Source organism: Streptomyces sp. NPDC003034 (assembly GCF_053591375.1).
Genome location: NZ_JBSFTS010000014.1, coordinates 56,853 through 150,532 on the forward strand (window position 1 = coordinate 56,853; position 93,680 = coordinate 150,532).

General features: G+C 71.9%; 76 protein-coding genes, 13 tRNA genes, 1 other RNA gene and 4 pseudogenes (1 of these 94 only partly in view). 48 read left to right on the forward strand and 46 right to left on the reverse strand.

The features are described 5' to 3' along the window. The 3 genes from ACWDX7_RS16390 to ACWDX7_RS16400 all read left to right on the forward strand — a co-directional run. Positions 1-503, forward strand: partial view of a SigE family RNA polymerase sigma factor gene (locus ACWDX7_RS16390; RefSeq protein WP_451488723.1) — the 3' portion only. The gene continues 31 nt to the left of window position 1, outside the view; the window shows 503 of its 534 coding nt (coding positions 32-534); its start codon lies off the left edge, out of view; it ends in the stop codon at positions 501-503. A 171-nt stretch (positions 504-674) separates the two neighbouring features. Beyond that, positions 675-1,250, forward strand: a complete 576-nt coding sequence (locus ACWDX7_RS16395) for an LppU/SCO3897 family protein (protein ID WP_451488722.1) — start codon at positions 675-677, stop codon at positions 1,248-1,250. Positions 1,251-1,520: 270 nt separating this feature from the next. Further along, complete coding sequence (locus ACWDX7_RS16400) at positions 1,521-3,170, forward strand: long-chain fatty acid--CoA ligase (protein ID WP_451488721.1); 1,650 nt, start codon at positions 1,521-1,523, stop codon at positions 3,168-3,170. A 50-nt stretch (positions 3,171-3,220) separates the two neighbouring features. Here the strand turns inward: ACWDX7_RS16400 and ACWDX7_RS16405 are convergent, their stop codons facing one another. The 3 genes from ACWDX7_RS16405 to ACWDX7_RS16415 form a co-directional block, all read right to left on the reverse strand. Then, a complete protein-coding gene (locus ACWDX7_RS16405) occupies positions 3,221-3,796 on the reverse strand; it encodes an antibiotic biosynthesis monooxygenase (protein ID WP_451488720.1) in 576 nt (191 codons plus the stop codon). Positions 3,797-3,809: 13 nt separating this feature from the next. After that, entirely contained in the window at positions 3,810-7,301 is a 3,492-nt protein-coding gene (locus tag ACWDX7_RS16410) for a PAS domain-containing protein (RefSeq protein WP_451488719.1), read from the reverse strand. A gap of 120 nt (positions 7,302-7,421) precedes the next feature. Beyond that, complete coding sequence (locus ACWDX7_RS16415; RefSeq protein WP_451488718.1) at positions 7,422-7,847, reverse strand: SSI family serine proteinase inhibitor; 426 nt, start codon at positions 7,845-7,847, stop codon at positions 7,422-7,424. 182 nt (positions 7,848-8,029) lie between these two features. Here ACWDX7_RS16415 and ACWDX7_RS16420 point away from each other — a divergent pair. Next, positions 8,030-8,120, forward strand: a tRNA-Ser gene (locus ACWDX7_RS16420). Between the two features lie 288 nt (positions 8,121-8,408). Then, positions 8,409-8,481 (forward strand) — tRNA-Arg (locus tag ACWDX7_RS16425). 78 nt (positions 8,482-8,559) lie between these two features. Here the strand turns inward: ACWDX7_RS16425 and ACWDX7_RS16430 are convergent. Further along, positions 8,560-8,905, reverse strand: a pseudogene (locus ACWDX7_RS16430) (site-specific integrase); the annotation flags it as partial. A gap of 1,012 nt (positions 8,906-9,917) precedes the next feature. Here ACWDX7_RS16430 and ACWDX7_RS16435 point away from each other — a divergent pair. Together ACWDX7_RS16435 and ACWDX7_RS16440 are read left to right on the forward strand one after the other, a co-directional pair. After that, the gene (locus ACWDX7_RS16435) at positions 9,918-10,325 is read left to right on the forward strand and encodes a hypothetical protein (protein ID WP_451488717.1); all 408 of its coding nucleotides are present in this window, start codon (positions 9,918-9,920) and stop codon (positions 10,323-10,325) included. A 210-nt stretch (positions 10,326-10,535) separates the two neighbouring features. Next, positions 10,536-10,901: a PH domain-containing protein gene (locus ACWDX7_RS16440; RefSeq protein ID WP_451488716.1), complete on the forward strand. Its 366-nt coding sequence runs from the start codon at positions 10,536-10,538 to the stop codon at positions 10,899-10,901. A gap of 18 nt (positions 10,902-10,919) precedes the next feature. Here the strand turns inward: ACWDX7_RS16440 and ACWDX7_RS16445 are convergent, their stop codons facing one another. Beyond that, complete coding sequence (locus tag ACWDX7_RS16445) at positions 10,920-11,831, reverse strand: SMP-30/gluconolactonase/LRE family protein (protein ID WP_451488715.1); 912 nt, start codon at positions 11,829-11,831, stop codon at positions 10,920-10,922. A gap of 108 nt (positions 11,832-11,939) precedes the next feature. Between ACWDX7_RS16445 and ACWDX7_RS16450 the strand changes: the two genes are divergently transcribed. From ACWDX7_RS16450 to ACWDX7_RS16475, 6 genes and pseudogenes are all read left to right on the forward strand, one after another. Further along, on the forward strand, positions 11,940-12,374 hold the full coding sequence (locus ACWDX7_RS16450; protein ID WP_451488714.1) for an Lrp/AsnC family transcriptional regulator: 435 nt from the start codon (positions 11,940-11,942) through the stop codon (positions 12,372-12,374). Continuing rightward, positions 12,371-13,255, forward strand: coding sequence for a DUF2797 domain-containing protein (locus ACWDX7_RS16455; RefSeq protein WP_451488713.1), 885 nt, complete (start codon positions 12,371-12,373; stop codon positions 13,253-13,255). Before ACWDX7_RS16450 ends, ACWDX7_RS16455 begins: the two co-directional genes overlap by 4 nt. A 122-nt stretch (positions 13,256-13,377) precedes the next feature. Then, on the forward strand, positions 13,378-13,716 hold the full coding sequence (locus ACWDX7_RS16460; RefSeq protein ID WP_451488712.1) for an antibiotic biosynthesis monooxygenase family protein: 339 nt from the start codon (positions 13,378-13,380) through the stop codon (positions 13,714-13,716). Then, positions 13,700-14,653 (forward strand): amidohydrolase family protein, encoded by a 954-nt coding sequence (locus ACWDX7_RS16465; RefSeq protein WP_451488711.1) that lies wholly within the window; start codon positions 13,700-13,702, stop codon positions 14,651-14,653. Before ACWDX7_RS16460 ends, ACWDX7_RS16465 begins: the two co-directional genes overlap by 17 nt. 72 nt (positions 14,654-14,725) lie before the next feature. After that, on the forward strand, positions 14,726-15,493 hold the full coding sequence (locus ACWDX7_RS16470) for a response regulator transcription factor (protein WP_451488710.1): 768 nt from the start codon (positions 14,726-14,728) through the stop codon (positions 15,491-15,493). 208 nt (positions 15,494-15,701) lie between these two features. Then, positions 15,702-17,211: pseudogene (locus tag ACWDX7_RS16475) on the forward strand (sensor histidine kinase). A gap of 10 nt (positions 17,212-17,221) precedes the next feature. On the opposite strand, the gene ACWDX7_RS16480 reads toward ACWDX7_RS16475, so the two are convergent. Both ACWDX7_RS16480 and ACWDX7_RS16485 read right to left on the reverse strand, forming a co-directional pair. Next, positions 17,222-18,907, reverse strand: coding sequence for an MDR family MFS transporter (locus ACWDX7_RS16480; protein WP_451488709.1), 1,686 nt, complete (start codon positions 18,905-18,907; stop codon positions 17,222-17,224). A gap of 13 nt (positions 18,908-18,920) precedes the next feature. Continuing rightward, entirely contained in the window at positions 18,921-19,313 is a 393-nt protein-coding gene (locus ACWDX7_RS16485) for a MarR family winged helix-turn-helix transcriptional regulator (RefSeq protein ID WP_451488898.1), read from the reverse strand. A gap of 202 nt (positions 19,314-19,515) precedes the next feature. Here ACWDX7_RS16485 and ACWDX7_RS16490 point away from each other — a divergent pair, with 202 nt between their 5' ends. After that, positions 19,516-19,758 carry a hypothetical protein gene (locus ACWDX7_RS16490; protein ID WP_451488708.1) on the forward strand — a complete coding sequence of 81 codons (243 nt, stop codon included), beginning with the start codon at positions 19,516-19,518 and terminating at the stop codon, positions 19,756-19,758. A gap of 42 nt (positions 19,759-19,800) precedes the next feature. On the opposite strand, the gene ACWDX7_RS16495 is transcribed toward ACWDX7_RS16490, so the two are convergent. The 10 genes from ACWDX7_RS16495 to ACWDX7_RS16540 form a co-directional block, all read right to left on the reverse strand. Continuing rightward, positions 19,801-20,091 carry a hypothetical protein gene (locus tag ACWDX7_RS16495; protein ID WP_451488707.1) on the reverse strand — a complete coding sequence of 97 codons (291 nt, stop codon included), beginning with the start codon at positions 20,089-20,091 and terminating at the stop codon, positions 19,801-19,803. Between the two features lie 596 nt (positions 20,092-20,687). Further along, the gene (locus tag ACWDX7_RS16500) at positions 20,688-21,527 is read right to left on the reverse strand and encodes an RNA polymerase sigma factor SigF (protein WP_451488706.1); all 840 of its coding nucleotides are present in this window, start codon (positions 21,525-21,527) and stop codon (positions 20,688-20,690) included. A 220-nt stretch (positions 21,528-21,747) separates the two neighbouring features. After that, entirely contained in the window at positions 21,748-22,614 is an 867-nt protein-coding gene (locus ACWDX7_RS16505) for an RNA polymerase sigma factor SigF (protein ID WP_451488705.1), read from the reverse strand. A 230-nt stretch (positions 22,615-22,844) separates the two neighbouring features. Further along, a complete protein-coding gene (locus ACWDX7_RS16510; protein ID WP_451488704.1) occupies positions 22,845-23,006 on the reverse strand; it encodes a hypothetical protein in 162 nt (53 codons plus the stop codon). A gap of 397 nt (positions 23,007-23,403) precedes the next feature. After that, positions 23,404-23,691 carry a hypothetical protein gene (locus tag ACWDX7_RS16515; RefSeq protein WP_451488703.1) on the reverse strand — a complete coding sequence of 96 codons (288 nt, stop codon included), beginning with the start codon at positions 23,689-23,691 and terminating at the stop codon, positions 23,404-23,406. A 240-nt stretch (positions 23,692-23,931) separates the two neighbouring features. Then, positions 23,932-24,018, reverse strand: a tRNA-Ser gene (locus ACWDX7_RS16520). A gap of 60 nt (positions 24,019-24,078) precedes the next feature. After that, positions 24,079-24,507, reverse strand: coding sequence for a tRNA adenosine(34) deaminase TadA (gene tadA, locus ACWDX7_RS16525; protein ID WP_451488897.1), 429 nt, complete (start codon positions 24,505-24,507; stop codon positions 24,079-24,081). A gap of 59 nt (positions 24,508-24,566) precedes the next feature. Then, positions 24,567-25,118, reverse strand: a complete 552-nt coding sequence (locus tag ACWDX7_RS16530) for a tRNA adenosine deaminase-associated protein (RefSeq protein ID WP_451488702.1) — start codon at positions 25,116-25,118, stop codon at positions 24,567-24,569. 543 nt (positions 25,119-25,661) lie between these two features. Continuing rightward, positions 25,662-25,856, reverse strand: a complete 195-nt coding sequence (locus tag ACWDX7_RS16535) for a hypothetical protein (protein WP_451488701.1) — start codon at positions 25,854-25,856, stop codon at positions 25,662-25,664. Positions 25,857-26,040: 184 nt separating this feature from the next. Next, positions 26,041-26,991: a universal stress protein gene (locus tag ACWDX7_RS16540; RefSeq protein WP_451488700.1), complete on the reverse strand. Its 951-nt coding sequence runs from the start codon at positions 26,989-26,991 to the stop codon at positions 26,041-26,043. A gap of 192 nt (positions 26,992-27,183) precedes the next feature. On the opposite strand from ACWDX7_RS16540, the gene upp reads away from it, so the two are divergent. Next, positions 27,184-27,819, forward strand: coding sequence for a uracil phosphoribosyltransferase (upp, locus tag ACWDX7_RS16545; protein WP_451488699.1), 636 nt, complete (start codon positions 27,184-27,186; stop codon positions 27,817-27,819). A 158-nt stretch (positions 27,820-27,977) separates the two neighbouring features. Here upp and ACWDX7_RS16550 read toward each other — a convergent pair whose 3' ends face one another. Further along, positions 27,978-28,658, reverse strand: a complete 681-nt coding sequence (locus ACWDX7_RS16550) for a LytR C-terminal domain-containing protein (protein WP_451488698.1) — start codon at positions 28,656-28,658, stop codon at positions 27,978-27,980. A gap of 230 nt (positions 28,659-28,888) precedes the next feature. Next, a complete protein-coding gene (locus tag ACWDX7_RS16555; protein ID WP_009067182.1) occupies positions 28,889-29,185 on the reverse strand; it encodes a type II toxin-antitoxin system VapB family antitoxin in 297 nt (98 codons plus the stop codon). Between the two features lie 252 nt (positions 29,186-29,437). On the opposite strand from ACWDX7_RS16555, the gene opcA reads away from it, so the two are divergent. After that, positions 29,438-30,370 carry a glucose-6-phosphate dehydrogenase assembly protein OpcA gene (gene opcA, locus ACWDX7_RS16560; protein ID WP_451488697.1) on the forward strand — a complete coding sequence of 311 codons (933 nt, stop codon included), beginning with the start codon at positions 29,438-29,440 and terminating at the stop codon, positions 30,368-30,370. Here the strand turns inward: opcA and ACWDX7_RS16565 are convergent. Together ACWDX7_RS16565 and ACWDX7_RS16570 are read right to left on the reverse strand one after the other, a co-directional pair. After that, positions 30,319-30,792, reverse strand: coding sequence for a cupin domain-containing protein (locus ACWDX7_RS16565; RefSeq protein WP_451488696.1), 474 nt, complete (start codon positions 30,790-30,792; stop codon positions 30,319-30,321). The two genes, opcA and ACWDX7_RS16565, sit on opposite strands and share 52 nt — an antisense overlap. Positions 30,793-30,937: 145 nt before the next feature. Continuing rightward, positions 30,938-31,672, reverse strand: a complete 735-nt coding sequence (locus ACWDX7_RS16570) for an HhH-GPD-type base excision DNA repair protein (protein ID WP_451488695.1) — start codon at positions 31,670-31,672, stop codon at positions 30,938-30,940. A gap of 103 nt (positions 31,673-31,775) precedes the next feature. On the opposite strand from ACWDX7_RS16570, the gene ACWDX7_RS16575 reads away from it, so the two are divergent. Further along, entirely contained in the window at positions 31,776-32,594 is an 819-nt protein-coding gene (locus tag ACWDX7_RS16575; protein WP_451488694.1) for a VOC family protein, read from the forward strand. Positions 32,595-32,726: 132 nt separating this feature from the next. Here the strand turns inward: ACWDX7_RS16575 and ACWDX7_RS16580 are convergent, their stop codons facing one another. Then, positions 32,727-33,431 carry a scabin-related ADP-ribosyltransferase gene (locus tag ACWDX7_RS16580; protein ID WP_451488693.1) on the reverse strand — a complete coding sequence of 235 codons (705 nt, stop codon included), beginning with the start codon at positions 33,429-33,431 and terminating at the stop codon, positions 32,727-32,729. 432 nt (positions 33,432-33,863) lie between these two features. Between ACWDX7_RS16580 and ACWDX7_RS16585 the strand changes: the two genes are divergently transcribed. Then, positions 33,864-34,226 carry a 5-carboxymethyl-2-hydroxymuconate Delta-isomerase gene (locus ACWDX7_RS16585; RefSeq protein WP_451488692.1) on the forward strand — a complete coding sequence of 121 codons (363 nt, stop codon included), beginning with the start codon at positions 33,864-33,866 and terminating at the stop codon, positions 34,224-34,226. 112 nt (positions 34,227-34,338) lie between these two features. Here ACWDX7_RS16585 and ACWDX7_RS16590 read toward each other — a convergent pair. Further along, positions 34,339-34,487: pseudogene (locus ACWDX7_RS16590) on the reverse strand (PIN domain nuclease); the annotation flags it as partial. Positions 34,488-34,531: 44 nt separating this feature from the next. Further along, positions 34,532-34,619, reverse strand: a tRNA-Ser gene (locus ACWDX7_RS16595). Positions 34,620-34,726: 107 nt separating this feature from the next. Here ACWDX7_RS16595 and ffs point away from each other — a divergent pair. The 6 genes from ffs to ACWDX7_RS16625 all read left to right on the forward strand — a co-directional run bounded on the left by ffs (position 34,727) and on the right by ACWDX7_RS16625 (position 43,384). Then, positions 34,727-34,825: signal recognition particle sRNA small type (ffs, locus tag ACWDX7_RS16600), an RNA gene on the forward strand. A 66-nt stretch (positions 34,826-34,891) separates the two neighbouring features. Beyond that, complete coding sequence (locus ACWDX7_RS16605) at positions 34,892-37,150, forward strand: DNA polymerase III subunit gamma and tau (protein WP_451488691.1); 2,259 nt, start codon at positions 34,892-34,894, stop codon at positions 37,148-37,150. Between the two features lie 60 nt (positions 37,151-37,210). Continuing rightward, the gene (purD, locus tag ACWDX7_RS16610) at positions 37,211-38,491 is read left to right on the forward strand and encodes a phosphoribosylamine--glycine ligase (RefSeq protein WP_451488690.1); all 1,281 of its coding nucleotides are present in this window, start codon (positions 37,211-37,213) and stop codon (positions 38,489-38,491) included. A 409-nt stretch (positions 38,492-38,900) separates the two neighbouring features. Further along, the gene (locus ACWDX7_RS16615) at positions 38,901-40,637 is read left to right on the forward strand and encodes a hypothetical protein (RefSeq protein WP_451488896.1); all 1,737 of its coding nucleotides are present in this window, start codon (positions 38,901-38,903) and stop codon (positions 40,635-40,637) included. Positions 40,638-40,841: 204 nt separating this feature from the next. Further along, on the forward strand, positions 40,842-42,329 hold the full coding sequence (locus ACWDX7_RS16620) for a N,N-dimethylformamidase beta subunit family domain-containing protein (RefSeq protein WP_451488689.1): 1,488 nt from the start codon (positions 40,842-40,844) through the stop codon (positions 42,327-42,329). A 134-nt stretch (positions 42,330-42,463) separates the two neighbouring features. Continuing rightward, the gene (locus tag ACWDX7_RS16625) at positions 42,464-43,384 is read left to right on the forward strand and encodes a phosphoribosylaminoimidazolesuccinocarboxamide synthase (RefSeq protein WP_451488688.1); all 921 of its coding nucleotides are present in this window, start codon (positions 42,464-42,466) and stop codon (positions 43,382-43,384) included. A 91-nt stretch (positions 43,385-43,475) separates the two neighbouring features. Here the strand turns inward: ACWDX7_RS16625 and ACWDX7_RS16630 are convergent. The 7 genes and pseudogenes from ACWDX7_RS16630 to ACWDX7_RS16660 all read right to left on the reverse strand — a co-directional run bounded on the left by ACWDX7_RS16630 (position 43,476) and on the right by ACWDX7_RS16660 (position 46,533). Beyond that, positions 43,476-43,548 (reverse strand) — tRNA-Gly (locus tag ACWDX7_RS16630). A 22-nt stretch (positions 43,549-43,570) separates the two neighbouring features. Beyond that, on the reverse strand, positions 43,571-44,182 hold the full coding sequence (locus ACWDX7_RS16635) for a response regulator (RefSeq protein ID WP_451488687.1): 612 nt from the start codon (positions 44,180-44,182) through the stop codon (positions 43,571-43,573). After that, on the reverse strand, positions 44,179-45,546 hold the full coding sequence (locus ACWDX7_RS16640; RefSeq protein ID WP_451488686.1) for a sensor histidine kinase: 1,368 nt from the start codon (positions 45,544-45,546) through the stop codon (positions 44,179-44,181). Before ACWDX7_RS16640 ends, ACWDX7_RS16635 begins: the two co-directional genes overlap by 4 nt. Positions 45,547-45,567: 21 nt before the next feature. After that, positions 45,568-45,669: pseudogene (locus ACWDX7_RS16645) on the reverse strand (ABC transporter permease); the annotation flags it as partial. 244 nt (positions 45,670-45,913) lie between these two features. Beyond that, positions 45,914-45,986: transfer RNA gene (locus ACWDX7_RS16650), tRNA-Gly, on the reverse strand. Between the two features lie 69 nt (positions 45,987-46,055). Next, positions 46,056-46,127: transfer RNA gene (locus ACWDX7_RS16655), tRNA-Gly, on the reverse strand. Positions 46,128-46,215: 88 nt separating this feature from the next. After that, the gene (locus ACWDX7_RS16660; protein WP_451488685.1) at positions 46,216-46,533 is read right to left on the reverse strand and encodes a histone-like nucleoid-structuring protein Lsr2; all 318 of its coding nucleotides are present in this window, start codon (positions 46,531-46,533) and stop codon (positions 46,216-46,218) included. A 322-nt stretch (positions 46,534-46,855) separates the two neighbouring features. Here ACWDX7_RS16660 and purS point away from each other — a divergent pair, with 322 nt between their 5' ends. From purS to purM, 7 genes are all read left to right on the forward strand, one after another. Next, positions 46,856-47,107: a phosphoribosylformylglycinamidine synthase subunit PurS gene (purS, locus tag ACWDX7_RS16665; RefSeq protein ID WP_008740952.1), complete on the forward strand. Its 252-nt coding sequence runs from the start codon at positions 46,856-46,858 to the stop codon at positions 47,105-47,107. 2 nt (positions 47,108-47,109) lie between these two features. After that, on the forward strand, positions 47,110-47,790 hold the full coding sequence (gene purQ / locus ACWDX7_RS16670) for a phosphoribosylformylglycinamidine synthase subunit PurQ (protein WP_451488684.1): 681 nt from the start codon (positions 47,110-47,112) through the stop codon (positions 47,788-47,790). Between the two features lie 23 nt (positions 47,791-47,813). After that, positions 47,814-50,069 (forward strand): phosphoribosylformylglycinamidine synthase subunit PurL, encoded by a 2,256-nt coding sequence (purL, locus tag ACWDX7_RS16675; protein ID WP_451488895.1) that lies wholly within the window; start codon positions 47,814-47,816, stop codon positions 50,067-50,069. A 208-nt stretch (positions 50,070-50,277) separates the two neighbouring features. Further along, positions 50,278-51,069 carry a sterol carrier family protein gene (locus ACWDX7_RS16680; RefSeq protein ID WP_451488683.1) on the forward strand — a complete coding sequence of 264 codons (792 nt, stop codon included), beginning with the start codon at positions 50,278-50,280 and terminating at the stop codon, positions 51,067-51,069. 85 nt (positions 51,070-51,154) lie between these two features. Continuing rightward, positions 51,155-52,018 carry an META domain-containing protein gene (locus tag ACWDX7_RS16685; RefSeq protein WP_451488682.1) on the forward strand — a complete coding sequence of 288 codons (864 nt, stop codon included), beginning with the start codon at positions 51,155-51,157 and terminating at the stop codon, positions 52,016-52,018. Positions 52,019-52,403: 385 nt separating this feature from the next. Then, the gene (gene purF / locus ACWDX7_RS16690) at positions 52,404-53,921 is read left to right on the forward strand and encodes an amidophosphoribosyltransferase (RefSeq protein ID WP_451488681.1); all 1,518 of its coding nucleotides are present in this window, start codon (positions 52,404-52,406) and stop codon (positions 53,919-53,921) included. 96 nt (positions 53,922-54,017) lie between these two features. Next, the gene (gene purM, locus ACWDX7_RS16695; protein ID WP_451488680.1) at positions 54,018-55,088 is read left to right on the forward strand and encodes a phosphoribosylformylglycinamidine cyclo-ligase; all 1,071 of its coding nucleotides are present in this window, start codon (positions 54,018-54,020) and stop codon (positions 55,086-55,088) included. 119 nt (positions 55,089-55,207) lie between these two features. On the opposite strand, the gene ACWDX7_RS16700 is transcribed toward purM, so the two are convergent. After that, positions 55,208-55,468 (reverse strand): DUF3073 domain-containing protein, encoded by a 261-nt coding sequence (locus ACWDX7_RS16700; RefSeq protein ID WP_451488679.1) that lies wholly within the window; start codon positions 55,466-55,468, stop codon positions 55,208-55,210. Positions 55,469-55,803: 335 nt separating this feature from the next. Beyond that, entirely contained in the window at positions 55,804-56,898 is a 1,095-nt protein-coding gene (locus tag ACWDX7_RS16705; protein ID WP_451488678.1) for a Leu/Phe/Val dehydrogenase, read from the reverse strand. Positions 56,899-57,129: 231 nt separating this feature from the next. On the opposite strand from ACWDX7_RS16705, the gene ACWDX7_RS16710 reads away from it, so the two are divergent. Continuing rightward, positions 57,130-57,960, forward strand: coding sequence for a hypothetical protein (locus tag ACWDX7_RS16710; protein WP_451488894.1), 831 nt, complete (start codon positions 57,130-57,132; stop codon positions 57,958-57,960). A gap of 560 nt (positions 57,961-58,520) precedes the next feature. Continuing rightward, a complete protein-coding gene (gene bldC / locus ACWDX7_RS16715; protein ID WP_003949541.1) occupies positions 58,521-58,727 on the forward strand; it encodes a developmental transcriptional regulator BldC in 207 nt (68 codons plus the stop codon). A gap of 617 nt (positions 58,728-59,344) precedes the next feature. Here the strand turns inward: bldC and ACWDX7_RS16720 are convergent. Further along, positions 59,345-59,418, reverse strand: a tRNA-Asp gene (locus ACWDX7_RS16720). A 69-nt stretch (positions 59,419-59,487) separates the two neighbouring features. After that, positions 59,488-63,426, reverse strand: a complete 3,939-nt coding sequence (gene hrpA / locus ACWDX7_RS16725) for an ATP-dependent RNA helicase HrpA (RefSeq protein WP_451488677.1) — start codon at positions 63,424-63,426, stop codon at positions 59,488-59,490. 110 nt (positions 63,427-63,536) lie between these two features. Here hrpA and ACWDX7_RS16730 point away from each other — a divergent pair, with 110 nt between their 5' ends. The 3 genes from ACWDX7_RS16730 to ACWDX7_RS16740 are packed head-to-tail and all read left to right on the forward strand — an operon-like array spanning position 63,537 to position 66,025. After that, positions 63,537-64,286 carry a hypothetical protein gene (locus ACWDX7_RS16730; RefSeq protein ID WP_451488676.1) on the forward strand — a complete coding sequence of 250 codons (750 nt, stop codon included), beginning with the start codon at positions 63,537-63,539 and terminating at the stop codon, positions 64,284-64,286. Between the two features lie 51 nt (positions 64,287-64,337). Beyond that, positions 64,338-65,156: a DsbA family protein gene (locus ACWDX7_RS16735; RefSeq protein WP_451488675.1), complete on the forward strand. Its 819-nt coding sequence runs from the start codon at positions 64,338-64,340 to the stop codon at positions 65,154-65,156. Next, positions 65,153-66,025 (forward strand): cytochrome c biogenesis CcdA family protein, encoded by an 873-nt coding sequence (locus ACWDX7_RS16740; RefSeq protein ID WP_451488674.1) that lies wholly within the window; start codon positions 65,153-65,155, stop codon positions 66,023-66,025. Before ACWDX7_RS16735 ends, ACWDX7_RS16740 begins: the two co-directional genes overlap by 4 nt. Before the next feature lie 39 nt (positions 66,026-66,064). Here ACWDX7_RS16740 and ACWDX7_RS16745 read toward each other — a convergent pair. The 3 genes from ACWDX7_RS16745 to ACWDX7_RS16755 all read right to left on the reverse strand — a co-directional run bounded on the left by ACWDX7_RS16745 (position 66,065) and on the right by ACWDX7_RS16755 (position 66,376). Beyond that, a tRNA-Phe gene (locus tag ACWDX7_RS16745) sits at positions 66,065-66,138 on the reverse strand. 52 nt (positions 66,139-66,190) lie between these two features. Further along, positions 66,191-66,264: transfer RNA gene (locus ACWDX7_RS16750), tRNA-Asp, on the reverse strand. 39 nt (positions 66,265-66,303) lie between these two features. Beyond that, a tRNA-Glu gene (locus tag ACWDX7_RS16755) sits at positions 66,304-66,376 on the reverse strand. Between the two features lie 104 nt (positions 66,377-66,480). Here ACWDX7_RS16755 and ACWDX7_RS16760 point away from each other — a divergent pair. The 7 genes from ACWDX7_RS16760 (at position 66,481) to ACWDX7_RS16790 (ending at position 72,592) form a co-directional block, all read left to right on the forward strand. Then, a complete protein-coding gene (locus tag ACWDX7_RS16760; protein ID WP_451488673.1) occupies positions 66,481-66,831 on the forward strand; it encodes a metallopeptidase family protein in 351 nt (116 codons plus the stop codon). Positions 66,832-66,851: 20 nt separating this feature from the next. Continuing rightward, positions 66,852-67,340, forward strand: a complete 489-nt coding sequence (locus ACWDX7_RS16765; RefSeq protein WP_451488672.1) for a FluC/FEX family fluoride channel — start codon at positions 66,852-66,854, stop codon at positions 67,338-67,340. Continuing rightward, a complete protein-coding gene (locus ACWDX7_RS16770) occupies positions 67,337-67,711 on the forward strand; it encodes a fluoride efflux transporter FluC (RefSeq protein WP_451488671.1) in 375 nt (124 codons plus the stop codon). Before ACWDX7_RS16765 ends, ACWDX7_RS16770 begins: the two co-directional genes overlap by 4 nt. Before the next feature lie 1,035 nt (positions 67,712-68,746). Further along, the gene (locus ACWDX7_RS16775; protein WP_451488670.1) at positions 68,747-71,161 is read left to right on the forward strand and encodes a DEAD/DEAH box helicase; all 2,415 of its coding nucleotides are present in this window, start codon (positions 68,747-68,749) and stop codon (positions 71,159-71,161) included. 161 nt (positions 71,162-71,322) lie between these two features. Beyond that, a tRNA-Lys gene (locus ACWDX7_RS16780) sits at positions 71,323-71,395 on the forward strand. A 273-nt stretch (positions 71,396-71,668) separates the two neighbouring features. Then, a complete protein-coding gene (locus ACWDX7_RS16785) occupies positions 71,669-72,433 on the forward strand; it encodes a creatininase family protein (RefSeq protein WP_451488669.1) in 765 nt (254 codons plus the stop codon). Between the two features lie 85 nt (positions 72,434-72,518). Then, positions 72,519-72,592 (forward strand) — tRNA-Met (locus ACWDX7_RS16790). Between the two features lie 278 nt (positions 72,593-72,870). Here ACWDX7_RS16790 and ACWDX7_RS16795 read toward each other — a convergent pair. Beyond that, positions 72,871-73,458, reverse strand: coding sequence for a pyridoxamine 5'-phosphate oxidase family protein (locus tag ACWDX7_RS16795; RefSeq protein ID WP_451488668.1), 588 nt, complete (start codon positions 73,456-73,458; stop codon positions 72,871-72,873). A gap of 343 nt (positions 73,459-73,801) precedes the next feature. Here ACWDX7_RS16795 and ACWDX7_RS16800 point away from each other — a divergent pair, with 343 nt between their 5' ends. Next, positions 73,802-74,896 (forward strand): M23 family metallopeptidase, encoded by a 1,095-nt coding sequence (locus ACWDX7_RS16800; RefSeq protein ID WP_451488667.1) that lies wholly within the window; start codon positions 73,802-73,804, stop codon positions 74,894-74,896. Here ACWDX7_RS16800 and ACWDX7_RS16805 read toward each other — a convergent pair. From ACWDX7_RS16805 to ACWDX7_RS16820, 4 genes are all read right to left on the reverse strand, one after another. Further along, the gene (locus ACWDX7_RS16805; RefSeq protein WP_451488893.1) at positions 74,886-76,265 is read right to left on the reverse strand and encodes a PrsW family intramembrane metalloprotease; all 1,380 of its coding nucleotides are present in this window, start codon (positions 76,263-76,265) and stop codon (positions 74,886-74,888) included. The genes ACWDX7_RS16800 and ACWDX7_RS16805 overlap by 11 nt on opposite strands. Positions 76,266-76,329: 64 nt before the next feature. Then, positions 76,330-77,142 (reverse strand): tRNA (guanosine(46)-N7)-methyltransferase TrmB, encoded by an 813-nt coding sequence (gene trmB, locus ACWDX7_RS16810; protein ID WP_451488666.1) that lies wholly within the window; start codon positions 77,140-77,142, stop codon positions 76,330-76,332. Between the two features lie 353 nt (positions 77,143-77,495). Beyond that, a complete protein-coding gene (lhgO, locus tag ACWDX7_RS16815; RefSeq protein WP_451488665.1) occupies positions 77,496-78,704 on the reverse strand; it encodes an L-2-hydroxyglutarate oxidase in 1,209 nt (402 codons plus the stop codon). A 234-nt stretch (positions 78,705-78,938) separates the two neighbouring features. Beyond that, the gene (locus ACWDX7_RS16820; protein WP_451488664.1) at positions 78,939-80,660 is read right to left on the reverse strand and encodes a sporulation protein; all 1,722 of its coding nucleotides are present in this window, start codon (positions 80,658-80,660) and stop codon (positions 78,939-78,941) included. Between the two features lie 630 nt (positions 80,661-81,290). Between ACWDX7_RS16820 and ACWDX7_RS16825 the strand changes: the two genes are divergently transcribed. Then, positions 81,291-83,636: an asparagine synthase-related protein gene (locus tag ACWDX7_RS16825; protein ID WP_451488663.1), complete on the forward strand. Its 2,346-nt coding sequence runs from the start codon at positions 81,291-81,293 to the stop codon at positions 83,634-83,636. 782 nt (positions 83,637-84,418) lie between these two features. Here ACWDX7_RS16825 and ACWDX7_RS16830 read toward each other — a convergent pair. Beyond that, complete coding sequence (locus ACWDX7_RS16830) at positions 84,419-86,398, reverse strand: sigma-70 family RNA polymerase sigma factor (protein ID WP_451488662.1); 1,980 nt, start codon at positions 86,396-86,398, stop codon at positions 84,419-84,421. Positions 86,399-86,648: 250 nt separating this feature from the next. Then, positions 86,649-87,437 carry a TetR/AcrR family transcriptional regulator gene (locus ACWDX7_RS16835; protein ID WP_451488661.1) on the reverse strand — a complete coding sequence of 263 codons (789 nt, stop codon included), beginning with the start codon at positions 87,435-87,437 and terminating at the stop codon, positions 86,649-86,651. Between the two features lie 338 nt (positions 87,438-87,775). On the opposite strand from ACWDX7_RS16835, the gene ACWDX7_RS16840 reads away from it, so the two are divergent. Both ACWDX7_RS16840 and ACWDX7_RS16845 read left to right on the forward strand, forming a co-directional pair. Beyond that, a complete protein-coding gene (locus tag ACWDX7_RS16840) occupies positions 87,776-89,203 on the forward strand; it encodes an NAD(P)/FAD-dependent oxidoreductase (RefSeq protein WP_451488660.1) in 1,428 nt (475 codons plus the stop codon). A 131-nt stretch (positions 89,204-89,334) separates the two neighbouring features. After that, on the forward strand, positions 89,335-91,236 hold the full coding sequence (locus tag ACWDX7_RS16845; protein WP_451488892.1) for an ATP-binding SpoIIE family protein phosphatase: 1,902 nt from the start codon (positions 89,335-89,337) through the stop codon (positions 91,234-91,236). Positions 91,237-91,322: 86 nt separating this feature from the next. Here ACWDX7_RS16845 and ACWDX7_RS16850 read toward each other — a convergent pair whose 3' ends face one another. Next, a complete protein-coding gene (locus tag ACWDX7_RS16850; RefSeq protein ID WP_451488891.1) occupies positions 91,323-92,609 on the reverse strand; it encodes an MFS transporter in 1,287 nt (428 codons plus the stop codon). Between the two features lie 125 nt (positions 92,610-92,734). Here ACWDX7_RS16850 and ACWDX7_RS16855 point away from each other — a divergent pair, with 125 nt between their 5' ends. Continuing rightward, positions 92,735-93,271 (forward strand): MarR family winged helix-turn-helix transcriptional regulator, encoded by a 537-nt coding sequence (locus tag ACWDX7_RS16855; protein ID WP_451488659.1) that lies wholly within the window; start codon positions 92,735-92,737, stop codon positions 93,269-93,271. The last annotated feature ends 409 nt before the right edge of the window (positions 93,272-93,680 follow it).

Genomic DNA, 93,680 nt, shown 5'->3' on the forward strand with positions numbered 1-93,680 from the left:
ATCCGACGCCGTATCCGTCGTTCTCGGCGTACGTCCGGACCCGCGGCAAGGTCCTGATGCGCACGGCGCGCTCCCTCACCGCCAACCCGTGCGACGCCGAGGACCTGCTCCAGACGGCCCTCACCAAGACGTACGTCGCCTGGGACCGGATCGAGGACCACCGTGCCCTGGACGGCTATGTCCGCCGGACGCTGGTCAACGCCCGTACCTCCCAGTGGCGCAAACGCAAGGTCGACGAGTTCTCCTGCGACGAGCTGCCGGAGACCGCGGGCGTACCGGCTGCCGACCCGGCGGAGGCGCAGGCACTGCGCGACGCCATGTGGCGCGCGGTGACGCGGCTGCCCGACCGGCAGCGGGCCATGGTCGTCCTGCGCTACTACGAGGACCTGAGCGAGGCGCAGACCGCCGAGCTGCTCGGCGTATCGGTCGGCACGGTCAAGAGCGCCGTCTCCCGCGCCCTGGTCAAGCTCCGCGAGGACCCCGAGCTCCGTCCGGTCCGGTGAACCTGGCACGGGAGCTCCGTCCGGTCCGGTGACCCCGGTCAGAGACCCGGCCGGGCCGGTCCCTTGTCCCTCCCCGCTCCGCCGACCCGACGGCGCGTTAGAACGTGGTGATCGATTGCTATAGCGTGCTCGCGTCAAAAGGATGCACACACGCTCTCGGGGGACTTCCATATGACCTATCCGCCGCAACAAGGCCCCGGCCCCTACGGCCAGCCCGGCCCGTACGGACAGCAGCCGCCGCAAGGCCAGCCGCCCCAGCCGGGCTACGGATACCCGCAGCAGCAGGCGCAGCCTCCGTACGGCGGCGCGCCGCAGCAGCAGATGTACCCGCCTCAGCAGCAGATGCAGCCGCCGCATCAGCAGCAGTGGTCCGCCCCGCCGCCGCAGGCACCGGCGCCGCCGTCCCGGCGCGGGGGCATGGGCGTCATGACGATCCTGAAGATCATCGCCGGCGTGATCGTCGCCATCATGTGTGCGGTGGGTTACTTCGCCAGCCGCGACGACGCCGACCAGGCAAAGGTCGGGGACTGCCTCAAGAACAACGGATCCACGGTCAGTCCCGACCTGCAAGTGGTGAAGTGCGGTGGCACCGACGCCGCGTACAAGGTGGTCGAAGTGATCCCCGACACACTGGACACCGCCAGGTGCGAGGGCAAGTCGGACATCGGCTACCACGAGCAGACCAGCGGGGGCCGACGCAGCTCGGGCAAGCAGTTCGTGCTCTGCATCAACGAGGTCAAGAAGTAGCCGAAGCGGCGAGCGGGCCGTGTTTCACGTGAAACATGCGCCGAGGCGAAGAGCGGGGCATGTTTCACGTGAAACATGCCCCCTCCGCCTGTCCGGAGCGTGCAGCCCGCGCGGCCGCGCAACCGCGAAGCCCGTGCGGTCCGCGAACAGCGAAGTCCGCGACCGGGCGGCGGTACAAGAGGTGGCCCCCAGGTAGTGACATACCGAGTGGTACGGCTACAGAATCACCCCGAGTAGCTACCGCCGCGTAACTCAATGGGGAGGCCCCCGGTGTACAGCACCATGCAGGACGTGCCGCTTCTTGTCTCTCGTATCCTGGCCCACGGGTCGACGATTCACGGGAAGTCCCAGGTCACGACCTGGACCGGGGAGGCGGAGCCGCACCGCCGCAGTTTCGCCGAGATCGGTGCCCGAGCCAGCCGCCTGGCCCACGCCCTGCGCGACGAGCTCGGGGTCCAGCCGGCCGACCGCGTCGCCACCCTCATGTGGAACAACTCCGAGCACGTCGAGGCGTACTTCGCGATCCCCTCCATGGGCGCGGTCCTGCACACGCTCAACCTGCGGCTGCCGCCCGAACAGCTGGTCTTCATCGTGAACCACGCCGCCGACCGGGTCGTCCTGGTCAACGGCACGCTCCTGCCCCTGCTGGTGCCGCTGCTGCCGCACCTCCCGACCATCGAGCACGTCGTGGTCTCGGGTGTCGGGGACCGTTCCCCTCTCGAAGGCCTCACCGTGCGCGTCCACGAGTACGAGGACCTCCTCGCGGGCCGCTCCGACCGCTACGACTGGCCGGAGCTGGACGAGCGCCAGGCGGCGGCGATGTGCTACACCTCCGGCACCACCGGGGAGCCGAAGGGCGTCGTCTACTCCCACCGTTCGATCTACCTGCACTCCATGCAGGTCAACATGGCCGAATCGATGGGCCTGACGGACAAGGACACCACCCTCGTGGTGGTCCCGCAGTTTCACGTGAACGCCTGGGGACTTCCGCACGCCACCTTCATGACCGGCATCGGCATGCTGATGCCGGACCGGTTCCTGCAGCCCGCCCCGCTGGCCGAGATGATCGAGCGGGAGAAGCCCACGCACGCCGCGGCCGTCCCCACCATCTGGCAGGGCCTGCTCGCCGAGGTCACCGCCCATCCGCGCGATCTGTCCTCGATGAAGCAGGTCACGATCGGCGGCGCGGCCTGCCCGCCCTCGCTCATGGAGGCCTACGACAAGCTCGGCGTCCGCCTCTGCCACGCCTGGGGGATGACCGAGACCTCCCCGCTGGGCACCATGGCGCACCCGCCGGCCGGCCTGAGCGCCGAGGAGGAGTGGCCGTACCGGATCACCCAGGGCCGCTTCCCGGCCGGCGTCGAAGGGCGCCTGGTCGGGCCCGGCGGCGGCGTCCTGCCCTGGGACGGCGAGTCGGCGGGCGAGCTGGAGGTACGCGGCACCTGGATCGCGGGCGCCTATTACGGCGGCGCGTCCGGCGAGCCCGTCCGCCCGGAGGACAAGTTCAGCGCGGACGGCTGGCTCAAGACCGGCGACGTGGGCGTCATCAGCCCCGACGGCTACCTCACGCTGACCGACCGCGCCAAGGACGTCATCAAGTCCGGTGGAGAGTGGATCTCCAGTGTGGAGCTGGAGAACGCGTTGATGGCACACCCCGACGTGGCGGAGGCGGCCGTCGTCGCCGTACCCGACGACAAGTGGGGCGAGCGCCCGCTGGCCACCGTCGTCCTCAAGGAGGGCGCGAGCGCGGACTACGCCGCACTGCGCGCGTTCCTCGCCCGGTCCATCGCCAAGTGGCAGCTGCCGGAGCGCTGGTCGGTCGTCGAAGCGGTGCCGAAGACCAGCGTCGGCAAGTTCGACAAGAAGGTGATCCGCAAGCAGTACGCGGACGGCGCGCTGGACGTCACCGTGCTCGACTAGCCGCTCTGCTCGGCCGCCCGGCTCAGCGACCCCGCGTCAGCCGCCCCATGTCAGCCGCGGGTGAGCCATGGCCGCAGCAGCCTGCTGACGGCGGGCATGGCCACGTACGTCATCAGGGTGCTGAAGACGACGGCGAAGGCGGCCGTCCGCAGCACGAAGTGCAGATCCACCAGGTACGGCCCGAGCACCGCGTTGCCGATCAGCGAGATCGGGAAGATGGCCAGCCCCGAGCTGATCGCCATCTTCCACCGCGGCGGCGCGGGCCGGGTCGTACCCGGCTTGGCGAACCAGGTCTCCATGCCGTGCAGTTCGCGGCGCGCGATCTCCGAGTGGCGGTGGCCCTGGCAGTTCGCGAACCAGCCCGCCCGCTCCGGCGAGTCCTGCCAGGCCTGGAACGCCGCCTGGTCGCGGAACCGGTGGACGAGGAACCAGGGCCCGCCCCGCGTCGCGGGCCGGAAGAACCCGTACCCGAGATGGTCGGGGAAGGTCGCCGCCGTGTTCAGGATCCCCGTCGCCCAGGTCTCGAAGGCCTCCTCGTGACCGGGCTCCACCTGCCGGGCGATCAGCAGAGTCACCTCCCCGTTGTCGGCGGGGACGCTCTGCTCGGTCCTGTCGATGCTGGCCATCGGCCCAGGATGACTAGTTGGTGCCGATCTTGGCCAGCAGGTCCACGATGCGGCCCTGCACGTCCGGCGTCGTGGCCCGCTCGGCGAGGAAGAGCACGCTCTCCCCGGAGGCCAGCCCCGGCAGGTCCGCCGCCTCGATGCCGGTCGTGGTGTAGACGACCAGCGGCGTGCGGTTCAGCTGTCCGTTGGCACGCAGCCAGTCCACGATCCCGGCCCGCCGACGGCGTACCTGCATCAGGTCCATGACCACCAGATTGGGCCGCATCCGGGTCGCCAGCTCCACGGCGTCGGTATCGGCGCCCGCCCGTGCCACCTGGAGTCCGCGCCGCTCCAGGGCGGCGGTCAGCGCGGTCGCGATCTCCTCGTGCTCCTCGATGAGCAGCACCCGGGAGGGGTGCTGCTCACTGTCCCGGGGCGCGAGCGCCTTGAGGAGGACGGCCGGATCGGCGCCGTACGCGGCTTCGCGCGAGGTGTGCCCCAGCCCGGCCGTGACCAGTACGGGCACCTCGGCTGCCACCGCGGCCTGGCGCAGGGACTGCAAGGCGGTCCGGGTGATCGGCCCGGTCAGCGGGTCCACGAACAGCGCGGCCGGGAACGCGGCGATCTGCGCGTCCACCTCCTCGCGGGAGTGCACGATCACCGGGCGGTAGCCGCGGTCGCTGAGCGCCTGCTGCGTCTGCACGTCGGGAGCCGGCCACACCAGCAGCCGGCGCGGGTTGTCCAGGGGCTCCGGCGGAAGCTCGTCGTCCACGGGGCGCGGCACGGGCCGGTTGACCACCTCGACGGCCCCGCCGGGACCGTCGAGTGGCTCCGGGCCCTCGTCGGAGCCCGCCTCGGGGGCTCCTATGGCGAAGGCCCGGCCCTGGGGCGCGGGCTCGGAGAGGCGGCGTCGGCGGCCGGAACCGCTGGCGTCCACGGAGATGCCCTGGCCGAGGGTGCCGAGGGCGCGCACGCTGATCGGCTGCGGGGCCTGGCCCTCGGCCGTGGTTTCCTGCGGCTGCCGGGCCGCCGGGACCGCGGCCCGGCCGGCGGCTTCGTCGCCCTCGGGAGCGGTATGGGCCGCCGGAGCCGGCCATGCGGGGGCCTCGGACAGCGCGCGCCGCCGCCCGGTCGGGTGCGCCGCGTTGGTGACCTCCCCGGCGTTGCCCGCCGGCCCGGCCTCCACTGCCGCCTGGGCGCCGGCGGCTTCGGGCCCGGCGGGGGGCGCCCCCAGCACGCGGCGCCCACGCCGCCCACCCGGGGCCTCGGCGTCCGCCCCGGGAGCGGGAGCCGGAGCCGCGCCGGTCATGGCGCGGGCCTGCGGAGCGGCCGCGGCCGGTGCGGGACTCGGACTCGGGCCCGCGGGCAGCGCGAAGCCGCCCTCGGGAGCGATGGGCCGTGCGGGAGACGGTGCGGGCGGCGGCGTCGGCCGGAGCCCGGTCGCCGGCACGGGACCGCCGGGCTGCGCCGGACCAGGACCGGAACCGGGACCAGGCCCCCCGGGCTGAGCCGCCATGGGGCCGCCCTGCTGCGCCGCCATGGGGCCGCCGTGCTGCGCCGCCATGGGGCCGCCGTGCTGCGCCGGACCGGCCGGACCCAGCGCCCGCCGCCGCCCGGCGGGATGCTCGGTCACCGGAACCGGGGGGACGGGCGGCACGGGCGCTACGGGAGCCACCGGCGGGAGCGCCGGCATGCCGGTCCCCTGCGGGGCCACGGGCTGCCCACCGCCCCTCCGGCCGCCTTCACCGCTGCCGTCACCGTCGCGGCCACGGCGGCGGCCGGTGCCTAGCCCCGCCGGATTCACCGGGGACTGCGCGAGCTCGGGGGCTGCCACGTCGACGGCCTCGGAGCCGGGCTCCGCCTCGCCCGCCCGCCGCCGCCCGGACGGCAGCGCCAGCGCACCTCCGCCCTCGGGTGCCTGCGCGGCGCCGGCGGCCCCGCCCGGAACCTCGTCGTCCAGGAAGGCGTCCACCCCGCGCCGGGCCCGCCGTCCGCCGGAGACCTTCCCCGCGGCGGCTTCCTCGCCCCCGGCGCCCGCAGGCTCCTCCGCGGGCTCGGGCAGGGTCACCGTCCCGGCTCCGGCGCCGAGCGGCAGCTCCAGTACGTACGCCCCACCGGGCGCGCCCGGCACCTCCACGGTCTGCAGCACACCGCCGTGCGCGGCCACGATCCCCCGCACGATCGGCTCGTGCACCGGGCTGCCGCCCTCGTACGGCCCGCGCACCTCGATCCGTACGACCTCACCGCGCTGCGCGGCGGCCACCACGATCGTCGAGTCGCTGTAGCCGCTGCCCTGGCGCGTCTTGCCGGTGGCGTCCACCCCGGCGACGTCCGCGACCAGGTGCGCGAGCGCGGTCGCGATCCGGTCCGCGTCCACCTCGGCCTCGATGGTCGGCGCGTGGACGGCGAACTGCGCGCGCCCCGGCCCGATGAGCTCGACCGCGCCGTCGATCCCCGCCTTGACGATGCCGTTGATCAGGACATTCTTCTTCACGAGCCGCTCGGCGCCGGCGTCCAGGCGCTGGAAGGCGAGCACGTTGTCCACCAGTGTGGTCATCCGGGAGTACCCGGCGGCCAGGTGGTGCAGCAACTGGTTCGCCTCCGGCCACAGCTGTCCCGCGTCGTCGGCGGCGAGCGTGGACAGTTCCCCGCGCAGCTCCTCCAGCGGCCCGTGCAGCGATTCGCCGAGGACCGCCAGCAGCTGCGCGTGGCGCGCCGCGAGCGCGTCGTAGGGCCGCCGGTCGGTGAAGGTCATGACGGCGCCGACGAGCAGCTCCCCGTCCCGTACCGGCGAGGTGGTCAGATCGACCGCGACCGGCTGCCCGGACTTGTTCCACAGCACCTGTCCGCGCACGCGGTGCTTGCGGCCGCTGCGCAGGGTGTCGGCGAGGGGGGACTCCTCGAAGGGGAACGGCGAGCCGTCGGCGCGTGAGTGCTGGATCAGCCCGTGCAGTTCGCGGTTGCCGAGGTCGGTGGCGCGGTAGCCGAGGATCTGCGCGGCGGCCGGATTGACCAGCACCACCCGTCCGTCGGTGTCCGTGCCGACGACGCCCTCGGCGGCTGCCCGCAGGATCATCTCGGTCTGGCGCTGCGAGCGGGCCAACTCGGCCTCGGTGTCCACGGTCTGGGAGAGATCCCGTACGACGAGCATCAGCAGCTCGTCACCGGTGTAGGAGGGCTGCGGCTCCCGGTAGGCGTCACGGCCGTCCAGATGGGCGCTGGTGACCTCGACGGGGAACTCGCTGCCGTCGGTCCGCCGCGCGGTCATCCGGGTGGGCTTGGCCCGGCCGCCCTCGTCCTCGCCGGGCCGGCGCATCGAGCCCGGGATCAGCTTCGAGTCGAACTCGGGCAGGAGGTCGAGCAGGCCGCGCCCGACGAGGGCGGTGCCCGGGCTTTCCATGACCTCAAGGGCGATCGAATTCGCGTTGACGACCGTGCCGTTGGCGTTGACGAGCAACAGCGCGTCCGGAAGAGCGTCGAGTATTGCTGCGAGGCGAGCAGCGCCTCGGGATGGCCTGCTGCTCACGACGAGCTTCCTCCCCTGACCACAACTACCGGCAAGTCACGGGAGGAGTCTAAGGCCACAGCCCCGCGGCGGGGTGGCGGACGCGGGGTCGATACCGCCCGTACCCCGCATCGTCCCTGGTCAGGAACGCCCGCTCGGAAGCAGAGGTTCCAATTCGTTCCAGCGGCTGATCTCGCATCCGTTCGTCCGCCGGAAGGTCGCGTCCACCTTGCGGCCGTTCCAGGTCCCGGTGATCCGTGCGGTGGCCGGGCCGCCGTGCTGCATGGAGCAGACCTGCCGCTTGGAGAGGGGGGCGAAGGGGTCCCTCCCCTCCTCGGCGAACCGGTCCAGTCGGGCGCAGGCCTGCCGCGCCTCGGGGTGGTCACCGCCGACGGGGTCGCATTCGAGCCGGTATTCCCGGTCCAAGTGGTGGTTACCGGTGTCGGCCATGGCGATGGTGAGGCGGTCGGGGGTTGCCAGCAGTCGCCCCAGGGGCAGCGGGGGCAGGGGCCCAGCCGCCGACGCGGCCAGGGCGGAGGTGACGGCGAAAGCGGCGAGACGCAGCATGGGCACTCCAGGTCGTCCGTACGTCGTACGCCTGACCAACGACGCGGGCGGGCCGACGTTGCGTGCCGGGGCTTTTAGGCTTTGCTCTCCGCCCACCCGTCCTAGTACCGTGGGAGCGGATTGGTGACCGGCCCCGCGCCTGTGTCATCATCTGCACGCACCTTCGTACGCGAGGGTGTGCTGGAGGCGTCGCCTAGTCCGGTCTATGGCGCCGCACTGCTAATGCGGTTTGGGGCTTACACCCCATCGAGGGTTCAAATCCCTCCGCCTCCGCACTTCACGAAGCCCCGGTCCCTCTGGACCGGGGCTTCGGTGCGTTCGAGGGACGGGCGCGGTGTGCCGCGTCCGCGTCCGCCGGGATGGCCGGCACTCGGACCCGCCCCGACGTGTGTGCGACCTCCGCCCCTTCCCGCCTGTCTCCTGCGAACCTAACCGGATGATCTTCTTCCAGCTCGTTTCCGCAGGTCAGTCGTGGTCCGGGTAATGGATTTCGCGTCCCGGCGAGGTCCATGTATTGTTGTTCTCGCAAGGCCAACGGGGCGCAAAACCCCAGCAGGCCAAGCACTCGTAGCTTAACGGATAGAGCATCTGACTACGGATCAGAAGGTTGCAGGTTCGAATCCTGCCGAGTGCACAACAGGCCAGAGGCCCCGGACGAAAGTCCGGGGCCTCTGCCGTTTGGGCCGTACAGCAGCGAAGTACGACAACCGCCTCAGCCGCCGTTGCCGCCCGTCGCTTCGGACAGCTTGCGGATCGCGTCCCGTACCTCTTCTTCGCCCGCCTCGGCATAGACCTCCATCGTCATGACGATCTGCGGTGCCGCAGCGCTGGGCTACCTTCGGGTGGACCTTGAGCGCGACGAGGAGCGAGCTGCACGTGTGCCGGGTGTTCCGGAGCGGGATCACCCGCAGGCCGGCACGCCGAGCCCGCAGCGCGAACATCCGGGTGAGATTCCCCGGCTCGATCGGCGTCCCGTACTTGGTCGTGGAGACCAGGCCGTGGCTGTCCTGCCACAGCTCCCCGGCGGTCTTCCGGTCCCCGGTCTGCTGGGCGGACCTGTTACAGGTTTCTCGCCTCATCAGGCACCCGGCTGCGCTCCGCTCCGCCGGGCGGGCTTCCCGGCCCCGCTCCGCGCGACGCTCCCGCCTCCGCCCCGCTCCGCGCGCGCTGCGCCGACGCCCGCCCCATGGCTGGGATAGGCCCAAGGACACGAGTCGAGCCCCTACGGCCGCCGGTTCCATCCCTCACCGACATGCCTCCGGCAGGGCTCAGGCTCAGGGATGCGGGGCCGGTCGTGCGGCCGCAGCTCCGTCGTGCTTCGAGGTGGGGGGCTGTCATCCCGCCTGTCGGGGTGAGTGGTGAGCGATGCCGACGGGCCTGCACGCCTTCGCTTCAGGTCCGACCACATGCCAGACTGCGGTCCATGACTCACAGCCGAAAGGGCAATGCCGCGTAGGCGCCCCTCTGACGTGCGGGCCAGCATCCCCGTACGGAACGGCGACCACCGTCGCCTCTATCCGGCGCTCGACCGCCTGTCCGGAGCCTGCACAGCCGACATCCGCCGACTGGACCAGAGTCGCTACTGGTCTGAGGCCACATCCGGAGCCTTTTGGCACTGGGCTGCCCTGGCCCACGGCCCACTAAGGCGGCTGGCCAGTCCGCGCACCGAAACCCGATGCGGCATCCGCGAATGCGGCTGCGATCCCTCCCTCTATCGCGACCACCTTGAAGAGGTCCTGCACGCCCTTCCCAAGAAGTCAGCCCGCGAGCTGCGACAACTGGTATGGGCTCTGGACTCGAAGATCCTGGCCCGAGCCAAGGTCATCCACAGCGACTCTCCTCACGCCAGATGGTGGCCAGGCCAGCTTTAGCCGCCCGGTAACGGTCTCAGTTTCCGTCTCCTTCAGGCCCGTCCGGGAGCGTTCAGGTGATACCTGCCTCGGCATTGGCGTTGTGTCCCGCCAGCCATGAACGCTGGTGGACGGTTCAGGGCGCCCGCCACACGCCCCCGACAGACTGGACAGCGTGAGGACGGCGGGGTTGTCAGTGCTCGGGCATACCGTCTGGCTCATGACGAACAAACCCTCTGACAACTGGCGTGCCAGGATGGCCGAGACGGCCTGCGAGTTGGCGGCCGGGACCTTGTCCCAGGAGCGCGCCGGCGTGGCTGATGTCTATACCGAGTCGTTGCTGCGGGCGACGGACGCTGCCCTGGAGGCCTTCGAAGACGAGGTGCGCGCACTGAGGGAGCCGTCCGATGCAGCTGTCTTCGGGGCTGTTGAAAGGGTGGTTCTCGCACTCAATGCGATCGACGGCGACGACCAGCATGGCGGCGCTGGCTTCTGCACGGAGGAGCGGGAGCAGCTGTGCGAGTACATCGACCTCACCTTGAGCGAGCACGGTGTGGACGTGGCCGCTCTGGCGGCGAGGCGGGGCATCGATCGGTCGGAGATCACGGACCGCTGGCGCGACTGGTGATGCCCGAGAGCTGTACCGCAGCGCTGTACGGCAACTCCAGCAGCCAGCCCCCCCATAGTGCCCGTACGGCGGCGAAGGGATCTCCTCCTTGGTGAGGAGGGCGTACCCCGGAGGAGGTAAGGGGGGAAGTGGCTCTGGCGGGGGACGCGGTGCGGCGGGGGCCTCGGTACGGTTTTGAAGACCGTTGGACCTGAAATAAGGGGGGCTCTCATGGGGCTGTTCGGAAACGCGCACACCGTCGACCCCGTGTCGGCGCAGCGGGACTACGCGCGTCTGCTGGGCCAGGGGGAGCAGGTGCACGCGGCGTATCTGCTGATCCGGGACACGATCCTGTTCACCGACCGGCGCCTGGTGCTCGTCGACAAGCAGGGGCTCACGGGGAAGAAGGTGGAGTACCACTCCATTCCGTACCGGAGCATCACGCACTTCTCCGTGGAGACCGCCGGCCACTTCGATCTCGACGCCGAGCTCAAGATATGGATATCGGGGAGCACGCCGCCGATCGAGAAGACCTTCACCAAGGGTGTCGACATCTACGAGGTCCAGGCGGTCCTGACGCAGTTCGTCGCCCGGTAGCCGGCCGCGGCAGACCTCTCACAGGACCCGTGGGAGACCCGTCACGGACATCACCAGGGAATAGAGCGAGGTGGTGGCGGTGATGAAGAGGCGGTTGTTCTTGGGGCCGCCGAAGGCGATGTTCGAGACCGGTTCGGGGATGCGCACGCGGCCGATCAGGGTGCCGTCCGGGGCGTAGCAGTGGACGCCGGACTCCATCGCGGCCGCCCACAGCCGGCCCTGGTCGTCGAAGCGGATGTTGTCGATCGAGGGGCAGGTGGTGAAGATGCGGTCGCCGCTCAGGGTGCCGTCGTCGGCGACCTTGAAGGCGCGGATGTGCCCGGCCGGGGTGTCGGCCGCGTACAGCTCGCTCTCGTCGGGGGAGAAGATCAGGCCGTTCGGGCCGCGGAAGGCGTCCGCGACCATGCGCACCGCGCCCGTCACCGGGTCGGCCCGGTAGAGGTTGCAGGAGCCGATCTCGCTCGGGGCGCGCAGGCCCTCGTAGTCGCTGGTGATGCCGAAGTCCGGGTCGGAGAACCAGATCGACCCGTCCGAGCGGACCACGGCGTCGTTGGGGCTGTTGAGCCGCTTTCCGTCGAAGCGGTCGGCGATGACGGTGAGGGTGCCGTCGGGTTCGGTGCGGGTGACGCGCCGGTTTCCCTGCTCACAGGTGATCAGGCGGCCTTCGCGGTCGAGGGTGTTGCCGTTGGGGTGGCCGGCCGGAGAGCGGAAGACCGAGACCGCGCCGGTCGCCTCGTCCCAGCGGAGCATCCGGTCGTTGGGGATGTCGCTCCACACCAGTTGCCGCCAGGCGGGCAGGTAGAGCGGGCCCTCCGCCCAGCGGCAGTCGTCGTAGAGGCGCTCCAGTCGCGCGTCGCCGTTGGCGCAGCGACCGGTCCGGAAGCGGTCGTCAAGAATCTCGTACAAGGTGAGATCGGCTATGGCAGACATTCATCCCCCTGATACATCAGATCTCGAATCACGTTCGGTATGGAGGTGAGATTGCAGGATCAGGTACCGTCTTCGCAAGAGCCGAGCGGCTTATGGGAGGAAGATCGCGTGGACGACATCGACCGGGCGCTCGTTCTGCGCCTTCAGCAGGACGCGGGTCAGTCGTACGCCGCCCTCGGCACCGCCGTCGGGCTCTCGGCCGGGGCCACCCATGAGCGCGTACGCAAGCTGCGCGAGCGCGGAGTCATCCGGCGGACCACCATCGACGTCGATCCCGCCGCCGTGGGCAGCGGAGTCCTCGCCTACGTGATGGTCGACTCCAACGCCTGGATGGGGGAATCCGGGGACGCCTTCGCCGGGATTCCCGAGATCCAGGAGGCGCACATCATCGCGGGCAGCGCTTCCGTGATGGTCAAGGTGCGCACGGCCTCGACCGAGCAACTGCAGGACGTCCTGCGCCGCCTCTATGCGATCGACGGGGTCAGCGGGACGCACGCCACCGTCGTCCTGGACACCTTCTTCGAGCGGTCGCTGCCGCTGTGACGTGGTGGTGCACCGGGATCCGGTGGAAGGACGGCCGCCCCGCCGTCGGCTGGTACGGCGAGGGGCGCGGCGAGCGGGCGAGCCCGTTGGCCTACGGACAGCAGGTGGGCTTCGTCGCACGCGGGGAGCGGCGCTGCCTCGGCGTGCGTCGGGCGGGGAAGCGGACGCCGTGCCCCACGGCCGCCACCGTGCCCGGCCGGAGCGGCAGTGCGCAGTGCCCCGCCTGCGCGCGCCTCGACCGGTCGTTCTCGGTGGCCGCCGACACCAATGCCGCCGATCCGCGCACCTATCGCGTGTACCTGGCGTGGTTCGGCCCCGGCCTGGTCAAGGTCGGCATCACGGCCGAGGAGCGCGGGCCGGCCAGGCTGCTGGAGCAGGGGGCGGTGACCTGGACCTGGCTGGGGCGCGGGCCGTTGATGGCCGCCCGGCGCACCGAGGAGTTGCTGCGGGCCGCCCTCGGCGTGCCGGACCGGATCGCCTACGCCCGTAAGCGCGCCGTCCGAGGTCATCTGCCTCCCGCCTCCGAACGGGCCGGGGAGGTCGCCGAGGTGCATGCCCGGGCGGCCGGGCTGCCCGCCTGGCCGGAGTCGCTGGAGCGGCTGGCGTGCGAAGTCACCGACCACGCCGGTCCGTTCGGGCTCGACGCGCTGCCCGCACCGGTGCGGGTGATCAGCGAAATGGTGCCCGGGGGCGCGGTGGTCGGTCGGCTGGTGGGCGCGGCCGGGCCCGATCTGCACCTCGCGGACGGGCTCGTGGTCGACAGCAGGCTGCTGGCCGGCTGGGAGCTGGCGGCACCGGGAGCCGGGGCCGTGACGGCGGTGCCGGTGGCCCGGATCCCGTCCGTCGCCACCGCCGCCGATGGCCAGGACGGGCTGTTCTGAGGACCCCGGCGGATCCGAGGAGCACGGCCGGGCCGCGCACTCGGTCAAAATTTGGATCCCTTACGCCTCCCGGGGCGCTTTCCTGTGGACATGCCAGGGATGTCAGGCAGAGGGTGGGAGATATGAGCACCCAGCCGGTACGGGCCTTCGAACCGCCTTACGTGATGGCCGTTTTCACCAGTGTCCGCACTGGCGAGGACAGCGGTTACCCGCAGACCCTCGCCCGGATGGAGGAGATAGTCCGCGACAACCCGGGCTTGCTCGGTTACGAGTCCGCGGGCACGCCCGGGGGCCTCGGCATCACCGTCGCCTACTTCCGCGACCATGATTCCCTCGGCGCTTGGCGCCAGGACCTGGAACACCAGGCGGCCATGAGGCAGGGGCGCGCCGACTGGTACGAGAGCTACACCCTGCACGTCGGAACCGTCGAGCGGAGCCACGGCTTTGTCCGCAACGGCTGAGGCGGTCCACGCCTTCCGGGAGCGGCTCCGGCTGCCGGGACTGGTCGACGTCCACACGCACTTCATGCCCGAGCGCGTCCTGGACAAGGTGTGGGACTACTTCGACGCGGTCGGTCCGCTGACGGGCGTCCCGTGGCCGATCACCTACCGGCAGGAGGAGGAGCAGCGCGTCGCGCTCCTGCGGGAGTTCGGGGTCCGGGCCTTCACCGCCATGCTCTATCCGCACAAGCCGCAGATGGCCGCCTGGCTCAATGCCTGGTCCGCCGATTTCGCGGCCCGGACCCCCGACTGCCTGCACACCGCGACCTTCTTCCCCGAGGCGGGCGCGGACGCGTACGTACGCCAGGCCCTCGACGCGGGGGCGCGGATCTTCAAGGCACACCTCCAGGTCGGCGGATACGACCCGAACGACGACCGGCTGGACCCCGTCTGGGGGCTGCTCGCCGAGGCCTCCGTCCCGACAGTGATCCACTGCGGTTCGGGGCCCGTACCGGGCCGGCACACCGGGCCCGGGCCGATTGCCGAGCTCCTGGCCCGGCATCCGCGGCTGCCGCTGGTGATCGCCCACATGGGCATGCCCGAGTACGCCGAATTCCTCGGCCTCGCCGACCGGTACACCGAGGTGCGCCTCGATACGACCATGGCGTTCACCGACTTCTCCGAGCAGTTCAGCGGCTTCCCGCCCGGGGATCTGGGGCGGCTCGCGGACCTCGGGGACCGGATCCTGCTGGGCACCGACTTCCCGAACATCCCCTACCCGTACGAGCACCAGCTCGCCGCTCTCGAACGGCTCGGGCTCGGCGACGACTGGCTGCGCGCGGTCTGCCACGACAATGCCGCCCGGTTGTTCCGCCTGGGCGGCCCCGACCGCCTCCACGGCCCCGACCGCCTCGACGGCTCCGACCGGCTCGATGGCCCCGTCCGCCCGCTCGGCTGAGCGGCGTCGATTCTCAGGAGATTCACAGGAAGGGACAAGAACGCTCTCAGAGGCACCGGCCAACGTGAACGCATGACCGCGCCGACGACTTCACACGCGTCCACGTCCACCAGCAACGCCACGGCCCTCGTCCGACCGGACGGCGGCCCCTGCCGGGTGCTCGTCGTCGACGACGAGGCCGCGCTGTCCGAGCTGCTGTCCCTGGCCCTGCGCTACGAGGGCTGCGAGGTCCGCACCGCCGGCGACGGGGCGGACGCGGTGCGCGCCGCACGGCAGTTCCGGCCGGACGTCGTGGTCCTCGACATCATGCTCCCGGACATGGACGGGCTGGCCGTCCTCGGGCGCTTGCGCCGGGAGATCCCGTACGTGCCGGTGCTGTTCCTGACGGCCAAGGATTCCGTCGGGGACCGCATCGCGGGCCTCACGGCGGGTGGCGACGACTACGTCAGCAAGCCGTTCAGCCTGGAGGAGGTCGTGGCCCGGCTGCGCGGGCTCGTCCGCCGCTCCGGCGCGGCGCGGGCGGCGCGAGGAGGTTCGGTGCTGGCCGTCGGCGATCTGCGGCTCGACGAGGACAGCCACGAGGTGACGCGGGGAGGGCAGGAGATCCACCTGACCGCCACCGAGTTCGAGCTGCTGCGCTACCTGATGCGCAACCCGCGGCGCGTGCTGAGCAAGGCGCAGATCCTGGACCGGGTGTGGTCCTACGACTTCGGCGGCCAGGCCAACGTGGTCGAGCTGTACATCTCCTACCTGCGCCGGAAGTTGGAGAGCGGGCCCGGACGGGCACCGATGATCCACACCCGGCGCGGCGCCGGCTACCTGATCAAACCTGCCGAGTAATGCGCCCGGGCCTTGGTCGCTGCCCCGGCCCCGGCCCTGATCAAGGCCCCGCTCCTGACCCGGGCCCCGGCCTTGACCCCGACCCCGACCCCAACCCCGACCCTGGCCTTGATTCCGGCCCGGGCCGTGGGCCCGGCCTCGGCCCCCGCTCCCCCCGCGTGCGTCGCGGTCCGCGCCGCCTTCCGGTGGTGGTCGGGGGCCCTGGTCCCTGGGCACCCGGCTCGTCGTATCGGCGGTCGCGCTGATCGCGGTGGTCGGCGCGGCCCTCAGCACCGTCATCGTCACCACCCTCGCGCTGCGCTCCTGCCTCGCCGGCGAGGCAGGACGAACAGCTGGGCACCGCCGTGCAGATGGCCTCCGAGGTGCCCGACGCCAAGTTCCGTCGCGACGGCAAGCGCAGCTTCCTCCTGGCTCCCGGCACCCCGCTGGGTACCGCCGGGCTCCGCCTCGACCCGGACGGCAGGCCGTACGGGACGGGCCGCAGCGTCTCCGCCGAGGGGCCCGACCGCGACCACCGGGTACCGCTGACGCCCGCCCAGGCCGGCGCCTTCGCGAGCGTAGCCAAGTCGGGCTCCCGCGAGGCGGTGGATCTTGACCTGCCCGGGCTCGGCCCGTACCGCGTACTGCCCGCAGCCGGCCGCAGCCTCGTACTGGGCTTCCCGCTGCCCGAGGCCGACCGCACCGTGCGCACCCTGATCGCGGTGGAGGTCTGCGTCTCCCTGGCCGGAGTGATCGCGGCCTCCCTGGCCGGACAGGCCCTGGTCGGGGTCGCGCTGCGCCCACTGCACCGGGTGGCCGCCACCGCCACCCGGGTCTCCGAACTCACCCTGGACAGCGGCGAACCCGCGCTTCACGAGCGGGTCTCGGAGGCCGAGGCCGACCCGCGCACCGAAGTGGGTGAGGTCGGCGCGGCCCTCAACCGCCTGCTGGGCCATGTGTCCTCGGCCCTCATGGCACGCCAGCAGAGCGAGGCCCGGTCCGGCAGTTCGTCGCCGACGCCAGTCACGAGCTGCGCACGCCGCTGGCTTCCATCGGCGGCTACGCGGAACTGACCCGCCGGGGACCGGAGGAGCCCGGTCCCGACACCCGGCACGCACTGGGCCGCATCGAGTCCGAGGCGACCCGCATGACCGGCCTGGTCGAGGACTTGCTGCTGCTGGCCCGCCTCGACGCGGGCCGCCCGCTCTCTACCGCGGACACGGATACGGGGAGGGACGGGGACACGGGCCGGGACACCGATACCGCCACCGACCTCGCCCCGTTCGTCATAGACGCCGTCAGCGATGCCCGGGCCGCCGGGCCGGAGCATCACTGGCGGCTGCGGCTTCCGGACGAGCCCGTCCCCGTCCGCGGTGACCCGGCCGGGATCCAACAGGTCCTGGTCAAGCCTCCTCGCCAACGCCCGCATCCACACCCCGCCGGGCACCACCATCACCGCCGATGTTTCACGTGAAACATCGGCCGTCCGGCTGCGGATCGAGGATGACGGTCCGGGGATCCCGGCCGCCCTCCTCCCCCATGTCTTCGAGCGCTTCGCCCGAGGGGACGCGTCCCGCTCCCGGGCCGCGGGGTCCACCGGCCTCGGGCTCGCCATCGTCCACGCTGTGGTCTCGGCGCACGGTGGGCGGGTCGCCGTGGAGAGTCAGCCGGGCCGGACCCGCTTCGAGGTCCTGCTGCCGCTGGCCGAGAGCGCCTCGAAGAGCCGACCGCCGGAGTGAGGGACGAGGTTCAACGCTTGGCCGCGGTCCCCGCCGCGACTCCAGCCGGAGTGCCGGCAGCGCTGTCATCCATGGCCACGGTCTCCGTGGCACCGGCCACGGCCGGGGCGTGGCCCGCCGGCTTGGACCTCAGCGCGACCTCCCTGATGAACACCACCAGGACCAGCGAGAGCAGCGCGAACGGGGCGGAGTAGAGGAAGACGTCGCCGACGCCGTGCCCGTACGCGGTCTCCATGACCTCGCGGAACGGTGCGGGCAGCTTGTCGAGGTCGGGGATCCCGCCCCCGGCGGTGCCGCCGTGGCCCAGTGCCGCGGCCTTGGGGCCCAGCGCTGTCAGTCCGTCCTGCACGTAGTGGCTGACCTGGCTGGCCATGACCGCGCCGAGCGCCGAGACGCCCATGGCGCCGCCGAGCGAGCGGAAGAACGTGACGACCGAGCTGGCCGCGCCCAGGTCCTCCGGGGCCACCTGGTTCTGCGTGGCGAGGACCAGGTTCTGCATCATCATGCCGAGACCGAGGCCGGTCAGCGCCATGTAGACGGCGATGTGCCAGTACGGGGTGTCGTACCGCAGTGTGCCCAGCAGGCCGAGTCCGGCCGTCAGCAGTACGCCACCGAGGACGAGCCATGCCTTCCACTTGCCGGTCCTGGTGATCACCAGACCGGAAAGGGTGGAGGAGACGAAGAGCCCGGCGATCATCGGAATCGTGAGGACTCCGGACATCGTGGGGGACTCACCGCGGGCCAGCTGGAAGAACTGGCTGAAAAAGACGGTCCCGGAGAACATCGCGACGCCCACGCACATCGAGGCCGCCGAGGCCAGGGTGATGGTCTTGTTGCGGAACAGGCGCAGCGGGATGATCGGGTCGCTCGCCCGGGACTCGACGAGGATGAAGAGCAGGCCGAGAGCCACCGAGCCGCCGGTCATCGCCCAGGTCTGCCAGGAGATCCACTCGTAGGAGTCGCCGGCCTGGGTGACCCAGATCAGCAGCAGCGAGACGGCTCCGCTGATCAGGAAGGCGCCCAGCCAGTCGACCTTGACGTCGCGGCGCACGACCGGCAGCCGCAGCGTCTTCTGGAGGACGATCAGAGCAATGATCGCGAAGGGCACGCCGACATAGAAGCACCAGCGCCAGCCCAGCCACTCGGTGTCCGTGATCACTCCGCCCAGCAGGGGGCCGCCGACGGTGGCGACGGCGAAGACCGCGCCGAGGTAGCCGCTGTACCGGCCGCGTTCGCGCGGGGAGATCATCGCGGCCATCACGATCTGGGCGAGTGCGGAGAGGCCGCCGACACCGATGCCCTGGACCACGCGGCAGGCGATGAGCATGCCGGTGCTCTGCGACATGCCCGCGACCACGGAACCGAGTACGTAGATCACGAGGGATATCTGGACCAGCAGCTTCTTGCTGAAGAGGTCGGACAGCTTGCCCCACAGGGGCGTCGCGGCCGTCATCGACAGCAGAGCAGCGGTGACGACCCAGGTGTACGAGGACTGGGTGCCGCCGAGGTCGCTGATGATCTGGGGCAGGGCGTTGGAGACGATCGTGGAGGACAGGATCGCCACGAACATGCCGAGCATCAGCCCGGACAGCGCCTTCATGATCTGCGGGTGGGTCATGGACGTGGACGTGCCGTCGGACTTCGTCTCCGACTGGCCGCCGCCTCCCCGCGCTCCGGTGGGCGTGGTCGAAGCCATGTGTTTCCTTTGTCTAGAAGCTCGATCGGAGTCGGGCCAGCAGGGTGTTGAGTCCATCGATGTCCTCGGCGGACCAGTCGGCCAGGGCTCTTTCCAGCGCCCCCGTGTACCGGGCGGCGAGCTCGGTCAGGAGCGTGCGCCCGGCCGGGGTGAGCCGCAGGATCCGGCAGCGGCCGTCGCCCGGGTCGGTCTCCCGCTCGATCCAGCCGCGGTCGGCGACGTGGGCGACGTGCCGGCTGGTCACGGACATGTCGATGGCCATGAACTCGGCCAGCCGGCTCAGCCTCATCTCGCCGTGCCGGTCGAGCACGGTGAGGACGGCGGCGGAGCCGGGCGGGCACTCGGCAGGCAGGATGCGGGCGAGGTCGCGTTTGACCGCGCCGATTCCGGTGAGCTGGCGGGCCAGCTCCTCGTACCGAGTGGGAGCCGGTCTTCCGGCTCTGGGTGTAGTTGGTGCGCTCGGCGTTCTTGGAGTAGTCGGAGTGGTCACCGGGCTGCCCCTCATCTTGTTGCTTAGAGCAACCATAGAAGCGGATGGTTGCTACACGCAAATGAATCGTGGGGGTCGAGCGGTAAAGGAATGGGAAAACCCGCTAGGGTCCTGACCCATGGCTGCGAACCACAACTCACAGGGCCCCGAGGGCAACTACGACCCCGCGGGCAGCACTCAGATGTTCCGGGCGTTCGTGGAAGAGGCCGCGCCGGCCCGGCAGGCAGGGCCCGGAGCCCGCCAGCAGCGCCGCGCGCAGCAGCAGGAGCAGCGCGCCGGCTCCAGGAAGGGCCTGTGGCTGGGGCTGGCCCTCGGTCTGGTGCTCGTGGTCGGCGCGGTCGTCTGGTTCGCGGCCGGCTAGGGCGGCCCGTGCACCCACCGCCCGCCCCAAGCCGGCTCCAGCTCAGCTCCAGGTGGCGCTGACCTTCCGGGTCTCCACGCGCATGCCCAGCGGCACCCGCCAGGACTCCAGGCACACCGTGTAGGTCTGCGTCTTCGCGCCACCGCCCGGTATCGGCGCCGGCAGTGGCTGGGTGGTGGTGATCGTGGCCCAGTGGATGCCGAGGGCGCCGATGACGTGGGTGGCGAAGGTGACCGTGCCCGCACGGGCGGCGGTGCTGCCGGTGTTGGTGAAGGTGACGGTGACCCGCTCGCACCAGCGGTCGCCCGCGGCCGCCGTCGAGAGCGCGGACAAGGTCAGCCGCGCCGCGGTGGGCGGTGCGGGCGCTGTAGGCGGGGTGGCCGGAGGCGGAGCCGGGGCCGAAGTGCCCGGTCCGGGAGCGGGGCCAGTGGGTGCGCCGGGTGTGCCGGGTGTGCCGGGTGCGCCGGGTGTGTTCGGCGGGCCCGGGGTGCCGGGCGCGGTGCCGGGGCTCCCGGGCGCAGGTCCGGGATTGGCGGCCGAGCCGGCTGCGGGGGGTGATGCGGAGCCGCCGGGTGGGGGGTTCGTCGCTCGGCTCTCGGCGGAGCCGCCCGGCGGTATGGATGCCGGCGCACTTGTCGACGTACTGGACGACGCGGAGGATCCGCCCGTCGCCGACGGGACGCCGAGCTGCTGGAACTCCACCCGGCCTTGCGGCGCCACGTTCTCCCCCGCGCCCCGTTCGGGGCCCGGGGCCGCCGCGCCCACGGCGGCGTAACCGTCCGGCGTGGAACCGCCGCAGCCGGCGAGGCCGGCGGCGGCCGTGCAGCACAAGGCGAGGAGGACGGCCGCTCTCGATCCCTTTCGCATCGCGCCAGTTTTCCTGACGCTCCGTCAATTGGGAAGGGAGAGCGGCACTCCAGCCGGGCCTGTTACTCGCCGATGAGCCCCACGCGCAGCTGCGCGAGCGTGCGGGTGAGCAGCCGCGAGACGTGCATCTGGGAGATGCCGACCTCTTCGCCGATCTGGGACTGCGTCATGTTCGCGAAGAACCGCAGCATGATGATCTGCCGTTCGCGGGGCGGGAGTTTGGCGAGCAGCGGCTTGAGCGACTCGCGGTACTCGACGCCTTCGAGCGCGGTGTCCTCGTAGCCGAGCCGGTCCGCGAGCGAGCCCTCGCCGCCCTCGTCCTCGGGGGACGGGGAATCGAGCGAGGAGGCGGTGTAGGCGTTGCCGACGGCGAGACCGTCGACCACGTCCTCCTCCGAGACCCCGAGCACGGCGGCGAGCTCCGGCACGGTCGGCGAGCGGTCCAGCTTCTGGGCGAGCTCGTCGCTGGCCTTGGTCAGCGCGAGGCGCAGCTCCTGGAGCCTGCGCGGGACGCGGACGGACCAGGAGGTGTCCCTAAAGAATCGTTTGATCTCGCCCACGACGGTCGGCATCGCGAACGTGGGGAACTCGACGCCGCGTTCGCAGTCGAACCGGTCGATCGCCTTGATCAGGCCGATCGTGCCGACCTGGACGATGTCCTCCATCGGCTCGTTGCGGCTGCGGAAGCGGGCAGCGGCGTACCGCACGAGGGGCAGATTCAGCTCGATCAGGGTGTCGCGTACGTACACCCGGTCCGGGCTGTCCGCGTCCAGAGCGGCGAGCCGCTGGAAGAGGGAGCGGGACAGGGTGCGGGTGTCGATGGCTTCCGAGCGGTCGGACACTGCCGGAGTCGCGCTCTTGACAAGCGTGAGCACCTTGGAGCTGCCCTGGTCTACGGACATGCCACCCCCTTGAGGTCGCGGACGGTCGCGTGCGGTGCGCCCGTCGGAGGAACGCAGCCTCCACCTGAATACCGGAGGCGGGGCTGCGGCAAACGCGGTTCCAGCAGAATGTCACATGTCGGCAACACGCTGTAGCGCCAAGTCGACATATATCTCCAGCGACAGAAGCGGAGGAGTCCGATCTGTCGGGAAACACGGGGGCGAGCTACACCCGTTCCGGTTACGCCTCGATCCTGTTTGCGGATCGCAGTCGGGCGAAGCTCCGGGCCAGTAGCCGGGAGACGTGCATCTGGGAGACGCCGAGCTCCGCACTGATCTGCGACTGCGTCAGGTTGTTGTAGTACCGCAGGAGCAGGATCCGCTGCTCCCGTTCGGGCAGTTGTACGAGGAGGTGGCGGACGAGGTCGCGGTGTTCGACCCCGGCCAGTTCCGGGTCCTCGTAGCCGAGGCGGTCCAGCAGCCCGGGCAGTCCGTCGCCCTCCTGGGCGGCCTCCAGCGAGGTCGCGTGGTAGCTCCGCCCGGCCTCGATGCAGGACAGCACCTCTTCCTCCGGGATGCGCAGCCGCTCGGCGATCTCGGCGGTGGTCGGGGTGCGCCCGTGGAGCGTGGTGAGGTCCTCGGTGGCGGCGTTGACCTGCACCCACAGCTCGTGGAGGCGGCGCGGGACGTGAACGGTGCGGACGTTGTCGCGGAAGTACCGCTTGATCTCGCCCACGACGGTCGGCATCGCGAAGGTCGGGAACTGCACGCCGCGGTCCGGGTCGAACCGGTCGATGGCGTTGATCAGACCGATGGTGCCGACCTGGACCACGTCCTCCATGGGTTCGTTGCGGCTGCGGAAGCGGGCGGCCGCGTACCGGACGAGCGGGAGGTTCGCCTCGATCAGGGCCCCGCGGACCCGGGTGTGCTCGCTGGTGCCCCGCTCCAGGTTCTTCAGCTCCCCGAAGAGGACCTGGGTGAGGGCCCGGGTGTCCGCGCCGCGGCTCTGTGGTCTCGGCGCTACCGGGGGCTCCTCCTGGGACTCCTGCTGAGGCGGAACCTGAGGATCCTGCTGGGGTGGCACCTGAGGCGCAGTACTGGCCGGCACGGTCACGCCACCCCTTCAGTCAACTCATCCGTCAAAAGCGGTCATAGCATCACAAGACATGTGCACTGTGTGCAAGCACCGTATATCGCCGTGTTGAGGGCAAGTTGGGCATTGCGGGGCATTATGGTCAGTGGTGGAACGCAAAAAACCCCCACCGGTCGGAGTGGGGGCCGGGAAATCCGGAAGCCGCTGCAGCGTACGGGTTCAGGCTGCGGGTTCAGGCTACGGGCTCAGCGCACCAGTTCGGTCATGAACTCGCCGATACCGGAGGCGGCGTCCGATATGCCTTGGAAGCCGATTTCCACTATCTCGGCCGCCCGCTTCGGCTGGGTGATGATCACGAAGAGGGCGAACACGGTGAGCAGACCGGTGATGAGCTTCTTGGTGTCCACGTGCGGTTTCGGCCTCCCCAACCGGTCCTGCAAAGTCCGGTGAGTCTAACCGGTCAGGTTTGGACACTCACCCGGCCTTTAAGGACCAATGACCCGCTACTCCGGGTCTTTTGCCGCTCGGCGGGCGGTCGGGAGGGACACAGGATGGGGGGTGAGCCCGCCGGTTCTGGCAGGAAGCCGGCGGGTGAGGGACAGGACCTCACTGCGGGGTCCACGCCGCGTGCTTTCCCCCGACTGCGGCTTGGGCCGCGGGTCCCGTCCACGTCGGGGGAGTGGCTTGTCCCCCCGACGCCACTCCCCCCGCCCGCGATGAGGGCCCCGACCCCCCGGTCGGGGCCTTCACCGCTTGGCGGGCGCGGGCGCGGGCACGGACGGCGGCGTGGGGGCGGGGGTGTGGTTATTCGATGCCGCCGGCCAGCCCCAGGATGGGCTGTACGGGGGCGATCAGGGGCGCCAGCTGATTCGGCACGTCCATCAGCTGGCTGAGCTGGTTCAGCTCGTTGAGCTTCGCGCCGATCTCCTGAACGGAAGCCGGCTGGGCCCCCGCCGGCATGCCCGGAACCGCCGTCGGCAGGTCCGGGAGGGTGAGCGGGGCGATCGGAGCGGCCGAGGCGGCGGGTGCGGCGAGGCCCGCGGCGGCCCCCGCGAGGGCGAGGGCGGCGAGCATGCGCTGGGTCTTGGTCATGCCGTGACAACGGCCGAAGCGGCGGGCGGTCACGCGCCGCTGCTCCGGAAGAAGCGACCGGGACGAGCCGACCGGCAAGGACGGGACCGGGAAGGACCGGAGCGGCAAGGAGGGAACGGCAAGGACCGGAACGGCAAGGAGGGGGACCGGCAAGGACCGGAACGGCAGTGTCGGGCCGGAAGATCGGCCGGGCAGACGCCGAGAGCCCCGACCCTTGCGGGGCGGGGCTCTCGGTCAGAGCGGTAGCGGTGGGATTTGAACCCACGGATAGCTTGCACCATCACACGCTTTCGAGGCGTGCTCCTTCGGCCACTCGGACACGCTACCGAGAGAGAGCTTAGCCCAAGGTGACCCGTGCGCCGAAATCCGTATCCCCGGCGGGTTCCGTCACAGGCCGCGGAAGAAGTCCGTCAGCTGCCGCGCGCACTCCTCGGCCATCACCCCGCAGATCACCTCGGGCCGGTGGTTGAGCCTGCGGTCCCGTACGAGGTCCCACAGCGACCCCGCCGCGCCGGCCTTCTCGTCCGGCGCCCCGTAGACGACCCGGGCCACCCGCGACTGCACGAGCGCCCCCGCGCACATCACGCACGGCTCCAGCGTCACCACCAGGGTGCACCCCGGAAGCCGCCATTCACCGAGCTTGGCGGCCGCCCGGCGCAGCGCCAGTACCTCGGCGTGCGCCGTCGGGTCGCCGGTCGCCTCGCGCTCGTTGTACCCGGTGGCGAGGAGTTCGCCGTCCGGGCCGAGCACGACGGCGCCGACCGGCACATCACCGGCCGGCACCGCCCGGGCGGCCTCCTGGAGCGCCAGGCGCATGCAGTCCCGCCACGGGTCCCGTACGGGATCGGGGCCGTGCGCGTCGTGCGTGTCGTTCACTAGCGGACGGCCTCCAGGACCTCGGTGGCGCCGAGGGAGTCGGCGATCTCCGAGAGGGCGTCCCCGTCCAGGCCCAGCAGCTGCTTGTGGGTCACCCCGAGGTCGTCCAGCAGCCGGGGGTCGCCGAGCGGACCGGCCGGTACCGGCTCCGCGCCGGCTCCGCCCACCGCGTCCTCGTCGGTCTCCTCGTCCGTGAACGAGACGATCTGCTCCTCCTCGCCGTCCTCGGTGCCGTCCAGGTCCAGTTCGTCGAGTTCGTCGTCGTCCTCCTCGTCGCTGCCCAGCAGCTCTTTGGTCAGCATCGAGCCGTAGGAGCTGCGGGCGGCCGCGGGGGCGTTCGATACGAAGTACCGCGGGTCCTCCTCGCCGTCCACGCGGACGACGCCGAACCAGGCGTCCTCCTGCTCGATGAGGGCGACCACCGTGTCGTCATCGACAGCGGCGGAACGGGCGAGATCGATCAAATCACTGAGGGACTCGACATCGTCGAGTTCCATGTCGCTCGCTTCCCACCCGTCTTCGGTGCGCGCGAGCAGTGCGGCGAAATACACCGTGACTCTCCCACTGGTGTTAGGCATGCCGGTTGGAGGTCCCCCCGGCCGGAGGTTGGGGTCGAACGGCCGTCGTGCTCGCCGCCGTACCCCGCCCAATCGGCATCGTGGCAGAAACAGCGGCTTTGCGAGAGGTCTTCCGCGCTTGCGTCGTGCCGTGCCGTGCGGTTCGCGTGCCGCTCGGCGGCCGAGAGGCGGTGGTGCCATGCGCCTGCGGGGTCCCCGCGGAGGCCGCGCCGGAGAGTCGCGGCGAGGGGGCGCGGGCCCGCCCGCGGCCGGGCGTACGGGCGCCGGCACGTCCGTTAGCGGCGGTGGCCCCGGGGTCCGGCGCGGGTGGCGGGCCCGTGCCGTGCCCGGTCGTGCCGGTACGGCGTACGGGGACGGCGAGTACGGGTGAGTCGCGGCCGCGATCCCGCTCCGGCCTCTGGCGTGTCCCCGCACCGGAAGCGCCGTCGTAGCCGTCGTCGCCCTCCGCATCACGTCCGCGTCAGGTCCGCACACCGCCCGGCCCGCTGAGTCGGCCGCCGCCCCGGGGGAACGGGGTCACCAGCGGAAGGTACGCATCCGCATCTGTTGGCGCATCCGGGCCGCGCGGGCCCGGCGCGGCTGGACCCGGTCGCGCAGCTCGCGCGCCTCGTTCAGGTCGCGCAGGAACTGGGCGCGCCGCGCCCTGCGCTGCGCCGCGCTCTCCGGCGTCTCGTACGCCTCGCTGTCTTCGCTCGGCTCAATTGCGGGCATCGGCCACCACCCCGGGCTGGTCCGGTCGTCCTCCTTCGCCGGCGCGAAGCAGTCCCCCCGCACCCACCTTCCCCCGGACGGCCCGATTGATGCCACCCTCGGCCGTTGAACTGGCGGATCGTCCCAGGTCAGCCGTGAGTCGTGTGCCGTGTGCCGTGTGCCGTGAGCCAGGAGTCGCCAGCCGTCAGCCGTGCTCGGTGAGAGTGGGGACGACGGCCACCGGGCCGTGCGCGTGCTGGAGCACCGCGTTCGCCACGGAGCCCATGAGCAGCGACATGGCTCTGCGCCGCGGGTGGCGCCGACCCACCACGACCAGGGCGGCCGACCGGGAAGCGATGACCAGCCGGCCCGCCGCGTCCCCCGGTACGACGGCCTGCTCCACCGGGACGTCGCAATAGCGGGCCCGCAGCGGCGCCAGCCGCTGCGTCTGCGCGCGCAGCATCTCCCGCTCCGCCGGTACGGCCTCCCCGTCGTCGGCCAGCCCCTCCGGCGGGACCACCACGAACGGGCTGTCGATCACCATGGTCGGCGAGGGCGGGATGGCGTACGCCGAAACCACCTGGACGGTGGTCCCCCGCGCGGCGGCCTCCTCGAACGCGAACACCAGTACGTCGTCCGGGGTCTCGGAGGCGTGCAGCCCGAGCACCACCCGGCCGGCGGAGACCTCCGCGGCGGCGTCGGTGCCCCGCCCCGCGCCCCGGTCCGCGTGCGGGACCACCACGACCGGGCAGGGCGCGGTGGTGGCGACGGCGCGGCTGTTGGAGCCGAGCAGCAGGGTGGCGAAGCCGCCGCGTCCCCGTGACCCCATCACCAGCATCAGGGCCCCGGACCCGATGACCCTCAGGGCCTCCGGCACGGCGCCCTCCAGTGACTCGTACCCCACCTGCTCCGGAGGTTCGGCGGCGGTGTCGAGGAGCGCCCGGAGTCGGTCGATCACGGGGTCGGTGAACTCCTCCGGCTCGGCCGCGTGGTCCAGGGCGGCCCGGCGGCCCGCGTACAACTGCGCCTCGTCGGGCAGTACGTGGACGACCAACAGCCCGGCGCGGTGCCGCACGGCCGCGGCCCTTGCCCACTCCAGGGCCCTGAGGCTGTGGTCGGATCCGTCGACCGCCGCGATCACCTGTCCGCTCCTCACCAATCCAGCGTCCTGCGGGTGCGCGCGGCCCGCATCCCCAGCCACCGGGGCGCGGCCGGGCCCGTGGACGCCCGGGGGGCGCGGCACCGCGTAGCCTCTTGGGGGTGGGTCGCGCCGTGCGGCCGCCGTTTTCGCAGGCAGCGGGGTCGCAGGTCGAAGGTCGAGCCCTGAAGCTGAGTCTTGGAGGATGTTGTGCGTTTGCAGGTCGTCGATCACCCCTTGGTGGCGCACAAACTGACCGCCCTGCGCGACAAGCGCACCGACTCCCCCACCTTCCGGCGGCTCGCCGACGAGCTGGTGACGCTCCTCGCGTACGAGGCCACCCGGGACGTGCGCACCGAGCAGTCGGACATCGAGACACCGGTCGGCCCCACCACGGGTGTGAAGCTCTCCCACCCGCGCCCGCTGGTCGTGCCGATCCTGCGCGCCGGTCTGGGCATGCTCGACGGCATGGTGCGGCTGCTGCCGACCGCCGAGGTGGGCTTCCTGGGCATGGTCCGCAACGAGGAGACCCTGGAGGCCTCCACGTACGCGACGCGCATGCCGGAGGACCTCTCCGGACGGCAGGTCTACGTCGTCGACCCGATGCTCGCCACCGGCGGCACGCTCGTCGTGGCGATCCGGGAGCTCATCAAGCGCGGCGCGGACGACGTCACCGCCGTGGTGCTGCTGGCGGCGCCCGAGGGCGTCGAGATCATGGAGCGCGAGCTCGCGGGCACCCCGGTGACGGTGGTGACGGCCGCGGTGGACGAACGGCTCAACGAGTACGGCTACATCGTGCCGGGGCTGGGCGACGCGGGCGACCGCATGTACGGCTCGGCCGAGTAGGGCGCCGTAGCGCCGGGCGCAGCCGAACGGGGAGGCTTAGCGCCGGACGGAGCCGCCGTGGAGCGCGTAGCGCCACATGGCTCCGGACGGAGCCGCGTGCGGCTCGCCGGTCGCCGGGCAGGCGCGCGGCGAGCCGTTACGAGGTCCCGCGCGGGGGGTCAGCAGTTCTTGGCGGGCGTGGGCTCGGGGTTGGCCAGGAGGGCCAGCGCCTTGGCCGCGTCCTCCCTCGTGGAGAGCTCCTTGAAGGCGTCGCCGAGGATCAGGTCGATGTCCGCGGTCTCGCGGGTGTCGGTCTGCTGGGTGACGCCGGCCAGCTGGGCGCCGAGGACGGAGTAGGCCGCCTTGTCGGTCTTGGCGGAGCCCAGCAGTATCCCGGTGCCGGGGACCTTCTTGTCGAAGTCGGCGGGGGCGTTGCCGACGCTGCCGATGACGAAGCCGCGTGCCTCCAGCTCGTCGCGGACCGCCTTGGCGAGCCCCGCGCGCGGGGTCGCGTTGTAGACGTTGACCGTGACCTGGCCGGGGTCGGGCAGCACGACCGCCGGCCGGCCGGAGGCGGCGACGGGTGCGACGGGCGCTTCGGGACCACCTTGGGGAGCCTTGCCGGCCTTGGGGCCGGCTGTCGGACAGTCCTTGCCCGCGGCCGTGTTCCGTTGGGAGGCGTTGCCCCCGAACACGTCGATGAGCTGCAGTGCCCCAAAGCCGAGCAGGGCGAGCGCTAGGACCGAGCCGAGCACGGCGAAGACGATCCGACGTCGGCTCCGTTTACGGCTCATGCGGGGGTAGGCGGCTCCCGTGACGCGGTACTTTCCGCCCATGCCGGGGGGAGTGAGCATGCTCATGAGCGCAGCGTAGTGCTGCTTGGTCAGGATCCGCACTCGATGATCTGTTGATACGCAAAGGCCGACCCGAAAGGCGCAATGGGCGCGTGGAGCGAGGGCGCCTGATTCCGCTTCCGCTTCCGGCGCTGCCCGTTCGCCGCTTCGGCCGGCTCGCCCGGCCCCCGGGGTCGCCAACGTCCGGGCCGCAAGGCGAGCCCGGGAAGTCGGGGGTGGCGACCGGGAGGGTGGTGTCAGTCCATTTCGAGGACGCGGGCGTGCAGCACCTGGCGCTGCTGGAGAGCAGCGCGCACGGCGCGGTGCAGCCCGTCCTCCAGGTAGAGGTCGCCCCGCCACTTGACGACATGGGCGAAGAGGTCGCCGTAGAAGGTGGAGTCCTCGGCGAGCAGCGTTTCGAGGTCCAGCTGCCCCTTGGTCGTCACCAGCTGGTCCAGCCGGACCGGGCGTGGCGCGACATCCGCCCACTGCCGGGTGCTTTCCCGGCCGTGGTCGGGGTACGGCCTCCCGTTACCGATGCGCTTGAAGATCACACGGAAAGCCTACCGGGCCGGTGCCTGCGGGCGCAGCCTCGTGACGCGGGTGCAAAGGTGTCAGACGGCGTCAATTCGGGAGGGATGTGTGAGCGGGTCCACCGGCCGGCCCGTTTGGGCGGCCCGGTCAGCCCCGGAGGTGACACACCGTCGGGGCGTAGGTGACGAAGTCCGGGTGTCCGGGCGCCACTCCAGGCGGAATCGAGTCGACCGGGTGCCGGGAACCCGGCGGGCGCTGACAGACTCGGGTCCATGCGGACCGAACTCACCGACACCACCTCCAGCAAGGTCAACCGGGCCCTGCTCGAAGCCCGCCGGGCCATCGGCAGCCCCACCATGGGGCTCGTGCTGACCCTCGTCGTCGTCACCGACGAGGAGAACGCGTACGACGCCGTACGCGCGGCATCCGAGGCCTCGCGCGAGCACCCGTGCCGCATCATCGCGGTGATCAAGCGGACCTCGCGGGGGCCGCACAAGCTCCGCCAGACCCGCCTCGACGCGGAGCTGAAGGTCGGTTCGGAGGCGGGGAGCGGCGAGATCGTGCTGCTGCGGCTGCACGGGGAGCTGACCGGCCAGGCGGGCTCGGTGGTCCTGCCGCTGCTCGTGCCGGACGCGCCGGTGGTGGCGTGGTGGCCGGCCGACGCCCCCGCCGACCTGGCGGGCGACCCGCTGGGCGCCCTGGCGCAGCGCCGGATCACCGACGCGGGCTACGTGGCGGACCCGATCGGGGCGCTCGACGAGCGGGCCGGTGCCTACCAGCCCGGTGACACGGACCTGGCCTGGACCCGGCTGACGCCGTGGCGGGCCCTGCTGGCGGCCGCCCTGGACCAGAAGCCGCTGCCGGTGACCGGCGCGACGGTGGAGAGCGAGAGCGACAACGCGAGCGCCGAGCTGTTGGCGCGCTGGCTGGAGGACCGGCTCGGGGTGGCGGTGGCCCGCGTGACGACCGAGGGCCCGGTGATCACCCGGGTCAGCCTCCAGACCACGGGCGGGGAGATCCGTGTGGACCGGCCCGCAGGGGCCCTGGCCACCCTGGTGCTGCCGGGCAGTCCCGACCGCAAGGTCGCCCTGAAGATCCGCAGTGGGGCGGAGCTGATCGCCGAGGAGCTCCGCCGGCTCGATGCGGACGAGGTCTACGGCTCGGCGCTGCGGCGGCGGCCGCTCCACACGGCACTTTCCGCGTAGTGGTTGTCGTACGTCTCTGAGCTGTCCTTGATGTCCTGCACGGTGGCCTCGCCGGCACTGACCCGGCCGAGGAGCCGGTAGTACTCGAAGCGGCCCATGCCGGGGGTGAAGCCGACGAAGACGCTCGCGCCGTGGCCGGGCGCGGGCGCGAAGGCGTGCGTGACGCCGGGCGGCACCGCGAGGAAGTCCCCGGCGCCGAGGGTCCTGATGTTCTCGCCGACGAGTACGTCGAGCCGGCCCTCGGTGACCAGGAAGAACTCCGTGGCCTTGGTGTGGTAGTGCGCGGGGGCGCCGGCGGCGCCCTCCTCGAAGGTGGCGGTGTTGCACGTCAGCGGCGCCGTGTCGGCCAGCAGGGTGATCAAGCTGCCCGGGGCGTCGGAGACGGCTTCGGCGGTGGCTGCGCGGGTGAGGATCTCGTTCATACCGTTGAATCTACGGGGCTGGTTGACCGGTGACAGGGGCCAATCGGGTCTTGGTTCCGCCGGTCAATTAGCGTCGGTGACGGCGTGCCCCCCGCGAGGCCGGCGGGCGCCGACCGGCCGGTGAGGGCGTGCCCCGCGAGAGGCCTCAGGGCTTGGCGTCCCGCTTCCCCGAGGACTTCTCGGAAACCTTCTCGGAGACCTTCCCGGACGCCTTTCCGGAGGCCTTCCGCGTGCTCCCGCCCCCGGCTTCGGCGCCGGCCTTGTCCCCGGCTGCGGCTGCGGCCTTGCCGGTCTTCCCCGCCGCCTTCGCCGCCGCCTTCATCTCCTGCTTGTGGGCCCGCACCTTGGCCAGCGACTCCGGGCCCGTGATGTCGGCGGCCGAGCGGTAGACGCCCGCCGGGCCGTAGCCGCCGGCCGCCTCCCGCCAGCCCGTGGGGCGCACCCCCAGCCGCTTGCCCAGCAGGGCCAGGAAGATCTGGGCCTTCTGCTCGCCGAAGCCCGGCAGCGCCTTGAGCCGGCCCAGCAGCTCGGCGCCGGTCCGGGCGTCGGCCCACACCGCCTCCGCGTCCCCGCCGTAGTGCTCCACCAGGTACGCGCACAGCTGCTGGATCCGCTTCGCCATCGAGCCCGGATACCGGTGCACGGCGGGCTTCTCGGCGAGGAGGGCGGCGAAGGCCTCCGGGTCGTACGCGGCGATGGCATGCGCGTCCAGATCGTCCGCGCCGAGCCGCCGCGCGATCGTGTAGGGCCCGGAGAACGCCCACTCCATGGGCACTTGCTGGTCCAGCAGCATGCCGACCAGCGCGGCGAGCGGGCTCCGGCCGAGCAGTTCGTCGGCCTCCGGCTGCTGGGCCAGCCGGATGGTGATGTCCTTGTCCATGGCTTCAGCGTCCCCCGTGGCCGCGCTCCACGCGCGGTCGCCGCACCGCCCGCCTAGCGTGAGGGGGAAAGGCAAGGGCACACGACACAGGAGTCGATCGACCATGGCTGAGTTCACGGAAGGCGCACCCTGCTGGGTGGACGCGATGTTCACCGACGTCGAGGGCGCCAAGACCTTCTACGGCGATGTGCTGGGCTGGACCTTCGGCGAGGCCAGTACCGAGTACGGCAATTACACGCAGGCCTACTCCGACGGCAAGGCGGTCGCCGCCGTCGTCCCGCCCATGCCGGGGGGTGATTCCCAGTCCCAGTGGTGTCTGTACTTCGCGTCGCCTGACGTGGACGCCACCGCCGAGAAGATCAAGTCGGCGGGCGGCGAGGTGCTGATGGAGCCGATGAAGGTCGGCGACTTCGGCTCGATGCTGATCGCGAAGGAGCCCAGCGGCTCCGTCTTCGGCGTCTGGCAGCCGGGCCAGCACAAGGGCTTCGAGAAGATGGGGGAGCCGGGCTCGTACACGTGGGCGGAGATCTTCACTTGGGAGCCGGACAAGGCGGACGACTTCCTGCCGAAGGTCTTCCCGTTCAAGCCCCTGGACATGGACATGAGCGACGACCCGGAGGCGGCCGGGGTGGACTTCAAGGTCTTCAGCCTGGGTGGGCCGGACAATCCGGTGCTGGGGCGGATGAAGATGGACAAGGACTTCCCGCCGGACCTGCCCCCGTACATCCAGGTCTACTTCTCCGTCCCGGACTGCGACGAGGCCGTGGCCAAGGCGACGCAGCGGGGCGGAAAGCTGGAGTTCGGGCCGATGGACAGCCCGTTCGGGCGGTTCGCGGCGGTGACCGATCCGCAGGGGGCGGCCTTCGCAGTGATCGACATGACGACGACGGTCGGCGAGATGCCGCAGATGACGGAAGCGTAGATCCCGTACGGCCCGTCGCACGGTGCGTCGCACGGCCCGTCGTACGGCGCGGGCGCGCGGGCGCCTGGCCCGGTACGCGGGGGAGGCCGGCCGACGGCTTCCCCCGCGCAGTGCCTGGTCCCCCGCCCGTACTCAGCCGGTCGTGGCGAGGGCGGGCACGCCGATTTCGCCCGGGGCCGGGAACGGTGCGAAGTCGCGGTTGTTCTTGCAGCCCAGGTTCTCGTACGTGTTCACCTTGGTCACCGGGTCGGTCTTGACCAGGTGGTACTTGCAGGCCTTCTTGATGAACCGGCCCTCGACCCCGCCCGGGAAGTCGATCTCCTTGTTCCACAGGTACGGCGACTCGTAGCCGTTGACCCGGGCGGTGGCGTTCACGTCGATGCCGCCCGGCGCGTCGATCTCGTACACCCAACCGGTCTTCGCGGCGCCGTAGGTGGCGAACTTCTGCGCCACCCACTCCTCGCAACTGGTGCTGAGGTGGGCCGTGTTCTGGCCGCCGCCCTTGACGATGTACTCGCTCAGCGGGGTCAGATCGCCGCCGCGCGGCGTGAAGCCGTCCTCGAAGAGGTCCTCCACGTTCTCCCGGGTGTCTCCGCGCCACAGGGTGTTGGAGTCCTGGCGCCACTGCCACTTCTCGGCCCGCGCGGCCGCCTCGACCGCGTAGGCGATCAGCGGGTCGGTCGTCGTGCGCCACCAGTCCCATGCGCGGTACTGGACGACGGGGCCGCAGGGCCCGGTGTCGGGGCCGGGCGCGGGGGTGGCGGCCACCGCCGGTGTGACGGCTGCGAGGGAGGCGAGGGAGGCGGCGGCAAGGACCTGCAGAGCGGCCTTCAGCATGGTGAGTGCCCATCAGTTGATCAACGCGACGGGCCCTTTTATAGCGAGATGTCCCCCTGCTATCGAGGACCGCGCAACCTGATCACCCGGACGAGTGGCGCCCCACGGCGTCCTCGCCGCCGCTCGGGTCGCGGTGCGGGTGTCTACGCGGAGGAAGGCCAGCGCAGCCGGGGCTCCGGGCCGGAAGCCGGGACGCTAGCGGCGGCGCACGCAGGCCCCGGCCGGAATCCCCGGCGGCCTGGCCTGCGGCCCCGCGGCGACCCGCAGGCTGACCCCGCCTCCCGGCGATTACGCTCGCCGGAAGCCGGAAGCCGGAAGCCGGAAGCCGGAAGCCGGAAGCCGGAAGCCGGAAGCCGGAAGCCGGAAGCCGGAAGCCGGAAGCCGTTGAGCGGTGGCCGGTGGCCACTCCATCCGAAACCAGGGAGAACAGCCGTGCCGCACATCGTCGTCGACTACTCGGACCCCCTGCCCGCATCCTTCGACCACCGCGCGTTCGCGCTCGAACTGCACGAGCTGGCGGCCGAGACCGTGCAGACGACGGTGGACACCTGCAAGACGCGCTTCCGGCGGATCGAGGAGGTCGTGATCGCGGACGGCGCTCCCGGGCAGGCCCTCATCCACGTCGAGGTGGCCCTTCTCCCCGGCCGTCCGGCGCAGGACAAGACCCGCCTGAGCCGAGCCGTCATCGAACTGGTGCTGCGCCACACCGCGCGGGTGTCCGACACGGTGATCCACGCCTCGGCCGACGTACGGGACCTCGGCGAGGCGTACATCAAGCACGTATCCACCCCCTGACCCTCCCGCCCCGCGCCCGGCAGCCCCATTCGCCCGTGCCCCGTTCTGTGGCCGGTGCGCCCAGGCGCCCGCCTGGCCCTGCGGCAAGGCGAGGGAGCCGCTGGCCGCTGTACTACTTACGGCCCTCCGGGCCGTACCACTGGAGGGGTCGGCCGGTTACCGCGGCGATGCACTCGAAGTCGTGGTCACAGTGCAGGGGGGTGAGCCCCTGCAACTTGCGGTCGCGGCCAAGACTGCAACCACGGAACGCGAAGAGCCCCGCAGCAAGCTGCGGGGCTCTTCAACGTATTGCCCGGTGAGAGCAATGGCGGAGGATACGAGATTCGAACTCGTGAGGGGTTGCCCCCAACACGCTTTCCAAGCGTGCGCCCTAGGCCACTAGGCGAATCCTCCGCCGCAAACAATACAAGACGTTGAGGGGTGCTCGCGAACGTGATCGCTGGCCGGTACCCCGACGCGGGGGCGGCTCGATTCCGGGGGCATCCATCCGCTAGGGTGGGGTCAGCCCCTCACGTGGCGCTATCTCACCCAACTCCCCCAGGGCCGGAAGGCAGCAAGGGTAAGTGGGCTCTGGCGGGTGCGTGGGGGGCGCTTTGCGTTCCGGAGGTGGGCGGGGACCGGGCGGGGGCCGCCGTTTGTCGGTGGGCCCGGATAACCTCGTAGACGTGTCGTCCCTTGCGCTGTACCGCCGCTATCGCCCCGAGTCGTTCGCCGAGGTCATCGGTCAGGAGCATGTCACCGCACCGCTGATGCAGGCCCTGCGGAACAACCGGGTCAATCACGCGTACCTGTTCAGCGGGCCGCGCGGCTGCGGGAAGACCACCAGCGCGCGCATCCTGGCCCGCTGCCTGAACTGTGCGCAGGGACCGACCCCGACCCCGTGCGGGGAGTGCCAGTCCTGCCGCGACCTCGCTCGGAACGGGCCTGGTTCGATCGACGTCATCGAGATCGACGCCGCCTCGCACGGTGGTGTGGACGACGCCCGTGACCTGCGGGAAAAGGCTTTCTTCGGGCCGGCCTCCAGCCGCTACAAGATCTACATCATCGACGAGGCCCACATGGTCACCTCGGCGGGCTTCAACGCCCTGCTGAAGGTGGTCGAGGAGCCGCCGGAGCACCTCAAGTTCATCTTCGCCACCACGGAGCCGGAGAAGGTGATCGGGACCATCCGCTCCAGGACGCACCACTACCCCTTCCGGCTGGTGCCGCCCGGCACCCTGCGGGAGTACCTGGGCGAGGTCTGCGGGCGGGAGGGGGCCACCGTCGAGGACGGCGTGCTGCCGCTGGTCGTGCGCGCCGGCGCCGGATCGGTGCGTGACTCGATGTCCGTCATGGACCAGCTGCTCGCCGGAGCCGCAGCCGACGGTGTGACATACGCCATGGCCACCTCGCTGCTCGGCTACACCGACGGGTCGCTCCTCGACTCCGTCATCGACGCCTTCGCCTCCGGGGACGGCGCAGCCGCCTTCGAGGTCGTGGACCGCGTCGTCGAGGGCGGGAACGACCCCCGCCGGTTCGTCGCCGACCTGCTGGAGCGGCTGCGCGACCTGGTCATCCTGGCCGCCGTGCCCGACGCCGGGGAGAAGGGGCTGATCGACGCCCCCGCCGATGTCGTGGAGCGGATGCAGGCCCAGGCGTCGGTCTTCGGCGCCGCCGAGCTGTCGCGGGCCGCCGACCTGGTCAACACCGGGCTCACCGAGATGCGGGGCGCGACCTCGCCCCGGTTGCAGCTGGAGCTGATCTGCGCCCGGGTGCTGCTGCCCGCCGCCTTCGACGACGAGCGGTCCTTCCAGGCCAGGCTCGACCGGCTGGAGCGGAGCGGAGCGGCCGCGTTCGCGGGCGCGCCGGGCATGCAGGCCGCGCCGGGGATGCAGGCCGTGGCCGCGTCCGCCGCCGCGCCCGCCATGGGGTACGTGCCCGTGCCCGAGGCGCACGGGATGGCGCCCGCCGGCCCCGGTGGGGGTCCCGCCGCCGCGCGTGCCGCCGCCGCCCGCGCTCCCGAGCCGCCGGTACGGGGCCCCGAGCCGGTCCGGGCTCCCGAGCCGACCGCGCCGGTCGAGCCCGCCCCCGCGGCCTCCGTGGCCCCACCGGCCCCCGTGGCCCCGCCCGCACCTCCCGCCCCGCCGGCCCCGGCCACCCCCGCCCCGGCGGCCCCCGGCGCCTGGCCCGGAGCCGCTCAGCCCGGTGGCGGCGCGCCCGGCGCCTGGCCCAGCGCGGCCGCTCCGGGCCAGGGTGCCGCAACCCCCGCCGCCCCGGCGCCCACGCCCCCGGCCCAGCACGCCGCCCCGGCCCCGGCACCGGCCACCCCGCCCGCGCCCTCCCCCGGCATGAACGCCGGCGTCGGCCAGGTCCAGGCGATGTGGCCGGGCGTCCTGGAGGCCGTCAAGAACCGCCGCCGCTTCACCTGGATCCTGCTCAGCCAGAACGCCCAGGTCACAGGCTTCGACGGCACCACCCTCCAACTCGGCTTCCCCAATGCCGGAGCCCGCGACAACTTCGCGAGCAGCGGCAGCGAGGACGTGCTCAAGGCCGTCCTGGCGGAGCAGTTCCAGGTCAACTGGAAGATCGACGCCGTGGTGGGCGGGGGCGGCGGCGGAGGCGGCCAGCCCGCGCACCAGCCCTCCTCCTACGGGGCCCCGCAGGCGCCCTACAGCCCGCCGGCCCCCGCCTACAGCCCGCCGCCGCCCCCGGCCCCGGCGCAGCACTCCTCCGCCCCGAACCAGCAGCCCCAGCAGTCGGCTCCGCCCCAGCAGTCAGCTCCGGCGCGGCAGCCCCCCGTACAGCAGGCGCCCCCGCCGGTCGCGCCGGAGGACGACATCGCGCAGGACGACGATCCGGACCTGGTGGACAGCGCCCTGACCGGACACGAGCTCATCGTGCGCGAGCTCGGGGCCACCGTTGTGGAGGAATATACGAATGAGTAGGCCCTCCCTATTGGGTGGCCGCACGAAGGGGTGCGGGCCGCGCGGGCTAGGCTGAGCAGCGTGAAGGTCCTCGTCATCGGCGGCGGCGCCCGCGAACACGCCCTGTGCCGCTCTCTGTCCCTCGACCCCGACGTCTCCGCGCTCTACTGCGCTCCCGGCAACGCCGGCATCGCCGAGGTGGCCGAACTCCGCCCCGTCGACGCCCTGGACGGCGACGCCGTCGCCCGCCTCGCCACCGAACTCGGCGCCGACCTGGTCGTCGTCGGCCCGGAGGCGCCCCTGGTCGCCGGAGTCGGCGACGCCGTACGCGACGCCGGCATCCCCGTCTTCGGCCCCTCCGCGCAGGCGGCACGGCTGGAAGGCTCGAAGGCCTTCGCCAAGGACGTGATGGCGGCGGCCGGGGTCCCGACCGCGCGCAGCCACGTGTGCACCACCCCCGAAGAGGTGGACGCGGCCCTCGACGCCTTCGGCCCCCCGTACGTCGTCAAGGACGACGGCCTCGCGGCCGGCAAGGGCGTCGTGGTCACCGATGACCGGGCCGCCGCCCGCGCCCACGCGCTGGGCTGCGACCGCGTCGTCATCGAGGAGTACCTCGACGGCCCCGAAGTCTCCCTCTTCGCCATCACCGACGGCGTGAGCGTGGTCCCCCTCCAGCCGGCCCAGGACTTCAAGCGCGCCCTCGACGGCGACGCCGGTCCCAACACCGGCGGCATGGGCGCGTACTCCCCGCTGCCCTGGGCCGACCCGAAGCTGGTCGACGAGGTCATGGAGAGCGTGCTCCAGCCGACCGTCGACGAGCTCCGCCACCGCGGCACCCCGTTCTCCGGCCTGCTGTACGCGGGCCTGGCCATCACGAGCCGCGGCGTACGGGTCATCGAGTTCAACGCCCGCTTCGGCGATCCGGAGACCCAGGTGGTCCTGGCCCGGCTGCGCACCCCGCTCGCGGGCCTGCTCATGAAGGCGGCCCTGGGCACCCTGCACACCGAGGCCCCGCTCAGCTGGCGCGAGGACGCGGCCGTCACGGTGGTCATCGCCTCGCACAACTACCCGGACACCCCGCGCACCGGTGACCCGATCGAGGGCCTGGCCGCGGTGGCGGCCGAGGACGCCCCCGACGCGTACGTGCTGCACGCCGGGACCCGGCGCGAGGGCGACGCGGTCGTGAGCGCGGGCGGCCGCGTGCTGTCCGTGACGGCGACCGGTTCTGATCTGGCGCAGGCGCGGGAGAGGGCGTACAGGGCGGTCGCGCGCATCCGGCTGGACGGCTCGCAGCACCGTACGGATATCGCCGCGGCGGCGGCCGAGGCGGCCGAGGCGGCCGGGACGGCCCAAGGCCGCTGACCCCCGGCCGGCTCCGGCCGGGGGATGCGCGGCCGGTCCTTCTGCCCAAGGGCCAGGCGGCGGCGCCACACCCCCGGCCACACCCCCGGCCCCGGCCCGGCCTGTGAGGCTGTTCGCGACGCGGGCCCGGTGCGCACGAGGTGCGCCCGGGCCCGCGGGCGCGTCCGCGTGCGACTGCATCCGGCCGCGTTCGAACGCACCCACCTTTACCCAAAGCCATTCCATCGAGTGATGGTCACCCCGTCTGCCTGACGGCCGGGCATGCCCCAACTAGGGTGCGGCGCAAGCATTCCGGCACATGGCCCACCGGCATTGCGGTGTCGGTGGCGGGTGTCACAGTGGGGGAGTGAGCAAAGCCGCCGCAGGGCAGAGGGGGTGAGGTCCGGCCGTGTCCGGAACCGGTTCGATCATGGAAGTGGGCGTGCCGTCGGCGCGTTCCCGCGCCTTGGCCGTGCTGCGCGTGCGCAGCAGGGCCCTGGCCGTGGTGCTGCTGCCCGCCGCCCTCGCGGTGGTGCTGGTGGCCGCCCGGCTGACGGGCCGGCTGGCCGGGGACCCCTGGCCGGCGGTGACCCTCGCCGTGTGCGTGGTCGCCGCGCTCGTCCTGCTCGTCGGCGGGATCTTCGCCGCCGTGGTGCTGCGGGCGGGTCCCGCCGTGACACCGACGGTGCCGCTGGCCGAATCTGCCGCCCCCGACCTCTACCGGCTGGTGCGTGACCTGGCCGACCGGATGGACGTCCCGGCGCCCTCGGCCATAGCGCTGACGCCGGACTGCGACAGCTGGCTGGAGGACCGCACCCATGCCGCCCACCGCCGCAGCGGTATATCCGCTGGGCCGGAGTCCGAGCCCGGCGCCGCTCCGGTGCTGGTCATCGGCTCGCCGTTCCTGTGGTGGATGCGGGTCGCGGAGCTGCGCGCGGTCCTCGCCCCCGTCGTCGCGGGTACGGGTCCTTCCGCGCACCCGGACATAGCGGACGCCCGCGGCTTTGTGCGCGGTCTGGACGCCGCCGTGGACGTGGGCAACCGCCGAGGCCTCGGCTGGATCGCCCGGCCGGCGCGGCTGCTGCTGCGGCTGTGCCGGGTCGACGCCGCCGAGATGGAGCGCGGGGTGGCCGCGGCCGCCTCGGACCGCGCACAGGATGTGGACTACGGGCTGCGCATCGTCGCCCAGGAGCAGGTCGGCCTCGCCTACGCGGGCTGGGACCGGCTGCTGACCCGGGTCGCGCTGCCCGCCTGGCGGATGGGCCGCTGGCCGGCGCACCTCGACGCAGGGGTCGTCTCGGCGCTGACCGAGCTGTCCCGCCGCGACCGGCTGGCCGAGGGTTACGCCTCGCGGCTCGGTGAGCGCCCCGCCTGCGACCTGCTGGAGCAGCCGGGGACCGTCGACGAGGCGGCTTCGCTACTGGCGGCCCGGCTCTTCCACGGCGGGCCGGCCGAGCCCGGACCGGACTGGTCCCCGGTGGACTGGACGGCGTATCCGGAGGAGGTCGTGGACCGCAAGTGGCGCACGGAGGCGGCGCGCCTGCACGCGGCGCTGGACTCCCTGGCCCTCACGGCGCCCGACACCGATGGCCGGCGAACCGACCCCCAGCGAACCGGTCCGCAGCGAACCGGTCCCCAACAGACCGAAGGCCAGCGGACCGCCGACCGTCACCGCACCGATGGCCATCACCGGACCGATGACCACCACACCCTGACCGCATCCGCCGAGGACGGCTTCGCCGGACCCACCCTGGAGCGGGTGCTCGGGCACCTCACGGACCTCGCCGGTGACGGCGCGGCCGGGGAGGCGCTGGCCGGACGGCTCAGTGGCGACCTGGCCCGGGAGGACCGGGCCGCCGGAGCCGGAGCGGGCAAGGCGCGCGGCGCGGACGCCGTACCGCTGTTCCCCCTCCAGCCGCCGCGCAGCGGTCGGGATCTGCTGGCCGACCACGTGACGGCGATGGTGTGCTGCGCGGCCGTGGATTCCGCCGGCGCGGCTCCGGGCCTGGACTGGCTGGACGGCCCCGTCCTCCTGGTCGGCGGGGACCGCCGCTCGGACCTGGCTCCGCATGTGATGTGCCTGGTCGAGGACGGGAATCCGGAGCCCCTGCGGCACTGGCTCGCTGAGATCGGCGTCCGCCCGGAGAAGCCGGTCCGGCTCGTCTGACCAGCGGTTCCCGTGCCCCCGCACGGGGTACGGCTCGCACGCACAAGCGGACGCAAATGTTCCGGTCACGTCAATTCGCGACGAACGGTGACGGAGTGCGTGCGTTATGTGATGTGCTGGGATCGGTCACAACGACAGCACGTACTCGTGCCGCGCACCGGTGCGAAGGCGTATCCGTTCGGGGGAGCGAGGGAGGGGAGCGGTATGGGCGGGGAGCAGATCAGGCGGTGGGAGTCGGGTGCGCTCGCGCACGCGGTGACCGACCCCTTCGGGCAGGGGCCCCTGCCGTGGTTCCGGGGCAGCGAGCTCTACTTCGACGACACCGGTCAGGTCGTGCCCTGGTACGTGGATCCGGCCGCGGCGGCGGCCGGCACCGGCCAGATCCCCCGCGCCCGCGGCAACGGCGGCCCCCGGACCGCCGATGACGTGCACCGCCAGATCAAGGGCTTCGCCTCCACGGGCGCGGTCACCCCCGGCGGGGCCATCGACTTCCACATCACCGTCGACCCGCCCCAGCAGTTCTCCGTCGACGTCTACCGGATCGGCCACTACGGCGGCGACGGCGCCTCCAAAATCACCACCAGTCCCCGCCTGTCGGGCATCGTCCAGCCGGCGCCCCTCGCCGCGGACCGCACCGTCTCCTGCCACCACTGGTGGCTGTCCTGGCGGCTCCAGGTCCCCTCCTACTGGAACATCGGTGCGTATGTCGCCGTCCTCACCACCGCCGACGGCTACCGCTCCCACATCCCCTTCACCGTCCGCGACGACCACCCCGCCGACCTCCTCCTGCTGCTGCCCGACATCACCTGGCAGGCGTACAACCTCTACCCCGAGGACGGCCGCACCGGCGCCAGCCTCTACCACGCCTGGGACGACGCCGGCCGGCTGCTCGGCGAGCAGGACGCGGCCATGACCGTCTCCTTCGACCGCCCCTACGCGGGCGCCGGCCTGCCCCTCCACGTCGGCCACGCCTACGACTTCATCCGCTGGGCCGAGCGCTACGGCTACGACCTCGCCTACGCCGACACCCGCGACCTGCACGCCGGCCGCGTCGACCCCACCCGCTACCGCGGCCTGGTCTTCCCCGGCCACGACGAGTACTGGTCGGCCCCCATGCGCCGCACCGTCGAGCGCGCCCGCGAGCACGGCACCTCGCTCGTCTTCCTCTCCGCCAACACCATGTACTGGCAGGTCGAGCTCGCCCCGTCCCCCTCCGGGGTCGAAGACCGGCTCCTCACCTGCCGAAAACGCCGCGGCCCCGGCCGCCCCAGCCTGTGGCGGGAGGTAGACCGCCCCGAACAGCAGCTGCTCGGCATCCAGTACGCGGGGCGGGTCCCCGAGCCCGCGCCCCTGATCGTGCGCAATGCCACGCACTGGCTGTGGGACTCCACCGGCGCCGGTGAGAACGACGAACTGCCCGGCCTGGTCGCCGGTGAGGCCGACCGGTATTTCCCGCGCACCCAGCTCCCCGAGCACCAGGACCGGATCCTGCTCGCCCACTCCCCGTACCTGGACAGCGAGGGCCACCGCCGCCACCAGGAGACCTCCCTCTACCGGGCGCCCAGCGGCGCGCTGGTCTTCGCCTCCGGCACCTTCGCCTGGTCCCCCGCCCTGGACCGCCCCGGCCATGTGGACGAGCGGGTCCAGCGGGCCACCGCCAATCTCCTCGACCGCATCTGCAAGCGGGACTGAGACACGAAGCGGAACTGAGACATGAAGCGGGACTGAGACACGGCCGACGCGCGCCGGGGCCACCCGGGGCGGGCGAAGTGGTGCCCGTACGGGAGAATCGGCAGTGCGCTCATACAGAACTACAGGGAGACCCCGTGTCCGGATTCGTCGTAAAGCCCGAGCCGGTTCAGGTGCCGGGCCTCGTCCACCTCCACACCGGCAAGGTGCGCGATCTCTACCGCGACGAGGACGGCCACCTCGTCATGGTCGCCAGCGACCGCATGTCCGCCTTCGACTGGGTGCTCCCCACCGAGATCCCGGACAAGGGCCGCGTCCTCACCCAGCTCTCCCTGTGGTGGTTCGACCAGCTCGCGGACATCGTCCCCAACCACGTCATCAGCACCGACCTCCCCGCCGGCGCCCCCGCCGACTGGGCCGGCCGCACGCTGATCTGCAAGAACCTCGAAATGATCCCGGTCGAATGCGTGGCCCGCGGTTACCTCACGGGATCCGGTCTCGCCGAGTACGAGCAGACCCGCACGGTCTGCGGGCTCGCGCTCCCCGAGGGTCTGGTCGACGGTTCCGAGCTGCCCGGCCCCATCTTCACCCCGGCCGCGAAGGCCGAGGTCGGCGAACACGACGAGAACGTCTCCTACGAGGAGGTCGCGCGCACCACCGGCGTGGAGACGGCGGCGCTGCTGCGCCAGACCACCCTGGCCGTGTACGGGCGCGCCCGCGACATCGCCCGCGAGCGCGGGATCATCCTGGCCGACACGAAATTCGAGTTCGGCTTCGACCGCAGTGGGAGCGAGGACGTGCTCGTTGCCGCCGACGAGGTGCTGACCCCGGACTCCTCCCGCTTCTGGCCGGCCGACCGGTGGGAGCCGGGCCACGCGCAGCCCTCCTTCGACAAGCAGTTCGTCCGCGACTGGCTGTCCTCCCCCGCCTCCGGCTGGGACCGCAAGGGCGAACTCCCGCCGCCGGCGCTGCCGCAGGAGGTCGTGGAGCAGACCCGCGCCAAGTACATCGAGGCGTACGAGCGCCTCACCGGCCTCACCTGGAAGAGCTGGTCCTGACGCGCTCAGTCCCTGGGGACCCCGGGGCCCTCCGGCCCCGGGGCACGAAGAAGCCCCCGGTCACGATGACCGGGGGCTTCTCCCTACACAGAGCGGACGACGAGACTCGAACTCGCGACATCCACCTTGGCAAGGTGGTGCTCTACCAACTGAGCTACGTCCGCATGCGCCGTAGCGCGGGGCCTACTATACCCAACCGCGCTCCCGTGCGAGACGCACCGCCGTGTGCCGGTTCTCGGCCCCCAGCTTGGACGCCGCCGAGGACAGGTAGTTGCGTACCGTGCCCTGCGAGAGCGCCGCCCGCTCCGCGATCTCCGCGACGGGCGCCCCGTCCGCCGCGAGTTCCAGCACCTCCGCCTCACGGGCCGTCAGCGGCGAATCGCCCGCGCTGATCGCGTCGGCCGCCAACTCCGGGTCCACATAACGCCCTCCGGCATGCACGGTCCGGATGAGCTCCGCCAGCCGCTGAGCCGACACCGTCTTGGGCGCGAAGGCCCGTACGCCCGCCGCCAAGGCGCGCTTCAGGTGCCCGGGGCGGCCGTGGCTCGTCACGATCATGGTCTTGCAGCCGGGGAGTTCGGCCCGCAGCGATGTGGCCACACTCACACCGTCCGCCCCCGGCATCTGCAGGTCCAGCACCGCCACGTCCGGCTGGTGAGCCCGCGCCATCGCGAGGGCCTCGGGGCCCGACGCCGCCTGGGCGACGACCAGCAGATCGTCCTCCAGGGCCAGGAGTGCGGCGAGCGCCCCCCGGATCAGGTGCTCGTCGTCGGCCAGCAGCACACGTACGGGGCTCATGCCCGCACCCCCTCTTCCCGCACGTCCCACGACTCCTCCGCAACCCGCACGGCCTTCGCGCCCCGGGTCCCCTGCGCGTCGCCCGCGCCCTGGTCCTGGCCGCGCAGCCGCCGTACGGGTATCTCGACCCGTACGCGGAAGCGGCCGCCGGGTACCGGTCCGGCCTCCAGGGTGCCGTCCAGTGCGGCCAGCCGCTCCCGCAGCCCGGCCAGGCCGGAACCGGGCTTCCCGTCCAGCGGCGCCGACCGGGCGGTCACCCCGTCGTTCTCCACGGTGAGCACCAGGCCCCCGCCACCCGCGCCGGCCCCGCCACTGGCGCCGCCCTCCACGTCCGCGGCCACCAGCCGGATCACGCAGCTGCCCGGCTCCCCGTGCCGCAGCACGTTCGTGGTGGCCTCGCGCACCACCCACCCCAGCGCCGACTGCACCGCCGGTGGCAGTGTGCGCCGGTCCCGCAACTCCACGCGGCAGTCGATTCCGGCGGCGCGCAGCACCCCGCGCGCGCCCTCCAGCTCCACCGCGAGGTCCGCCTCCCGGTAGCCGCGCACCACGTCCCGTACCTCTCGCTGCGATTCCCGGGCGATCCGCTGCACCTCGATCATCTGGTCCACCGCCTCGGGGCGTTCGCGCCGCGCCAGCTGGACCGCCAGCTCGCTCTTGAGCGCGATGACCGCCAGGTTGCGGCCCATCACGTCGTGCAGATCGCGGCCGAAGCGCAGGCGCTCCTGCGCCACCGCCAACTGCGCCTGGAGCTCCCGCGAGCGGTCCAGCTCGCGCACGGTGCTCAGCAGCCATGCGGAGAACCCGCAGGCGGCGCTGAGGAACAGGCCGGTGAGCAGCACGCCGACCAGGTACCCCAGGGCCTCGGCGGGCGACAGTCCGAGGGCGAGTACGGCCGCCGCCGCGGCGAGCGCCGCGCCCGGGGCGACGTACTTCATGTGCCCGACCTTCTTCAGGCACAGGACCAGTGACCCGCAGGTGAAGCAGGTCATGCCCGCGATCAGGGTCGGCGCCACCGACGCGTGGCCGGTCAGTCCCGCCTTGCGCAGGACGAGGACGGCCAGGCAGGCCGCGGTCGTCAGGGCGACCGTCGTCACCGCGAGCCGTACCGGGCGCTCGCGCCGCTCCACCAGCCAGTCCAGCGCCCGGGAGGAGAGGACACCCACCAGCACGGAGTGGGCGCACACGAGGAAGAAGAGCCAGACGGCCACCGGCTGGGTGGACTTCTCGGTCGCCGCCCCCAGCGCGGTCAGTCCGAACGAAAAGATCTCGATGAATGCGAAGAGGTGGAACGACCAGCGCGTGTACAGCTCGACCTTCCCCGAACTGCTGCGGTTCTTCCACCACCCCGTCAGCTTCGACACGGCTACCGTCCCCCGGTTCCTCTAGCGGCGCGGTTCCCAGCGGAACCACCGCTGGACAGCAAACACGGTGATCATGATCCAGGCCAGCGCGGTGCGGTGGGCGCCCAGCGGATCGCCCCCGCCCCATCAGGCGGATCCCGCCCCGCCCCCGCCCCATCCGCGGCGCGGCTCCTCGAACTCGATCACCGTGTGACTCATGGCTCAAGCCTCGCGGTGGCCGGGCCCCCGCGGCAGTGCGCGGTGTCACGGCCCCCGGTGACATTTGTCAGGGGCGGCGACATTGGTCCGGACGGCGGCCGGCTCCGCGCTGCCGGGAAAACACGAAGAAGCCCCCGGTCATGATGACCGGGGGATTCTCCCTACACAGAGCGGACGACGAGACTCGAACTCGCGACATCCACCTTGGCAAGGTGGTGCTCTACCAACTGAGCTACGTCCGCATGCACTGCCCTGGGCAATGCACGCATCACTCTACCTGATCCACCGTGGTGGCCGGTAAAGCGATGCAGAGCGGGTGACAGGGATCGCACACTGCGCCTTCCTCCTGGAAGGAGGATGTTCTACTACTGAACTACACCCGCACGACCTTCGGGGCGCTGACCTGTGGCCTGGCCCCTTGGCGTGATCCACACACTAGCCGATCGATGGGGGTGGATGGCAAATCGGCTCTCAGTGGGCCGCGTTGTAGGACTCGTAGACCCGCTTCGGGATGCGGCCGCGCGGGGGGACGTCGAGCTGGTTGGACCGGGCCCAGGCCCGCACCACCGCCGGATCGGGGGCGATGGCGGTGTGCTTGAAGGCCTTCCCGGAGCGGGACTGCCGGCGGCCGGCCGCCACGTAGGGCGCCAGGGCCTTCCGCAGTTTCTTTGCGTTGGCCTCATTGAGGTCGATCTCGTAGGACTTACCGTCCAGAGCGAACGCGACCGTTTCCGCCGCTTCTCCGCCGTCGATGTCATCGGAGAGCGTAACCACTACGCGTTGCACCACGGATATCGGTCCCTTCGCGCGCCCTCACCACCACGTGCTGACGTGCGGTGATGTCGCCTGTGTGGATGTTTCGGAGCAATGCATCTTTCCGCCGGAATCCGGGGTGATTCCTTTGTACCCCGATTCTCATTGCATTGCGAAGCCCAGTTAATTATCTCCGCGTGTCCCGCCGCAATCCCGGCCGCGTGTTTTTCCGGGTGATTTTGCGAAGCGTTGGTGAAGCCGAAACCGCACGGCGATCAAGGCACAGGATATCTACCCGCGTAGAAATTTTGGCCGGGTACGCTGAGGGAACCGCCTTCGCACCAACCACCACACGGGAGTGCCAGTGGCACGCGTCGTAGTCGACGTCATGCTCAAGCCGGAGATCCTCGACCCTCAGGGGCAGGCGGTGCAGCGTGCACTGCCGCGCCTGGGCTTCGAGGGAATCGCCGACGTCCGCCAGGGGAAGCGTTTCGAGCTGGAGGTGGAGGGACCGGTCGACCAGGCCGCCCTCGACCGCATCCACAAGATGGCCGAAACGTTCCTCGCCAACACCGTCATCGAAGACTTCACCGTGAAGGTCGAGGCCTGAGGGTGACCACTCGCATCGGAGTCGTCACGTTCCCCGGGACGCTCGACGACCGTGACTCGCTGCGCGCCATCCGCCTCGCGGGTGCGGAGCCGGTCTCGCTGTGGCACCGCGACAAGGACCTGCACCAGGTCGACGCGGTCGTCCTCGCGGGCGGCTTCTCCTACGGGGACTACCTGCGCGCCGGGGCGATCTCCCGCTTCTCGCCCGTGATGGAGCCCGTCATCGAGCAGGCCAAGGCCGGCATGCCGGTCCTGGGCATCTGCAACGGCTTCCAGATCCTCACCGAGGCCCACCTGCTGCCGGGGGCGATGCTCCGCAACAACGACCTGCACTTCATCTGCCGCGAACAGCAGCTGCGGGTGGAGAACGCGGAGACCGCCTGGACCGGCGACTACACCGCCGGCCAGGAGATCTCCGTCCCGCTCAAGAACATGGACGGCCGCTACACCGCCGACGAGCGCACGCTCGACGAACTGGAGGCCGAAGGCCGCGTGGCCTTCCGGTACCTCGGCGGCAACCCGAACGGCTCGCTGCGCGACATCGCCGGCATCACCAACGCCGCGGGCAACGTCGTCGGCCTCATGCCGCACCCCGAGCACGCGGTCGAACCGCTGATCGGGACCGGCCGCACCGACGGCCTCGGATTCTTCACCTCGATCCTGCGGAAGCTGATCTCCGCATGACGACCGAGCGAAGCAAGGGCACCATGAAGCACAGCCTGGACACCGTCAAGCACGCCACCGACACGCCGGACGCGGGCCAGCCGTGGAAGGAGCTCGGCCTCAAGGAGGACGAGTACGCCCGTATCCGGGAGATCCTGGGCCGGCGCCCCACCGGCGCCGAGCTCGCCATGTACTCGGTCATGTGGTCCGAGCACTGCTCGTACAAGAGCAGCAAGGTCCACCTGAAGCAGTTCGGTGAGAAGACCCCCGAGAACTCGGCCATGCTCGTCGGCATCGGGGAGAACGCCGGTGTGGTCGACGTCGGCCAGGGCTACGCCGTCACCTTCAAGGTCGAGTCGCACAACCACCCCTCGTACATCGAGCCGTACCAGGGCGCGGCCACCGGCATCGGCGGCATCGTCCGCGACATCCTCGCCATGGGCGCCCGCCCGGTCGCGGTCGTGGACCCGCTGCGCTTCGGCGCGGCCGACCACCCCGACACCCGGCGCGTCCTGCCGGGCGTGGTCGCGGGCATCGGCGGCTACGGCAACTGCCTGGGCCTGCCGAACATCGGCGGCGAGGTCGTCTTCGACGCCTGCTACCAAGGCAACCCGCTGGTCAACGCCGGCTGCATCGGCGTGATGAAGCACGAGGACATCCACCTCGCCCAGGCCTCCGGCCCCGGCAACAAGGTCATCCTCTACGGTGCCCGCACCGGCGGCGACGGCATCGGCGGCGTCTCGGTCCTCGCATCCGAGACCTTCGACTCGACCAAGCCGACCAAGCGGCCCGCCGTCCAGGTCGGCGACCCCTTCCAGGAGAAGCTCCTCATCGAGTGCACCTTGGAGATCTTCAAGGAGAAGCTGGTTGCGGGCATCCAGGACCTCGGCGGCGCCGGGCTCTCCTGCGCCACGAGCGAGCTGGCCTCCGCCGGCTCCGGCGGCATGCGGGTCGAGCTCGACACCGTCCCGCTGCGCGACGCGACGCTCTCGCCCGAGGAGATCCTCATGAGCGAGTCGCAGGAGCGCATGTGCGCGATCGTCGAGCCCGCCCACGTCGACCGCTTCATGGAGATCTGCGAGAAGTGGGACGTCATCGCCACCGTCATCGGTGAGGTCACCGACGGCGAGCGGCTGGAGATCTTCTGGCACGGCGAGCAGATCGTGGACGTCCCGCCGCGTTCCGTCGCGCACGAGGGCCCCACCTACGAGCGCCCCTACGCCCGCCCCGAGTGGCAGGACGCGCTCCAGGCGGACGACGCGAACAAGCTCCCCCGGCCGCAGACCCCCGCCGAACTGCGGGCGCAGGTCCTCGCGCTGGTCTCCTCCCCGAACCAGGCGTCGAAGTCGTGGGTCACCGACCAGTACGACCGCTTCGTGCAGGGCAACACCGTCCTGGCGCAGCCCGAGGACGCGGGGATCGTGCGCATCGACGAGGAGTCCAACCTCGGCGTCGCCATGGCCACCGACGGCAACGGCCGCTTCACCAAGCTCGACCCGTACACGGGCACGCAGCTCGCGCTGGCGGAGTCGTACCGCAACGTCGCCGCGACCGGCGCCAAGCCGCTGGCGATCTCCAACTGCCTGAACTTCGGCTCCCCCGAGGACCCCGACGTCATGTGGCAGTTCGCCGAGGCCTGCCGCGGTCTCGCGGACGGCTGCCTCGAACTCGGCACCCCGGTGACCGGCGGCAACGTTTCGCTCTACAACCAGACCGGCGACACCGCGATCCACCCGACCCCGGTCGTGGCGGTCCTCGGGGTCATCGACGACGTCAACCGCCGGACGCCGATGGCGTTCGCGGAGGCCGGCCAGCTGCTGTACCTGCTGGGCGACACCGCCGAAGAGTTCGGCGGCTCCGCCTGGTCCGAGGTCGTCCACCGCCACCTGGGCGGCATGCCGCCCAAGGTCGACCTCGGCCGCGAGAAGCTGCTCGGCGAAATCCTGATCTCCGCCTCGCGCGACGGCATGATCGACGCCGCGCACGACCTCTCCGACGGCGGCGTCATCCAGGCGCTCACCGAGTCCTGCCTGCGCGGCGGCAACGGCGCGCGGATCGTCGTGCCGGAGGGTCTGGACGCCTTCACCTTCCTGTTCTCCGAGTCCGCGGGCCGGGCCATCGTGGCGGTCCCGCGCAGCGAGGAGCTCCGCTTCACCGACATGTGCGCGGCACGCGGCCTGCCCGCCGCCCGCATCGGCGTGGTGGACGGCGAGGAGATCGAGATCCAGGGCCAGTTCACCCTTCCGCTGAGTGAACTCCGCGCGGCCCACGAGGCGACGATCCCGGCCCTGCTGGCCTGATCCCGCCCCTGCCGGAGCCGCTGGCCGAGCCCCCGTCCGTATCGTCCGGGCGGGGGCTCGGCTGTACCCGGACGCGGCGATCACGCCGATGCGTGCGCGAGACGGGGGCCAGGGGGGCGGGAGCGGTCACGGCATACTGCGCCACCGGGACCGCGAGCCGTCGTGGCCGCACCGGACCGGGCTCCCCGCGCCCGAGTAGGGTCGGGACATGCCGCCCGCAAGGAAGAGACCGCGTACCTACGACCCGGCGAGGATCCGCGCGGCCGTCACCGCGCAGTTCGGTCATATCGCCCACGGCGTCAGCGAGTTGAGCCCTCAGCAGCTCGCAGGGCCGAGTGGGGTCGGGGACTGGACCGTGGCCGATCTCGCCGCGCACATCGCCTGGATCGCCGACTCCCTGGCCGTGTGCCTGGACCGGCCGCCCGCCGCCATCCCCGAGCTGACGGCCGTCGAGTGGCCCTTCGCCACCGCGTCCCTCGCGGGGAAGATCTCCGAGGCGGCGCGGGAGACCCTCGACGGCGCGCCGCTGCCCGAGCTGTACGAGCGCGCGGCCGCCCGGATGGCCGAGGCGCTGGCGGCGTACCCAGGCAGCCGGGTGGTGAACCTGTGGATCGGTGCCATGACCCTGGCCGACTTCCTGGTCACGCGCACCGTGGAGCTGGTGGTCCACACCGACGACCTGAACCGCGCCACCGGACTGGCCGTCCCGGTCGAGCGCCAGGCGCTGGCCGCCTGCACCCGGCTGCTCGCCGACGCCCTCGCGGTCAAGGCGCCGGGCGGGTCGGTGGAGGTACGGGTCCCGCCCTTCGCGGTGGTCCAGTGCGTCGAGGGACCCCGCCACACCCGCGGCACTCCGCCGAATGTCGTGGAGACCGACCCGCAGACCTGGGTCCGGCTCGCGACGGGGCGTACGGGATGGGCCGAGGCGGTATCGGAGGCGCGGGTCAGGGCCAGTGGCGAGCGGGCCGACCTGTCGGCGCTGCTGCCGCTCATGGGCTGAGCGCCACGCGCGGGGCGGGGCTGGGCCGGGCGGCGTCGGGCGGGGAGGCGTGGAACCGCCTCGGCGGCCGGTCCGTCACAGTGCCATGCGTACCTTCCGGCACGTCCACGACCACGACCACGACCACGACCGCGTCCACGTCCACGATCGCGCCCGCGTCCTGCGCCACGCCCCGGTCGGACTGGCCCTCGTCCTGGCCCTCGCCGCCTGCGGCGGCGGGGCGACGAACATCGGCGCCGAGCCGCCGCCCGGCCCGACCGGCTCCTGGTCCGTCGCCTCCCTGACCACCGGCGGCCGGACCCTGCACGCGCCCGACGCGGCCCGCATGGACCTCGGCGAGGAGAAGGCCACGGGCAACTACGGGTGCAACGCCTTCACGGCGGAGGTCACCTTCGAGGGGACGTCCGCCCTGACCGTCACGCCCGGCGCCACCACCACCATGGCCTGCGAGCACATGGACTTCGAGGCAGCCTTCGCCAAGCTCTTCCGGGGGCGGCTGACCATCGACGCGGGGCCGGAGCGGCTCACGCTGAAGGCCGCCGACGGGAGCACCCTCGCGATGACCTCGAAGGCCCCCGTCCCGGACGCCCCCCTCACCGGCACGGTGTGGACCGTCGACTCCCTGATCAGCGGCGAGACCGTCTCCTCCGTGCCCGCCGAGGCGGCCGGAAAGGCGCGGTTCACCCTCGCCGCCGACTCCACGGCGAGCGGCAGCCTCGGCTGCAACCGGTTCAGCGCCGAGGCCGCGGTCGAGGGTTCCTCCGTGACCTTCGGGCCGCTCACCTCCACCCGCATCGCCTGCGAGGGCCCGGCGGGCGAGGTCGAACGGGCGCTGAGCGGCCTGTTCGGCAGCGGCCGGCTCAGCTGGAAGATCCAGGGCGGGACCCTGACGCTCACCGCCCCGGACGGCAAGGGTCTGACCGCCCGGGCGGCCTCCGCGGCGGAGTGAGGGGGCGGTGAAACGGCCCGCGCAGTCGCCGGTACGACCGGACAAATCGGGCTCGTACGAACCCACAAGTGCGGCGGACCCCCCACACGGCCGACCCACCGCGTGCGAACGGCCGTGATGCGCCGAGCAGCCCCCGAGGCGACCGGAGCGAGCCGCGCCCTCTCCCGTACCGGACCTCGATCACTGCTGAATGGAGAGCGGGCCGGCCTCGGCGGGCCCGGGCGGCGCGGGTCTTCGTACGAAGCCACAGGCGCGGCCCTGCAAACGGCACCGCCAGCGGCCGCCGCAGTCACCCTCCGCAGGGGTTACCGGACTGTCCGCACTGTGACTTTCGCGAGCCGTCCTCAATTCGGACCAGTGGTCGATCTCGCCTACACTTGAAGGCGTGCCTCGTGGTGATGGACGACTCAACCACGACCTGCTCCCCGGCGAAAAGGGCCCCCAGGACGCTTGCGGCGTCTTCGGTGTCTGGGCTCCGGGTGAAGAGGTCGCCAAGCTCACCTACTTCGGACTGTATGCGCTGCAGCACCGTGGACAAGAGTCCGCGGGAATCGCTGTGAGCAACGGTTCCCAGATCCTCGTCTTCAAGGACATGGGCCTCGTTTCCCAGGTCTTCGACGAAACCTCTCTCGGCTCGCTCCAAGGTCATATCGCGGTCGGTCACGCCCGCTACTCGACCACCGGAGCCTCCGTCTGGGAGAACGCGCAGCCCACTTTCCGCGCGACCGCCCACGGCTCTATCGCCCTGGGTCACAACGGCAACTTGGTGAACACCGCCGAGCTGGCCGAGATGGTCGCCGACCTCCCCCGTCAGGACGGCCGCGCCACTCAGGTGGCCGCCACCAATGACACCGACCTCGTGACGGCCCTGCTCGCCGGGCAGACGGACGACGACGGCAAGCCCCTGACCATCGAGGAGTCGGCCTTCAAGGTCCTCCCCAAGGTCAAGGGAGCCTTCTCGCTCGTCTTCATGGACGAGGGGACCCTCTACACCGCCCGTGACCCCCAGGGCATCCGCCCGCTGGTCCTCGGCCGCCTGGACCGCGGCTGGGTGGTCGCCAGTGAGACCGCCGCCCTCGACATCTGCGGCGCCAGCTTCGTCCGCGAGGTCGAGCCGGGCGAGCTCATCGCGATCGACGAGAACGGTCTGCGCACCTCTCGGTTCGCCGAAGCAAAGCCCAAGGGCTGTGTCTTCGAGTACGTCTACCTGGCGCGCCCGGACACCGACATCGCCGGCCGGAACGTCTACCTCTCGCGCGTCGAGATGGGCCGGCGCCTCGCCAAGGAAGCCCCGGTCGACGCCGACCTGGTGATACCGACGCCGGAGTCCGGTACTCCCGCCGCCGTCGGATACGCCGAGGCCAGCGGGATCCCGTACGGCTCCGGCCTGGTCAAGAACGCCTACGTCGGCCGGACCTTCATCCAGCCCTCGCAGACGATCCGCCAGCTCGGCATCCGCCTGAAGCTCAACCCCCTCAAGGAAGTCATCCGGGGCAAGCGCCTGGTGGTCGTCGACGACTCCATCGTCCGCGGCAACACCCAGCGCGCCCTGGTCAAGATGCTCCGCGAGGCCGGCGCGGCGGAGGTCCACATCCGGATCTCCTCGCCCCCGGTGAAGTGGCCGTGCTTCTTCGGCATCGACTTCGCCACCCGGGCCGAGCTGATCGCCAACGGCATGTCGGTCGATGAGATCGCCACTTCCCTGGGCGCGGACTCGCTCTCGTACATCTCGCTCGACGCGATGGTCGAGGCGACCACCATCCAGAAGCCCAATCTCTGCCGTGCCTGCTTCGACGGCGAGTACCCGATGGAGCTGCCCGACCCGCAGCTCCTGGGCAAGCAGCTGCTGGAGACCGAGCTGGCCGGCGGCACGGACGCCGCCGACGCGCTCCGCCGCCCGTAGAGCCCCTAGTTCCGGTAGATCCCGTAGAACCTCTTGCTCCACGGGCCCCGCAGCCCCGCACTCACCGCAGTAACGACACGAAAGCTCTCTCCTGTCATGACAGAGAAGACCACCGGTGCCAGCTACGCAGCCGCGGGCGTCGACATCGAAGCGGGAGACCGCGCCGTCGAGCTGATGAAGGAGTGGGTGAAGAAGACGCAGCGCCCCGAGGTCCTCGGCGGCCTCGGCGGTTTCGCCGGCCTCTTCGACGCCTCCGCCCTGAAGCGCTACGAGCGCCCGCTGCTCGCCTCCGCCACCGACGGAGTCGGCACCAAGGTGGACATCGCCCGCCAGCTGGGCGTGTACGACACCATCGGCCATGACCTCGTCGCGATGGTCATGGACGACATCGTCGTCTGCGGCGCCGAGCCGCTCTTCATGACCGACTACATCTGTGTCGGCAAGGTCCACCCGGAGCGGGTCGCCGCCATCGTCAAGGGCATCGCCGAGGGCTGTGTCCTCGCCGGCTGCGCGCTGGTGGGCGGCGAGACCGCCGAGCACCCGGGCCTGCTGGGCCCGGACGACTTCGACGTCGCGGGCGCCGGCACGGGCGTGGTCGAGTACGACCGGCTGCTGGGCGCCGATCGCATCCGTAAGGGTGACGCCGTCATCGCGATGGCTTCGTCCGGCCTTCACTCGAACGGGTACTCGCTGGTCCGGCACGTCCTCTTCGACCGGGCCGGGATGTCCCTGGACAGCCACATCGAGGAGTTCGGCCGCACCCTCGGCGAGGAGCTCCTGGAGCCCACCAAGATCTACTCGCTGGACTGCCTGGCTCTCACCCGTACGGCCGAGGTGCACGCCTTCTCGCACATCACCGGCGGTGGCCTCGCGGCCAATCTGGCCCGGGTCATCCCGGACCACCTGCACGCCACCGTGGACCGTACGACCTGGGCCCCCGGCGCGGTCTTCGACCTGGTCGGCAAGGCCGGCGCGGTCGAGCGGCTGGAGCTGGAGAAGACGCTGAACATGGGCGTCGGCATGATGGCCGTCGTGCCCGCCGAGTCGGTGGACGTGGCGCTGACCGTGCTCGCCGACCGGGGCGTCGAGGCCTGGGTCGCCGGTGAGATCGTCGAGCGCGGCGCCCACACCGAGGGTTCCACCCTGACCGGTTCCTACGCGGGCTGAGGCAGCACGAAACCCGGTCCGGGGCGATGCCCTGGACCGGGTTTCCTGTTTTCACCTGGTCAGACTGTGTACGTGGTCCAGCTGGTCAGACCCTTCGGCCTGGTCAGACGGTCAGCGCGTCAAGCGCCGCGACGCTGTGCCGACGGACCGGACTCCTCGTCCTCGTCGTCGTCATCGCCGTTGTACATCTCCGCGTACTTGGCGTACGGGTCGTCGTCATCCTGATCGTCATCGACTTCGACCGGCTCGCTGATAGGCAGCGGCTCTGTCGGCGATGCGCCCAGCTCATTGGCCAGACGTGAGAGGTCGGTCCCGCCGCTGTTGTACTTCAGCTGGCGGGCGACCTTTGTCTGCTTGGCCTTGGCCCGGCCGCGCCCCATGGCTCGACCCCCTCGGTGACGGGGCTCGACGGCCCCAGAGTCTGACACGCGTTCATGGTTCGGAGCGGTCTCTCCGTGGAGAGACCGTCCGTAGGGGTTTAACGGTACCTGCTTCCGCGGCCATACGGTACGCCGACCGCCTGACGCGCCCCGGGGCAGAACCAGCAAGACGCCCCGTCCTCGCTGGTCAGCTGCGATTTTAACCCTTTCCTGACGGGCGACCCGCCGAAGCGCAGTGAGTTCCGTCTCGCCGCGCCCCGGCGGGGCGTCCCTCAGGTCTGCCAGGTCCGTCGGGCTCGGTCAGGTCCGTCGAGTCCGTCAGGTCGCGAACTCCGCTAGACGGCGCGGCGGGCGCGGGCCTCCGCCATCCGCTGCTCGGCGATCCGGTCGGCCGCCGCGGCCGGCGGGATCCCGTCCGCCTTCGCGCGGGCAAATATGGCCAGGGTGGTGTCGAAGATCTCCGACGCCTTCGCCTTGCACCGGTCGAAGTCGAAGCCGCGCAGCTCGTCGGCGACCTGGATCACCCCGCCGGCGTTGACCACGTAGTCCGGTGCGTAGAGGATCCCGCGGTCCGAGAGGTCCTTCTCGACGCCCGGGTGGGCGAGCTGGTTGTTGGCCGCACCGCACACGATCTTGGCGGTCAGGGCGGGCACGGTGTCGTCGTTCAGGGCGCCGCCGAGCGCGCAGGGCGCGTAGACGTCCAGGCCGGGCACGCGGATGAGTGCGTCCGTGTCGAGCACCGCCGTGACCTTGCCCGGGTGCCGCTCCAGGATCCGGCGTACGGACTCCGCCCGCACGTCCGTGATCACGACCTCGGCGCCGTCCTCCAGCAGGTGCTCGACCAGGTGGTGGCCGACCTTGCCGACACCGGCCACGCCGACCTTGCGGCCGCGCAGGGTCGGGTCGCCCCACAGGTGCTGGGCGCTGGCCCGCATGCCCTGGAAGACGCCGAAGGCGGTGAGCACCGAGGAGTCGCCGGCGCCGCCGTTCTCCGGGGAGCGGCCGGTCGCCCAGCGGGTCTCGCGGGCCACGACGTCCATGTCCGCGACGTAGGTGCCGACGTCGCAGGCGGTGACGTAGCGGCCGCCGAGGGAGTCCACGAAGCGGCCGTAGGCCAGCAGCAGTTCTTCCGTCTTCAGGACGTCGGGGTCCCCGATGATCACGGCCTTGCCGCCGCCGAGGTCGAGACCGGCGAGGGCGTTCTTGTAGGACATGCCGCGCGAGAGGTTCAGCGCGTCGAGGACGGCCTCCTCGTCGGAGGCGTACGCGTGGAAGCGGGTGCCGCCGAGGGCGGGGCCCAGGGCGGTGGAGTGGATCGCGATGACGGCCTTCAGGCCGGTGGCTCGGTCCTGGCACAGCACGACTTGCTCGTGACCTCCCTGTTCCGTGCGGAACAGGGTGTGCAGGACGCCGTCGGTCATTTCGGTCACGGTGGTGACTCCCATGGGAGAGATGCGGCGGAGTGACGCCCGCCCTGCGGGTGGGGGAGGGCGTGCTGGGAGCAGAGTAAGACCTGCGGGGCGGGCGTGGTCCAGGTGTCCGTGGATCGGAACTCTCCCGGAGTACGGGCGCCCGCCGGGACCGGACGGCGGCCCGTGTGCGGAGTACCTCCGGGCGGGGCGGGGGAGTACGAGAGCGTGAGCGAATCCCCCGATCCCCTGCTGCCCGCCGCGCGCTCGGCGCCGGTCGTCCCGTACGCCTCCTACCTGCGCGTCTACGAGCCGCTGACGGCCTTTCCGGAGCCGGAGCGCGCGCACTGGGCCGACTACGCGCGGCGGGGGGTGACTCCCACCGCCCAGGACGAACTGCGCCGGTCGCTGGCCGACTTGGTACGGGTCCCGGTGGTGGCCGTCCCGGCGCAGGAGAGCGCGGACGCCTTCACGGCGGAGGTGGACGGGGTGCTGCTGGTCTGCCCGTGGCGGACGAGGCTGCGCGGGTGGCTGGCGCTCCAGGAACTCGTGGAGTGGTTCCCGCGCCCGGTGCTGGACGCGGCGCTCCCGCCGGAGATGCGGCGGCGGGCGGCCGACGCGTACGAACACTGGCGCGAGCGGAACCCGGACGCGCGCCCGTGGATCCGTACGGGCGTGTGGCAGGTCCCGCTGCGCTGGTTCGTGCTGGTGTCCGACGCGGAGCGGGAGTACGTGCCGGGCGAGCGGCTGCGCTACCGGACGCCGATGGTCCAGGCCCGGCGGCGCCTCGCGCGCGCCCTGCGGACCCTGCGGGAGGCGGAGGGGTACGACATGCTCGCCGAGGGCCTGGTGGAGGTCGGGAGCTGGCTGGAGGAGTTCCACCCGCGTTCCATGGTCGAGCTGGACTACGGAGGCCTGCTGTACGCCCTGCCGGCGGACGGACTGGCGGCCGACCACTCGGCCCGGGACCTGGCGGCGGGGATCGCCGCGCTGCGGGCGGGGGACGCGGAGGGCGCGGCCGAGGCGTACGGCGAACTGGCGGACCGCTGGCGATCGGTCCGGGAGAGGCTATTCGCGAACTAGGTCCGAACTCGGTCCTGTCCGGGCCCGGAGCAGCCCGTACGTACCCCCGCGTATCGTCTCAACAGGCATAAGTGGCCGATCAGGGCACTGATCACCGCATTGGGACCGTTGTGCCGGGACCTACGTCCCGATACGGGCCATTGGCCCAAGGGTGACGGACCGCACTATCTACACCCTTGCGCCCTTCCCCTACCCTCGTGCCAAAATAGGACAAGGAGTCCGGGGAGGGTTCCTTCCGTCCATTTAGAGGCGGAATGCTCGGCATTGTGCTCTACGGGGGGTCTGATGGCTCCTGATCGCTCTGTGACTGATCGTTACAGTGGGGTGACTGTCCGTTATGGGACGGTCCATCGGCTTCCGCCGCTGATGAACACCTCGGAGGGCAATTCCATCGGTTTGGCCGTCGAGGCTGGACGGATGGTGTAGTTGTAGTGCCGAGGACAAGCCGTTCGTCCTATAACCGACTCGGCCCGCGTATGTCCATTTCGGGCAACGCGGGCCAAGGTGCAGAATTTAGAGGAAAGAACCGAGATGGTTCGGTTCTCCCGAGGAGGCCGCTCATGACCGCTCGCACCCCTGATGCCGAGCCGCTGCTGACCCCGGCTGAGGTTGCCACGATGTTCCGCGTGGACCCGAAGACGGTCACCCGCTGGGCCAAGGCTGGCAAGCTCACGTCCATCCGCACCCTGGGTGGACACCGCCGTTACCGCGAGGCTGAGGTTCGCGCACTGCTCGCGGGAATTCCGCAGCAGCGCAGCGAGGCCTGAGGTTCGCAGCACCCCTGTTTTAACGGGTTCATATCGGGTCCCCCAATCCGATGAAACCCACATGCTTCATGCGGCCCGACCCGCCCCAACGGGTTCGTGGCCGTTCGATCGCGCTGGACTCCGCCGGGTCCAGCGCGATCTTTTTTGTGCCCGGGTCCGGGCGATATGACGCTGATGCGGGGGCCTCGAAGTGTAGGTGCCATTGCACATATTAAATTGAGCCGACGTATGCATGCGGTAAAAGTATGAGTCCCAAAAACTCATGCGGTGACTCCCGTCACAGATGATCACTCTTGTACAACCGGCAATGCACCCGTAAGGGGACGTGTCCCGCCGTGCCCCTCACGCGAAAGGGGGATTTCTCGTGACGGCGGAGCGGGCTGTGCCGCTGGGGAGATCCGGCGGCCCGGCGCCGGCGCCGGGTGCGCGCGTCGGTGGAAGGCCGGTACGGCTCGGGGGCGTGGAGAAGGGGGCCAGGGGCCGCAACGGGTGCTCAGCCGGCCTCTAGGGGGCTGCGGGGACCCTTCCCGGGCCGCACGCCGCTGCGAGGGCGCCCGCAGGCCGGTACGAACGCGTCAGGGCCCGTATCCCTTGGGGATACGGGCCCTGATCTTCTGCGAACCTGACGGGACTTGAACCCGCGACCTCCACCTTGACAGGGTGGCGAGCTAACCAACTGCTCCACAGGTCCTTGCTCGCGGCCGATTTCCCGGCTGCGAATCAGACTGTACAGCAGCTCAGGGGCTGCGGTCGAACCCGATCACGGAGCCGCCGCGTCAACCGCCTTCACGATCCGCTTGTCGGACACCGGATACGCCGTCCCCAGCGCGTGGGCGAAGTAGCTGACCCGCAGTTCCTCGATCATCCAGCGGATCTCGGTCACCGAGGACGGCACCGGCCGGCCCTTCGGCAGCTGCTCCAGCAGCCAGGCGTACTCGTCCTGCATCTCGTGGACCTTCTCCATGCGCGTGGTGTCGCGCTGGACGCCCGTGGGCATCTGCTGGAGCCGCCGGTCCGCCGCCACGAGGTAGCGCATCAGGTCCGGCAGCCTGCGCAGTCCGGTCAGCGTCACGAAGCCGGCCGGCATGAGGGCCGCCAGCTGCGTCCTGACGTCCAGGAGGTTTGCCGCCAGCGCCGGACTGCTGGTCGCCTTCAGGCGGCGCTCACAGGCCTGCCAGGCGGCCAGCACCTGCTCCACCTGCCCGACCGTGCGCACGGTCGTGTCCACCAGGTCGGCGCGGACCGCCTCGTAGAGCTTGCGGAAGCCCGCCTCGTCCCATGCCGGGCCGCCGTGGTCCGCGATCAGCTTGTCGGTCGCCGCGGTCGCGCAGTCGTCGAACAGCGCCTGGATGGAGCCGTGCGGGTTCCTCGACAGGGCCAGCTTCTGCTGGTTGGTCAGGTGGTCCGACGCGAACTTCGCCGGATTGACCGGGATGTTCAGCAAGATCAGCTTCCGCGTGCCCAGCCACATCGCCTGCTGCTGCTCGGCCTCCGTGTCGAAGAGCCGTACGGAGACGCTCGCTCCCTCGTCCACCAGCGCCGGGTAGGCCTTCACCGGCTGGCCCGCTCGCCGGGTTTCGAAGACCTGGGTCAGCGTGCCGATGGTCCAGTCGGTCAGCCCGGTCCGCTCCACCGACTCCCCGCCCGCCCGCTCGGCGGTGGCCGCGGCGGCCTGGGAGAGGGCCTGGCGGGCCTTCGGCTTGAGGCGCAGCCGCAGCGTTTCGAGGTCCTTGTCCTCGGCGAGGTTCTTGCGCCGCTCATCGACGATCCGGAAGGTGATCTTCAGGTGGTCCGGGACCCGGCTGAGATCGAAGTCCTCGGCGGAGACCGGCACCCCCACCATCCGCTGGAGCTCGCGCGCCAGCGTCACCGGCAGCGGCTCCCGCAGCGGCACCGCGGTGTCCAGGAAGCGGCTCGCGAAGTTCGGCGCGGGCACGTAGTGCCGGCGGATCGGCTTGGGCAGGGACCGGATCAGCTCGGTGACCACCTCTTCCCGCAGCCCCGGGATCTGCCAGTCGAAGCCCTCGTCGGTGACCTGGTTCAGGACGTGCAGCGGGATGTGCACGGTCACGCCGTCCGCGTCCGCGCCCGGCTCGAACTGGTAGGTCACCCGGAACTTCAGCTGCCCCTGCTGCCAGGTGTCCGGGTAGTCGGCCTTGGTGACGCCGGCCGCCTTCTCGGTCAGCAGCATCTCGCGCTCGAAGTCGAGGAGTTCCGGCTCCTCGCGCTTCCTGTGCTTCCACCAGGAGTCGAAGTGCGCCCCGGAGACCACGTGCTCGGGGATCCGCTGGTCGTAGAAGTCGAAGAGCGTCTCGTCGTCCACCACGATGTCCCGGCGCCTGGCCCGGTTCTCCAGCTCCTCCACCTCGGTGAGGAGCTTGCGGTTGTCGGCGTAGAACTTGTGGTGGGTGCGCCAGTCCCCCTCGACCAGCGCGTGGCGGATGAACAGCTCGCGGGAGACCTCGGGGTCGATCCGGCCGTAGTTGATCTTCCGCTGGGCGACGATCGGTACGCCGTACAGCGTGACCCTCTCGTACGCCATGACCGCGGCCTGGTCCTTCTCCCAGTGCGGCTCGCTGTAGGTGCGCTTGACCAGATGCTGCGCCAGCGGCTCGACCCACTCGGGCTCCACCTTGGCGTTGACCCGCGCCCACAGCCGCGAGGTCTCCACCAGCTCCGCCGACATCACGAACTTCGGCTGCTTCTTGAAGAGCGCCGAGCCCGGGAAGATCGCGAACTTGGCCCCGCGCGCACCCAGGTACTCGTTCTTGTCCGTGTCCTTGAGGCCGATGTGCGACAGCAGACCGGCCAGCAGCGAGACGTGGATCACCTGCTCGGGGGCATCGGCTTCGTTGACGTGGATACCCATGGTCTTGGCGACCGTACGCAGCTGCGAGTAGATGTCCTGCCACTCGCGGATCCGCAGGAAGTTCAGGTACTCCTGCTTGCACATCCGGCGGAAGGAGGAGGAGCCGCGCTCCTTCTGCTGCTCGCGGACGTAGCGCCACAGGTTCAGGAAGGCCAGGAAGTCGCTGGTCTCGTCCTTGAAGCGGGCGTGGTTCTGGTCGGCCTGGGTCTGCTTGTCCGAGGGGCGCTCGCGCGGGTCCTGGATGGACAGGGCCGCCGCGATGACCATGACCTCGCGTACGCAGTTGTTCTTGTCGGCCTCGATGACCATGCGGGCCAGCCGCGGGTCCACGGGCAGCTGGGAGAGCTGGCGGCCCATCGGCGTCAGCCGGTGCCCCTTGCTGCCCGACCGGGGCCCCTTCTCCTCGGGGTCCAGCGCGCCGAGCTCCTGGAGCAGCTGGATGCCGTCGCGGATGTTGCGGTGGTCCGGCGGATCGATGAAGGGGAACTTCTCGATCTCACCGAGGCCGGCCGCGGTCATCTGGAGGATGACGGAGGCGAGGTTCGTGCGCAGGACCTCGGCGTCGGTGAACTCGGGACGGGAGAGGAAGTCGTCCTCCGAGTAGAGCCGGATGCAGATGCCGTCGCTGGTACGGCCGCAGCGGCCCTTGCGCTGGTTGGCACTGGCCTGGGAGATCCGCTCGATGGGCAGCCGCTGCACCTTCGTGCGGTGGCTGTAGCGGGAGATCCGGGCGGTGCCCGGGTCGATCACGTACTTGATGCCCGGGACGGTGAGGGAGGTCTCGGCGACGTTGGTCGCGAGGACGATGCGGCGGCCCGTGTGCTGCTGGAAGACCCGGTGCTGCTCGGCGTGGGAGAGGCGCGCGTAGAGCGGCAGGACCTCGGTGAAGCGCAGGTTGCGCTTGTTCAGCGCGTCCGCGGTGTCGCGGATCTCGCGCTCGCCGGAGAGGAAGACCAGGACGTCGCCCGGGCCCTCGGCCTGGAGCTCGTCCACGGCCTCGCAGATCGCCGTGATCTGGTCGCGGTCGCTGTCCTCGCCCTCCTCTTCGAGGAGGGGCCGGTAGCGGACCTCGACCGGATAGGTGCGCCCGCTGACCTCGACGATCGGCGCGTCCCCGAAGTGGCGGGAGAAGCGCTCCGGGTCGATGGTCGCCGAGGTGATCACGACCTTGAGGTCGGGGCGCTTGGGCAGCAGCTGGGCCAGGTACCCCAGCAGGAAGTCGATGTTCAGGGACCGCTCGTGGGCCTCGTCGATGATGATCGTGTCGTAGCCGCGCAGCTCGCGGTCCGTCTGGATCTCGGCGAGCAGGATGCCGTCGGTCATCAGCTTCACGAAGGTCGCGTCCTGGTCCACCTGGTCGGTGAACCGGACCTTCCAGCCGACCGTCTGGCCGATCTCGGACTTCAGCTCCTCGGCGATCCGCTCCGCGACCGTGCGGGCGGCGATCCGGCGGGGCTGCGTGTGCCCGATCATCCCGCGGACGCCGCGGCCCAGCTCCATGCAGATCTTGGGGATCTGGGTGGTCTTGCCGGAGCCGGTCTCGCCCGCGACGATCACGACCTGGTGGTCGCGTATCGCCTCGGCGATCACGTCCTTCTTCTGGCTGACGGGCAGGTTCTCGGGATACGTGACCTCCGGCATCCGCGAGGCGCGCGCGGCCAGTCGCTCGGCGGCCTTGGAGGCCTCCGCGGCGATCTCGTCGAGTACGGCCTGCTTGGCCTCGGGCTTGCGGATGCGGCGGGCGCCTTCAAGGCGGCGGCCGAGGCGGTGCGCGTCACGGAGGGAGATCTCACCGAGAAGCGTCTGCAGGGCGGCGAAGGAAGTAGACATACCTGGTCGAGGATCTCACCTGGTCCCGCCGGGTGGCGAACGCATTTGCCCGTGGACCCGTACCATTTCGGGACGACTGCCCCGTCCACCGTTGGTGAGAGGCCCCACGTATGCCCAGCAGCCCGCTCCGCGGCGGCGTGTGGCATCTGCCCGCCGCGCTGCTGGCGGTGCTGCTCTGCGCCGTGGCGTGGGCGTGGGCGGGGGCCGGCTCGTATGCCGGGGCGGTGATCGCCCCGTCGGCGGAGGCGGCCGGAGCCCCGGCCATGGCCCTGCTGGCGCCCGGAGCCACGGCCCTGGGGGCCGCCGAAGCCGGGCCTCTCCCGGCGACCGGAGCCGTGCCCCTCGGGGCCGCGGGCGCCCCGGCCCTCCCGGCGACCGGAGCCCCGGCACTCGGGGTGACTGGAGCCTCAGCCCTTCGGGCCAGCGGAGCCCCGGCCCTGGGGGTGACCGGAGCCGCGGCCCTGGGGGCCGCCGGAGTCGCCGCGCGGCAGGCCGCCTTCGAAGCCGCCGCGCTCCCGGCCGCTTCCCTCCGTACCGCCTTCCCTCGGGCCGCTTCCGTCCCGGCCGTTTCCCCTGGGACCGCCGCGTCCGCCGGTCAGCCATCCGTCGCGGACGGTGTCGGCCGGGCCGGCACCGAGGGCGGGGCACGGCGTTGCGGCCCCGGGCCGGGAGGGGCTGACCACGCCCCCGGGCTCCCGGCGCGCGCCTCCGCGTCCGCCGAGCACGGCACGCCGGCGGCGACCCGGCCGGCGCCGGCCGGGAGCGGGGTCCCCTTCACGACCCCGCGCGCGGTGCTGTGCGTACGGGGGCCGGACCGGCCGGCGCCGGGGCCCCTGGAGCTGTCGGTCATCCGGGTGTGAGCAGACCGGTCCACCCGGTCCCCTTTCCTTCCCTACCGCTGGAGCACCCGTATGTCCCCGTCTCCGTCCAAGGCTCCGAAGGCCTCCAAGGCTCCCAAGGCCGGCGCAGCTTCCAAGTCCTCCAAGTCCTCCAAGTCCTCCAAGTCCTCCTTGACGCCCCTGCTGTTCGCCGCCGGGGTCGCGGTGGCCGCCGTCACCCTCGGCCTGGTCTCCTGGCAGGCCACCGCCCCCGCCGACCGTGCCACCGGCCGGGCCGGAGCCTCCTCCTCCGCCGCGCCCCGTACAGGCGCCGACGCCGGCGCCGGCGCCGGCGCCGAGCTGATGAAACTCGCCCGCCGCGAAGCCGGTGACAAGCTCGCCCTCGGCCGCCCCGACGCGCCCGTCGTGCTGATCGAGTACTCCGACTTCAAGTGCGGCTACTGCGGCAAGTTCGCCCGTGACACCGAGCCCGCGCTCGTCAAGAAGTACGTCGAGGACGGCACCCTGCGCATCGAGTGGCGCAATTTCCCGATCTTCGGCGCCGACTCCGAGGCCGCCGCCAAGGCCGCGTGGGCGGCGGGGCGGCAGGACCGCTTCGCGCAGTTCCACGCCGCCGCGTACGCCGACGGCTCGAAGGAGAAGGGCTTCGGCGAGCCCCGCCTCCTGGAACTGGCGCGGCAGGCCGGAGTCCCGGACCTGGAGCGCTTCAAGCAGGACATGGCCGGGGAGCCGGCCGCAGCGGCCCTGCGCAAGGACCAGGAGGAGGGCTACCGCATCGGCGTCACCTCCACCCCCTCCTTCCTCGTCAACGGGCGCCCGATCGCCGGGGCCCAGCCGCTCGACGCCTTCACCGCCGCCATCGCCCAGGCCGAGGCGGCGGCGAAGCAGTGACCGGCATCGGATACCTGGCCGCCCTGCTGGGCGGTCTCCTCGCGCTGCTCAGCCCGTGCAGCGCCCTGCTGCTGCCCGCCTTCTTCGCGTACTCGATCGACTCCGCCTCGCGGCTGCTGGCGCGCACCGGGATCTTCTACGCGGGCCTCGCGAGCACCCTCGTACCGCTGGGGGCGGCCGGCTCGTACGCCGGGCGGTTCTTCCACAGCAACCGCGACGGCCTCGTCCTGGCCGGCGGCTGGCTGATCATCGCGCTCGGCCTCGCGCAGATCCTGGGCCTGGGCTTCGCCTCGAAGCGGATGGCGGAGCTGTCGGGCCGGATCCGGCCGACGACGGCCCTGTCGGTGTACGCGCTCGGCGCGGTCTACGGACTGGCGGGCTTCTGCGCCGGCCCGATCCTGGGCAGCGTCCTGACGGTGGCGGCGGTCAGCGGCAGCCCGCTCTACGGGGGCCTGCTGCTGGCGGTCTACGCGCTGGGGATGGCCGTACCGCTCTTCGTGCTGGCCCTGCTGTGGGAGCGGTTCGAGCTGGGCCGGCGGCGCTGGCTGCGCGGGCGTGCCTTCACCGCGGGCCGCTTCGAGCTGCACACCACCTCGGTGCTGTCCGGGCTGTTCTTCATCACCCTGGGCGTCCTGTTCCTCGCCTACGACGGGGCGAGCGCGCTCCCGGGGCTGCTGGACGTGGACGACTCCTTCGCCGTGGAGCAGCGGGTCCGGTCGGTCGCGGACGCGGTCCCCGACTGGGCGGTGCTCGGACTGGTCGTGGCCGGGGCAGCGGCCGTCGGGGTGGCCCAGTGGCGCCGCAGGGCGCGGGAGGCGGCGCAGGCGGAGGCCGAGGCGGCCGTCGACGCCGGGCGGGCCGGGGAGTAACGCGGAAGGCCCCGTCCGGGGGACGGGGCCTTCTCGCGGTGGCTGGGGCCGGGGTCGAACCGGCGACCTATCGCTTTTCAGGCGATCGCTCGTACCAACTGAGCTACCCAGCCAAGGGCATCCCCAGCTCGTAGAGCGAGGGGACGAAGCCGTTTCCGGCTTCAGCGATCCTGACGGGACTTGAACCCGCGACCTCCACCTTGACAGGGTGGCGAGCTAACCAACTGCTCCACAGGACCTTGCAGTGTGCAAAACCAAGTCTTGCACACGGTAATGCGTACCCCCAACGGGATTCGAACCCGTGCTACCGCCTTGAAAGGGCGGCGTCCTGGGCCACTAGACGATGAGGGCTAAAGGCCCGCCTGGGCGCTTTCCAGCGCGTCGGGGACGTGAGAAGCATATGGGATCCGGGCGGCGATCGCCAAAACGGTTTCCCCCGGAGCGACAATGGCCCGGTGCTGGAGATGACGCGCGAGGAGTTCGAAGAGCTGGTCGCCGAGGCCCTGGACCGGATCCCGCCGGAGCTGACGCGACTGATGGACAACGTGGCGGTGTTCGTCGAGGACGAGCCGCCCGCCGACGACCCCGAGCTGCTGGGTCTGTACGAGGGGACCCCGCTGACGGACCGCGGCGAGTGGTACGCCGGGGTGCTGCCGGACCGGATCACGATCTACCGCAATCCCACCTTGCGGATGTGTGTGGACCGGGAGAGCGTGGTCGCTGAGACGGAGGTCACCGTGGTCCACGAGATCGCGCACCACTTCGGCATCGACGACGACCGGCTGCACGCCCTGGGCTACGGATGACCCGGCCGGCGGCGGGCGGGATGACCCGGCCGGCGGCGGGCGCGGAGGCGATCGACCCGGACGTCGATCTCCACGTGCCGGCGCAGCGCGCCGAACCGCTGGGCCGGGTGGTCGCGGCGGTGGCGGCGGGCGGCGCGGCCGGGGCCTCGGCGCGGTACGGGATCTCCCTGCTGTGGTCGGCCGGACCCGGCGCCTTCCCCTGGGCGACCTTCTGGATCAATGTGGCCGGCTGTGCGCTGATCGGTGTCCTGATGGTGCTGATCAGCGAGGGCGGGCGGCCGGCGCATCCCCTGGTGCGGCCCTTCGCCGGGGTCGGGGTGCTCGGCGGCTTCACCACGTTCTCCACCTATGCCGTGGACTTCTCCCTGCTCCTGGACGAGGGCGAGGCCGGGACCGCCCTGGCGTACGCCGGGCTCACGGCGGTGGCCGCGGTGGGCGCCGTATGGGCGGCCGCGACGGTGACCCGGAGCGCGGTCGCGGCGGTGACGCGGCGGGCGCACGCCCGGTGAACTGGCTGCTCGTGGTGGCTGGCGCCGCCGTCGGGGCGCCGCTGCGCTACCTGGTGGACCGCGCCGTGCAGGCACGGCACGACTCGGTCTTCCCCTGGGGCACCTTCGCGGTCAACGCCGCCGCCTGCCTGCTGCTGGGCGCGCTGACCGGCGCGGTGCTGGCGGGGGCCTCCTCCGCGCGGCTGAACCTGCTGCTGGGGACCGGACTCTGCGGGGCGCTGAGCACGTACTCGGCCTTCTCGTACGAGACGCTGCGGCTGGCCGAGCGCGGCTGGAAGTTCCTCGCGGCGGCCAATGTGGCGGCGTCGGTGCTGGTCGGGCTGGGCGCCGTCCACCTCGGCTCGCAGGTGGCGCGGCAGCTGTTCGCCTGAGGCAGGCCGCCGGTGCGCGCCGAGGGCGTGTCTCTTACGGGTCAAAGGGAGTTGGGCACATTGACCCGCACATGCGGACTCGTCCCACGCTCATCCCCCGGCTCCCGTCCGGGTGGACCCCCAGGTTCCGGAGGTGCCCCGTGCGCCAGTTGTCCGCTTCGCTCCGACTGGCTGCCACCGCGCTCGCGGTCGCGGCGACAGCGGGCTGCATGAGCGTCGGGGAGGGCGCCGCCAAGCCCGCGCCCTCCTCCTCGGCGGACGGCCGAGGGGGCGCCGGGGCGGAGGGCGGTTCCGCTTCGGGGCGTGGCTCCGGGGGCCAGGGCAACAAGCCCGGCGCGAAGGACGGTACGGGGAACCAGGACGGCAAAGCGCGGGAGGACGGCAAGGCCTCCGGCGCGACCGGAGCCTCGCCCGGCCCGGGGGCACCCAGCGGCAAGGCGGGGGCCCCGCCGTCGGCCGGACCGGGCGGTGGAGCGGGCGGCCAGGGGGCCCAGAACCCGCCCGCGGGCGGTTCCGGGGGAGCGGGCGGCGGCTCCGGTGGTTCCGGGGGTTCCGGAAGCTCGGGCGGCTCCGGGGGATCCGGCGGTGCGGGCGGATCCGGAGGCGGCCAGCACCCGCCCAGCCCGAACCCCGATCCGCCGACTCCGCAGCCCCCTGTGACGGAACCCACGCCGAGTCAGTCGCCTCCGCAGCCGGATCCCAGCACCCAGCCGCCTCCGCCCCAGCCGTAGGCCTGAGCCCGGGGTCGCGGAAGCCCGGGCGGTCCGCGCCGCCCCGGGCCCTGCCATCGTCGCAGGTCAGAGGGGTGTGGTGGAGGCGACTTGCCAGACCCGGGGGAGGGTGCGTATGGTTATAGATCGTTTGATCCCATTGCCCGGCGCCGAATCCGAAGAGCGCCGTGTGGCGCGTACTCTCCCTAGCCGTGGCTGACCGCATTGAGGCGGTCGATTTGCGATTCACGGAGTTTGGGCGCGTGCCGAGACTCCGGAAGGTTTCGCATTTCGCATGTCCATTTCCAGTTCTGACCGTGCCGTCATGCCCGAGAACGACTCGAACGAGATCGTCGACGCCGTCGACGCTGTCGAGACCCTTGTGGTCGACGAGGCCATCGAGGCGCTTGAGGCCGAAGTGACGACCGACGAGTCCCTTGAGGGCTCCGCCGATTCCACCGACTTCGATGACGACGCGGCCGCCGACGCCGACGCTGACGCCGAGCCCACGATCACCTTCACGGACCTCGGTCTGCCGGACGGCATCGTGCGCAAGCTCGCACAGAACGGCGTCACCGCGCCCTTCCCGATCCAGGCCGCGACCATCCCGGACGCCCTGGCCGGCAAGGACATCCTCGGCCGTGGCCGTACCGGCTCCGGCAAGACCCTCTCCTTCGGTCTGCCGACCCTGGCCTCGCTGGCCGGCGGCCACACCGAGAAGAAGAAGCCCCGCGCCATCATCCTGACGCCGACGCGTGAGCTCGCGATGCAGGTCGCGGACGCTCTCCAGCCTTACGGCGACGTGCTCGGCCTGAAGATGAAGGTCGTCTGCGGCGGTACCTCCATGAGCAACCAGATCTTCGCTCTGGAGCGCGGTGTCGACGTCCTCGTCGCCACCCCGGGCCGTCTGCGCGACATCATCAACCGCGGCGCCTGCTCCCTGGCGAACGTCCAGGTCGCGGTCCTCGACGAGGCCGACCAGATGGCCGACCTGGGCTTCCTGCCCGAGGTCACCGAGCTGCTCGACCAGATCCCCGGCGGCGGCCAGCGCATGCTCTTCTCCGCCACCATGGAGAACGAGATCGGCACCCTGGTCAAGCGCTACCTGACCAACCCCGTCACGCACGAGGTCGACAGCGCGCAGGGCAACGTCACGACCATGACGCACCACGTGCTCGTCGTGAAGCCGAAGGACAAGGCGCCGGTCACGGCCGCCATCGCCGCCCGCAAGGGCCGCACCATCATCTTCGTCCGCACCCAGCTGGGCGCCGACCGCATCGCCGAGCAGCTCGCCGAGTCCGGCGTGAAGGCCGACGCGCTGCACGGCGGCATGACGCAGGGTGCCCGCACCCGCGTCCTCGCGGACTTCAAGGAGGGCTACGTCAACGCGCTCGTCGCCACCGACGTCGCCGCCCGCGGCATCCACGTCGACGGCATCGACCTGGTCCTGAACGTGGACCCGGCCGGCGACCACAAGGACTACCTGCACCGCTCGGGCCGTACCGCCCGCGCCGGCAAGTCCGGTGTCGTCGTGTCGCTGGCGCTTCCGCACCAGCGCCGCCAGATCTTCCGCCTGATGGAGGACGCGGGCGTGGACGCCACGCGCCACATCGTCCAGGGCGTCGGCGCCTTCGACCCGGAGGTCGCCGAGATCACCGGTGCCCGTTCGCTGACCGAGGTCCAGGCCGACTCCGCGAACAACGCCGCGAAGCAGGCCGAGCGCGAGGTGGCCGAGCTCACCAAGCAGCTGGAGCGCCTGACCCGCCGGGCCGCCGAGCTGCGCGAGGAGGCCGACCGCCTGGTCGCCCGTTCCGCGCGTGAGCGGGGCGAGGACCCGGAGGCCGCGGTCGCCGAGGTGGCCGAGGCCGCCGAGGCCGAGGTCGCGGCTGCCGCCGCGGCCGCTGCCGCCGAGATCGCCGCACAGGAGCGCCGCGAGGAGCAGCGCGCCAGCCGCGACGACCGGGGCAACTTCGAGCGTCGCGACAACCGAGGCGACACGCGGGGCGGTGACCGCGGTGGTGACCGCGGTGGCTTCCGTCGCGATGACCGCGGCGGCGACCGCGGTGGCGACCGTGGCGGGCGCGGCGGCTTCAACCGCGATGACCGTGGCGGCGACCGCGGTGGCTTCCGCCCGGGTGGCGGCGACCGTCCTTCCGGTGGCTTCCGTTCCGGTGGCGACCGTCCGACCGGTGGTGGCTTCCGCTCCGGTGGCGACCGTCCGTCCGGTGGTTTCCGTCGCGACGACCGCCCCTCGGGTGGCTTCAACCGCGATGACCGTGGTGGCGACCGTGGTGGCTTCCGCTCGGGTGGCGACCGGCCGACCGGTGGCGGCTTCCGCTCCGGTGGCGACCGGCCGACCGGTGGTTTCCGTTCTGGTGGCGACCGCCCGACCGGTGGTTTCCGTCGCGACGACCGCCCCTCGGGTGGCTTCAACCGTGACGACCGTGGTGGCGACCGTGGTGGCTTCCGCTCCGGTGGCGACCGTCCGGCGACCGGCAACGGCACGTACAACCGTGACGACCGCACCTCGGGCAGCGGCTTCCGCTCCGGTGGCGGCGACCGTCCGTTCAACCGCGACCGTCGTGATGACCGTCCGTCCGGTGGCTTCCGCTCCGGCGGTGCCGGCGACCGCCCGTACGGCCGCCGCGACGACCACCGCCCGTCCGGTTCCGGTTCCGGTTCCACCGGCTCCTTCGGCGGCCGCCGCGACGACAAGCCGCGCTGGAAGCGCAACGGCTGAGCCTCGGCTGAACTGAGTGCCTGACAGGGCCCGTACGACACCCGCGTGTCGTACGGGCCCTGCCCACTTCCCGGGCCCGAAGGACGATGACGGGGCCGTTGAGCCGATATCGGATCGGCCCACCGGCGCTGTCCGGCTATGCTCTGGGGTGAGCACGTGGAGGGCCATTAGCTCAATTGGCAGAGCAGCGGACTTTTAATCCGTTGGTTGTCGGTTCGAGTCCGACATGGCCTACCGCTCGCGGGTAGCGGGTTGACCCCCACTGACCTGCAACTGAGCGCCCGTCCTGGCTTTGGCCGGGAGGGGCGCTCAGTCGTTTCCGGGCGCCCTCTGCTGGACTTCGCTCGTGACCCGCTTCGCCCGGCCCCCAGCTCGTCGGCTGAGCGGATCCTCTGGTTGCGCCGGGACTGGAGGTCTTCCAGCCGGGACAGGTCCAGCGAGTAACCGTGACGAGCGAGCCGACGAACTGCTTCAGCACCCATTTCAATCAGGGAGCGGGCTTCATGCATGAGGAAGATCCTCCGCCCAACGGACAGGCTCGGCACGCATCCTCAACGAGCTGTACCGACTTCACGCTCGTCTTGTGCGTTGGCACGAGCTGGTGGAAGTTCCAGAACTGAACAGGGAGCTGGACGCCATGAAGAGAGTCGCTCCGTAGCCGACTTGAGGGAGTGCTGTGACCTGCTGCCGACCGCCACGAGCACTGATTTCCAAGAGCAGCAGCCTCGTGTCGCCGTTCTCCCGATCGGATCCTTCGAGCAGCACGGCCGCTACCGTCACGGATCGGCGATCGCCTGCATCATCGGCCGGGAGATCGCTAGCGCCTACTCCGTGCCCCTGCTCCCGCCGATCACCATGTCGTGCAGTCACGAGCACGCTTCATTCCCAGGCACCGTCAGCATCAGCGCCGAGACTCTGTTCGCCGTGGTCGACGACATCCGGGCCTCCCTCGCACGATCCGGCATCACCAAGCTGGTGATCGTGAACGGGCACGGGGGGTACTACGTCCTGTCGAACATCGCGCAGGAGGGCAACGTCGATGGCCCCCTTGTGTCCCTCTTCCCGCTCGCATCGGACTGGGACCGAGCACACTATTGGCCGTCAGCCTCACCCTCTGAACGGTGTTACCGAAGGCTGGGGTTGCGGAGACTGAGCCCGGTCGATCGCGGTCCCCCCCCCGCGGTGGTACTCCAGGCAGACGGATCAGATCGGGTCTGGCAGCGCCCGCCGCGTGGGCTCGTGTACCCCTTCAGGCGGATTGCAGCGCTCTGACCTGCGGGGATGAGGGTCTGAAGGGAGGTGGGGGAGGTAATTGGCGGATGCCGCCCCCCGGATGGCGTAGAGTTGGGTTTACCGACGCGGGGTGGAGCAGCTCGGTAGCTCGCTGGGCTCATAACCCAGAGGTCGTAGGTTCAAATCCTGCCCCCGCTACTCAATACGAAGGCCCGGTTCCCTCAGGGAGCCGGGCCTTCGTCATGTCCGGGCCCACGCCCTCGGGACCCGGCTGCCACTCCGCGCTTCCTCCCCGATCGCCGCCGGCCGACCTGCTCGCAAGTCCCGCGCCGACGATTCAGCCCGCAGACGCCGCCGCGTCTTGGCCGCCCTGCGGGGACCCCCGTGGGTCCCGGCCAGGGCGGACAGTCGGCAGGGAGCGCGACACCGGCGGGTATGGGGGCCACGGCAACCCCCGGAGGGGGAGGAACGGTTGCTCAGAAGTTGCTGGGCGGCAGCGGAAGAGGCAGCCCGGGCAGGCCGTCGATGCTCTGTGCGATGTGGTCCTTCTTGGCGAAGTACGCGCTCAGCGAGGCGTCGTCCTCACGCGAGAAGCGCTTGCCGTGCAGGTCGCGATCTTCGTCGTACGACATGAAGGGCACCCCGTATCCGCAGGAGTCACGGATGAGTTCGGCCGTCACCACGATGATCGCGCGCAGTCCGTGCAGGGCCGGGTCGATGTCGGGGAAGTGCGCGAGCAGTTCCTCGAAGCGCGGGTCGTCACGGAAGACGGGCTCGCCCCGGCCGTGCACCCGAACGATGTTGGGCGGCCCCTGGAAGGCGCACCACATCACCGTGATGCGGCCGTTCTCCCGCAGGTGCGCGATGGTTTCGGCCGTGCTGCCGGCGAAGTCGAGATAGGCGATCCGCTCCTCGTCGAGCACCGCGAAGGAGCCCTTGAGGCCTTTGGGGGAGAGGTTGACCGTGCCGTCGCCGACCAGTGGGGCGGTCGCGGTGAAGAAGATCGGCTGCTGCTCTATGAAAGTGCGCAGCCGGCCGTCGATGCGTGCGTAAGTCTTTCCCATGCCTAAGTATTATGCAGCGAAACTCTTCGCCTGTCTAACGAATCGTCCGGCCCCAGCCGCGGACCTCGGCGTCCTCGTCCTCCCGCCGGGCTTGCCGGGCGAGGCCGGGATGTGGCTGAAGAGCAAGGGGTGGCGCATGATTTTTGTCCATGTTGCGCCGTGTTTCTTGTGGAAAGTACAGGCCAAAGCCCGTCAGCGAGTGGCGGATTGGTCGGAACGATCAATCGCAACAGCTTGGAATCATTCCCCCATGTCTATTACCTTTCGATAACGCAGTCCGGTTGTCCCAGCCGTCGCAAGAGATGGCACCGCACGCGTGCGCGTCAATGAGGAGTGTGCCCAGGTGGCCTCCAACTTGCCTGCCCCTGAAGGCACTGAGATCCAGGAACCGCCCATCGCGGCGACCTGGGGCGAGTGGAATCCCACCGAGGATTCGGTCCGGGCGGTCCGCGGGAAGCACCGGGTCGCCAAGCAGCGCGGGGGGCTTGCGCGCAGTTCCACCGTGCTCGGCGTCGGTGTGATCGCCGCGGTCGGCGCCAGTGGCATCGCCACCGCGCAGGACCGGCCCCAAGTCACCATTTCCATACCTTCGTTGAGCGAACTGCCCGGCCTGCTCGGCGGTGACACCTCCGGGGGTGGCGCTGCTTCCGGGGACGAGGCCTCCGGGGGCGCGGCCGTCGGCGGCCAGCAGGCGGCCGGCGCCGGTGAGGCGGCGAGGACCGGGATCATCCCGCAGCAGACCGACCGGAGGGCCGACGCCGGCGAGATGCTGCGCAACCGGATCCTCCAGCAGGCCGAGTCGCAGCAGGACGCCGCCACGGCTCAGGCCCGGGCGGAGGAGGAGCGGATCGCGGGGGAAGCCGCGGCCCAGGAGGCCAAGGAGAAGCGGGAGGCTGCCCGCAAGGCGGCCGAGGAAGCCGCGGCCGCCACGGCGGAGGCCGAGGCGAAGGCCGCACAAGAGGCGAAGGCGGCACAGGAGGCGAAGGCGGCTCAGGAGGCGGCCGAGGCCAAGGCCGAGCAGGCGCGCCTCGCCCCACTGGCCGGGAGCTACTCGCTGCCCACCTCCGCCTACACCCTCACCTCCCACTACGGCGTCTCCGGTTCCATGTGGTCCTCCGGCCGCCACACCGGCCTCGACTTCGCGGCCCCGACCGGCACCCCCGTCAAAGCCGTGGCCGCAGGGAAGATCACCTCGGCCGGCTGGTCCGGTGCGTACGGCTACCGGATCGTGCTGGAGCTCGCCGACGGCACGGAGATCTGGTACTGCCACCTGTCCTCGATGTCGGTGACCTCCGGCTCGGTCGGGGCGGGCGACACCATCGGCCGCGTCGGCGCCACCGGCAACGTCACCGGCCCCCACCTGCACCTGGAAGTACGCAAGGGCGGCTCGACGGTCGACCCCCAGGCGTGGCTGAACTCCAAGGGCCTCAACGTCTGAGGTACGCAAGGACCGGAACGAGCCGCCGCCTGGCCGCCGGTACACCGGCAACAGGTGCGGGCAGTGCGGTTGTCGCGGCAGGGGCGGGCGCCGCCTCCGGTGCGGCTGATGCGGCTGATGCGGCTGATGGGGCCGGCACCGGTGCGGCCGGGGTGTCGACGGCTCGGCCGGGCCCCGGGGGCAAGGGGTCGAACCAGGGCGGAAGCAGTTCCTCCATGACCGCCGCCCGGGCCAGCGCGGGCCCGGCCGTCGCCCGGCGCAGCCAGAGCCGACGCAGTAACTCCCGTTCCCGCCCCACGAAGTCGGGCTCCCGAGCCGGGCCGTCCCGCCGCGCCCGGTGGCGCAGCAGGGCCAGGGCCGCCGCATCCGCCGCGTACTGGGAGACCGCCCGCCCCGCCGCCCGGCCGCCGCTGCGCCGGGCCAGGGCGCGGGCCAGTGACCGCGCCGGCAGCGATGCCAGGGCCGGTACCTCGGCCGGGGTGAGCCAGCCCACGGCCGCGTACTCCGCCAACTCGGCGGATACGGCCCGCAGCATGCGCCGCCGTATCCGCACCGCCAGCCACAGCAGCAGCCCGAACGCCGGGACCATCACGCAGCCGTAGACCGCGTAGAACCCGTACTCCCCCCACCGCGAGGAGCCGTTCCACAGCGCGTGCATGCCCATGGCGAGGGCCAGGCCGAGCAGCGGCAGCCCGATCCGGCGCGAACGGCGATGACTGCGCGCGGCCGCTCCCAGGGCGAGGCCGGTGAACACCGTGAACAGCGGGTGCGCGAACGGCGACAGCACTATCCGTACGAAGAAGGTCGCCGCCGTCACCGAGTCCAGGACCCCGGTGCCTTCGGCCAGGTCCTCGTCGAAGGCATTGCCCAGATAGAGGATGTTCTCGGTGAAGGCGAAACCCGTGGCGGTGAAGCCGGCCGCGACGAAACCGTCGGCCGGGCCACTGAAGTGGCGTTCTCGGAAGACGAACACCAGCAGCAGGGCAGCCGCCTTGGCGCTCTCCTCCACCACCGGGGCGACCGCCACCGAACCGAGCTGGTCGGCCTTGGAGGCGTCGGCGGTGGCCGTGGCTATCCAGTCGGTGGCGAAGTTGTTGGCCAGTATGGCGATCAGCGCGGCCGTGCAGGCACCCCAGCCGAAGCAGAACAGCAACTGCGGCCAGGGCGCGGGCGCGGCCCGGCCCAGGCACCGGAAGGCCGCCATGAGGGCCGGCACCGGCAGCAGGGCCAGACCGAGGCCCACGAAGAAGCCGGGGGTGCCGGTCTGCTCCCGTACCAGTTCGAGGATGGACAGCCCGGAAGCGGTCAGGAGGGAGAGCAGGGCGACGAGCACGCCCGTGCGGACCGTGCCCGACGGGCGTGCGAGCACGAGAGGAAGCGCTCGGAACACATCATGACCCTACAGAGTGGGTCTGACACAGGCAGTGACGTTGTCAGTTCTGGATGCGCCGGAAGAGCAAGTCGTGTACGCGGTGGCCCTTGTCGAGACCCTGGCCCTCGAAGCGGGTCAGCGGCCGGAAGTCCGGGCGGGGCGAATAACCGCCGTCGGGCTGCGTGTTCTCGAAGTCCGGGTGCGCGCTCAGCACTTCGAGCATCTGCTCGGCGTACGGCTCCCAGTCGGTCGCGCAGTGCAGTACGGCGCCGGGGGCCAGGCGGGTCGCGGCCAGCGTCAGGAACTCGGGCTGGATCAGCCGCCGCTTGTGGTGCCGGGCCTTGGGCCAGGGGTCCGGGAAGTACACGCGGATCCCGGCCAGGGAGTCGGGCGCCAGCATCTCGCGCAGCAGGATGATCGCGTCGCCGTTCGCCACGCGGATGTTGCTGAGGCCGCCGCGTTCCGCGAGGGCGAGGAGATTGCCCTGCCCGGGGGTGTGCACGTCGGCCGCGAGGATCCCGGTGCCGGGGTCGGCGGCCGCCATCTGGGCGGTGGCCTCGCCCATGCCGAAGCCGATCTCCAGGACGACGGGAAGGCCGTCGAAGAGCTCCTTGAGGTCGATGACCCGCAGACCGTCGATGTCCAGGCCCCAGGTGCTCCAGAGGCGCTTGAGGGCCTCGCCCTGGCCGGTGGTCACCCGGCTGCGCCGGGGCTGGAAGCTCCGGATCCGCCGCTCATGGTGCGACCCGGCCGGATCGGGCGCGGGCCCGTCGGGGAACCGGGGCTCGGTCCGCCACTTGGGCGGCACGTACGAATTCGCCTCCGGCGCGGCGTCCGGGAGGCTGGGCGGCTGGGGGTTTCGGGACTCAGACACAATGCGCCAATTCTACGCGGCGGTGCCCAGGGGCCGACCGCTCGCCGGTGAGCGGCCCGGGTGCCCGGGGGGGCAGGACGTACCGGGGGGGGCAGGGCGTACGCGGGGTGCCCCGGCGCCCCGATACGCCCGCCGGCCCGGGGCCCCGGCCGCCCTGGGTGGATCGCCGAAGCAGCCGGATACGGTCCAGCGGATCGCCGCCGACCGGTTCGCACAGGCCAGAAGGGCCGCGGCGCCCGGCACGCGCGCTGCCTGCGCTGCCACCCTGCGCCGCCAGTACCGCAGTACCGCAGTACCGCAGTACCGCCCGTACGAGCTGCGCGGGCCGACGCGGAGCCACGGTGCGGGCAGGTCTACGCCGAGCGCAGGCTCCGCAGGGCGCGGCCCGCGATCTCGCGTCCGATCGGGAGCGAGGCGGTCGCCGCCGGCGAGGGGGCGTTGAGCACGTGGACCGTGCGCGGGGCCTCCCGGATCAGGAAGTCGTCCACCAGGGTCCCGTCCCGCAGCACCGCCTGGGCCCGCACCCCGGCCGCGGCCGGGCGCAGGTCCGCCGCCTCGACGGCCGGCAGGAGGCGCCGTACGGCCCGGGTGAAGGCCTGCTTCGACAGGGAGCGGTGGATCTCGCCCGCCCCGTACCGCCAGTGCCGCGCGGCCATCCGCCAGGTGCCCGGCCAGGTCAGCTCGTCGGCGAGGTCGCGGGGCCCGACGGTCCCGCGGCGGTACCCCTCGCGGGCCAGCGCCGGCACCGCGTTCGGCCCGACGTGGACGCCGCCGCCGATGCCCCGGGTCAGGTGCACGCCCAGGAAGGGGAACGCCGGGTCGGGCACCGGGTACACCAGCCCGCGCACCAGCTCCGGCCGCGCCAGGTCGTAGTACTCCCCACGGAAGGGAACAATCCGCATCCCCGGGTCGTCTCCCGCCAGCCGCGCGATCCGGTCACAGTGCAGCCCCGCGCAGTTCACCAGCACCCGCGCCCTCACCACCGCGCCCGAGGTGGTGCGCACCGCCACCCCCGACGCGCGCCGCGCGATCAGGTCGACCGCGCCGCCGTAGACGATCTCCGCCCCCGACGACTCCGCCAGCTGGGCCGCCACCTGCCCGTAGTCGACGATCCCGGTGGTCCCCACGTGGATCGCCGCCAGGCCGCGCACCTCCGGCTCGTACTCCGTGATCTGGGCCGGGCCCAGCTCCCGCACCGGAATGCCGTTCTCCCGGCCCCGCTGTACGAGCGCGTGCAGGCGCGGCAGCTCCTCCCGCTCCGTGGCGACGATCAGCTTGCCCGTCACCTCGTGCGCGATCCCGTGTTCGGCGCAGAACTTGACCATCTCGGCCGCGCCGCGCACGGCGAAGCGCGCCTTCAGCGATCCCGGGCGGTAGTAGATGCCGCTGTGGATCACCCCGCTGTTGCGTCCCGTCTGGTGCCGGGCCGGGCCGGCCTCCTTCTCCAAGACGATCACCCGGGTGCCGGGGGCGAGGCCGGACAGGGCGTGCGCCGTCGACAGGCCGACGATCCCGCCGCCGATCACCAGCACATCGCAGTCCACCCGTGTCACCTGTGCCACCCGTGTTACCCGCACCGCTCGCCCCACCCGCACCGCTCGGCCCACGCCGCTCAGCCTGCCTCTACCGCCGCCGCCCAAGCCGACACCTCCCACTCCTGCATACTGCACCCCGCCACCGACACAGCCGCCGGGCGGGGCGTACGGGCCCGCCCCTCGACCGAGCCTCGGCGGCCAGCGCCCCGCCCCCGGCGGCCCGCGCCCGGCCCGCTCCCCAGCGGCCGGCGCCCGCCCCGCCTACGCGGGCGCCACCAGCAGCGGCCGCGCCCGCTCGCGCAGCTCCGCGACGCGCGGCTCGTCCCCGTACGGCTCCAGCCGGTGCAGCAGGTCCCGTACGTACTCGGTCGTCCGCGCCGACGAGATCCGGCCCGCCACCTCCACCGCCCGGGTGCCCGCCGCGCACGCCGCGTCGAGATTGCCCGACTCCAGTTCGGCGACGGCGCTCACCACCAGCCGCAGCCCGTGCGAGCGCACGTACTCCTCGGTGGGGCGGGAGAGGGCCTGCTCGGTGAAGCGCCGGACCTGGCGGGGCAGTTTCAGGTCCCGGTAGCACTCCGCCGCATCCGCCGCGAAACGGTCGTACGAGTAGAAACCGAGCCACGTGGGATCCGGGTCCCCCTCGCGCGCCCGCTCCAGCCACCCTTCGGCCGCCCGCAGCGCCGCCCCCGCGGCCACCGAATCGCCGGCCTTCGCGTGCGCCCGCGCCTCGATCAGCCGGAAGAAGCTCATGGTGCGGGCGGTGGCCAGGCCCCGGTTCCGCTCCACGGCCGCCTGGGCGAGGTCCACCCCCTCGTCCGGGAAGTCCCGGTAGGTCGCCTGGAGGGACATCGACGCCAGCACATAACCGCCGAGCGGTACGTCGGCGGCCGCGCGGGCCAGGCGCAGCGCCTGGATGTAGTAGCGCTGGGCCGCCTCCTGCTGGCCGGTGTCGAAGGCCATCCACCCGGCCAGCCGGGTCAGCTCGGCCGTCGCGCCGAACAGCGCGCGGCCCACCTCGTCGGTGTACGAGCCGAGCAGCAGCGGCGCCGCGTCCACCCGAAGGCACTCCGGCACCATCGACGAACGCCAGTCCCCGCCCCCGTACTTGGAGTCCCAGCGGCGGGCGTCCTCGGCGGCCTCGCGCAGCTTGGTCACATCGCTGTGGCCCACGCGCTGCGGTGCGGGATCGGACGGCGGCGGTGACAGCGGCGGCAGCGGCGACGCCACGGGACCCCGCTCGGCTCCCTGCTGCGCGGGTACGGCGGTGGCCGGCGGCATCACCGGGCCGCCGGCCACCGCGGGGGCGGCGCCGGATAACGCGGACGCCCCCCGCGCGGCCGGAGAGGCCAATGCGCCGGGGGTGCGCGGCGCCGGGGCCGCGGTGCTTGAGGCCGCGGAACCCGAGGCCGCCGTACTGCTGGAGGTCGCGGGGCCCGAGGTCGCCGGGCCTGAACTCGCCGGGCCTGAACTCGCGGGGTCCGAGGTGGCGGCGCCCGACGGCACCGGCTCGCGCGCCACCGAGCCGTCCGCGGGAGATATCAGCCAGCGCGAAGCGGGTGTCGCATAGGCCGACACGGCGAAAGACCCCGCCAGCGACTGCCAGATCCCGCCCCCGCCGCGACGGCCCGCGAGGTCGAGCCGGTAGAGATCGGTGGCCGACCGCACCGCCGCCCCCACATCGCGCGGGAAGGCCAGACCCACTTCGGGCGCCGGGTCCGCGTCCGCCAGCCCGATCTCGTGCAGCGGCACGGGCCGCCCCAGTTTCGCGCCGATGGCGGCGGCGATCAGGTGCGGGGCGGCGCCCTGCGGCACCATCCCCTTCGACACCCACCGGGCCACCGACGTCTTGTCGTACCGAAGCGTCAGGCCGCGCTGCGCGCCGAGGTCGTTGACCCGCCGGGCCAGCCCGGCGTTGCTGATGCCCGCGAGGGCGAGGACGGCGCCGAGCTTCTCATTGGGCTCGCGGAGCTCCCTGGACATGCGCCACCCCTCGTCACACGCGGAACGCAGACGCCGCCGGGGCATAGGCGCCCGGCATTTCGTAAACCCAGCGTAGTTCCCCGCCTCCCAAGCGTTAAGGGTCAGACTTCCGTATGGCGGGATTGTTGTCCGTTTGCGCAGCCGTGGCCCTACCCGTACCCGGGGCGCACGAGTCAGCGCGTGCTCCGTCCGTGTGGCCGTGCGCCCACTCGTGCGCTCTGGCCGGTAGGAGGGCCCGGCGATTCGATGTGCGGTGCGTGGGTCGGCCCGCTGCGCGGATCGAGTGGGCCGGGGGATGCCGCTGCCTCAATCCCCGCGGGTGGCGGAACGGTCCGGGGGGCGGTCTCCGCCTCCCGTACCGCGCACGCACGCTGGGCCCCAGGGGCTCACATCGACTGTCAGTACGACTGAAGAATGGCCGAAACCGGCCTATGGTGCAGTGGGAACGGAACGCCAAATACCGCATTCGCGGGGCGTGTTCGTTTGCATGTGCGCCCCCTTTAACCACGCTCGCACGCCTGTCCCGTGGCAGCATGGACCCGAGCCACCCGGGGTCCCGCCGACCGCGCCCTCAGCGCCGACCGTGCTGCCCGTGCCCCGGTCATGTGCCCACAGGCTGGGGAGGCGGCGGTGCGCTGGTTGGTGGGTTGGAGCAGTATCGCCGCGAGCTTCGGCACGGCCGGCCGCGTCTCCGGCCGGAGCTCCGGCCGCGGCCCGGGCCCCGGCCCCGATCAGAGCTCCGGCCAGAGCTCCCGCCAGGCCGGATACGGCAGGTACGACGGACACGACGGGCACGGCAGGTACGACGCGCACGACGGGTACGGCCCCCGCAGCGCTCCCCCCGGCCACGGCTACGGCGACGCGGGCGGACCCCTGCGCGGCGGCATCGCGGACGCCGCCCACCCCGACGACCCCGGCGACGACGCCGAACGCACCGTCCAGCCCGTCGGCGCCCAACTCCTCTGGGGAGACCCGGACCCCCTGTGGGCCGTCGGCGACTGGCGCCCCGACGAGATCCGCACCGTCGTCGCCGACCCCGCCGATCCCTTCACCCGGCTCGCAGTCCTCGGCTGCTGCGGCGCGACCGACGCCGAACTGCGCCGCGCCCTCTTCGCCGCTCGCGGCGGCGCCCTGCGCCACCTCACCCAGTGGTCCGGCAGCTATACCGCCGTCGTCCAGGCCGGCCGCCGGATCACCGTCCTCGGCGACCTCGCCGGCGCGCGGCCCGTCTTCTACACGCCCTGGGCCAGCGGGACGGCGTACGCCACCGCCGCCCTCCCCCTCGCCGACCTCATCGAGGCGCAGCTCGACGTCGGCCACCTCGCGGCCCTGCTGGCCTGCCCCGACAGCCCGGAGGCACTGGGCGACGGCACACCGTACGCGGGCGTGCGGCGCATCCCGCCCGGGCACGCGCTCATCCTGCGCGAGGGCTCCCGGGAGATCACCGGCTACGAGTCCGTGGCCTCGCTCGCGGTCGCCTCGCCCGAGACCGATGCCGAGCGCGCGGTGGAGGGCGTGCGGGAGGCCTTGGTGGAAGCGGTGCGCGCCCGGCTCACGGCCCCCCGGCATGCTCCCGACGCACTGCCCTACGATCCCGGCCCGGTGCCCGGAATGGGACCCGCCGACCGGCGTGCGGCCCGCGGCGCCCCGGCCCCCGGGGTGGGCGCCGACCTCTCCGGCGGCAGCGCCTCCGCAACCCTGGCCCTGCTCGCGGCCGGCCTGCCCGGGGCGCCCGGCACCGTCATGAGCCAGGCCGGGGAGCGGCTCCTGGCCGTCACCTTCAACGACCTCGCCACCCCGCAGGGCCGCGAAGCCGAACTCGAACGCGCCCGCGTCATCGCCGCCGACCCGCGGCTGCGCCACGTCGTCGTGGCCGCCGCCGAGGAAGCCCTCCCGTACGCCGAACTCGACGGCCCCCTCACCGACGAACCCGGCCCGTCACTCGTCTTCGCCGCCCGCGAACGCCGCCGGCTGGCCGCCGGTTCGGCGGACCACTTCACGGGACACGGCGCCCGCCAGGTCCTCGACGCCCACCCGGCCCGCATGGCCGACCTCCTGATGGACCGCCGCCGACGCCACCTGCTGCGCCCGGTGGCCGCCCTGGCCCGCTCCGCCTCCGCGGAGGGCCAGTCCCTGCTGGTCCCGCTCACCGTCTACGCCGCGGCCCGCCGCCTCGCCCGTACGACCTACCGCGCGGGCATGGAAGCGGCCGCCGCCCGGCTGCGCGATGGGCAGGTGGCCGAGCGGGTGTCCGGGCCGGTGGACGCCTCCCTGGCCGCCCTGACCTGGTCCCGCCCCGGCCCGGCCGCCGGGTGGCTGACGGGCGAAGCCCTGGCGGAAGTATCGATCCGTCTCACGGCCGCCGCGGGACGCCCGCCGCTGTCGCTGCGCCCCGGGGAGGCCCGCGCCCGGTCCGTGCTCGCCCGCCACGCCGCCGACCACCGGGTCTTCGAACAGGCCGTGGAGGTCCGCAGCCAGCGCCTGCACGCCCCGTTCCTGGACAACCAGGTCGTACGCGCCGCCCGCGCCCTCCCCGAATCCCTGCGCGTCCAGCCCGGGGCCCGCGCGGCGATCCTGCGCAGCGTCCTGTCCTCGGCCGGCGTACGGGAACTCCCGCCCGGCTGGGGCGCCACGGCCCACACCCCGAACGAGACGGCGACCCGCCTGGGGCTGCGGGCCGCCCTGAACGACCTCCTGTCGCTGTTCACCGCACCGCTCCTCGCGGACGCCGGCCTGATCGAAGCCGGGGTCGTCAGGCAGGCCCTGCTCGACGCGGCGGACGGCCGCCCGGTCCCGCTCGACGGGCTGGCGGAACTCGTCTCCATGGAACTGTGGCTCCGCCGCCTCCTCGCCCGCCGCGGCACCTGCTGGACGGGCACCACCTCCGCGCGGCGGCGCGCGGTCCCCTCACCACCCCAGGAACCCCTGGCCCGCCTGACCCCCGGCATCCCCAGCCTCCGCCCGGCCCGGCACTAGCGCTCGCGCCGCGTGACCGCCCCATACCCCCCACCCGGCCGCCCGCCGTGCCCGAACCCCGGCCCAACACGCGCAGACGGACATCGCCCACCAACCTCCCGCTCCGGCGCCACAAAGCGACCGGGTCTCCCCGAAGAGGTTGGACGGGCCTTGTGACCGGCAGCCCGGCGAACCTGGCATCTGCGCCGGTAACCGGCGGGGCTGTCTGGGCGGCTGGCCCCTGTGGACCAGCGGCCACGTGCCGCAGGGCGGCCGGGCGGCCGGGCGCGGGCGCGAAGCGGTACGACGCGCTCTCGGGCTGGCGGGCCGGTGCTGAAAGGGACCGGGCGTCTGCACGGGAACGACGGCCTTCGGGGCGCCAGCCCCGTGCGGAGGGGCCGTCCGCGAGCGGTATGACCACTCAGGCCAGCGGCCACGCTGCTTGGCGCTGGGCGCCGGGGCGGTCCGACGGGCTCTTGGAGCGGCAGGCAGGTGTTGAGAGGTGCCCCCGCGCGGCCCAAGCGGTACGACGCGCCCTCGGGCCGGCGGGCCGGTGCTGAAAGGGACGGGGCGTCTGCACGGGAACGACGGCTTTCGGGGTGCCGGCCCCGTGTCGAGATGGGCATCGAGAACGACCGGCCGTCAGGCCAGCAGTCACGTGCTGCAGCGCGCCGCGGAGGGGGCCGGAGCTCCCACTCCCTCTCGGGCGCGGCCCAAGCGGTAGGAGGCGCCCGCGGGCGGCGAGCCCGTGCTGAACGGCATCGTCCCGGCCCCCGCGCCCGCCCGGCGGCCCCCCGGCCCGGCTACCGGCAGCTGATCACCGCGTCGGCCCAACTCGCCAGCGCCGGGAGGCGCCCCGGCCCGTCCCGCTCCACCACCAGCCGCACCGTCTCCCGTCCGGCCAGGGAGACGTTCACCCCCGCCGCCGCATCCTCGTAGCCGAGCGCCGCCGACCGCCACAGCCGCTGCCCGTCGGCGTACACGGAGAACCGCAGCTTGCCGTCCGTGAACACCGACAGGCCGTCCACCCCGGCCCGCGCCGAGAAGGTCGTGCACTGCCGGTTGAGGGCGATCTCCACCGCCGAACGCGAGTTCACGGTGATCCCCTGCCCGAACCGCTGGCCGCCGAGCAGCAGCCCCCACCGCTGCCACACCCAGCTGCTGCGCCAGGTCTGCAACTCCGGCCCGCCGTGATCCCCGTAGGCCGAGTGAGCGAGCCCGACCAGTTGGAACCCCTGCTGCGGAGCCGGCTTCGGCGAGGGCTTCGACCGGGACGGCGTCGGGGACGGGGAGGCCTTCTGCCGACTGGACTTCGGGGAGGGCGCCTGCCTCGCGGGCGCGAGCGCGGCGGGTGTCGAGGGCGACGGAGCCACGGTCCGTGCCGCAGGTACGGAAGCCCGCGCGGGCGGCGGCTCCACCGCGGGCGGGCTCGGCTCCGGCGCGGGCGGGCTCGGTACGACCGGAGCCGCCACGCTGGGCGCGGGCATCGCCTGGGCCTGCGGAGCGGGATCGTCCCCCACCAGCGCGAACACGATCCCCGCGGCCGCGGCCACCGCGAGACCGGCGGCGATAGACGCCTTGGCGGGCAGTCCGAGCCCTTCGGAAGCCACGGCGCTCCCGGCCCCGCCCGCGGCGCCCGACCCGGCCCCACCGGCCACCCCACTCACGGTCCCGGCCCCGGCCGAACCGGCTCCCGCCGTCGACCCACCGGCGGCCGCAGCGGCCGCACCCGCTCCGCCCGCGGCGACGGCGCCACCGGCCACCACTCCGGCCGCCTTGGCCGCGTACCCGGCGGCGAACCACCCGATGACCGCGACCGGAAGCAGCGCGGGAATGCCCGCGTTGACGTCCTTGAGCTCTCCGGCCGCCACCCGGCACTTCGCGCATTCCTCCAGGTGCTTGCGCAGCCCCCGCTGCGCCCGCATCCTCAGCCCGCCGCGCGCATAGGCACCCAGCCGGTCCGCGTACCGCGCGCAGTCGCCGCCCCCACTCAGCGCCGAACTCACATGGGCCTGCAGATAAGCCTGCTTGAGTCCCTCGCGGGCCCGACTGGCCAGAACCGCCGTGGCGTTGGCGGTCAGCCCGAACAACGGCGCGATCGCGCTCGGTGACGCCTCCTCTACGGTGGTGTGCCACAGCACGGCCTGCCACCGCTCGGGCAGGCTGCGGAAGGCCTGCATGGCCAGCGACTGCTCCGCCTCGTGCATCGCCCGGACGTCCGCGCCCAGTTCGAGCGTGTCGTCCCCCGACAGCCCGGTCAGAGCGGGGCCGCTCTCGGCTCCCGCCGCCTGCTCCGCGAACACCGCGAAGTCCTCGACGAGGTGCTCGCGTCTGGCGGTCTTCGCCCAGGCCGCAGCGACCCTGCGCACGGTGGTCAGGAGATAGGCCCGCACCGACTGGTCCGGCCCGGCCCCGCCCCGTACCGCCTGCAGTGTCCGCGCGAACACCTCGGCGGTCAGGTCATCGGCCGTGTGCGCGTCCCGGCAGCAGGTCCGCGCATAGCGCCGTACGGCATCGGCGTGACGACGGAACAGCTCCTCGTACGCCCGGTCGTCACCACCACGCATCCGGGCGACCAAGTCCCCGTCGGACGGCGGCAGTGCACTCCACGAGTTGCTGGAGCCACTGTGACGGCCAAAGACCCCGGAACCGCCCTGGGCCGAGGAATCGGCATGCCGTCCGACCGGTTCGCGCTGAGCCGGGACCTGCCTGGCGGGCCCGCTTCCGGCCTCGACTTCACTACCGGCGCCACCGAGTGGTTCATCCCGCCCGTCAACGCTCATCGCGGCAGCCCCCGCACGACCCGCACGACCCGCACGACACACTCAACCGGTACACCGATCAAGCGTGTCACACGGCGGACTCCGGCCGGCCTGGTCTCCGCACCATCCACTCGTCCGGGCACACTTCAGCGATTCACCGTACCGACGGCAACCCGCCCCGGAACACCGGCCACCCGATCTCGCTCCGCGCGGTCCGAGCCGGCAGCCGCCAACTCGCAGCCGCCGACCCCTAACCGAACCCGACCGCCACTCACACCGTCCGGGAGCGCAGCCCTTCCAGCAGGATGTCGAGCAGTCGTGTGGAAGCGGCCGCCTGCTGCGCCGGGTCCGGCAGGGCCGGCGCCGCCGTCGCTATCACCAGCAGTACATCGGCCACCGTGACATCGGCACGCAGTTCACCCGCCTCCCGGGCGCGGTCCACCAGCCGGCCGACCACCTCCAGCAGCGCGTCGGCGCCCGTCTCCTCCGACGGCTCTTCCTCGGCCGCCGTCCGCGCGCCGCCCACCACCCGCAGCTCGGGAGCGCCACCGGCCCCACCGGCCTGCCGCTGCTGCGGCACCCGCGCCGCCTCCGGCTCCTCGACGCCGTCCTCGCCCGCGCCGCCGACCCGCAGCACCTGCGGCGGCAGCAGCCGCCCGGCACCGGAGGCCACGGAGGTACGCAGGAAACGCGAGAGCGCCTGCCACGGCTCCTCCTCCTGGCCCAGCGCGGTTCTGGCCTGCTCGGTCAGCCGTGCTGTCTCCTCATCGGCTATCCGCCGGACCAGGACGTCCTTGCTGGGAAAGCGCCGGTACACGGTGCCGACACCGACCCGCGCGCGTCGTGCCACGTCCTCCATCGGCGCCCCGTACCCGAGCTCGCCGAATACCTCGCGCGCCGCCCGCAGGACGTGTTCGAGGTTGCGCTGCGCGTCGACGCGCAGCGGTGTGGAACGGCCCACTCCGTGCGTGGTGCCGGCACCGCCGCCCGCGATGACGCGCGCGCCGCTCTCGACCGAGAGAGTGCTGGTCGCAGAGCCATGGAAATCGGAAATGTTCATATGTTTCCCCCGGTAATCATTTGTCTCCCCCCGGAGACAGTCCCCGCCTTCGTGTCGAGGGAGCCACGGTCAGCGGCCCGGTCCTAGTCCTCGACGAGATACGAACATAGTTGAGCCAGAGTCAATTCAGAAGAGGCAGCCCCCCACCGACCACCGCCCGATCGGAGCATTCACCCCCACTTTTCCCTTCCGCACCCCCGGAGGCGCCCCTTCCGCACCCTTTGACCTGCGAAACTCTGCCCCCACCAGAGCCTCCCGACCTGCCCGTCCCGGCCCCACCTCCGGTCACACAATTTGCCGGGCCTGTGGACAAACTCCCAGCCACGTTGCGTCATGGGATGGTGAAGGCTGCTAACTCCCGGGGCACGGCCCCCGGTACCCCGTCCCGGACGCGCATCCTCGTCGTCGGAGGCGGCTACGTCGGCATGTACACGGCCCTGCGGCTCCAGCAGAAGCTGAGAGCCGGCGAAGCCGAGGTCACGGTGGTCACTCCCGAGCCCTACATGACGTACCAGCCCTTCCTACCGGAAGCAGCCGCAGGCTCGATCTCCCCACGCCACGTCGTGGTCCCGCTGCGCCGTGTCCTCGACAAGTGCCGCATCGTCATCGGCGAGGCCCAGCGCATCGACCACGCCAAGCGGACCGCGAGCGTCACCACCCTCGCCACCGCCGAGGAAGGCACCGGCGCCACCGAGATCGCCTACGACGAACTCGTCCTCGCGCCCGGATCCATCTCCCGCACCCTCCCCATCCCGGGACTCGCCGACTACGGCATCGGCTTCAAGACCGTGGAGGAGGCCATCGGTCTGCGCAACCACGTCATCGAACAGATGGACATCGCCTCCTCCACCCGCGACCCGGCCATCCGCGACGCCGCCCTCACCTTCGTCTTCGTCGGCGGCGGATACGCGGGCGTCGAAGCCCTCGGTGAACTGGAGGACATGGCCCGCTACGCCGCCCGGTACTACCACAACGTCAAACCCGAGGACATGAAGTGGGTCCTGGTCGAGGCGAGCGACCGGATCCTCCCCGAGGTCGGCCCCGAGATGGGCGTCTACACGGTCCGCGAGCTGCGCCGCCGCAACATCGACCTACGCCTGGAAACCCGTCTCGAATCCTGCGAGAACCGCGTGGCCGTCCTCAGCGACGGCGCCCGCTTCCCCACCCGCACCGTCGTCTGGACCGCCGGGGTCAAACCGCACCCCATCCTGGCCGCCTCCGACCTCCCCAAGAACGAGCGCGGCCGCCTGGCCTGCACGGCCTTCCTCACCGTCGAGGGGGTCGAACACGCCTGGGCCGCCGGTGACGCCGCAGCCGTCCCGGACATCACCGCCGCCCCCACCCCCGAAGGCCCCCGCGAATGCGCGCCCAACGCGCAGCACGCGGTCCGCCAGGCCAAGGCGCTCGCCGACAACCTCATTGCGTCCCTGCGCGACGAGGTCCTGACCGAGTACGCCCACAAGTACGCCGGCTCCGTCGCCTCCCTCGGCCTCCACAAGGGCGTCGCGCACGTCTACGGCCGCAAGCTCAAGGGCTATCCGGCCTGGTTCATGCACCGCGCCTACCACCTCAGCCGGGTCCCCACCTTCAACCGCAAGATGCGCGTCCTGGCGGAATGGACCCTCGCCGGTCTTTTCAAGCGGGAGATCGTATCCCTAGGCTCTCTCGAACATCCCAGGGCAGAATTCGAACTGGCCGCCGCCGGCGGCCCCGAGAAGCCGCCGCCGAACCCTGCCGCCAACCCCCCGCAGGACAGCCCGGGCTGACGTTGTCAGTGCGGTCGGCCACACTGGACGTGTGACCATAGGTGCGCTCACACCTGCACAGAGTGACATCGTCCAGTGACCGACCACCAGCGACACAGCGACCACTTGCGACACCACGAGGCTTGAACGCAGTGAACTTCACGCGCTGGAGCGCCCGGTTTCCCGGAACGCAGCGCCGCGCCGCCGCCCGGACCGAACACGCCGCCGCCCAGGCCAAGCGGGGTGAGGGCTCCGTCCCGGCCGCCCGCGGCGGCCGCGCCGACCCCGGAACCGGCCGCTCCGCGCCCGCCGCGGACGGCAGCCCCGCCGACCCCACGGTCTCCGGCACGGGTACGGGCACCGGCTCCGGCACGGGCAACGGCTCGGGCAAGGGCTCGGGCACCGGCATGAGCCCGAGCCCGACCCCGAGTTCCGGCAACGCCCCGGCCACCGCCTCCCGTACGGGCGCCCCCGCCGCCGTGCCCTCTCTCGACGAGCTCTCCGTACGGGAGGTCCTCGGCCGGCTCCCCTCCCTGGTCGCCCTCGTGCACGGCCCCGACCACCGCGTCGCCTACGTCAACAACGCCTACACCTCCGGCTTCGGTGCCCGCGCCACCGGCGCCCCGGCCCATGAGGCCCTTCCGGAACTGGGCGAGCTGGGCCTGCTGCCGCTCCTCGACCAGGTGCAGCGCAGCGGCAAGTCCCGGACCGCCAAGAACCGCACCGCGCCCGGCGGCTCCCACTCGTACACCGTCACCTGCACCCCGGTCGACTTCCCCAAGACCTGCCGCGACGGCGACGGAGACGCGTACGGAGATGGTGACGGCGAGCGCAAGAGCGACGCCGACGCCGCCCCGCCGCACACCGGCGTCCTGATCCACCTCGCCGACGTCACCGACCACGCCGAGGCCGTCGAGCGGCTGCGCGCCAGCGAGCGCCGCCAGCGCGAAGCGGCCGTCACCCTCCAGCGCTCCCTCCTCCCGCAGGAGCTGGAACAGCCCGACGACCTTCGCGTCGCCGCCACCTACCAGCCCGGCGGGACGGAGGCGGCAGTAGGCGGCGACTGGTACGACGTCATCACCCTCGGCGCCGGCCGCACGGCCCTCGTCATCGGCGACGTGATGGGCCGCGGAGTCCGCGCCGCCGCGGTCATGGGCCAGCTGCGTACGGCAGTCCGCGCCTACGCCCGCCTCGACCTGCCGCCCCACGAGGTGCTCCAGCTCCTCGACGGGCTCGCCGCCGAGATCGACGCCAGCCAGATCGCCACCTGCGTGTACGCCGTCCACGACCCCAACGAGGGCCTGCTCGCCTACGCCTCCGCCGGCCATCTGCCCATCCTCGTCCGTGACGAGGACGGCACCGTACGCCGCGCCGCCGACCCCACCGGCCCGCCGCTGGGCACCGGCGGCTGGCTGCACACCTCGGGCAGCATCGCCCTGGGCCCCGGCTCGACCGCCGTCCTCTACACCGACGGCCTGGTCGAACGCCGCGGCGAGGACATCGACGAAGGCGTCGCCGCCCTCGAACGCGCCCTCTCCGGCGCCCAGGGCACCCCCGCGGTCATCTGCGACCGGCTGATGCGGGCGCTCGGCGTGGACGCCGACCACGACGACGACGTCGCCGTGATGGTCCTCCAGCAGCCCGCCCGCACCGGCGCGGATGCCGAGCTCTTCCACAACGCCGCCCTCGAACTGCTGGGCGGCATCGAAGCGGCCCCGCGCGCCCGCGCCTTCGCCCAGGGCGTCCTCGCCTCCTGGCGCTTCCCGGTCGAGCTGTGCGACCTCGGCGTCCTGGCCGCGAGCGAACTCGTCGCGAACTCCCTCCAGCACGGCACCCCGCCCATGCGCCTGCGCCTGCGCCGCACCGACCGCCGCCTGATCGTCGAGGTGACCGACGGGGACGACCACCTCCCGCGCCGCCGCCGCGCCGAACCGGCCGACGAGACGGGCCGCGGCATCTCGATCGTGGCGACGATCGCCTCCTCCTGGGGTACGCGCCGCACGCCGGGCGGCGGCAAGGCCGTCTGGTGCGAGTTCGCCCTGCCGGACAAGTAGCGCGAACGCGAAGGGCCCCGATCCACCGGATCGGGGCCCTCACCTGCCCTGTGCGTACGTACGTGCGCGGCTACGCGGCTTCGTGCCTACGCGGCTACGGGCTCCGCGACCTTGGCGGCGGCGACCGGAGACTGCGCCACGACCACGCTGCCCAGCGAGGGACTGTCCTGCGCCGGGCTCAGCTGCGCGCCCAGCCGCAGCGCGAGCCAGGCGATCCCGAGCGAAACGACCACGAAGACGCCGATGTAGAGCATCGGAACCCCGGCGCCCAGGGGCACCCCGAGCGGCCCCAGCGCCAGCGCCATCTGCTTGACCAGCGCGAAGGCCGAGTTGTACTGGCCCACCGAGCCCTCCGGCGCCAGGTCGGCCACCAGCGGCGCGAGGGTCGGCGACAGCATGGCCTCGCCGATGCCGAAGAGCGCGTACGTCGTGACGAAGGCGGCTGCGGCCATCATCGCGCTGCCGTGCCCCAGGCCCGAGAAACCGGCGATGACCCATGCCACGGCCCAGATCAGGCCGACCAGCGCGATCACCCGGGACCTGCGCCGCTTCTCCACCAGCCTCAGTACGACGAACTGCGCGACGACGATCGCGCCGGTGTTGGCGGCGAGCGCGAAGCCCAGCGTGGACGGCGAGATACCGGCGGCCTCGGTGCCGAAGGCGGCGAGACCGGATTCGAACTGCCCGTAGCAGGCGAAGAAGAGGACGAAGCCGAGCACGCACAGCTGAACCATGGCCTTGTGCCGGAGCAGCCGCTTCCAGGCGCCGCCCCCCGTCTGGGACGGGTCCTTGGGCCTCGCGTCCTTGATGTTCCCCACGTGCGGCATCCGCACGCTGGCGATGATTCCCGCCAGCACGAGGAACATCACGGCTTCGATGCCGAACAGCAGGGTGAAGCTGGCGGGCCGGCTCTCGTCGACGATCTGGCCGCCGATGAGACCGCCGATGCCCAGGCCGAGGTTCTGCATGAAGAACTGCAGGGCGAAGGCGCGGGTCCGGGTGGACGGCGTCGAACACCACACGATCATCGTGGCGAGGGCGGGCTGCATCACGGCCTGCCCGGCGCCCAGCGCCAGGGCGGAGAGCAGGATGGGGACGAGGCCGGTGGAGAGCCCGAGGGAGAGCGCGCCCACCGACGCCGCGACGGCTGCGCCGATGACGACGGGTACCGGACCCCGGCGGTCGATGACCCGTCCGGTGAGGGGCAACGCGACCAGGGCGCCCAGCGCGAACGCCACGAACGCGCTCGTGGCGGCCATGGATCCGAGAGCGCGCACCTGCGCCACGTAGATGTAGAGGAACGGAACCGTGAAACCGATGCCGAACGCGGTCAGCGCGTTCCCTGCCTGGATCCGCCGCATCGCAGCGCCCATCACCTTGGTCACTTCTCACCTGCCTTTGAGAGCTGAAGACTGAAGACTTCACACCTAAACTTCGATCCTTAACAATACACATCGAAGGAGTTAGACGCCAACGAGCTCGTGCCATACTTCGACCCATGGGTGACACCCCCGACGGCACTGCGCCCGTCCACGAACCGAGCCTCGATGAGCAGATCGCCATCTATCAGCGCGAGTTCCAGGACCTGGATCCCCAGGTGGAGAAGGTCGTATCGGCACTGAGTCGCCTGAACCGCCGCATGAACGTCGCGTACGGACGCCAGACGGCGGCCCTGGGCATCAGCAACGCGGAATGGGAGGTCCTCAAGGCCCTCGTCCTCGCCGGGGCCCCGTACCGGATGGGCCCGAGCGAGCTCGCGAAGCAGCTGGGCCTCACGCCGGCGGCGATGACGCACCGGATCGACCGCATGACGGCCGAGTCGCTGGTCACCCGGGAGCGTGACGAGTCCAACCGCGTCCGCGTGATCGTGGAGCTCACGGACGAGGGCCGCAGCAAGTGGCTGGACGCGATGCGCGCGGCCACGGTCTTCGAGGAGGACCTCCTCCAGGACCTCTCGACCGAGGAGCGCGGGCTGCTGGGCGACATGCTCACGCGGCTGCTGGACCGGGTGGAGGGCCTCCAGTCACCGAGCTGACCACCGGAGTTGACACGACCTCCGGGGATCCGTAAGGTTCTTCGAGTTGTCCCAGGGCCGGATGGTTTTGGCGACAACGAATCCCGCCACCTCGTTGCGGCACCCAACTCAGCACGATCTCCCCCTGGGAACGAATTCGGCATGCTCGAATTCATTTCCGAGGAGCCGATTACGAATCGGCGGGTAAATCAGCTAGAGTTCGGGAGTCGGAAGGGCCGAACGGCCCGGAAGACAAACCCCGCTGACTGGGGGTCAGGCCCGAAAGGATCTGATAGAGTCGGAAACGCAGAACAGCAAGAATGAAGAACGAAGCTCGGAGGAAAGCCGCAGCCGATGTGCTGAGGTGAGTACAAAGGAAGCGTCCGTTCCTTGAGAACTCAACAGCGTGCCAAAAATCAACGCCAGAAGT

Coding starts and splice junctions, on each gene's coding strand:
- ACWDX7_RS16620 (WP_451488689.1), top strand. CDS start 40,842: ATGGGCGGGGAGCAGATCAGGCGGTGGGAGTCGGGTGCGCTCGCGCAC.
- tadA (WP_451488897.1), bottom strand. CDS start 24,507: ATGCGCCTGGCGCTCCAGGAGGCCGCCCGGGCGGTGCCGGCCGGTGAT.
- ACWDX7_RS16440 (WP_451488716.1), top strand. CDS start 10,536: ATGGGGCTGTTCGGAAACGCGCACACCGTCGACCCCGTGTCGGCGCAG.
- ACWDX7_RS16550 (WP_451488698.1), bottom strand. CDS start 28,658: ATGAGCATGCTCACTCCCCCCGGCATGGGCGGAAAGTACCGCGTCACG.
- ACWDX7_RS16470 (WP_451488710.1), top strand. CDS start 14,726: ATGACCGCGCCGACGACTTCACACGCGTCCACGTCCACCAGCAACGCC.
- ACWDX7_RS16480 (WP_451488709.1), bottom strand. CDS start 18,907: ATGGCTTCGACCACGCCCACCGGAGCGCGGGGAGGCGGCGGCCAGTCG.
- ACWDX7_RS16735 (WP_451488675.1), top strand. CDS start 64,338: ATGTCCCCGTCTCCGTCCAAGGCTCCGAAGGCCTCCAAGGCTCCCAAG.
- ACWDX7_RS16515 (WP_451488703.1), bottom strand. CDS start 23,691: ATGACCAAGACCCAGCGCATGCTCGCCGCCCTCGCCCTCGCGGGGGCC.
- bldC (WP_003949541.1), top strand. CDS start 58,521: ATGACCGCTCGCACCCCTGATGCCGAGCCGCTGCTGACCCCGGCTGAG.
- ACWDX7_RS16765 (WP_451488672.1), top strand. CDS start 66,852: ATGACCCGGCCGGCGGCGGGCGCGGAGGCGATCGACCCGGACGTCGAT.
- ACWDX7_RS16785 (WP_451488669.1), top strand. CDS start 71,669: ATGAGGAAGATCCTCCGCCCAACGGACAGGCTCGGCACGCATCCTCAA.
- ACWDX7_RS16615 (WP_451488896.1), top strand. CDS start 38,901: ATGGAAGTGGGCGTGCCGTCGGCGCGTTCCCGCGCCTTGGCCGTGCTG.
- purM (WP_451488680.1), top strand. CDS start 54,018: ATGACAGAGAAGACCACCGGTGCCAGCTACGCAGCCGCGGGCGTCGAC.
- ACWDX7_RS16565 (WP_451488696.1), bottom strand. CDS start 30,792: ATGAACGAGATCCTCACCCGCGCAGCCACCGCCGAAGCCGTCTCCGAC.
- ACWDX7_RS16405 (WP_451488720.1), bottom strand. CDS start 3,796: ATGGCCAGCATCGACAGGACCGAGCAGAGCGTCCCCGCCGACAACGGG.
- ACWDX7_RS16835 (WP_451488661.1), bottom strand. CDS start 87,437: ATGAACATTTCCGATTTCCATGGCTCTGCGACCAGCACTCTCTCGGTC.
- ACWDX7_RS16435 (WP_451488717.1), top strand. CDS start 9,918: ATGACGAACAAACCCTCTGACAACTGGCGTGCCAGGATGGCCGAGACG.
- ACWDX7_RS16830 (WP_451488662.1), bottom strand. CDS start 86,398: ATGAGCGTTGACGGGCGGGATGAACCACTCGGTGGCGCCGGTAGTGAA.
- ACWDX7_RS16795 (WP_451488668.1), bottom strand. CDS start 73,458: ATGGGAAAGACTTACGCACGCATCGACGGCCGGCTGCGCACTTTCATA.
- ACWDX7_RS16840 (WP_451488660.1), top strand. CDS start 87,776: ATGGTGAAGGCTGCTAACTCCCGGGGCACGGCCCCCGGTACCCCGTCC.
- ACWDX7_RS16850 (WP_451488891.1), bottom strand. CDS start 92,609: ATGGGCGCTGCGATGCGGCGGATCCAGGCAGGGAACGCGCTGACCGCG.
- ACWDX7_RS16580 (WP_451488693.1), bottom strand. CDS start 33,431: ATGCTGAAGGCCGCTCTGCAGGTCCTTGCCGCCGCCTCCCTCGCCTCC.
- ACWDX7_RS16820 (WP_451488664.1), bottom strand. CDS start 80,660: ATGTCCAGGGAGCTCCGCGAGCCCAATGAGAAGCTCGGCGCCGTCCTC.
- ACWDX7_RS16415 (WP_451488718.1), bottom strand. CDS start 7,847: ATGCTGCGTCTCGCCGCTTTCGCCGTCACCTCCGCCCTGGCCGCGTCG.
- hrpA (WP_451488677.1), bottom strand. CDS start 63,426: ATGTCTACTTCCTTCGCCGCCCTGCAGACGCTTCTCGGTGAGATCTCC.
- ACWDX7_RS16460 (WP_451488712.1), top strand. CDS start 13,378: ATGAGCACCCAGCCGGTACGGGCCTTCGAACCGCCTTACGTGATGGCC.
- ACWDX7_RS16685 (WP_451488682.1), top strand. CDS start 51,155: ATGCGTACCTTCCGGCACGTCCACGACCACGACCACGACCACGACCGC.
- ACWDX7_RS16775 (WP_451488670.1), top strand. CDS start 68,747: ATGCCCGAGAACGACTCGAACGAGATCGTCGACGCCGTCGACGCTGTC.
- ACWDX7_RS16445 (WP_451488715.1), bottom strand. CDS start 11,831: ATGTCTGCCATAGCCGATCTCACCTTGTACGAGATTCTTGACGACCGC.
- ACWDX7_RS16535 (WP_451488701.1), bottom strand. CDS start 25,856: ATGCCCGCAATTGAGCCGAGCGAAGACAGCGAGGCGTACGAGACGCCG.
- ACWDX7_RS16490 (WP_451488708.1), top strand. CDS start 19,516: ATGGCTGCGAACCACAACTCACAGGGCCCCGAGGGCAACTACGACCCC.
- ACWDX7_RS16680 (WP_451488683.1), top strand. CDS start 50,278: ATGCCGCCCGCAAGGAAGAGACCGCGTACCTACGACCCGGCGAGGATC.
- ACWDX7_RS16500 (WP_451488706.1), bottom strand. CDS start 21,527: ATGTCCGTAGACCAGGGCAGCTCCAAGGTGCTCACGCTTGTCAAGAGC.
- ACWDX7_RS16855 (WP_451488659.1), top strand. CDS start 92,735: ATGGGTGACACCCCCGACGGCACTGCGCCCGTCCACGAACCGAGCCTC.
- ACWDX7_RS16575 (WP_451488694.1), top strand. CDS start 31,776: ATGGCTGAGTTCACGGAAGGCGCACCCTGCTGGGTGGACGCGATGTTC.
- ACWDX7_RS16635 (WP_451488687.1), bottom strand. CDS start 44,182: ATGAGCCCCGTACGTGTGCTGCTGGCCGACGACGAGCACCTGATCCGG.
- ACWDX7_RS16700 (WP_451488679.1), bottom strand. CDS start 55,468: ATGGGGCGCGGCCGGGCCAAGGCCAAGCAGACAAAGGTCGCCCGCCAG.
- ACWDX7_RS16730 (WP_451488676.1), top strand. CDS start 63,537: ATGCCCAGCAGCCCGCTCCGCGGCGGCGTGTGGCATCTGCCCGCCGCG.
- ACWDX7_RS16395 (WP_451488722.1), top strand. CDS start 675: ATGACCTATCCGCCGCAACAAGGCCCCGGCCCCTACGGCCAGCCCGGC.
- ACWDX7_RS16570 (WP_451488695.1), bottom strand. CDS start 31,672: ATGGACAAGGACATCACCATCCGGCTGGCCCAGCAGCCGGAGGCCGAC.
- purL (WP_451488895.1), top strand. CDS start 47,814: ATGAAGCACAGCCTGGACACCGTCAAGCACGCCACCGACACGCCGGAC.
- opcA (WP_451488697.1), top strand. CDS start 29,438: ATGCGGACCGAACTCACCGACACCACCTCCAGCAAGGTCAACCGGGCC.